This window comes from Cupriavidus sp. P-10, assembly GCF_003402535.2.
Taxonomy (GTDB): domain Bacteria; phylum Pseudomonadota; class Gammaproteobacteria; order Burkholderiales; family Burkholderiaceae; genus Cupriavidus.
Genome location: NZ_AP025172.1, coordinates 1380432 through 1495774, shown reverse-complemented (window position 1 = coordinate 1495774; position 115343 = coordinate 1380432). Strand labels below are relative to the sequence as shown.

General features: G+C 64.2%; 99 protein-coding genes and 2 pseudogenes (2 of these 101 cut by a window edge). 63 read left to right on the top strand and 38 right to left on the bottom strand.

What is annotated here, in order from left to right:
* From CTP10_RS36890 to CTP10_RS36865, 6 genes are all read right to left on the bottom strand, one after another.
* Nucleotides 1-799, bottom strand: the 5' portion of a protein-coding gene (locus CTP10_RS36890; protein WP_116321598.1) for an SDR family oxidoreductase. 2 nt of this gene lie to the left of the window's left edge; only the first 799 of its 801 coding nucleotides appear in the window; its start codon is at nucleotides 797-799; the stop codon is cut by the window's left edge — 1 of its three bases falls inside, at nucleotide 1.
* Between the two features lie 164 nt (nucleotides 800-963).
* Nucleotides 964-1857, bottom strand: coding sequence for a polysaccharide deacetylase family protein (locus CTP10_RS36885; RefSeq protein WP_116321631.1), 894 nt, complete (start codon nucleotides 1855-1857; stop codon nucleotides 964-966).
* Nucleotides 1857-2765: a GNAT family N-acetyltransferase gene (locus CTP10_RS36880; protein ID WP_116321597.1), complete on the bottom strand. Its 909-nt coding sequence runs from the start codon at nucleotides 2763-2765 to the stop codon at nucleotides 1857-1859. Before CTP10_RS36880 ends, CTP10_RS36885 begins: the two co-directional genes overlap by 1 nt.
* A gap of 429 nt (nucleotides 2766-3194) precedes the next feature.
* On the bottom strand, nucleotides 3195-3428 hold the full coding sequence (locus tag CTP10_RS36875) for a hypothetical protein (protein WP_116321596.1): 234 nt from the start codon (nucleotides 3426-3428) through the stop codon (nucleotides 3195-3197).
* A gap of 92 nt (nucleotides 3429-3520) precedes the next feature.
* The gene (locus CTP10_RS36870; protein WP_116321595.1) at nucleotides 3521-4591 is read right to left on the bottom strand and encodes a maleylacetate reductase; all 1071 of its coding nucleotides are present in this window, start codon (nucleotides 4589-4591) and stop codon (nucleotides 3521-3523) included.
* Between the two features lie 12 nt (nucleotides 4592-4603).
* The gene (locus CTP10_RS36865; RefSeq protein WP_116321630.1) at nucleotides 4604-5608 is read right to left on the bottom strand and encodes a tripartite tricarboxylate transporter substrate binding protein; all 1005 of its coding nucleotides are present in this window, start codon (nucleotides 5606-5608) and stop codon (nucleotides 4604-4606) included.
* Between the two features lie 157 nt (nucleotides 5609-5765).
* Between CTP10_RS36865 and CTP10_RS36860 the strand changes: the two genes are divergently transcribed.
* Together CTP10_RS36860 and CTP10_RS36855 are read left to right on the top strand one after the other, a co-directional pair.
* Nucleotides 5766-6704 (top strand): LysR family transcriptional regulator, encoded by a 939-nt coding sequence (locus CTP10_RS36860; RefSeq protein ID WP_116321594.1) that lies wholly within the window; start codon nucleotides 5766-5768, stop codon nucleotides 6702-6704.
* Nucleotides 6705-6984: 280 nt separating this feature from the next.
* Nucleotides 6985-10452 (top strand): adenylate/guanylate cyclase domain-containing protein, encoded by a 3468-nt coding sequence (locus CTP10_RS36855; protein ID WP_116321593.1) that lies wholly within the window; start codon nucleotides 6985-6987, stop codon nucleotides 10450-10452.
* A 90-nt stretch (nucleotides 10453-10542) separates the two neighbouring features.
* Here CTP10_RS36855 and hchA read toward each other — a convergent pair whose 3' ends face one another.
* A complete protein-coding gene (gene hchA / locus CTP10_RS36850) occupies nucleotides 10543-11424 on the bottom strand; it encodes a glyoxalase III HchA (RefSeq protein ID WP_116321592.1) in 882 nt (293 codons plus the stop codon).
* Between the two features lie 747 nt (nucleotides 11425-12171).
* Between hchA and CTP10_RS36845 the strand changes: the two genes are divergently transcribed.
* On the top strand, nucleotides 12172-14976 hold the full coding sequence (locus CTP10_RS36845; RefSeq protein ID WP_233528244.1) for a LuxR C-terminal-related transcriptional regulator: 2805 nt from the start codon (nucleotides 12172-12174) through the stop codon (nucleotides 14974-14976).
* A 28-nt stretch (nucleotides 14977-15004) separates the two neighbouring features.
* Here CTP10_RS36845 and CTP10_RS36840 read toward each other — a convergent pair whose 3' ends face one another.
* Nucleotides 15005-16024, bottom strand: a complete 1020-nt coding sequence (locus CTP10_RS36840) for an NAD(P)H-quinone oxidoreductase (protein ID WP_233528243.1) — start codon at nucleotides 16022-16024, stop codon at nucleotides 15005-15007.
* A gap of 44 nt (nucleotides 16025-16068) precedes the next feature.
* Between CTP10_RS36840 and CTP10_RS36835 the strand changes: the two are divergent.
* Nucleotides 16069-16230 (top strand): annotated as a pseudogene (locus CTP10_RS36835) (LysR family transcriptional regulator); the annotation flags it as partial.
* Nucleotides 16231-16270: 40 nt separating this feature from the next.
* Here CTP10_RS36835 and actP read toward each other — a convergent pair.
* The 3 genes from actP to CTP10_RS36820 form a co-directional block, all read right to left on the bottom strand.
* A complete protein-coding gene (gene actP / locus CTP10_RS36830; protein WP_233528242.1) occupies nucleotides 16271-17842 on the bottom strand; it encodes a cation/acetate symporter ActP in 1572 nt (523 codons plus the stop codon).
* On the bottom strand, nucleotides 17839-18153 hold the full coding sequence (locus CTP10_RS36825) for a DUF485 domain-containing protein (RefSeq protein WP_116321589.1): 315 nt from the start codon (nucleotides 18151-18153) through the stop codon (nucleotides 17839-17841). Before CTP10_RS36825 ends, actP begins: the two co-directional genes overlap by 4 nt.
* Before the next feature lie 66 nt (nucleotides 18154-18219).
* The gene (locus tag CTP10_RS36820; protein WP_116321588.1) at nucleotides 18220-19908 is read right to left on the bottom strand and encodes a fatty acid--CoA ligase; all 1689 of its coding nucleotides are present in this window, start codon (nucleotides 19906-19908) and stop codon (nucleotides 18220-18222) included.
* Nucleotides 19909-20259: 351 nt separating this feature from the next.
* On the opposite strand from CTP10_RS36820, the pseudogene CTP10_RS36815 reads away from it, so the two are divergent.
* Together CTP10_RS36815 and CTP10_RS36810 are read left to right on the top strand one after the other, a co-directional pair.
* A pseudogene (locus tag CTP10_RS36815) lies at nucleotides 20260-20379 on the top strand (2-deoxy-D-gluconate 3-dehydrogenase); the annotation flags it as partial.
* 41 nt (nucleotides 20380-20420) lie between these two features.
* The gene (locus CTP10_RS36810; protein WP_116321587.1) at nucleotides 20421-21464 is read left to right on the top strand and encodes a phosphotransferase; all 1044 of its coding nucleotides are present in this window, start codon (nucleotides 20421-20423) and stop codon (nucleotides 21462-21464) included.
* Between the two features lie 300 nt (nucleotides 21465-21764).
* On the opposite strand, the gene CTP10_RS36805 is transcribed toward CTP10_RS36810, so the two are convergent.
* Entirely contained in the window at nucleotides 21765-22691 is a 927-nt protein-coding gene (locus tag CTP10_RS36805) for a LysR family transcriptional regulator (RefSeq protein ID WP_116321586.1), read from the bottom strand.
* A 114-nt stretch (nucleotides 22692-22805) separates the two neighbouring features.
* On the opposite strand from CTP10_RS36805, the gene CTP10_RS36800 reads away from it, so the two are divergent.
* Both CTP10_RS36800 and CTP10_RS36795 read left to right on the top strand, forming a co-directional pair.
* A complete protein-coding gene (locus tag CTP10_RS36800; protein WP_116321585.1) occupies nucleotides 22806-23825 on the top strand; it encodes an aldo/keto reductase in 1020 nt (339 codons plus the stop codon).
* Between the two features lie 32 nt (nucleotides 23826-23857).
* The gene (locus CTP10_RS36795) at nucleotides 23858-24283 is read left to right on the top strand and encodes an SRPBCC family protein (protein ID WP_116321584.1); all 426 of its coding nucleotides are present in this window, start codon (nucleotides 23858-23860) and stop codon (nucleotides 24281-24283) included.
* Between the two features lie 439 nt (nucleotides 24284-24722).
* On the opposite strand, the gene CTP10_RS36790 is transcribed toward CTP10_RS36795, so the two are convergent.
* Nucleotides 24723-25730, bottom strand: coding sequence for a LysR family transcriptional regulator (locus CTP10_RS36790; protein WP_116321583.1), 1008 nt, complete (start codon nucleotides 25728-25730; stop codon nucleotides 24723-24725).
* A 182-nt stretch (nucleotides 25731-25912) separates the two neighbouring features.
* Between CTP10_RS36790 and CTP10_RS36785 the strand changes: the two genes are divergently transcribed.
* From CTP10_RS36785 to CTP10_RS36765, 5 genes are all read left to right on the top strand, one after another.
* Nucleotides 25913-27214 (top strand): MFS transporter, encoded by a 1302-nt coding sequence (locus tag CTP10_RS36785; protein WP_233528241.1) that lies wholly within the window; start codon nucleotides 25913-25915, stop codon nucleotides 27212-27214.
* Between the two features lie 95 nt (nucleotides 27215-27309).
* Nucleotides 27310-28380: a porin gene (locus tag CTP10_RS36780; protein ID WP_116321581.1), complete on the top strand. Its 1071-nt coding sequence runs from the start codon at nucleotides 27310-27312 to the stop codon at nucleotides 28378-28380.
* Between the two features lie 61 nt (nucleotides 28381-28441).
* A complete protein-coding gene (locus CTP10_RS36775) occupies nucleotides 28442-29941 on the top strand; it encodes an FAD-dependent monooxygenase (protein ID WP_116321580.1) in 1500 nt (499 codons plus the stop codon).
* 5 nt (nucleotides 29942-29946) lie between these two features.
* Complete coding sequence (locus CTP10_RS36770) at nucleotides 29947-31284, top strand: amidohydrolase family protein (RefSeq protein ID WP_116321579.1); 1338 nt, start codon at nucleotides 29947-29949, stop codon at nucleotides 31282-31284.
* Nucleotides 31285-31295: 11 nt separating this feature from the next.
* Nucleotides 31296-32279, top strand: a complete 984-nt coding sequence (locus tag CTP10_RS36765) for an alpha/beta hydrolase (protein WP_199414644.1) — start codon at nucleotides 31296-31298, stop codon at nucleotides 32277-32279.
* A gap of 288 nt (nucleotides 32280-32567) precedes the next feature.
* Here CTP10_RS36765 and CTP10_RS36760 read toward each other — a convergent pair whose 3' ends face one another.
* Both CTP10_RS36760 and CTP10_RS36755 read right to left on the bottom strand, forming a co-directional pair.
* Nucleotides 32568-33188, bottom strand: coding sequence for a hemerythrin domain-containing protein (locus CTP10_RS36760; protein WP_116321577.1), 621 nt, complete (start codon nucleotides 33186-33188; stop codon nucleotides 32568-32570).
* A gap of 303 nt (nucleotides 33189-33491) precedes the next feature.
* Nucleotides 33492-34268, bottom strand: coding sequence for a GntR family transcriptional regulator (locus CTP10_RS36755; protein ID WP_116321576.1), 777 nt, complete (start codon nucleotides 34266-34268; stop codon nucleotides 33492-33494).
* 382 nt (nucleotides 34269-34650) lie between these two features.
* On the opposite strand from CTP10_RS36755, the gene CTP10_RS36750 reads away from it, so the two are divergent.
* The 5 genes from CTP10_RS36750 to CTP10_RS36725 all read left to right on the top strand — a co-directional run bounded on the left by CTP10_RS36750 (nucleotide 34651) and on the right by CTP10_RS36725 (nucleotide 40672).
* The gene (locus CTP10_RS36750; protein ID WP_116321575.1) at nucleotides 34651-35793 is read left to right on the top strand and encodes an acyl-CoA dehydrogenase family protein; all 1143 of its coding nucleotides are present in this window, start codon (nucleotides 34651-34653) and stop codon (nucleotides 35791-35793) included.
* Entirely contained in the window at nucleotides 35790-37277 is a 1488-nt protein-coding gene (locus CTP10_RS36745; RefSeq protein WP_158577694.1) for a class I adenylate-forming enzyme family protein, read from the top strand. The genes CTP10_RS36750 and CTP10_RS36745 overlap by 4 nt, the downstream gene beginning before the upstream one ends.
* 56 nt (nucleotides 37278-37333) lie before the next feature.
* Entirely contained in the window at nucleotides 37334-38341 is a 1008-nt protein-coding gene (locus CTP10_RS36740; RefSeq protein ID WP_116321573.1) for a 2-hydroxyacid dehydrogenase, read from the top strand.
* 31 nt (nucleotides 38342-38372) lie between these two features.
* On the top strand, nucleotides 38373-39248 hold the full coding sequence (locus CTP10_RS36735; protein ID WP_116321572.1) for an amidohydrolase family protein: 876 nt from the start codon (nucleotides 38373-38375) through the stop codon (nucleotides 39246-39248).
* 419 nt (nucleotides 39249-39667) lie between these two features.
* Entirely contained in the window at nucleotides 39668-40672 is a 1005-nt protein-coding gene (locus CTP10_RS36725; RefSeq protein ID WP_116321571.1) for a Bug family tripartite tricarboxylate transporter substrate binding protein, read from the top strand.
* A gap of 269 nt (nucleotides 40673-40941) precedes the next feature.
* On the opposite strand, the gene CTP10_RS36720 is transcribed toward CTP10_RS36725, so the two are convergent.
* The 7 genes from CTP10_RS36720 to hpaC form a co-directional block, all read right to left on the bottom strand.
* Nucleotides 40942-41736 carry a type IV pili methyl-accepting chemotaxis transducer N-terminal domain-containing protein gene (locus CTP10_RS36720; protein ID WP_116321628.1) on the bottom strand — a complete coding sequence of 265 codons (795 nt, stop codon included), beginning with the start codon at nucleotides 41734-41736 and terminating at the stop codon, nucleotides 40942-40944.
* A gap of 13 nt (nucleotides 41737-41749) precedes the next feature.
* Nucleotides 41750-42430 (bottom strand): type IV pili methyl-accepting chemotaxis transducer N-terminal domain-containing protein, encoded by a 681-nt coding sequence (locus CTP10_RS36715; protein WP_116321570.1) that lies wholly within the window; start codon nucleotides 42428-42430, stop codon nucleotides 41750-41752.
* A gap of 491 nt (nucleotides 42431-42921) precedes the next feature.
* Nucleotides 42922-44883, bottom strand: coding sequence for a cytochrome-c peroxidase (locus tag CTP10_RS36710; RefSeq protein WP_158577693.1), 1962 nt, complete (start codon nucleotides 44881-44883; stop codon nucleotides 42922-42924).
* A gap of 79 nt (nucleotides 44884-44962) precedes the next feature.
* The gene (locus CTP10_RS36705; protein WP_116321568.1) at nucleotides 44963-45157 is read right to left on the bottom strand and encodes a hypothetical protein; all 195 of its coding nucleotides are present in this window, start codon (nucleotides 45155-45157) and stop codon (nucleotides 44963-44965) included.
* Between the two features lie 238 nt (nucleotides 45158-45395).
* On the bottom strand, nucleotides 45396-46751 hold the full coding sequence (locus CTP10_RS36700; RefSeq protein WP_116321627.1) for an MFS transporter: 1356 nt from the start codon (nucleotides 46749-46751) through the stop codon (nucleotides 45396-45398).
* Between the two features lie 128 nt (nucleotides 46752-46879).
* A complete protein-coding gene (locus tag CTP10_RS36695; RefSeq protein ID WP_116321567.1) occupies nucleotides 46880-47071 on the bottom strand; it encodes a tautomerase family protein in 192 nt (63 codons plus the stop codon).
* A 175-nt stretch (nucleotides 47072-47246) separates the two neighbouring features.
* On the bottom strand, nucleotides 47247-47774 hold the full coding sequence (hpaC, locus tag CTP10_RS36690; RefSeq protein WP_116321566.1) for a 4-hydroxyphenylacetate 3-monooxygenase, reductase component: 528 nt from the start codon (nucleotides 47772-47774) through the stop codon (nucleotides 47247-47249).
* A 245-nt stretch (nucleotides 47775-48019) separates the two neighbouring features.
* Between hpaC and CTP10_RS36685 the strand changes: the two genes are divergently transcribed.
* Entirely contained in the window at nucleotides 48020-48646 is a 627-nt protein-coding gene (locus CTP10_RS36685) for a response regulator transcription factor (protein WP_116321565.1), read from the top strand.
* On the opposite strand, the gene CTP10_RS36680 is transcribed toward CTP10_RS36685, so the two are convergent.
* Complete coding sequence (locus CTP10_RS36680; RefSeq protein ID WP_116321564.1) at nucleotides 48647-50155, bottom strand: two-component system sensor histidine kinase NtrB; 1509 nt, start codon at nucleotides 50153-50155, stop codon at nucleotides 48647-48649.
* Between the two features lie 232 nt (nucleotides 50156-50387).
* Between CTP10_RS36680 and CTP10_RS36675 the strand changes: the two genes are divergently transcribed.
* The 11 genes from CTP10_RS36675 (at nucleotide 50388) to CTP10_RS36625 (ending at nucleotide 59521) form a co-directional block, all read left to right on the top strand.
* Nucleotides 50388-51578, top strand: coding sequence for an acyl-CoA dehydrogenase family protein (locus tag CTP10_RS36675; protein ID WP_116321563.1), 1191 nt, complete (start codon nucleotides 50388-50390; stop codon nucleotides 51576-51578).
* A gap of 51 nt (nucleotides 51579-51629) precedes the next feature.
* Nucleotides 51630-51998, top strand: coding sequence for a hypothetical protein (locus CTP10_RS36670; protein WP_116321562.1), 369 nt, complete (start codon nucleotides 51630-51632; stop codon nucleotides 51996-51998).
* Nucleotides 51999-52004: 6 nt separating this feature from the next.
* Nucleotides 52005-52520 (top strand): nuclear transport factor 2 family protein, encoded by a 516-nt coding sequence (locus tag CTP10_RS36665; RefSeq protein ID WP_116321561.1) that lies wholly within the window; start codon nucleotides 52005-52007, stop codon nucleotides 52518-52520.
* Complete coding sequence (locus CTP10_RS36660) at nucleotides 52517-53671, top strand: amidase (RefSeq protein WP_116321560.1); 1155 nt, start codon at nucleotides 52517-52519, stop codon at nucleotides 53669-53671. The genes CTP10_RS36665 and CTP10_RS36660 overlap by 4 nt, the downstream gene beginning before the upstream one ends.
* Before the next feature lies 1 nt (nucleotide 53672).
* Complete coding sequence (locus CTP10_RS36655; protein ID WP_116321559.1) at nucleotides 53673-54962, top strand: aromatic ring-hydroxylating oxygenase subunit alpha; 1290 nt, start codon at nucleotides 53673-53675, stop codon at nucleotides 54960-54962.
* Nucleotides 54955-55455, top strand: coding sequence for an aromatic-ring-hydroxylating dioxygenase subunit beta (locus CTP10_RS36650; protein ID WP_116321558.1), 501 nt, complete (start codon nucleotides 54955-54957; stop codon nucleotides 55453-55455). Before CTP10_RS36655 ends, CTP10_RS36650 begins: the two co-directional genes overlap by 8 nt.
* Before the next feature lie 8 nt (nucleotides 55456-55463).
* Nucleotides 55464-56204, top strand: coding sequence for an SDR family NAD(P)-dependent oxidoreductase (locus CTP10_RS36645; protein WP_116321557.1), 741 nt, complete (start codon nucleotides 55464-55466; stop codon nucleotides 56202-56204).
* Between the two features lie 13 nt (nucleotides 56205-56217).
* On the top strand, nucleotides 56218-57171 hold the full coding sequence (locus CTP10_RS36640; protein ID WP_116321556.1) for a PDR/VanB family oxidoreductase: 954 nt from the start codon (nucleotides 56218-56220) through the stop codon (nucleotides 57169-57171).
* Nucleotides 57172-57260: 89 nt separating this feature from the next.
* On the top strand, nucleotides 57261-58178 hold the full coding sequence (locus tag CTP10_RS36635) for a dioxygenase family protein (RefSeq protein WP_116321626.1): 918 nt from the start codon (nucleotides 57261-57263) through the stop codon (nucleotides 58176-58178).
* Between the two features lie 365 nt (nucleotides 58179-58543).
* Entirely contained in the window at nucleotides 58544-58885 is a 342-nt protein-coding gene (locus CTP10_RS36630; RefSeq protein ID WP_116321555.1) for a DUF883 family protein, read from the top strand.
* A 219-nt stretch (nucleotides 58886-59104) separates the two neighbouring features.
* A complete protein-coding gene (locus CTP10_RS36625; protein WP_116321554.1) occupies nucleotides 59105-59521 on the top strand; it encodes a TraR/DksA family transcriptional regulator in 417 nt (138 codons plus the stop codon).
* A gap of 1 nt (nucleotide 59522) precedes the next feature.
* Here the strand turns inward: CTP10_RS36625 and CTP10_RS36620 are convergent, their stop codons facing one another.
* Nucleotides 59523-59777, bottom strand: coding sequence for a hypothetical protein (locus tag CTP10_RS36620; RefSeq protein ID WP_116321553.1), 255 nt, complete (start codon nucleotides 59775-59777; stop codon nucleotides 59523-59525).
* Nucleotides 59778-60139: 362 nt separating this feature from the next.
* Between CTP10_RS36620 and CTP10_RS36615 the strand changes: the two genes are divergently transcribed.
* Nucleotides 60140-60466 carry a hypothetical protein gene (locus CTP10_RS36615; RefSeq protein ID WP_116321625.1) on the top strand — a complete coding sequence of 109 codons (327 nt, stop codon included), beginning with the start codon at nucleotides 60140-60142 and terminating at the stop codon, nucleotides 60464-60466.
* 203 nt (nucleotides 60467-60669) lie between these two features.
* On the opposite strand, the gene CTP10_RS36610 is transcribed toward CTP10_RS36615, so the two are convergent.
* Together CTP10_RS36610 and CTP10_RS36605 are read right to left on the bottom strand one after the other, a co-directional pair.
* A complete protein-coding gene (locus CTP10_RS36610; protein ID WP_116321552.1) occupies nucleotides 60670-61353 on the bottom strand; it encodes a GntR family transcriptional regulator in 684 nt (227 codons plus the stop codon).
* Nucleotides 61354-61431: 78 nt separating this feature from the next.
* Complete coding sequence (locus CTP10_RS36605; protein ID WP_116321551.1) at nucleotides 61432-62262, bottom strand: shikimate dehydrogenase family protein; 831 nt, start codon at nucleotides 62260-62262, stop codon at nucleotides 61432-61434.
* Nucleotides 62263-62381: 119 nt separating this feature from the next.
* Between CTP10_RS36605 and CTP10_RS36600 the strand changes: the two genes are divergently transcribed.
* From CTP10_RS36600 to CTP10_RS36555, 10 genes are all read left to right on the top strand, one after another.
* A complete protein-coding gene (locus tag CTP10_RS36600; RefSeq protein WP_116321550.1) occupies nucleotides 62382-63491 on the top strand; it encodes a glycerol dehydrogenase in 1110 nt (369 codons plus the stop codon).
* Complete coding sequence (locus CTP10_RS36595) at nucleotides 63488-64942, top strand: succinate-semialdehyde dehydrogenase (protein WP_116321549.1); 1455 nt, start codon at nucleotides 63488-63490, stop codon at nucleotides 64940-64942. The genes CTP10_RS36600 and CTP10_RS36595 overlap by 4 nt, the downstream gene beginning before the upstream one ends.
* 78 nt (nucleotides 64943-65020) lie before the next feature.
* Nucleotides 65021-65914 (top strand): transketolase, encoded by an 894-nt coding sequence (locus tag CTP10_RS36590; protein ID WP_116321548.1) that lies wholly within the window; start codon nucleotides 65021-65023, stop codon nucleotides 65912-65914.
* A 5-nt stretch (nucleotides 65915-65919) separates the two neighbouring features.
* Nucleotides 65920-66900 (top strand): transketolase family protein, encoded by a 981-nt coding sequence (locus CTP10_RS36585; protein ID WP_116321547.1) that lies wholly within the window; start codon nucleotides 65920-65922, stop codon nucleotides 66898-66900.
* A 93-nt stretch (nucleotides 66901-66993) separates the two neighbouring features.
* A complete protein-coding gene (locus tag CTP10_RS36580; RefSeq protein WP_116321546.1) occupies nucleotides 66994-68259 on the top strand; it encodes an ABC transporter substrate-binding protein in 1266 nt (421 codons plus the stop codon).
* Nucleotides 68260-68343: 84 nt separating this feature from the next.
* Nucleotides 68344-69228, top strand: coding sequence for a branched-chain amino acid ABC transporter permease (locus tag CTP10_RS36575; RefSeq protein ID WP_116321545.1), 885 nt, complete (start codon nucleotides 68344-68346; stop codon nucleotides 69226-69228).
* 27 nt (nucleotides 69229-69255) lie between these two features.
* Nucleotides 69256-70278 carry a branched-chain amino acid ABC transporter permease gene (locus CTP10_RS36570; protein WP_116321544.1) on the top strand — a complete coding sequence of 341 codons (1023 nt, stop codon included), beginning with the start codon at nucleotides 69256-69258 and terminating at the stop codon, nucleotides 70276-70278.
* Between the two features lie 10 nt (nucleotides 70279-70288).
* Nucleotides 70289-71023, top strand: a complete 735-nt coding sequence (locus tag CTP10_RS36565) for an ABC transporter ATP-binding protein (protein WP_116321543.1) — start codon at nucleotides 70289-70291, stop codon at nucleotides 71021-71023.
* Nucleotides 71004-71720, top strand: coding sequence for an ABC transporter ATP-binding protein (locus CTP10_RS36560; RefSeq protein WP_116321542.1), 717 nt, complete (start codon nucleotides 71004-71006; stop codon nucleotides 71718-71720). The genes CTP10_RS36565 and CTP10_RS36560 overlap by 20 nt, the downstream gene beginning before the upstream one ends.
* 32 nt (nucleotides 71721-71752) lie before the next feature.
* Entirely contained in the window at nucleotides 71753-72451 is a 699-nt protein-coding gene (locus CTP10_RS36555) for an SDR family NAD(P)-dependent oxidoreductase (protein ID WP_233528240.1), read from the top strand.
* Nucleotides 72452-72493: 42 nt separating this feature from the next.
* Here the strand turns inward: CTP10_RS36555 and CTP10_RS36550 are convergent, their stop codons facing one another.
* Entirely contained in the window at nucleotides 72494-72871 is a 378-nt protein-coding gene (locus CTP10_RS36550) for a VOC family protein (RefSeq protein WP_116321540.1), read from the bottom strand.
* A gap of 63 nt (nucleotides 72872-72934) precedes the next feature.
* On the opposite strand from CTP10_RS36550, the gene CTP10_RS36545 reads away from it, so the two are divergent.
* Nucleotides 72935-73915: an NAD(P)H-quinone oxidoreductase gene (locus CTP10_RS36545; RefSeq protein WP_116321539.1), complete on the top strand. Its 981-nt coding sequence runs from the start codon at nucleotides 72935-72937 to the stop codon at nucleotides 73913-73915.
* Nucleotides 73916-74126: 211 nt separating this feature from the next.
* Here CTP10_RS36545 and CTP10_RS36540 read toward each other — a convergent pair whose 3' ends face one another.
* Nucleotides 74127-75422: an NAD(P)/FAD-dependent oxidoreductase gene (locus CTP10_RS36540; RefSeq protein WP_116321538.1), complete on the bottom strand. Its 1296-nt coding sequence runs from the start codon at nucleotides 75420-75422 to the stop codon at nucleotides 74127-74129.
* A gap of 37 nt (nucleotides 75423-75459) precedes the next feature.
* Nucleotides 75460-76125 (bottom strand): HAD family hydrolase, encoded by a 666-nt coding sequence (locus CTP10_RS36535; RefSeq protein ID WP_158577692.1) that lies wholly within the window; start codon nucleotides 76123-76125, stop codon nucleotides 75460-75462.
* A 127-nt stretch (nucleotides 76126-76252) separates the two neighbouring features.
* Here CTP10_RS36535 and CTP10_RS36530 point away from each other — a divergent pair, with 127 nt between their 5' ends.
* Nucleotides 76253-77239: a LysR family transcriptional regulator gene (locus tag CTP10_RS36530; protein WP_116321536.1), complete on the top strand. Its 987-nt coding sequence runs from the start codon at nucleotides 76253-76255 to the stop codon at nucleotides 77237-77239.
* 184 nt (nucleotides 77240-77423) lie between these two features.
* Here the strand turns inward: CTP10_RS36530 and CTP10_RS36525 are convergent, their stop codons facing one another.
* The 4 genes from CTP10_RS36525 to CTP10_RS36505 all read right to left on the bottom strand — a co-directional run bounded on the left by CTP10_RS36525 (nucleotide 77424) and on the right by CTP10_RS36505 (nucleotide 81484).
* Nucleotides 77424-77873 carry a lecithin retinol acyltransferase family protein gene (locus CTP10_RS36525; RefSeq protein ID WP_116321535.1) on the bottom strand — a complete coding sequence of 150 codons (450 nt, stop codon included), beginning with the start codon at nucleotides 77871-77873 and terminating at the stop codon, nucleotides 77424-77426.
* Between the two features lie 230 nt (nucleotides 77874-78103).
* Nucleotides 78104-78784: a response regulator gene (locus CTP10_RS36520; protein WP_233528239.1), complete on the bottom strand. Its 681-nt coding sequence runs from the start codon at nucleotides 78782-78784 to the stop codon at nucleotides 78104-78106.
* Nucleotides 78765-80435 (bottom strand): MASE1 domain-containing protein, encoded by a 1671-nt coding sequence (locus CTP10_RS36515; protein ID WP_116321533.1) that lies wholly within the window; start codon nucleotides 80433-80435, stop codon nucleotides 78765-78767. The genes CTP10_RS36520 and CTP10_RS36515 overlap by 20 nt, the downstream gene beginning before the upstream one ends.
* Nucleotides 80436-81001: 566 nt before the next feature.
* Nucleotides 81002-81484, bottom strand: a complete 483-nt coding sequence (locus CTP10_RS36505; protein ID WP_116321531.1) for a hypothetical protein — start codon at nucleotides 81482-81484, stop codon at nucleotides 81002-81004.
* A gap of 852 nt (nucleotides 81485-82336) precedes the next feature.
* Here CTP10_RS36505 and gcvT point away from each other — a divergent pair.
* Nucleotides 82337-83473 (top strand): glycine cleavage system aminomethyltransferase GcvT, encoded by a 1137-nt coding sequence (gcvT, locus tag CTP10_RS36495; protein WP_116321529.1) that lies wholly within the window; start codon nucleotides 82337-82339, stop codon nucleotides 83471-83473.
* A gap of 58 nt (nucleotides 83474-83531) precedes the next feature.
* Here gcvT and CTP10_RS36490 read toward each other — a convergent pair whose 3' ends face one another.
* Nucleotides 83532-87002 carry an AAA family ATPase gene (locus tag CTP10_RS36490; RefSeq protein WP_116321528.1) on the bottom strand — a complete coding sequence of 1157 codons (3471 nt, stop codon included), beginning with the start codon at nucleotides 87000-87002 and terminating at the stop codon, nucleotides 83532-83534.
* A gap of 185 nt (nucleotides 87003-87187) precedes the next feature.
* Here CTP10_RS36490 and CTP10_RS36485 point away from each other — a divergent pair, with 185 nt between their 5' ends.
* The gene (locus CTP10_RS36485; protein ID WP_116321527.1) at nucleotides 87188-88186 is read left to right on the top strand and encodes a GlxA family transcriptional regulator; all 999 of its coding nucleotides are present in this window, start codon (nucleotides 87188-87190) and stop codon (nucleotides 88184-88186) included.
* A gap of 6 nt (nucleotides 88187-88192) precedes the next feature.
* Here CTP10_RS36485 and CTP10_RS36480 read toward each other — a convergent pair whose 3' ends face one another.
* Nucleotides 88193-89299 (bottom strand): S-(hydroxymethyl)glutathione dehydrogenase/class III alcohol dehydrogenase, encoded by a 1107-nt coding sequence (locus tag CTP10_RS36480; protein ID WP_116321526.1) that lies wholly within the window; start codon nucleotides 89297-89299, stop codon nucleotides 88193-88195.
* Nucleotides 89300-89414: 115 nt separating this feature from the next.
* Nucleotides 89415-90506, bottom strand: a complete 1092-nt coding sequence (locus CTP10_RS36475; RefSeq protein WP_116321624.1) for a GlxA family transcriptional regulator — start codon at nucleotides 90504-90506, stop codon at nucleotides 89415-89417.
* A gap of 380 nt (nucleotides 90507-90886) precedes the next feature.
* On the opposite strand from CTP10_RS36475, the gene CTP10_RS36470 reads away from it, so the two are divergent.
* From CTP10_RS36470 to fdhA, 8 genes are all read left to right on the top strand, one after another.
* Entirely contained in the window at nucleotides 90887-92275 is a 1389-nt protein-coding gene (locus CTP10_RS36470) for an L-serine ammonia-lyase (protein WP_116321525.1), read from the top strand.
* 13 nt (nucleotides 92276-92288) lie between these two features.
* Nucleotides 92289-93533, top strand: a complete 1245-nt coding sequence (locus tag CTP10_RS36465; RefSeq protein WP_116321524.1) for a sarcosine oxidase subunit beta family protein — start codon at nucleotides 92289-92291, stop codon at nucleotides 93531-93533.
* A 19-nt stretch (nucleotides 93534-93552) separates the two neighbouring features.
* Entirely contained in the window at nucleotides 93553-93849 is a 297-nt protein-coding gene (locus CTP10_RS36460; protein WP_116321523.1) for a sarcosine oxidase subunit delta, read from the top strand.
* Complete coding sequence (locus CTP10_RS36455) at nucleotides 93846-96857, top strand: sarcosine oxidase subunit alpha family protein (protein ID WP_116321522.1); 3012 nt, start codon at nucleotides 93846-93848, stop codon at nucleotides 96855-96857. Before CTP10_RS36460 ends, CTP10_RS36455 begins: the two co-directional genes overlap by 4 nt.
* Nucleotides 96847-97500, top strand: coding sequence for a sarcosine oxidase subunit gamma (locus CTP10_RS36450; RefSeq protein WP_233528238.1), 654 nt, complete (start codon nucleotides 96847-96849; stop codon nucleotides 97498-97500). Before CTP10_RS36455 ends, CTP10_RS36450 begins: the two co-directional genes overlap by 11 nt.
* Nucleotides 97497-97970 carry a dihydroneopterin aldolase gene (locus CTP10_RS36445; RefSeq protein ID WP_116321521.1) on the top strand — a complete coding sequence of 158 codons (474 nt, stop codon included), beginning with the start codon at nucleotides 97497-97499 and terminating at the stop codon, nucleotides 97968-97970. The genes CTP10_RS36450 and CTP10_RS36445 overlap by 4 nt, the downstream gene beginning before the upstream one ends.
* 117 nt (nucleotides 97971-98087) lie before the next feature.
* Nucleotides 98088-99236, top strand: coding sequence for a porin (locus CTP10_RS36440; RefSeq protein ID WP_116321520.1), 1149 nt, complete (start codon nucleotides 98088-98090; stop codon nucleotides 99234-99236).
* A 133-nt stretch (nucleotides 99237-99369) separates the two neighbouring features.
* Nucleotides 99370-100569, top strand: coding sequence for a formaldehyde dehydrogenase, glutathione-independent (fdhA, locus tag CTP10_RS36435; RefSeq protein ID WP_116321519.1), 1200 nt, complete (start codon nucleotides 99370-99372; stop codon nucleotides 100567-100569).
* Between the two features lie 96 nt (nucleotides 100570-100665).
* On the opposite strand, the gene CTP10_RS36430 is transcribed toward fdhA, so the two are convergent.
* Nucleotides 100666-101691, bottom strand: coding sequence for a GlxA family transcriptional regulator (locus CTP10_RS36430; RefSeq protein WP_116321518.1), 1026 nt, complete (start codon nucleotides 101689-101691; stop codon nucleotides 100666-100668).
* A 501-nt stretch (nucleotides 101692-102192) separates the two neighbouring features.
* On the opposite strand from CTP10_RS36430, the gene CTP10_RS36425 reads away from it, so the two are divergent.
* The 10 genes from CTP10_RS36425 (at nucleotide 102193) to CTP10_RS36380 (ending at nucleotide 114573) form a co-directional block, all read left to right on the top strand.
* A complete protein-coding gene (locus CTP10_RS36425; protein ID WP_116321517.1) occupies nucleotides 102193-103467 on the top strand; it encodes a serine hydroxymethyltransferase in 1275 nt (424 codons plus the stop codon).
* A 37-nt stretch (nucleotides 103468-103504) separates the two neighbouring features.
* Nucleotides 103505-104476 carry a dipeptidase gene (locus CTP10_RS36420; protein ID WP_116321516.1) on the top strand — a complete coding sequence of 324 codons (972 nt, stop codon included), beginning with the start codon at nucleotides 103505-103507 and terminating at the stop codon, nucleotides 104474-104476.
* A 141-nt stretch (nucleotides 104477-104617) separates the two neighbouring features.
* The gene (locus CTP10_RS36415) at nucleotides 104618-105151 is read left to right on the top strand and encodes a DUF5943 domain-containing protein (RefSeq protein ID WP_116321515.1); all 534 of its coding nucleotides are present in this window, start codon (nucleotides 104618-104620) and stop codon (nucleotides 105149-105151) included.
* A gap of 64 nt (nucleotides 105152-105215) precedes the next feature.
* Nucleotides 105216-107279, top strand: coding sequence for an oxidoreductase (locus CTP10_RS36410; RefSeq protein WP_116321514.1), 2064 nt, complete (start codon nucleotides 105216-105218; stop codon nucleotides 107277-107279).
* Between the two features lie 2 nt (nucleotides 107280-107281).
* Complete coding sequence (locus CTP10_RS36405) at nucleotides 107282-109207, top strand: (Fe-S)-binding protein (protein WP_116321513.1); 1926 nt, start codon at nucleotides 107282-107284, stop codon at nucleotides 109205-109207.
* A 4-nt stretch (nucleotides 109208-109211) separates the two neighbouring features.
* Nucleotides 109212-110384 carry an electron transfer flavoprotein subunit alpha/FixB family protein gene (locus CTP10_RS36400; protein ID WP_116321512.1) on the top strand — a complete coding sequence of 391 codons (1173 nt, stop codon included), beginning with the start codon at nucleotides 109212-109214 and terminating at the stop codon, nucleotides 110382-110384.
* Nucleotides 110381-111166, top strand: a complete 786-nt coding sequence (locus tag CTP10_RS36395) for an electron transfer flavoprotein subunit beta/FixA family protein (protein WP_116321511.1) — start codon at nucleotides 110381-110383, stop codon at nucleotides 111164-111166. The genes CTP10_RS36400 and CTP10_RS36395 overlap by 4 nt, the downstream gene beginning before the upstream one ends.
* A gap of 51 nt (nucleotides 111167-111217) precedes the next feature.
* Nucleotides 111218-112456: an aromatic ring-hydroxylating oxygenase subunit alpha gene (locus CTP10_RS36390; protein ID WP_116321510.1), complete on the top strand. Its 1239-nt coding sequence runs from the start codon at nucleotides 111218-111220 to the stop codon at nucleotides 112454-112456.
* Between the two features lie 22 nt (nucleotides 112457-112478).
* Complete coding sequence (locus tag CTP10_RS36385) at nucleotides 112479-113636, top strand: hybrid-cluster NAD(P)-dependent oxidoreductase (protein WP_116321509.1); 1158 nt, start codon at nucleotides 112479-112481, stop codon at nucleotides 113634-113636.
* Nucleotides 113637-113709: 73 nt separating this feature from the next.
* Nucleotides 113710-114573: a glycine betaine ABC transporter substrate-binding protein gene (locus tag CTP10_RS36380; protein WP_116321508.1), complete on the top strand. Its 864-nt coding sequence runs from the start codon at nucleotides 113710-113712 to the stop codon at nucleotides 114571-114573.
* An 87-nt stretch (nucleotides 114574-114660) separates the two neighbouring features.
* Here the strand turns inward: CTP10_RS36380 and purU are convergent, their stop codons facing one another.
* Nucleotides 114661-115343: the 3' portion of a formyltetrahydrofolate deformylase gene (purU, locus tag CTP10_RS36375; protein ID WP_116321507.1), read on the bottom strand. Its footprint extends 190 nt past the window's final position; the window shows 683 of its 873 coding nt (coding positions 191-873); its start codon lies off the right edge, out of view; its stop codon occupies nucleotides 114661-114663.

The following is a 115343-nucleotide window of genomic DNA, read 5'->3' as shown; positions in this document are numbered from 1 at the left end:
AGACTACCATCGGCGTGGTAGCACCATCGATCGACAGGATGGAGCCCGAGATATAGCTGGCGCGTGGCGAGGACAGGAACAGCACGGCGTCCGCCACCTCTTCCGGCGTGGCCAGGCGGCCCAGGCCGGTGCGCGCGTTGGCGCGCGCCAGCGCCTGTTCCACTGTCATGCCGCCGATACGCGCATCCACTTCCATGCCTTGCTGCAGGCGTTCGGTATGCGTAGCCGACGGATTGACAGCGTTCACGCGCACACCCTGCTTGCCATAGGCATTGGCCAGTCCGGCGCTGGCCAGCATCAGTGCAGCGTTAGCTGCGCCACCCGCCAGGTGGGCGGGGTTGGCCATCTTGCCACCCATGCCCACGATGTTGACGATGGCGCCACGCCCTTGCTGCGCCATGCGCTTGACCACCGGGTCAATCACATTGATGTAGCTGAAGTACTTGGCGGCCATGGCTTCCTGCCACAGCTGCGGGGTCAGCTCGTCAGGCGGCCGGCGCTTGGCCGCGCCGGCGGAGGTCACCAAAATGTCGATGCCGCCAAGTCCTGCCACCGCTTCTTCCACCGCGCGTGCGGCTTCGGCGATATGGGTCAGATCCGCGGATACCGCGACCACGTCCCTGGCAAATTCGCCCTGGCCTTCGGCCAGCCTGGCGCAGGCCTGCGCCAGGTTTTCGGCGCTGCGCGAAACGATGGCCACGCGCGCGCCCTCACGCAGAAAGCCGGCCGCGCAAGCCAGGCCGATGCCACGGCTGCCGCCGGTGATGAGCACGCGTTGATTGCGAAGTTCGAGATCCATGATGGTGTGCCTTGGCTGGCGGGGAGCGCGGGCGTCGTTCGACAAATGGCGAATCCCCATGTGGTGGGGCCGGTTGCAACGCCGGTGAGATGACAGGGGGTCATCATAGCGCGCCTGTTGGTGCCACAGTTTCACGGTGATGAAATGACCGACGCAAAAGGCAGCTACGCCGGATGCTCGGTCAGCCAGTGCCTGGCGATGTCCTCCCGGCGGCAGATCCACACGGCGTCATGGCCGCGTACGTCGTCAAGGAACCGTGCCAGGGCCATGGCGCGCGCCGGATGGCCGCTGATGCGGGGATGCAGTCCGACGCTCATCATCTTCGGCGCGCGCGCACCCTCGTGCCACAACTGGTCAAATGCGTCCCGCAGCGTGCGGTAGAAATCTTCCCCCGAGGCAAAGCCGTCGGACAATAGATAGCGTGCGTCGTTGTTGATCAGCGTATATGGGATTGCCAGCAGCGGCGGGGAGCTGCAGAGCCAGTACGGCAGGTCATCGTTGTAGGTATCCGAGCTGTAAAGGAACCCGCCTGCCTCATGGACCAGGCGCCGGGTGTTGGCGCTGACCCGCCCGGTGTACCAGCCTACCGGCCGCCTGCCGCAGGTGCGTTCGATTGCCGCGATTGTCAGGTGGATATGGCGCCGCTCCTCATCTTCCGGGACGTCCCGATAATCGATCCAGCGATAGCCATGCCCCGCAACCTCGTGTCCTGCGGCACTCAGTGCCTGTCCGATCCGCGGATTTAGCTCCAGCGCGCGACCGGCTGCGAACGCGGTCAGCGGCAGGCCGCGCTCGGCGAACAGGTCCAGCAGCCGCCAGACGCCGGTACGCGCTCCATATTCGTACATGCTTTCGACGCTCCAGTCGCGCTCGGCCTCACGCGGCGGCCGTCCGGGCAGTTCGTGCAGGTACGCTTCGGAGCGCACATCGCCGTTGAGGATGCACGATTCCGCGCCTTCCTCGATGTTCAGCACAAACTGCACCGCCACGCGCGCGCCGCCGGGCCAGCGTGGATCGGGCGGGGAGCTGCCGTAGCCGGCGAGGTCGCGCGCCTGCATCATCCCAGCTCGAAGGTCGTAATGCCGAAGATGCGCTTGTGCACCAGGCCTGGCGCAGGCCCGAGATACATGCGCGCGCAGCCGAAGACTTCCGTCATGCCGTGCCGATGGGCCAGCGCCATGGCCGCGGGGTGGTTTTCCGGGACATCGAGGAACACCGGGCCACCCGCCGCAAAGGCGGCCAGGTGTGCGTAGAGCGCTTCGGCCGCATCGGCGTCGTCGGCAAACAGCGGCCCGATCTTGCAGCCATCCCCGCACCGGCGCACCACGCCGAATCCGCCCAGCCGGCCCTGCCGCAGACACCCCAGCGCAAGCCCTTCCTCCTGCCGGATCCATCCGCGCAGGAAGGCCTCGCGCGCGGCGGGAAAGCACGTGCGGTCGTAGGCCAGCACGTCGTCGAAGGGCACCTCATCCAGCGGGACAATCACGTCATCCGAGCGCGACGGGTCCGGCGAGTCCGGCGAGTGGGGCCAGTGGGGCGAGTGGGGCGGGCTATCCGGTACCTCGGCACGAAAGCGCAGATTGCGATGGGAGAAAACGAAGCCACCCCTGGCGTAGTAATCCTGCATCGCGAAAACGCCATCCAGCCCAATGCTTGCTCCGGGCCGCAGCCGGGCAATCAGCCGGTCCCGGCGCGCATGCCACAGCGCGTTGCCCAGTCCCCGGCCGCGAAATGCCGGGCGTACGATAAAGAAACCCATAAAGCCGAACGCTCCGCCGTAGGACGTGATCGCGCCGGCGCCGATCAACTCCCCGTCCAGCTCGGCTGCGATGAAAGCATCCGGGTCCGTGGCCCAGAATAGCGCCGCGTCGTGAAGGCCGGGGTTCCACCCCTCGGTTGCCGCCCAGCCGATTAGTCGATCCAGCTCGGCGCGTGTCATGTTCCGAATCACCAGGTCGCCTGACATCGCAATCTGCTCCTTTGGCCGAGTCGCGGACTGCCCTTGCCGCGGCAGTCGCACCTCATCACTTCAGGTCTATGTGTCTGGATGATTAGACGCGTTCTCCGCTTTGGGATCAACGGGCGGCAGGGGAGCGTTAAAAACCTTGAGGTCCAATGGCAGGGCACCCAGGATTCCGGCAAATCGCGTCCGCCAGAGACCCAAAATGAAAATCACCCCGCGTTGAGGTCACCACGGATTATGGCGAAATTGACACAATTGAGGATCGCGACCCCACATGCAGGCTGTCACAGCAAAACGCCTGCGGGTGGGGAGTCCACAGACGGACTCGTCCGCAGGATTCAGTGCACGCCGGCATCAGGAATCTCGTGCCTTGCCCAATCGTTGTAAAAATCACTCGACACGCGCCCATTCCGCCGCTTTTCCCCAGGATACTCAGGACGTCTGCTCTGCTTGTGGGCCCACCAAATCTTCACAGATTTCTATGACGCACTCGATTGGTGGTGAGTCATCCTTCGGGAGGTAAGCGCCCAGCGCGCTATCCTGGCTAGAGACGGTCGCCCACCAGGTTCTCAGTTGTGCTTCGCTCCAGGCTCTGCGCACATCGACCGGGACGCCGGCTACAAGAGTTTCCCTGACGCGTTGGCGGAAGTCGGAATCGCTCATCATGTTCAGGTCTCCTTTGTATCGTCGTAAGGTACTAAGGCTGCGCAAGATTCGTGCCTCGAGCCACCGCGCCGTCTGCAGGGCCAGGTGGCTTGTCACCGCGGTCGCCGGCCATGAAACGCATCGTCCAACAATGCCCGTATGCCCGTAGCATCGAGCGCACGGGGGTTCGGATACTGCTGCTGCATGGCAAGCTCGCACGCCCTGTCCAGGTCCTGCTCGCGCATGCCGATGTCGCGCAGTGCTACAGGCGCGCCAAGCATGGCCGCCAGATCGAACACCGCCTGCGGACCGCTGGCATCCTCTCGTCCGAGTGCTGCCGCGATGGCTGCCACGGCTTCGGCCGCCGCCGGCGCGTTGTAGCCGAGCGCGTGCGGCAGCACGATGGTGTGCACTTCGGCATGGGGCAGGTTGAAGCTGCCGCCGAGGGTGTGGCACAGCTTGTGGTGCAGCCCCACGGCAACGCTTCCCAGCACCGCGCCGCACAGCCACGCGCCGTAAAGCGCGTCGGCACGCGCCAGCGCGACGTGCACGCTGTCCGGCCCGGCAATAATGGGCAGCGCCCGGCCTAGCGCCGCAATGCCCTCGCGACACATCCAGTCGCTGACCGGGGTACGGTCGCCGGCATACAACCCTTCGGCGGCATGTGCGATAGCATTGATGCCACTCGTGATACTGACCGTCACGGGCAGCGCCATCGACAGGTCGGGATCGTAGACCACGGAGCGAGGTAGCACGCGCGGATCGCGGCCCGTACGCTTGAGCCCGCCTTCGGTCATGCCGTAGATCGGCGTCATTTCCGATCCGGCGTAGGTGGTAGGCACTGCAATGATTGGCAGATCCGATTCCAGCGCGATCGCCTTGCCGAGGCCTATGGTCGAGCCGCCCCCGATCGCCACGACGCCATCGGCGCCGAGTTCGGCGGCGCACGAGCGCGCCAGCCGCGCCTGTTCCATCGGTACATGCATCACCGCCCCGTCGAAGACGCCGGCGCAGCGTGCGCCAAGCACCGCCGCGGCGCGATCGGCTAGATTGCGTTGCGCCGGTGTGCACAGGACCAGCAGTCTGCGTGCGCCGATGGCATCGGCCTCGTCGCCAAGCGAGGCCAGCGCGCCGGCACGGAAAACGACGCGTTGCGGATGGGTCTGATGGATAAAGGTTCGCATGTTGTCTGGCACCTATTCCGTGGCAATGTGACGCGCCTTGATCAGCCGGCCCCAGCGCACGGATTCTTCCTGGATCAGCTTGTTGGCCTGGGCCCCGTCCCCGGCGATGATTTCGAAGCCACCCTCGCGCAGCACTTTGGCGATGGCCGGGTCGCGCAGCGTGGCGTTGACCTCCGCCGCCAGTTTGCCGACCACATTGGGCGGCGTGCGGGACGGCGCGATCATCGCGACCCACGAATAGGCCTCGAACCCCTTGTAGACCTCGGCCACGGCGGGCACGCCTGACAGGCGCGCATCGCGTTGCCGCGCGGTCACTGCCAGTGCGCGCAGCTTGCCGGCCGCGATGTAGGGCATCACCAGCGGCAGGCTGGCGATCATCGAGTCGACATGGCCTCCCAGCAGGTCATTGATGGCGGGGCCGCCACCCTTGTATGGGGTATGGGTGCCGCTGGTCCCCGCTGCTTCGTGGAACAGCTCGGCCACCAGCTGGTTAGAGCTGCCGGCACCGACCGAGGCGTAGGACACGGTGTCCGGCTTCTTTGCTGCCGCGACATAGTCCTGCAGCGTCTTGTATTGCGAGCTCGCGGGAACCACCAGCACCATCGGTGAGCGGACCATGTACGAGACGCCGGTCAGGTCCTTTTGCGAACTGTATGGCAGCTTGGGATAGATGTACGACTCGGTGGCGAACGCGTCGAACACCATGCCGATGGTGTAGCCGTCCGCGGTGCTGCGCGCGATTTGCGCGGTGCCAATGGTGCCGCCCGCGCCGGCGCGGTTGTCGATCATTACCGGTTGCGCCAGCCGCTTGCGCAAGCCGTCCTGAATCTGGCGCGCAACCTTGTCCACGGTGCCGCCGGCAGCATATGGCACGATCAGCGTGACCGGCTTTGCAGGCCATGTCTCGGCATGCGTGCCGGTCGCCACAAGCATCACGGCGCCAGCCGTCACCATCGCCGCCGCCGCACGGCGGCACAGGGCAGGGCGCACTGGCGTCTTTGCCGGGGTTGTCTCCATCGGGTTCGCTCCGTTGTTGGTCATGGGTGCCGGCCATCACTATTTTTGCTTTTTTTGCCAAGCTGGCCGGTTGCATTGGTTCAGGTGGATGTTAGACTCGCCGGCATCTACCTGTGAAGCTGCTCGTCTGCGTAACGCCTTTGCGGAGATTGCAAAAATGGAATTCAGCCGATTCGCCGAAAACCTGTCCATCTTTGTCGAAGTGGCGCAATCCGGCAGTTTCTCGGCGGTTGCGCGACAGCGTGGCCTGGTCGCGTCGTCGGTGGCGCGGCAGATCGATACCCTGGAGCGCGAGCTTGGCGTGCCGCTGTTCACGCGTTCGACCCGTGCGCTGGTGCGCACCGATGCCGGAGAACTGTTGTTCGCGCGAGCCACGCGCATCCTGCATGAACTCAGCGATACGCGCGACGCCGTCACCGCGCTGGAGCAGGGCGTCAGCGGCCTGGTCAGGGTAGCGTGCCTGCCCGCCTTCGGCCGGCGCCACGTCGTGCCGCACCTCGGCGCGCTCTATGCGCAATACCCCCGGCTGACCATTGAGCTTGCGCTGACCGAGAGGGTGGTGGATCCGGTGGTGGAACGCTTCGATGTGGTGATACGCGTCGGCCAGCAGGCTGACAGCTCGCTGGTGGCGCGCTGCATATCGAATCAGCGCTACATCATCTGCGCGACGCCGGCTTACCTTGCCCAGTACGGGCGGCCGCACCATGCCGACGAGATCGGACGGCACCGCCTGATCGACCGCGGCCACAGCAACAGCATGCGCGGGTGGCGCGAATTGCTGACTCCCGCACATGCGGCCGGCGCGACGTTCGCACTGGAGTGCGATGACTGCGACGCGCGGCGCCTGTCGGTGCTGCAGGGACTTGGCATCGCGCTGATGCCAGACTGGTCGGTCGGGCCAGACATCGGTGCGGGCCGGCTGGTGGAACTGACGCTCGATGGCCTGCTGCCGCAGGCGCCCGGCGGCATCTACCTGCTGCGTGCCACGCAGCGTGCGAGCGCCAAGGTCAAGGCGTTCTGCACCCACCTGACTGCCAGCATTGGCGCCCCGCCGAGCTGGCAGCTGGCAATGGCCGGGAATCTGGCGCAGGCATAGCTGGCCGTGTGCGGTTTCGGCACGACGCGGCCTTCACTTCGATCGCCACGCCCGTTAATGGGGCTAACGCGGGCTACGGCGAACCGCTGTTTGCGAATAGGACTGGACGCTTTGTCGAGGTATGGCCAATTCAGTGGGCTTTGTCCACCATGGGTGTCGTATTCGCCCCAATCAGCTCTAACCTCCTTAGAGGGCAGCTTCGTGCGTAGCGCCGCCTTGCCAACCGCCGGGAATGCGCCTGTAATGGCTGCGTGGCAGGCACAGGCAGTTGGGAGACGAGATGCGCTGCACAAATTGCCAGTTCGAGAACCCCTCGGCAGCCAAGTTCTGCCAGGAGTGCGGGCAAAGGCTTGCGCTAATCTGCCCGCAATGCGGCCACGCATCCAGTCCCATTGAAAAATTCTGCGGCGCATGCGGCGCGCTGCTGGGGGACACGGCGGCAGCCTCGCCGCGCCTGTCGCCCCCGGTGTCGCCTTTGCCGGCCCCGATTCTCTACACACCGCCGCATCTGGCCGAACGGATCCGCGCCGAGCAGGCCGCCATGGAGGCGAAGGGCGGGGAGGCTGGCGGCGAGCGCAAGACTATCACCGCCCTGTTCGCGGACATGGCCGGCTCGACGGCATTGATCCAGGATCTGGACCCGGAAGAAGCCCGCAGCCTGATCGATCCGGTCGTGGTGCTGATGATGGAAGCCGTGCATCACTACGAGGGATACGTCGCCAAATCCCTCGGCGACGGAATCCTCGCGTTGTTCGGCGCACCGATCGCCCACGAGGACCATGCGCTGCGGGCGCTGTTTGCGGCGCTGCGCATGCAGCAGGCCATGCGCGGCCATAGCGACAAGGTGCGGCTGGAGCAGGGCATCCCGCTACAGATCCGGGTTGGCGTCCATACCGGCGAAGTGGTGGTGCGCTCGATCCGCAAGGATGACTTGCGCACCGACTATGACCCCGTCGGCCACACGATCCATATCGCCGCGCGGATGGAAGGGGTCGCGACCCCGTCATCGATCCTCGTCAGCGAATCGACCCACAAACTGGCCGAGGGGTATTTCGAATTCAAGGCCTTGGGGCGTACACAGATCAAGGGCCTGCGCGAGCCGCTGGCCGTGTACGAGGTGCTTGGCCTGGGCGCCTTGCGCACGCGCCTGCAGGTAGGGGCGCAACGTGGCCTGGCGCGGTTTGTCGGTCGCGAGGCCGAACTGAAGCGCCTGGGCGAGGCGCTTGAACTGGCCCGGGCGGGGCAGGGGCAGATCGCCGGCGTGGTGGGCGAGGCGGGCGTGGGCAAGTCGCGCCTGTTCCATGAATTCAAGGCGCGCGCGCAGCAAGGCTGCATGGTGCTCGAGACCTTCTCGGTGTCGCATGGCAAGGCATTTCCTTACTTGCCGCTGATCGACCTGCTGCGCAACTATTTCCAGATTACGGCGCAGGATGACGAGCGCCGCTATCGCGAGAAGGCCACTGGCCGACTCCTGATTCTGGACCGCGCCCTGGAGGATCAACTGCCTTACTTGCTCTACCTGCTCGGTATCGTTGAGCCGGGCTCGGCATTGCCGACGATGGATCCGGCCATCCGGCGTCAGCGCACCTTCGAGGCGATCGCGCGCCTGCTGGTGCGCGAGAGCCAGAACCAGCCGCTCATGGTCCTGTTCGAGGATCTCCAATGGCTGGATAGCGAGACGGAAGCTTTCCTGAATGTGCTCATCGCCGAGGTGCCGCGCGCCAAAATCTTGCTGCTGGTCAACTACCGCCCTGAGTACCAACATGACTGGGCTCAACACACCTTCTACACGCAGTTGCATCTGGAACCGCTGGGCCAGACAGAAGCGCAGGGCTTGCTGACTGCGCTGCTGGGCGCAGACCCGTCCCTTGCGTCACTGAAGCAGCTGATCCTGTCAAAGACCGAGGGGAACCCGTTCTTCATGGAGGAAGTCGTCCATACCCTGGCAGAGGAAAACGCGCTGCTCGGCCAGCCCGGAAACTACAGGGTCGAGAGGGCGCCGTTGGCACTCCATATTCCGACGACCGTGCAAGGCGTGTTGGCGGCGCGTATCGACCGGCTGCCGCTGCCACAGAAAGAACTGCTGCAGACGCTGGCGGTCATTGGCGCGGAGTTCCCGTCCAGTCTGATCCGGCATGTCACGGGCCAGTCCGAAGCATCGCTTCACCCGCTGCTGGCCGACCTGCAGATCGGTGATTTTATCTATGAGCGCCCCACCTTTCCCGAGGTGGAGTACGCGTTCAAGCATGCGCTGACCCAGGAGGTAGCGAGCAACTCCTTGCTCTCGGAACAGCGAAGCTTTCTGCATGAGCGTACCGCCCAGGCCATTGAGGCGCTGTTCCCCGACAGGCTGAGCGAATATTGCAGCGAGCTGGCGCACCACTACAGTCAGAGCGGTAATGTGCCGAAGGCGGTCGAGTACCTGCGGCTGGCCGGAAAGCAAGCGCTGCAGCGTTCCGCCCAGTCCGAGGCGATTACACATCTCAGCGCAGCCCTCGATCTCCTGAAAAGCCAGCCTGATACCCCCGAACGCAGTCGCGAGGAACTCACGTTGCGGCTGACCCTCGGTCCGGCCTGGATGGCCGTGCGAGGCTATGGTTCACCGGAGGTGCAAGCGAACTACACCCGGGCCCTAGTACTCAGCGAGCAAGGCGGGGAAACCTCGCAGCTCTTCTCTGCACAGCTCGGCTTGTGGTCGTTCTATCTGTTGCGCTCCGAACTCGAGACGGCGCAGAGGCTGGCCGAGCGGCTGCTCGGTCTTGCGCAGGATGCGCAGGATCCGGAACAGCTTGCGGAGGCGCACCGGGTGCTTGGCACCACAGTCTTCCGCCTGGGCAAGATCCGCCTGGCCCGCAGTCACATGGAGCAGGCGCTGTCATTGCATCGCCCTGATCGACAGTCTTACGGGCATCTAATGCGCTATGTGCGCAATCCCGCGCTCCATATGCGTAGCAGCCTGAGTTGGATGCTCTGGTATCTCGGCTTGCCGGATCAGTCTCTGTCCCGAAGCGGAGAGGCACTGGAGATGGCAAGGAATGCGTCCGACCCGTTCGGCCTTGCGCTCGCCCTGATCTATGCGGCTGAACTGTATCAGCGCCGCGGCGAGCCCGAAGAGACGCTGGGGTTCGCAAATGCTGCGCTCCAACTATCGAGCGAGCAGGGGTTCTCAATGTACGTGGCATGGGCAACGATCCTGCGGGGTTGGGCCCTGGCCCGGCAAGGCAGCCACGCGGAGGGCATCGCACTTATCAACCAAGGTCTTGGCGCGCATGAAGCGACCGGTGCCGCATTGGGACGACCCTCCCTCCTGGGATTACTTGCCGATGCCTATGGCGGGGCAGGGCAACCTGAAACTGCGCTTCGCGTCCTGGATGACGCGCTGGCGCTAGTGGGCAAGACGGAAGAGCGCTTCGATGAAGCGACGCTGATTCGCCTGCAAGGCGAATTGATGCTGCAGTTGTCTGGCCAGAATGCGGCCACTCCAGCCGCGCCAGCCGTAGAGGAGGATGCCGAGGCGCGGTTCCGGAAGGCCATTGCGCTCGCACGTCGCCACGAAGCCAGGTCAATCGAGTTGCAATGCGTGTTGAGCCTCGCGCGGCTATGGCTACGCCAAGGCAAGGATGTGGCTGCGCGGCAAATACTCCTGGAGATGAGGGCAGCCTTCACGGAGGGGGTAGACACCGTGGATGCGCGGCAGGCGGGAGAGTTGTTGGCGTCGTTGGAAAGCATCGCGGTGCGGGACGAGTAAGACATCCCGCGCCGTAAGAGGCGAATCCATGTCTATGCAGGCAGTGCTAATAAAGCGCCCGAGCAGGCAAGGTCTCTGATGGGGTGAGAACTAGCGCCCACCTGTATTCTGCACTTCGTCCAGTAACGCGCGCGCAGCCAGCTTGCCAAGATTGTTGCCCGCAAATGGACTGTCGCCGGTGAGGAGCTTGCGGTCATGAAACGTGCTTCCATCGATTTCAGTGTTTACGATCTCGACTCCCATAGCAGCAAGTCTTTCGCCGAAGAACCAACGCAATGGACCCGGCATATAGCCAATTTCTGGCGTTTGCTTGTCCAAGGCATCTGGGAATGCGCAGATGCGATATCCGCGAAAAAGATCCCCACCATTCGGTTCGTCGATGCTGGCGGAAATCAATGCAGCAGGGCCGTGACACAGCGTGATGATGAATTTATCATTATTCATAGCCCACTGTAGGGTTGCCTTCATGTCCGCGCTGAAGGGCAGCCCCATCAGGGCGCCATGTCCTCCAGGGACGAAAACGGCAATGTAGTTTGCATCCTTGTCCAAGGAATTCACGACGTCAGAAAGCTTGAGCGGCTGCTGGAATTTTTGCTCGTACTTCGCATAGAGGGCCTTTATCTCAGCGTCTTCAGAAGGGAATGCCCACCATTCGAACTTGGTCGGATTGCCAGACAAGGTGGCAATGTCGAACTCGAAGCCTGCGCGGTCCAGGTGATACATGGGCAGGAGGGTTTCGACGGGATGGTTGCCAGTAGAAAAGAAGGTGTCATTTCCGGTCAGGAGATAGCGCTCATCTGCAGCGACTAGTAATACTTTCCAGCGACCTCCCTGGTAAGCGTCCGGATAGTCGGCATCCGCGAGGTTAGACCTGGGCGACGTAAATTGCGAAAGTGAGTAGGGGGAGGGGAAGAACGCCTTGCGCTCGGCTGGGTCAGGCGTCGGCTGCTTGCTGTCTGTCTGGGACGTCATGATAGGCTTCCTTCTGAAGAAAAATGGGTTTTAGAACTCAGTTTCCACCGGCTTTTACATCAAATCAGGGAAATCCAAGGTCTCGGCGCCGGCTTTGAATGTCGCCTTCACTCGCGCCTGTATCGCCTCGTTGGGTAAGCAAAGATGCGGTGCAAGCCCGAGTGCGCGATAAAGAACTTCGGCAGGCGCTCTGCAGGATGACGACGCGCACGTTCGCATCCGGTCGTTCACTCCCGAATGCTTAAAGCCAGACATGCCGCGCTATGGCCTGCGATTCCATTCGCGAGTAGTTGCTTGTGGAAAGGCGAGCTTCGTCGTCAGCTTGAAGTAGCAAGCGTCGCTAGCGCAATGATCTGTTTATCCTTGCGGCTTTTGCAAGGTTCCTCCCTAAGTGGGGGGGAGTCCAGCTCAGGTCCCAGGCAATGTAGGCGCGCTGCTGAAGCCGGCGTCCCGCTCTAGCACACGAGCATTCGGACACAGCACAAACGATGTTTGGCAACAGCGACGAAATGGCATCGTCGGGGAATCCCCCCCGTCTTCCCCCCCGCTGACGGTATCCCATGCCCTTGTGGCTTGACTTTCGTTTCGGCGATCATCTATTACAGTCGTACCCGAATCTGCTCGGCTGATCCTGAGCGATTGGGAGTATCAGTTGCTGGCATCGGGAGCGGCTTTGGCAAAGGGTGGCGCTGGGACTGCCGAGATGGTGCGCCGGGAGCAGGCCGACGAATGGGATGTGATCGTCTAGTGAATTCATCGCGAGACCAGGAAGCGCCTTCGACTCAATCGTCTCCCGGCGACGCGGAGCAGGTGCCCCCGTGCTGGCCGACGCTGATCCTGACAAAGCTGGCGCCGCCGCGAACGCGCCACTATGTCCAGCGTGCGCGTGCCATCGGGCTGCTGCGTCCGGGTCTGGAGCGCAAGCTGACGGTGCTGGTGGCGCAGGCCGGCTTCGGCAAGACTTCTTTGTTGAGTGAATGGAAGCATCGCCTGGAGGAGGAAGGGTGCGCCGTCGGCTGGCTTAGCATAGACGCTGACGACGACGATCTGTTCCAGTTCTGCGCCTACCTGCTCGCCGCGGCCAGGAACGCCTGCAGGGAAGCTGGCGAGCCGGTAGCGCAATGGCTCGAGGCGGATCCGCTGGCATCGGCAGAAGCAATGCTTGCCGGGTTGCTCAATGCGGTGGCGACGTTGCCGCGGCAGCTGGTGCTGGTGCTGGACGACTTCGACCGGCTGGCCGCTCCTGCCATTCACGAAGCGGTGTTCCGATTGCTGCGCTATGCACCCGAAAACCTGCACCTGCTCGTCGCGGGGCGCAGCGAGCCGGCGTTTCCGCTGAGCTACTTCGAGGCGCGTGGCCAGTTGCTGAAGCTGGATGCGGAAGCCCTGCGCTTTGACAGTGCGGAGACGCAGACGTTTTTCTCGGTCGTTTCCGGCCGCACGTTGAGCGCCACGCAGACGGAGGCGCTGCTTCAAGCGACCGAAGGCTGGGTGGCCGGTTTGCAACTGGCGTCATTTTCCCTCAGCGAGAACGAATCGGCCGGGGCATTCACCGAGCGCTTGCCGTTTGCCCGGCGCAGCATCGAAGCGTATCTCAATGAGAACGTCTTCGTTCACGTCCCTGAACCGCTGCAGGTATTCCTCTTGCGGACATCGGTGCTGGACCGGATGTCGGTGCCGCTGTGCAATGCGCTCGCAGGAACCGACTCAGCGCTTGCCAGTCTCGAGTGGCTGGTTTCACGGAATATGTTTGTGAGGCCACTGGACGCCGACTATCAGTGGTATCGCTACCACGCTTTGTTCGCCGAGTACCTGAGAAAGCGCCTGCTGCGGGAACGACCGCAGGAAGTCGCCGGCCTGCACCGCCGCGCCAGTGAATGGTTCGCGGCGCAGTCGCTGTGGCCGGAAGCCGTCAGGCACGCCCTGGCCGCGGGGGATGTCGATCGCGCCGCCGGCTGGGTCGAGCAATGCGCGATGACCCTGGTCGAGGCCAGCGACGTGCGCACGGTGCTGAGCTGGGTCGCCAAGCTGCCTCCCGAGGCGGTGCATGGCCGGCTACGCCTGCGCCTGGCGCATGCCTGGGCTCTCGCGTTGACGATACAGACAGTGGCGGCCAAGGCTGCGCTGCAGGCGGTCGAGGACGACATCGGCCGCGGGCGGCTGCCCCTGACCGAAGTGGTGCGCGTCGAGTTGCAGGCGGTCACGGCGCTGATCGCGGGCCTGTCCGATGAAAGCCAGCTCTCACTGGAGATGGGCCGCAAGGTGCTTGCGCTCGGCCCCGAAGCCGGCTCATGGGAGGAAGGCATCGGGCTGACCACACAGATCTTCGGGCTCAGCTATGCAGCTGGGTTTGACGAGGTCGAACGCCTGCGGCGCACGCTCACCCTCAATACCGGGGCTGATACGCCGATCTACGCCAAGGTGTACCGGCAGAGCATGGTCGGGCTCAGCTTGTTCGTGGAAGGCAGGCTGGGCGAGGCGGTTCAGACTTTGGAGGACGTCCTGCGCGAATCCAACGAGCGCGTCGGCAGGCAGTCAGCCGCGTCAGTGCTTCCGGTCGGCTACCTGGCGGCCATTCACTATGAATGGAACGACCTGGACCGGGTCGCCGAATTGCTGGAAGGCCGGCTCGAAATCGCGCTGCAATCGTGCTCGCTTGGTCCGCTGGTCGGTTTCTGCGTGACGCTGGCGCGGTTGCGGCTGCTGGCGGGCAAGCAGGACGAAGCCTACCAGATCGTGGAGGATGCGGAAGCCATTGCCCGCGGCCGCCAATGGCTGCGAATGCAGGTCGCGTGCAAGGCCGAGGCGATCCGGATCAGTATCGGTGCCGGAGATATCGGCCGTGCCACGCGCATCGGACACGACCTGGAAGCGCTGGTCGGGCCGAAGCCCTCGACCTTGCATGGCAGCTATCTGGAAACCTGGCAACGCTTCCAGGTGGCACATTGCCGGCTGTTGGTGGGGCGCGGCCGGCCCGAGCTAGCCGTGCCCATCCTGCAGAGCGTGCAGGCAGAGTTGCGTGCGGCGGGCATGCAGTACCTGTCCGCCCAGATTTCAGTGATGCTGGCGGTCGCCCTGCACAGTGCGGGGCAGCGTGCGGAGGCCGTGCAGGCCATGCGCGCCGCGCTCGCGTATGGCCAGGCGAACGGTTTGCACCGCGTGTTTCTCGATGCCGGGGCTGCGGCCCGGGAGATCCTTGACGCGCTGCGCCAGCAGCAAGACCGCCTGGCCGAGGTCGAGCCCTGGTATCTGAGGAGGCTATGCGCCGGGTTCGATGTGCCGACGAGCGCGCCAGACGCCGCGGAGGACCGGGCGGAGCCGGTGGCCGCCAGCAGGCTGAGCGCCCGTGAGGTGGAAATCCTGGACTATGTAGCACGGGGGCTTTCCAACAAGGAGATTGCCCGGGCCATTCGCGTCGCCCCGGAAACGGTGAAATGGCACCTGAAGAATATCTTCGAGAAGCTGAAAGTGAATTCCCGCATCCAGGCGGTCCGCAGTGGCCTCGGCCGGGACCTGCCCTGGGTCACGGAGCGAACCGTGCCGCGGAGCTAGCGTCCCATGCGCGATTCCGGCATTGCCGCTACTGATCCATCTTCAGCACGATCTTGCCGATATGGGTGCCAGAGTCCATCAACTCATGTGCGGCGCGCGCCTGCTCCAGTGCAAAGGTCTGGTAGATGACCGGTTTGACGGCTCCGGTGGCCATCAGCGGCCAGACCTGCGCCTCGAGCTCGCGGATGATCTCGGCCTTTTCTTCAGGCGTGCGCGAGCGCAAGGTGGAACCGATATGGGTAAGCCGCTTGGTCAGCATGGGGAACAGGTCGACCTCCTTGGCGACGCCCTTGATCACGCCGATTTGCACAATGCGCCCGTTAATGGCCGCAGCGGCGTAGTTCCTCGGGACGTAGTCGCCGGCAATGATGTCGACGATGACATCGACACCCTTGCCTTCGGTGACGCGCATGACCGCGTCGACAAAATCCTCTTCCAGGTAATTGACCGCGTAATCGGCACCGAGAGCGAGGCTGGCGTCGCGCTGCGCGTCCGAGGCCACGGTGGTGATGATCTGGGCCGCGCCAAAGGCTTTGCCGAGCATGGTGGCGGTGGTGCCGATGCCGGACGCGCCGCCATGGATCAGGACGGTGTCGCCCCGGGTGAACTTGCCGCGCTGGAAGAGGTTCAGCCAGACCGTCATGAAGGTCTCGGGCATCGCGGCAGCTTCCACCAGTTGCAGGCCTTCGGGCAGGTGCAGCGTATTGTGCTCGCTGGCGACACTATACTCGGCGTATCCGCCCCCCGGAATCAGCGCGCAGACGAGATCGCCGACCTTGAACCTGGTGACGCCGCGGCCGACGGCCGCAACGTCTCCCGCCACTTCAAGGCCCGGAATATCGGACGCGCCCGGCGGCGGATCGTACAGCCCTTTGCGCTGGAATACGTCAGGGCCATTGACGCCTGCCGCATGGTGGCGGATCAGCAGTTCGCCCGGGCCGGGCGCGGGCACCGGGCGGCGCGTGGGCACCAGCACTTCCGGGCCGCCGGGATGCGTGATTTCGATGGCCGTCATGGTATCGGGGATATTGCTCAAAGGCGAATGCATGGATTTTCCTGATTAACTCGTGAAACCCGGATCGCGACGGCACGCTGCGCGCCGCGGCGCGGTCGCTGGGGGTTGACCAGGCGACGGTAGGGCGGCGCCTTGCGGCCCTGGAAGGCGTGGTCGGGGCAACCCTATTCCTGCGCACGTCCGGCGGCTATGTGCTGACCGCGGCGGGAGAATGCGTGCTCGATGCGGCGCAACGCATGGCCGTGTCGTAGGTTGTTCACGGGGACGTGTGCCAGGGCGTCAGTGCCTGGACGCTGCCGCCGCCCCATGGCCAGTCTGTGCGCGGACCAGTTGCGCGTCGAAGGCCTGGCGCTCTGCCTCAGCCCTGGCGCTCCGGTCGAAGCGCGAGCACAGGTACGTGACCAGGAACGCAAACGGGACCGTGAACAGCGCCGGGTGGTCGTACGGAAAAATGGCTGAGGGATGCCCCAGCACGTTCTTCCACACGGCAGGAGAAAGGATCACCAGCGCGACCGACGACATCAGGCCCGACGCCACGCCCCAGACCGCGCCGCGGCTGGTCAGGCCCCGCCAGTACATCGACAGCACCAATACCGGAAAATTCGCCGAGGCCGCCACATTGAATGCCAGCGCGACCAGGAACGCGAGATTCTGCCCCTTGAACACGATCCCAAGCATTACAGCGACGACGCCGATTGCGAGCGTGGCCCGCTTGGTGACAGCGATCTCCGCCGCCTCGGTGGCGGTGCCGCGGCGGAGGACGCCCGCGTAGATGTCGTGCGAGATCGCGGAAGCGCCCGCGAGCGTCAGGCCCGACACCACGGCGAGAATCGTGGCAAAGGCGACCGCTGCCAGGAAGCCCAGAAACAGATTGCCACCTGTCGCGCTGGCCAGGTGCATCGCGACCATATTGCCGCCGCCGAGCAGCTTTCCGCCGACCTGGCCGCCTTCGAAATAGCGCGGATCGGTACCGACGATCACGATGGCCGCGAGACCGATGGCGAACATGGCGAGGAACATGTAGCCAATGCAGGTGCTGGCCACCAGCACGCTCTTGCGTGCCTCGCATGCATTCGGCACCGTAAAGAAGCGCATCAGGATATGCGGGAGTCCCGACAGCCCGAGCACGGTGGCCACGCAAAGCGAGAGCGCCGAGACCGGATCGGCGAACAGCGTGCCAGGCGCGAGCAGGGCGGGGCCGCTGCGATGCACCGCGATGGCCTTGGCGGCCAGCGCTTCAAGGCTGAAGCCAAAGTGCCCCAGGGCCAGCAGCATCAGCAGCGAGCCGCCGAACAGCAGCAGCACTGCCTTGATGATCTGCACCCATGTCGTGGCGATCATGCCGCCAACGGTCACGTAGATCATCATCAGCGCGCCAACCCCGATGACGGCATAGATATAGTCGATGCCGAACAGCAACTGCACCAGTTCGCCGGCGCCGACCATCTGCACGATCAGGTAGAGCAGCACCACCACCAGGCTGCTGGCTGCCGCCATGCAACGCGTGCTGACCGGATCGAGCCGATCCGAAATAATGTCGACGAAGGTGAACTTGCCGAGATTACGCAGCCGCTCGGCCATCAGGAACAGCATGACCGGCCAGCCGATGAAGAACCCGACGATATACAGCAGCCCGTCAAAGCCGCGCGCATAGACCAGGCTGACCACGCCGAGCAGCGTGGCCGCCGACATGTAGTCGCCCGCCACGGCCAGGCCGTTCTGCATGCCGGTGATGCCACCGCCGGCGGTAAAAAAGTCATTGGCGGTCCGGGTGCGCAGGGAGGCCCGGTACGTGATGCCCAGCGTCAGCGCGACGAAGAGCAGGAACATGGCGATCGCCTGGAGATTCATTGTCCGGCCTCCGACAGGATCTGCTGCACCATCGCTTCCAGCTTGCCATTGGCAAGACGCACGTAGTACCACGTTGCGCCCCAGCCCAGCAGCACGCTGCCGACAGCGAGGATGATGCCAAGGTTGAGCAATGTTTCCGGATGAAGCGGCTCGGCCAGGCGCTGAGGCTGCATTGCAACCGCAAGCATCAGCGCGAGATAGGGGACGAGCACGAGGGCCAGCAAGACCCGCGAGAGGCGGGCGCGGCGACGGACCAGTTCGCCGAACCTGGGATGGCGCCGGATGCGCTCTGTTGTGGTGGACGCTTGCATTTCTGTGTCTCCTAAGTCGGTCTTTCTAGTGAAAACGCACTTTCCACGCCGGCATCGGCTGCGGACTCATGAATGGGTGGCGGAACTTGGGGAAGGGGGAAGGACGGACTGGTACTTGTCGCGGAGCAGGCGCTTGTTGATCTTGCCTACGCTGGTCTTCTCGATCGTGTCGACAAACAGGATCCGTTCAGGGACCGCGTACTTCGAGATCGCGCCACGGCGGACGAAATCGCGCAGATGCTCCTGGATTTCTTCTGTCCCGGCAGACTGTCCCGGCCGCAGCACGATCAATGGCAGCGGGCGTTCGCCCCATCGCGCATCCTTGATGCCGATGACGGCCACTTCGCTCACCGCGGCGTGGCGCGAAATCAGGTCTTCGAGCTCCAGCGACGACACCCACTCGCCACCGCTCTTGATCACATCCTTGATGCGGTCGGTGACCTGCAAATAGCCATCGCTGTCGATCGAGCCAATGTCGTTGGTATGGAGATAGCCTCCGGCCCACAGGTGCTCGGACTCCGCCGAATTGCCGAGATAGCCTTGCGTGAGCCACGGCGCACGAACCACGATCTCTCCGCTGGTCTTGCCGTCGTGCGCAATGTCGCGCATCTCGTCATCGACGATGCGCAGGTCGACCAGCGGAATGGGCAAGCCGGTCTTGGTGCGGAAGTCGAGTTCGGTGGTGGCATCGCCAAGCAGCGTGGTCTTCACCTGCGCCAGCGTGAGGATCGGACAGGTCTCCGACATGCCATAGCCGGTGAACACGTCTATGCCGCGGTCCATGGCGGCCTGTGCCAGGCCCCTCGGCAGTGCCGATCCGCCCACGATGATCTTCATGCCGCTCAGGTCGACCGCCGCCGAATCGGGGTGCGACAAGATCATATGGAGCAGGGTGGGCACGCCGTGCGAGAACGTGACGCGCTCGCCTTGCATCAGCCGCAGCAGATGATCGGCGGCGTAGCGGCCCGGGTAGACCTGCTTCATGCCAAGCGCAGTCGCCACATACGGCATTCCCCATGCGTGCACGTGGAACATCGGCGTCAGCGGCATATAGACGTCGTCCCTATGCACGCGCCCCTGGCTGGGCGCACCGGCCAGCGCCGCCATGGTGGCCAGCGTATGAATCACGATCTGCCGATGGCTGAAGTACACCCCTTTCGGCAGCCCGGTGGTGCCGGTGGTGTAGAAGGTCGTCGCCCGGGCGTTTTCGTCGAAATCCGGGAAGGGGTAATCGGGTGGCGATGCTGCCAGCAACGCCTCATATTCAGCGCTGAAGCCATCAGGCAGGGGCGCGCTGTCGAGTGCAAAGCTGTCTTCCCCGACCAGGACGAAACGCTCGACCGTTTCGAGTTGGGCGCGAATCGATTCAAGCACGGGCAGGAAGTCGGCATGGACGATCAGCAGCCTGACGCCGGCGTGGTTCAGGGTGTAGGCAATCTGCTCCGGCGACAGCCGCACATTCACCGTCATCAACACCGCGCCCATCATTGGGATGCCGAAATAGCCCTCGAGGTAGCGATGGCTGTCCCAGTCCATTACTGCCACCGTATCGCCCGCTTCAATGCCGAGCGCTTGCAGGCCGCTTGCGAGTTGGCCGATTCGGTGCCGCATGGTCCAGTAGCTGTGCCGCACCTGGCCGCGGTAAACGATTTCCTGCTCCGGGTTTGTTGCCAGCGGCGCATGTAGGAGCTGCTTGATGAGCAGCGGATAAGCATACGCCGATGGGGTGCGTGGAATGGGGGTAGGCCGTGTCACGGAGGGACTCCTTGATCGCTGTGGCAGCGGCCCGGGCAGCATGCTCCAGTGGCTTGCATGCTGGCGCCCGGGACGCCGGATGCCTGGCAGCGTAAGCACCGTGGCTCTGTTTTTCAGCCCCCCGATAGGGGAGGCGCCAGCCTTCGCGAGGCTGGCCGGAGGGTGGTCGTGCGGGGGGCTCCCCGTTCGGGTGGCTGGTTTCCCGAACCCGGCGGCTTAACCTTCGTTGCGACAACCGCGTCGAAGGAGACGGCAAATATGGCTTCCGCACCTCGTCCTCAACCTGTCTTTCCCGATCTGGAGGGCAAAGTGGCACTTGTGACCGGCGCGTTCTGTCGGCTTGGCCGCCACTTCCTCGGACAGCCCTCCCAACTGGACGGCGCGTTGCTGCTGCTGGCCTCCGAGGCTTCCCACTACATCACCGGTGCCGTGCTGCCTGTCGACGGCGGGCACCTCGTCAGCTCGCTGTAATGCAGCGCGCGATTCCACACACCAGCGAGAGAGACAGACGGATGAACCAAACCCCCCACCGCGACTGGGATGCGCTGGCACGGCTGCTGGCTGCGCGCGGGCTGATCGAGCACGCCTCGCTCACAGCCACCCGCCTGACCGGTGGCCAGTCGAATCCGACGTTCCTGATCTCGTCTGACACGCAGCGCTTTGTCGTGCGCATGAAGCCGGTCGGTCAGATCCAGGCCAGGGCTCATGCCATCGACCGTGAGTACCGCGTCATGCGTGCACTCCAAGGAAGCGACGTACCGGTCCCCACCGTGTATCTGTTCAGCGAAGACCTTTCCATCCTGGGCAGCCCGTTCTACCTGATGGAGTACCTCGACGGCAGGGTGCTGGTGGATCAGTCGCTACCGGGCATGCAGCCCGCCGAGCGCGGCGCTATCTATGCGGAGATGAATCGCGTGATAGCAGCGCTGCATCGGGTTGATGTCGAGACGGTGGGGCTTGCCGACTACAGCCCGGCCGGGAACCACCTTGAGCGCCAGATCGCCGGCTGGACACGCCAGTGCCGCGCCACAGGCGCCGCGGAGAGCTCCGCCATGCAAGCCCTGATGAGCTGGCTGCCGAGGAACATCCCGGCAGTCGATGACACCCGGCTCGTCCATGGCGACTTCCGCCTCGATAACCTGGTCTTTCACCCGAGCGAACCGAAGGTCATCGGCGTGCTGGACTGGGAGTTGTCCGCGCTGGGCCACCCGCTGGTCGATTTTGCCTACCACTGCCTGAGCTGGCACATCCCGTCGTCGCTATGGCGCGGCATCGCCGGTCTCGATCTTGCCGGCCTTGGCATTCCGGCTGAGGAAACCTACATGCGGTGGTATCTCGATGCCAATGGCACGCCGGGAATCGAACACTGGGATTTTTTTATCGCCTATAACCTGTTTCGCCTCGCCGCCATCCTGTTCGGCATTAGCGAACGTGCCCGGCACGGCAATGCGGCGGCCGCGGATGCCGTGGAAACCGGGCGTAAGGCCGGTCCAATGGCCGACCTGGGGTGGCACTACGCGATGCGCTATGAGGCGGGGCGCAGATTAACTGCCTGACGCTGCATAAACAGGGTCGGGCAATCCCAGCGCATCTCAACCGTGTCGGCCGAATCTGCGTCACTCAGTTGCTGAACAAACGCATGTGCAAGCGTCAACAAATGCGCTGGCGCTGACCGTTTGGTATGTCGCTCCCTTCAGTCGGGCATTGTCGTGTTCGGCGATAACGAGGATCGTCATGGTCAGATCACCTTGGCTTCGTTTTTCAGTTTGGCAAGCAGGTCGGTCGTGACGAACCGGCCAACGGCCGGCTCCCCGCGTGGCTTTCCTTCTCACGCCAAATCAGGAAGCGACGGCGCGTCAACCTACTTTCGCCGTTGCGATCTCCGGCACCACGCCGCTCGCCTGCAGCAACGTCTTGCGGAAGATCTCCACCAGCGGCCGCAAATTGACCTTGTGCCAGGCCGCCCACAAGGGCGTGCGGTAGCTGAACCACGAGAGCTCGTGCAGCACAACGCCCGCCGGCGCCTGGTGGCGCAGGCTTTGCTGGATCGTGGTCACGCCGAGTCCCGCGGCCACGAGTCCCAGGGCGGCCAGCGGTTCAGTCGCCTCCATCGTGATGGTCGGCGTGAACCCGGCCCTGGCGCAAGCCGCGATGAACGTGTCATGCCGAAGCGCGGTTTCCTGGTGCATCACGCCGATCCATTTTTGCGCAGCCAGGTCGTCCGGGGTGAGCTGTTCCGCCTTGGCAAGTGGGTGCCCCTCGGGCAGCGCCAGCAGCATCGGGTCATTGAGCACCTGTGCGGCCTCGAGATCCGGATCATCGGGCGCCGGCGGCTCGCACACGAGTGCGATATCCAGGCTGCGCTGGCGCAGCCCTTCGAGCTGGGCCCCCGACTGCTGGTTGTACAGCGCGATGTGCACGGCGGGGCGGTCCTGGCGCAGCGAGCGCAAGGCGTTCGGCAGGATGCCCGAGTGCATCGCGTATTCCAGGTAGCCAATGCAGAGGCCGCCTTCGTCGCCGCGCCCGAGCCGCCGCGCCAGCGATTCGAGCCGGTTGGCATGCGTGAGGAAGGCGCGGGTCTCGGCCAGGAACGTGCGGCCGTCGCGCGTGAGCCGGATGCGTTGCTGGGAGCGCTCGAACAGCACCAGCCCGAGCTTTTCTTCCAGCTGGGCAATCTGCCGGCTAAGTGGCGATTGCGAGATATGGAGCCGTTCGGCGGCTCGTCCGACGTGCTCGTCTTCGGCCACGGCCACGAAATAGTGAAGTTGGCGGATATCTAGCATGTCCAGTCCTGAATTTAAGACCTGTGAGGAATCAAGTCTTTCAAATTATGTCTTGGACAGACTTAACTTGCAACCCTAGACTGCCTTCACCCCAACCTAATTTGTGGAGCAGTCATGAGCATCAAGGACAAACTGGCCGGTAACGTACTCGGCTTTGGTACCGCCCCGCTGGGCAATATGTTCCGCGACATCCCGGAAGCGGAGGCGCAGGCCACCGTGGACGCGGCCTGGGCGCAGGGCGTGCGCTACTACGACACCGCGCCGTTCTACGGCGCGGGCCTGGCCGAAATCCGGCTGGGCGAAGCGCTCTCCCGGCACCCGCGCGATGAATACGTGCTCAGCACCAAGGTCGGCCGCCTGATCCTGGACGAAGTCGAAGACGCCAGCGCGCGGGCGCTGGGCGAGAAAAGTGGCCTGTTCGCGGCCGGCCGCCCGAACAAGCTGGTCAACGACTACTCGGCGGACGCCACGCTGCGCTCGATCGAGGACAGCCTCAAGAGGATGAAGGCCGACCGCCTCGACATCGTGTGGGTCCACGACATCGCCCAGGACTTCTACGGCGACGAGTGGTTGGCTTATTTCGAGACGGCCCGCAAGGGCGCTTTCAAAGTGCTGACCCGGCTGCGCGAAGAGGGCGTGATCAAGGCCTGGGGCCTGGGCGTGAACCGCGTCGAGCCGATCGAACTGACGCTGGACCTGACCGAAGTGCAGCCGGACGGATTCCTGCTGGCGGGCCGCTATTCGCTGCTCGACCATGAGCGCGCGCTGCAGCGCCTGATGCCGAAGGCCGCGGAGCGCAAGACCGAGATCGTGGTCGGCGGCCCGTACAGCTCGGGCATCCTGGCCGGCGGCTCGCACTTCGAATACCAGAAGGCGCCGCCCGAGATCATCGACAAGGTCGAGCGCATCAAGGCGATCGCTCAACGCCACAACGTCAGCATCAAGGCCGCTGCGCTGCAGTTCGTGCTGGCCAACCCGGCAGTCGCCGCCGTGATCCCGGGTGCAAGCCGGCCCGAGCGCATCGCCGAGGACACCGCCGCGCTGAAGGCGGTCATTCCCGCCGATTTCTGGCGCGAGTTGCGCGAGCAGCACCTGGTCGCGGCAAATGCGCCACTGCCTGGCGACAGCAACTGATCCGGGACCACATTCGATTCAAGGAGTCCATCATGGCACAAGCTTCTGCAACGATCACGCTGCCGGTTGCACCGGACCGCGTCTGGCAACTGATTGGCGGCTTCGATTCGCTGCCCGACTGGCTGCCGTATATCCCCAAGAGCGAACTGAGCGAGGGCGGGCGCGTGCGCCGCCTCGTCAATCCGGACGGCGACGCCATCGTCGAACGGCTCGAGGCTTTTGACCAGCGCGCGCGCAGCTACACCTACTCGATCCTGGAGGCGCCGTTCCCGGTCACCGGCTATCGCTCCACGCTGCGCGTGGTCGGCATCGACGGGGACCAGGCGTCGCGCGTCGATTGGTCGGGGGAGTTCACGCCGGCCGGCGTGAGCGATAACGATGCGTCGCGGCTGTTCGAGGGCATTTATCGGGATGGCCTCAAGGCACTGGAGGCAACGCTGGCCGGGGCGGCATCATGAAAAAGCTGCTGGCCTTGTCGCTGGCTTTCGCGGTCACGTTCGGCGCAATTGCGCCTGCACAGGGGGCTGCGGGCGCGCCTGGCGAAGGACGCCTTCTGTTCCAGTACGGCGAGTAACTCTGTGGGATGGCGCCCCGTCGCGTGCCCGCGGTCAAATCCGCGTGAACTGCGTGTGCGTGACGGTGTTGCGCGACAGCCCCTCCTGGGAAGCTGCATTCGAGAAGGCAATTCAATCCTGTTCCTGACTGTTACCGTCTGGCAATGAGATAGACCAACGGCCGCGCATCAGCCAGCCCAGTCCCAACGTCATCAGGAGCGCCGCGGCCACGCCGCTCAGCCGAAGCGGAGCAACACCCTCGCCGCAAGCCCCGCTCGACAATTCGGTCGCCCAAACTTCAGTTCGTTCTGGTTCACACCAACTGTTATCGCGCTCTCTTCTTCTACGCTTTAGCAGAGCGCTTCCTTGCCGGTGATGCCTTCACCCGGTCCGCCGGTGCCGATGCGGTGTGCCCCGCGCACGGGGCTTCCGCACTTGCCACCGAGGTAAGTTGCCGCGCGGTATCCCGCAGCAATTCCCTGAGCCAGGCAATCGCTGGATCGCTTTCCTGGTATTTCTGCCATTGCAGATGCTCGGAGAACGCCGGCAAGTCAATCGGGCAGTCGAGGCGCTGCAGGCCAAAGCGCTGCGCCATTTGCTGTGCGAGGCGCGTCGGCAGCGTTGCAATGCGGTCCGTGCCGGAAAGTAGCGCGGGAACCAGCGTGAAGCTTGGGGCGATGACGTCCTGGCGGCGCGTGCGCTTGCCCGTGGCAAGCAGGCGCGCATCGAAGGTGAGCCGCCGACCGCCGCCCCATTCGACGCCGATATGGGCGCCGTCAAAGTAGGACTCGGCCGTCAGGCCGGTTCGCGCCAGCGCGCTGTCGCTGCAGACGAGGCAGGAGAAGGTGTCCTGGAACAACGGCTCGGACGGGTGGCCGGGCACCTTGGCGAACTCTGGGGCAATGAGCAATTCGGCTTCGCCGCTTTCCAGGTGCTCCGGTGTCTGCGGGCTGATCGCGCGCAGATCGAATTGCATCAACGGCGCCAGTTCCGCGGCGCGACGGATCACCCGCGACAGGAAGACGCTGATCACATAGTCGGATGATTCGATGATGAAGCGGCGCGACGACGTCGCGGGATCGAACGACGGGCGCGCCCGCGTGATGGTCTGAATCTGCAACAGTACGTCCCGCACCGGCTTGATCAGTTCCAGGGCCAGCGGCGTCAACACCTGCGTCTTGCCGACGGCGACCAGCAAATCGTCTTCGAAGTACTCCCGCAGCCGGCTCAGCGAGCAGCTCGTTGCGGGCTGGCTCAGGAACAGGCGTTCGGCGGCCTTGCCGACGCTGCGGGTCGAGAGCAGGGCATCGAGCACGACGAGCTGGTTCAGGTCGAGTTTGTTGAAGCGCATGTGGGGGCGGGGAAGATTTACGAAACAGATGCTTCGGATTTAAACAATAAATTATGTAAATGTCACTACCACGCCAATAATCCAACCCAACGCGCCTCAGCGCCGCGCGAAAACGAGAAAACGGAGACAAAACAGTGATTCGAGAGCCTCACAGAGAGCGGACTGCCGCGTCGCAATGGGCATTGGTCGCCACCTTGACGGTGGTGATGATGCTGGCGCAGATCGACAAGAACATCCTGGTGTTGATGGTCGGGCCGATCCAGCGCGAGTTCGGCGCCACCGACCTGCAGATCAGTTACCTGATCGGCGCGGCCTTTGCCGTGTCGAATATCGCCGTGGGTTTGCCAGCGGGCTGGATGGCCGACCGCTATAACCGCCGCGTGATCGTCGCGGTGGGCGTGCTGGTGTGGTCGGCTGCGGTCGCGGCCAACGCGGCGGCGGCGACGTTCGCCACGCTGGTGGTGGCGCGCATCATCGTCGGCGGCGCCGAAGCGCTGATTCCGCCTTCCGCGTATTCGCTGATCCGGGACGGCGTCGACGACCAGCGGCGCGCACGCGCGCTGTCGGTCTACACCATGGCGCTGATGCTGGGCACGGGCCTGTCGCTGGTGTTGGGCGGGCCGATGCTGCACTGGATCCAGTCGGCGGGCATCCGCTCGATCCCGCTGGTCGGGCAAGTGGCGCCGTGGCAGATGACGCTGTTCCTGATCGGCATCTGCGGGCTCCCCGTTGGCCTGCTGATCTTCCTGAACCGCGACCCGGGCCGCCACGCGGATGCCGTGCCCAGCGGCAAGCCGGACACGAAGGCGGTGATCCGGCATCTCGCCGACAACAAGGCGCTGTTCGTGCCGCTGCTGGCCTTCGCCGTTTGCAATGCGATGATCACCTATGGGCTCGGCGCGTGGATCCCCACCATGGTGGTGCGGCGCTTCCAGCTTGGCATGGCGGAGATCGGGCTGATCCAGGGCGGCCTGCTGCTGACCATGGGACCGCTTGGCCTGTGGCTCGCCGGGCTGGCCATGGATGCGCGCTCGCAGGCCAACCGGCTCTCCGGCGTGGCGCTGGTCGGCCTGGTGGTGAGCATTGCGGTGCCGGCCCTGACCATCCTGCTGTGCATGACACAGACCCTGGCCGGCTTCTGGCTGGTTGATGCGATGGTCGTGCTGTTCTCCTGGACCTTCATGGCGGTCACCTCGACGATTGTCGCCAGGAAGGTGCCGACGAATGCGGTGGGGCTGGTGATGGCGATCGTGCTGGTCCTGAACGGGCTGATCGGCCAGGGCCTGTCGCCGACGCTGATCGCGCTGGCGGGCAGGCAGGTGTTCGACGCCGGCCCCGAAGCGCTGGCGCGCGGCATGGCCCTGGTGTTTGCCGTGGCCGGCACGCTGGCAGTGGCCGCCGCCGCCTGGATGTACCGATCGCTGTTGCATGCCGAAGCGGCGGCCGGGTCCTACGGCGCCCCCGCGCAAGCCCCTTTGCGCTGATCCCCCCAAGACGCGTTGCTCCACGCGGGTCGCTGCAAGGCGACCGCGCAGGGATCCGTGCGTCCGCAAAAAACCAGAAGCTCGGAGACACAGGAATGAGGAAGTTAGCTGTGGCGCTGGCCTGCGCCACCATGTTGGCGGTCTGCCACCTGCCCGCCAGGGCACAATCGTCGGTCACGTTGTCCGGCTTGCTGGGAACTGGCGTGTCCTACACCACCAATGCCGGTCCAGCTGGCGGCGGACAGCTCCAGCTCAGCGGCACGCACGCCGTCCCCTTTATCGCCATGTCGGGCAAGGAAGCGATCAGCGGCGATACGGCGGCATTCTTCCGGCTAAGCAAATATGCCTTCCTGGATACGGGAATGTCGACGCCGTTCGAGAGCTATGTCGGCCTGAGCTCCAATACCTACGGCACGGTCTCGCTGGGCTCCATGTACGACCTGCTGGCCGACCTGGTGCCCTTTACCTCCGAGCGCTACACCTCGCTGCTGGCCACGCACCCCGGCAACCTGGACCGGACCGTGGGTAACTCGCTTAACAGCACGGTCAAGTACAAATCGCCGGTGTTCGGCGGGCTGCAGTTCGGCGCGATGTATGCCTTCGGCAATGCCAGCTCGACGACCAATACCGGGCGCGCCGTGGGCGCCGAGGTCAGCTACAGCGGCGGGCCGGTGCAGGGCGTGGTCGTGCTGGAATCGGTCAACGGCGTGCCCTACGCACCCGGGCAGAAGCTGGGCATCACCCGGCTATACGGCATCGACTTCAGCGGCAATCCCACGGCATCGCTCTTTCAGAACCAGGACACCGCCAGTGCCGGCATTGCCTATGCCGACCACGGCTGGCGGGTGATGGGTAACTACAGCTACACGCGCCTGTCCGCGGCCGGTGCGCGCGAGACCGCCCAGTCGATCGATGTCGGTGCCTACAAGTATGTCACGCCGCAGCTTCGCCTCGGGGGCGGCTATTCGTACACCACGCTCGATCCGTACAAGTGGAACCAGTTCCACGCCCATCTTGACTATGCGCTGTCGAAGCGGACCAGCCTCTATGTGCTCGGCGTGCTGCAGGTGGCGGGATCGGGGCAGCTTGCGGTGATGCGCAACCAGCCGCCCGCAACCAAGTCGCAGCAGCTGGTGCTGGAAGCTGGCATGACGCACCTGTTCTGACTGGATATCGCATAGCGCGCCAAGGCGCTTCCGGCTACGGCCCTTGAAGGAGAAATGAAACATGCAGTGGGATGTGATTGTCGTTGGTGGCGGACCTTCGGGGCTGACCATGGCTGCGGAACTGGCCGGGTCCGGCGTCAGGACGCTGGTGCTGGAACGCCGCACCGATGGGGTCCAGTCGCGCGCGGGCACCCTGTTGCCGCGTGTGCTTGAGCTGTTCGATGCGCGCGGGATCGCACATCGCTTTATCGAGAAGACTCGCGCGATCGCGGACTATCCGTTCCGGCCTTCGCACATCTGGGCAGGCTTCCATCCGATCGAATGGAAGTACCTGGAGTCTCGCTTCGGCTTTACGCTGGGCCTGCCGCAGAACCTCACCGAGCAGGTCCTGTGGGGCTGGGCGCTGGAAAGCGGGGCGGAAATCCGCGCGGGCATGGAAGTGCGCGACGTGCGCCAGTCGGATGCGGGTGCCGAGGTCGACGTGGGCGATGCCGCGGGCGTCACCGTCACCCTGCAGGCCCGCTATGTGGTCGGCGCCGATGGCGGCCGCAGTGTCGTGCGCACCCGGCTGGGCCTGCCGTTCGAGGGGCATGCGGGGACCTTTCGCGGCATCGTCCTTGACGCCGAACTGCAGGCGCCATGGCCGGGCGGGCGCATCAATGTCGATAACGAGCTGGGCTGGGTGCGCGGCTACGTGTTCGGCGACGGCATTACCCGCTTCAATATCGTCCATCGCGACCGTCGGCATGCCCCCAAGGACGAGCCGGTGACGCTGGAAGAAGCGCTGCAATGCATCCGCGATGTGCACGGCACCGACTACGGCATCCAGTCGTATCGCTGGGCGTCGCGCTTCGACGACCAGATGCGCGCGGTACCCACGCTGCGCAAGGGGCGGGTCTTCCTGGTCGGGGAATCGGCACGCATCCATTACCCGGCAAGCGGCGTGGGCATGAACTTCTGCCTGCAGGATGCCTTCAACCTCGGCTGGAAGCTGGCCAATGTCGTCAATGGCGTGGCGGACCCGGCCACGCTCGATACCTATGATGCCGAGCGGCTGCCGGTCATGCACGCGCTGCTGGAAAGCGTGAAGGCCCAGTGCGCGCTGCAGTTCAGCTTCGGACCGGAATCCATCGCGCTGAAGCGCCGCATGCAGGCGCAGATCATCCCGCTGCCTGATGTGCAAAGAAAGCTCGTACGCGAACTGTGCGGCCTGGAAGCGCCGTATCCGCGAGAGGCGGACAGCCACCCGCTGGCCGGCCTGCCTTGCCCGGACCTCGACCTGCTGCTGCCGGACGGCCGCGCGGTATCCGTGGCACAGACCCTCCGGGAGCGCCGCTTCGTCCTGATCGACCTGGAAGGCTTCAGCCGCCAGTTCGCCGCCATGGACCTGTCGGCGCTGCCGGTCACCGTGCTGGCGGCGCGTGCCGCCCGCACGCCGGCCTCCATGGACGGCGTGAAGGCGCTGCTGCTGCGTCCGGATGGCTACGTGGCCTGGGTAGGCACCGACGTGGCTCGCGCGGGCGAGGTGGAAGCACAACTTGCGAAATGGCTGAGGCGGTGAGGGCGATGAACGATCGACGTGTATTGCTGCGCGGCGGCTGGGTGCTCAGCATGGATCCGACGGTAGGCGACCTGCGCCAGGGCGACGTCCTGATCGAAGGCGACCGGATCGCCGCCGTGGCCCCGCATATCGAGGCTGCGGCAGCGGAGCAGATCGACGCTAGCGGCATGATCGTGCTGCCCGGCTTTGTCGATACCCATCGGCACACCTGGCAAAGCTGCGTCAGGCATCGCTATGCCGACATCGATCCGCAGGTCTATTTTGCCGAGATGCTGGGCGCCAAAGGCGCGGCGTTCCGGCCGGAAGATGTGCATATCGGCACGATGCTGGGCGCGGTGTCGGCACTGGACAGCGGCATCACCACCATGCTGGACTGGTCGCACGTGCAGAACTCACCCGACCACGCGGATGCGGCGATTCTGGGTTTGCAGGATGCCGGCATCCGCGGTGTGTTCGCGCACGGGTGGCCGCTGGTCGACGGGCCGTCCTGGATGTTCGACAGCCGGCGCGCCCATCCCACCGATATCCGGCGCCTGCGCGAGCGCTACTTCTCGTCGGATGACCAGTTGCTGACACTGGCGATGGCCGCGCGCGGCCCGGAAATGGCATGCCGCGACGTCTGGCTGGCAGACCTGCGGCTGGCGCGCAAACTGGGCATCCGTTCCTCCATCCACATGGGTGCCTACGCCCGCAATGCGCCGGTGCAGGGCATCGCGCAGATGCATGCAGCGGGCGTGCTGGGCGATGACCTGACCTTTGTGCACTGCTGCTTTTCCAGCCAGGAAGAGATCGCGATGATGGCCGGTGCCGGCGTCAGCGCGTCGTTGGGCGTGCATTGCGAAATGAACGCGCAGGGGATCGGCGACATTCCCTTCGATCGCCTGCTCGCGGCCGGTATCCGGCCCAGTTTGAGCGGGGATACCGAAACCAAGTGCTCGGGCGACATGTTCACCCAGATGCGCCACGCCTTTGCCTACTACCGCTCGTGGATGGGGGGCGGCCACTCGCGCGTGGCGAATGCGCCGGCAACGCTGTCGCTGCGCGACGTGCTGGAATTTGCCACGGTGGCGGGGGCCAGGGCAAACGGGCTGGCGCACAAGGTCGGCTCGCTGACGCCCGGCAAGCAGGCCGACGTCATCATGATCCGCGCCGATGATCTCAACCTGACGCCGGTCTCCGATGCGGTGGGCGCGGTCGTGCTGGCTGCGCATCCGGGTAATGTGGATACGGTGCTTGTCGCCGGCCGCACGGTCAAGCGCCATGGCCGCATGACGAATATCGACCTGGACGCGTTGCGCCGGCGTGCGCTGGCGTCGCAGCACTATGTTCTCGGCCTCCGGTGAAGGAAAGCCCAATGCATATCCCACTCGACCCGGAACTGGCAGCCATCGTGGCATCGATGCGTGCGGCGGATGCGCCGGCTCCGTTTTCCGGCACGCCTGACGAGGCCCGCGAACGCATGCGTGTTGCCATCCAGGCGGCGCGCGAGCGGACTCCGCTGCCCGAGGTCGGCGCCATCGAGGACTGCATTGCCGTCCATGAGGGTGCGCGCGTGCCGGTGCGGGTCTACCGTCCCCGCCATGCATCGATGTCGCTGCCGACGGTCGTGTTCTTCCACGGCGGCGGCTTTGTCCTAGGCAGCGTGGCGCTGATGGACGACATCGCGCGAAAGCTTTGCCGCGACGTCAATGCCGTCATCGTCTCGGTCGACTACCGGCTCGCGCCTGAACATCCGTTTCCCGCCGCGCATGACGACGCCCTCACCGCGACGCTGTGGGCGCTGCGCAATGCCGGCGAACTGGGCGGCGACAGGGCGCGGGTCGCGGTGGCCGGGGAAAGCGCGGGCGGCAACCTGGCCGCCTCCACCGCGCTCAGGCTGCGCGACCGGGGCGATCAGGCCGAGCGCCTGGCGGCGCAGTTGCTGGTCGTGCCAGGCGTCGATTTCGCACGCGATATAGGGCAGATTGAAGCGTTACGCAGCGACTTTCCGATGCTGTCGCCTTCCGACCTGCGCGATATCTCGCGGCTGTACCTCGGCGAGAACGTTGCGCTGGCCGACTGTTTCCCGCCGTCACCGATGCATGCGACCGACCTTCATGGCGTGGCGCCGGCAGTGGTGGCGGTGGCGGGACACGATCCGCTGCAGGCGGAAGGCGTGACCTATGCAGGTCGGCTTGCCGCGGCTGGCGTGCCGGTGCGTGTGCTTCGTTTCGATGACATGTTCCATCCCTTCTTCGGCTTCTTTGAAGCCTCCGCATCGGCTTGCCGCGCCCATGACGACATCTGCCACGCCTTCCAGGCGTGGCTCAGCCAGCACGCCGGTTCCGTTCCAACGTGACAGTTCCTGAAAGATGGCAAGCCCTGCCTCGGCGTGCGCGACGGCAAGGACATCCGCGTCATCGGGCCGGTTTCGCTGGAACAACTGCTGGCGCGGCGTTGACCTGAACACATACGGCCGCGAGCATGCCACCAGCGAAACGCTCGACGCGGCGGGCATTGCCTACCTGCCGCCGCTGGCCCGCCCATGGAATGATGGCCGCGCTGAAACCGGGTGTGCTCATGGCGCCTACCGGTTCCGGCATAAGTTCTCGGCCGAGGCCCGGCAGTGCCGCGAAACGACCGGCGTTCAGTGCATGGAGGCGTTCGCTTCGCTGTCGATCTGCTTGCGCAAGGTCGCGAAGCGCTTCTCCACATTGGCGCCGAATAGGGGATCGGCACTGGCCCAATCGACCGCGGCGACCTCCGCCCAGTCGGCTTCGGTCAGGAACCGGGCGGCGCGCGGCATGACCTGCTTTTCCTCGGTGGACAGATGGTTGCGGTAGTACACCAGGTACATGGCCGCGGCCGCTTCCAGTGCCGCTCGCGAAGTGACCACTTCGCTCTGGGCTTCACGCAGGCGATTGAGCAACTCCGCGCCGACCGTGGCGATCACGCGATGTTCCTGCAGTAACCGGCTGATGATGATCCGCGTGCCGGGATCCCGTTCCACGAGCAGCGCGTAGGCAACATCCTCGCGGGGATGGTGCATGCAGTCGCCATAGTTGCGCATGTAATGGATGATCGTGGCCATCAGGCCGTAGTCTGGCTGCTCGCCCTGATGGAAGGTGCTGACTTGCTGTTCCAGCAGGTCGAGCAGGGAGGCGAAATGGACATGGTCGGTATGCCAGGCGGCAAGCGGTGTCGGGCTTGGGGTGGAAAGCGCGGCGGAAGGTGAAGTCGGAAGCGAGGTGACGAGCGGGGTGGCCATGACGCCCTCCTGGGAAGCTGGGCAAGCAGACGGTTGAGTACGATGCGATATCGGAACTTGCGGGGCCTTCATTACCACAATAGTTGCCCTGCACGATTTGCGTCTGACGCAGATCAAAGCGGCGCCACCTTCCAGGATCATGTGCAGCGGGCCACGTGCAGCCTTTCCGGGATGATCTCAGTCCGCAGCTTCTACGCTTACCGAGCAAAAGGGGCCTGCTGATACCACGTTTCCGCCGTCCGATCCTCGGACCACAGAAGTGCACTGAAGTGCGTTCCGTCGCCCAATGATCCGAGAACCAGCCTAGTTACTCAAGTGCAGGGTCGTTTGGTATTTATATAGGAGCCCGTTATAAAAACCATCGGCATAGAGGATCAAGTCGCCGGAACCATTGCGGAACCAGCGTTGGATACGAAGGCCAGGAGTACCGTTCTTGACCTGCAGCGCACGAGCCAGTTGTCCCCTTATATTGAATGCACTGACGGTCTGCTGGATGTCGGACGGACGTTCGCCGAATTGTTGCCCAATCTGTTCGATAAAGATGACAACGGGGGAGATCCGATTGAGGTGGAGATCTTGAGCGACGCCCGAGTACATGGGATGAATCCATAAATGGCTAAGCATCGCAGGCGCCTCCTTGTTACCGCCTGTCCAGCGTAGGACTTCAAGGTGCCGCCAGTGTTGACCAACGGCGCAACCAATAGTGGTAGCCAGTGTCGGATCCGCAGCGATATCGGCGCTTGCGGTGATCATCTGCTGACCGCCCTCGGCGAGCTGAACAAGATCACCTAGCGACGTCAGCCTTATGGTCTGCTGGTCTTCGGTTCTGTCTGCGATTACGCGCGTTCCGATCGGCCTCTGCTTTCGAACATAGCCTCGGTCCTGCAGCGCGCTTAGGGCAGAGCGAACTGTAAAACGGCTAACTCCGAACATCGCGCATAGGGCTTCCTCTGTGGGCAGGAGAGATTCCACCGGATATCGGCCTCTGCGGATGTCGGCGAGGAGCGACTGCGCCAGCAACAGATGTTTGGGCGGGCGGGATCCGAGATTGTCCAGGCTGGAATGTGGCGTGGGACTCATCACTGATGCTCCTCGCCCGGACGAGCGTTCGTTGGCGATCGGACCGCCAGGGCGGTCCTTTGGCGGTAGTGCGCCCGAGCCGCGCAGCAGAAGCCGTGCTCGAGGTCACCCCCGCTCCTGCTTGATACATAGGTTGGTATCGAAGCCCAGACGCGCGGACACGTCATGCTGTGTTGAATATGTTTCACGGTCGTCGCGTTAGCGAATGTTGAGGTTAACGTCCGGGGAGTCGAAGTGGCCTCCCTCGGGATGGTCACCAGTTTCGTTCGTCGCCAAACGAAAGGCGATGTTAGCGGAAGCAAAGTCTTGACGCCACATACGCTTCATCCTATCATCGTCCGGACAATCAGATGATAACCAAAACCACCGACGAGACACAGCAATGAATCTGGAACTACGTCTGAAAGACCCGGCTTGGGCTTCTTCCGCAATCGAGAGCATTCGGGAGTTTGCTGGGGTTATCCAGGGCGACATGGCCAAGGCAGCACGTGAAGGCGTATTTCCTCGCCACGCATTCAATGAACTCGGGCGGCGAGGCCTTCTCGGAATGCTTACCCCACGGGAGTACGGGGGGTTGGGTTTCGGCGTGCCTGAGTACTGCCTGGTGGAGGAGGAATTGGGTCGCTACGGCTTGGTAAGTGGGCAGACGCAGGCCCAAGGCGAACGCTGGCTGAACGACTGGGGAACATCGGAGCAAAAGGCGAAGTACCTCCCTGGGCTCGCCAACGGGAGCATCCTGTTTTCTGAATCGATATCCGAACCATCCGCCGCCTCATCCTTGAAAAATCTTCAGACCACTGCAAGGCGTGAAGGTGGCGAATGGGTCATTAGCGGAGAGAAGTGCCACATCAATATGGGTGTCGAGAGTGACCTAACGCTCGTCTACGCGATGGCTCCGGAAGGGCTGACCGCATTTCTTGTAGATACGGATCAGCCTGGTGTTCGGCGCGAACATACCCATCCCATCGGACTTCGCTATTCGCCTACAGCGAACATGTACTTTGATGATGTTCGCGTCGGGGACGGCGCGATTCTTGGCGAGGTAGGCAAGGGCCTTGCAACCTTTGTATCCACCTTCAATGTGAGCCGGCTAGGGAACGCGTCCACGCTGATCGGTATAGCGCGGCGTGCTCTAGCCGAAGCCTCGAGATACGCAGTTACCCGCCCGGTCGGGTCCGCTGTCGTCGCAGACTTTCAGGGGAACCAATGGACGATTGCGGAATGCTATGCGGAGATCCACGCCGCGGTTTTGGCCCGTGATCACGCAGCCAACCTCGCACAACAAGGTCACGACCACGCGATGCAAACAAGTGTCGCGAAGCATCTCGCGATCAAGGCCGCCGAGCGAGTTGTGAGCGACGTCTACGCCTTGATCGGTGGATATGGTTTGTATGAGGAGCAGAGCTTCGGCCAGTACATGCTCGACGTTAAACTGCTGCGCGTGGCCGGTGGATCGAGTGAAATCCTCAAGAATCACGTCGCAAAATGCATCCTGAAGGATGCTCAACTGATGGGGCTGGCATGAACAATCTGACTGAGCTGATCGAGGTCGCAGCCCTCGATCGTCCCGACGCATCCTTCGGTACCTTTTCACAGAACGACTCGTTGCATCGATTTGTTGAGCGGGCTCGAACAGTCGCGGCTCAGCTTCGCGATGCCGGCTTCCGGCGAGGAGACCTCGTAGCTTTCGTCGGTCCAAATAGCGCGGGGTACCTTGTTACGTGGATGGCAGCCCAGTTCGTGGGGCTGCAGACGGCATTGATTAACCCGTCATATCCCGATGAATTGCTTCGCGCGATGCTCGACAATCTGGGCGCGCGTGCCATCTTCTGGCTGGGCCGCAGTCCAGGAGGGTTGGTTGACAGGACTGAAGCACAGTTGGATTTGACCGGAGCATGGCAAGGTGAAGTCTCCGTGCAAAGGCCGCTCCGCTCCGGCGTCGTCCTGGTGTCCGATAGCGATGGACGCTGCGCAGACCCCGCCGACGTAGCGGCTTATATCCATACATCGGGAACGACTGGACTGCCGAAGTTCTGCGCGCTCAGTCATGGCTATTTCATTCGGTTGGGCCGCTTTATTGCCGATTCGCATGGACTCTCACATTACGACCGGGTCCTCTCGCCGTTGCCGATGTTCCACATCAATCCGATGGGGTATGGCGTGGTGGGTTCGCTCACGGCGCGAGCGTCGTTGCTTTCGATGGATCGCTTCCAGGCGCAAGATTTCTGGTCGCTGGCCAAGGCGCACCACATTACCGCGATGATATTGCATCAGCCGCCGGCAAATCTGTTGATGGCCAAAACGACGAGAGCAGAAGCGCAAGGTCACCAGATCAGAGTAGCCTTCGGGTGCGTGCCAGCTTTTCTTGAAAAATTTGATATTCCGATCGGTGTGACGGGGTATGGGTCAACGGAGGCTGGTGGCCTTTGTCATACGCGCATCGTACGTCCGGACGACGCCGAATTTCCGCCGGAAGGTCCGTCTAGCGTGGCAGGCCAGCCCCGCTCAGACGTCGAATATCGCATAGCCGACGACGGCGAAATCTGGGTGCGTGGGTTGCATCATCAGACCTTGTTCTCAGGGTATCTACGAGATGGAGAGATACAGGCTCAGACCGACGCCGAAGGATGGTTCATGACCGGAGATCGTGGGCGTCAGGACTCGTGTGGAAATCTCATCTTTATTGAGCGAATGAGTGATTCAATTCGCGTTAATGGCGAGTATGTCCCGATCGGATTTGTTGAGGAGCGGTTGAAGCGGGTCTCGTCTCTCGGCGAGTTCGTACTTTGGCGGACAGATTCCCCGGCGCGTGGGCATGAGGTCGTGCTCTACACGACCGCGCATCATGTCGTCGAGTCCGAAGTGCATGCGGCGCTATTTGATCTGCCGAAATATATGCATCCCACGCGGCTCATTCAAATTGAGAAGCTTCCTCTGGACACCGGAGTCGGTAAGGTACAACGGCGATTGCTCAATGACCAACCGCGAATCAGTGAAGTTGAGCTTTGAAAGACCGAACGTCAATCGAGCGATCTCTTGAGATGTGAAACGAAAGGAAGCCGCCAATGTTACGCGTGGTATTGACAGGGGAGTATGGGAAAGTTTTTCTTGGCCCGGTGAAACATGCCATAGGCGAGGAGAGCGCTGTAGACCTCTGGTTGCCATCCGAAGGGGCTGAGCGGATGGTGGAAATCGCAAGGGAAGCTGAAGTGATTGTCGCGTCGGCTGAGTGGGTACTCCACGGGAAACGAACGCTGGTGAAGCGAACGCTCCGAAATGCCGAGAAACTCAAGCTGATACTGGTGCCATTTTCTGGAATGGATTGGCTCGATCGGGCGTGGTTGCCTGCGGGATCAGTGGTCTGCAACACGAATGTCGGCATCGACCCAATTGCGGAGTACGTGATGCTCGCGATGCTGCAGTCAGCCATACCCCTACTGGAGATGGACAGCGAGTTGCGCGCAGATCGCTGGGGGTGGGGAGGTGCCTCGGTGCTCGGCCGCAAACATCATGAACTTCAGGGGCGCACTATCGGGCTGGTGGGGTACGGCCGTATTGGCCACCGTGTAGCGGAGTTAAGCAAGGCTTTCAGAATGCGAGTCATTGCTGTCAGCCGCAACCCGGGAATCGATCCCAGTATCGAGTGGTACAAGGGGACCGATAGCCTCGACGATCTGCTGGCGCAGAGTGACTATGTTCTTTTGTCCGTACCCGGAGGGCCAGAGACGCAAGAATTGATCGGTGCCGCACAACTGGCGTGCATGAAAGCAGACGCAGTCCTGATCAATATCGCGCGAGGATCTGTTGTTGACGAAGATGCGCTATATGAGGCATTGCGTGAGAAGCGAATCCGCGGCGCTGTGGTCGACACCTGGTACCGCTATCCGGAGGCGGGCGAGAAGATTTGCCCACCGGCGACGCGGCCATTCGCTGACCTCGACAACGTCGTCATGACTCCACATGCGGCGGGCTGGACGGAGGAACTCGAAGCTCGTCGAATCAGCGCTATTGTTGCCAACGTAAAGCGATTTATGTCTGGCGACGCACTCTTCGACATTTGCCTGCGCGCTTGAGCGCGCCAATCTAACGGTACGAGATTTGAGTATGACCATCGTGGAACAGGAAAGTCTGCCGCCGCCCGAGTCCTATACGACGCCCACTTTCGTCGTGCCGGGTGAGGCATGGGATTGCCATTCACACGTGACGCCGCGCGGGAACTGGGCAATCGTCTCTGACGCTAGCTATGTCCCTGCACCGGCTCCACCGGAGAAGCATAGAAAGATGAGGGCAGCGCTAGGCCTTCAACGAGGCGCTGTTATTCAGGCGAGCGTCTTTGGCACAGATAACACTGGCGTGATCGAGGCACTTACTGATGAACCCGGCACCTTGCGCGGTGTGGTAGTTGCGGGTCAGTCGATTGATGACGCGGAAATCGAGCGCTTGCATGGTATCGGCGTGCGCGGGATGCGCTTTATCACCAATGGTCTCGGTGGCACCGTAGGAACGCAAGCGATGGTCGCGCTTGCGCCTCGCATTGCCGAGTTCGGTTGGCATGCGGAAATACTTCCCGGTCCAGCACAATGGCCAGAATTGCTGCCTGTACTAGAAGCTTTGCCGTGCAAAATCGTCATCGATCATATGGGTGGCTTGCCCCCAGAGTTCGGAATAAATCATCCGACAACCCTGGTTATCCGAAAATTGCTCGTTGAGCGAGGAGCATGGGTCAAGTTGATCGGCTATCGCTTGTCGGACGACCTTATGGATAGTCGTGTCATTGAACGCGCCCGCGTCTTCTATGGTGATGCGCCGGGGCAGATGATTTGGGGAACGGACTGGCCACATGTAGGTATAAAGAAGCCGGTGGATGCTGGCCTGCTCCTCAATGCTTTCGCACGCTGGTTCGACAACGACTCGGAAGTGATGCATCGCGTGCTGGCAATGAATCCGGCGTGCTTGTTCGATCAGTATGATGCAAGCTGAGACCTCGTTACCTTTTCGCCATCGAAGTCCCGCGTCAGGTTGCGACCGGGTGTGGTTCATGGATCAGGGGAGTTTGGTCGAGGTCCGAGTACCGGACGAGTTTTTCTCGAAGCCTACCAGCGAGCGAGCGCAGAAATTCCTTTCCGACCTGCGTACTCACTAGGGGAGAGGCGATCGAGCCGTACTACCCCAAGGGAAAACGTGGACGGCCATCGGCCTCGCGACCCTTGCGCTTGCACTCAACCCTTGGGTATCTGTCGCCCACCGCCCGCGAGGCGAAATCGACAGTGAAAGAACCTATCTGCTTGTCCGAAATAACTTGACCACGACACGTCACTCCACATAACGCGCCGTTAAGTCCTCGTTGATCCTTTGCACCGGCGGGAACACGCCGGGCTTTTCATTTTCAGGAGACAATCATGCAACAAGCTTTCCGTTCCCGCCGCCGCTTCCTTGGATTGGCCGCGGGCGCGCTGGGGGCCATCGGCGCGGCCTCGCCGCTGGCGACGCCCGCCGCCGAATCTGCCGACGCTTTTCCCGCCCATCCGATACGGTTCATCGTACCCTTCCCTTCCGGCAGCGGCACCGATACCACCGCGCGCATGTTCGCCAAGAGGATCGGCGAGCTGACCGGCCAGGGCGTGGTAGTCGAGAACAAGCCCGGCGGAAACGGCTTTATCGGCGTGCGGACCGCGCTGAACGCGCCGCCTGACGGCTATACGGTCTTTATCGGCAGCAATTCCACGCTGTCGACCAACGCCGCCATCTTCCGCAAGCTGCCGTATGACCCGTTGACGGACTTCGCGCCAATCACGCTGCTGTCGCGCGGGCCCTGCGTGATCATCGTGCCGGCCAACTCCCCCTACCGCACCCTGACTGAGCTGCTGGAAGACGCCCGTAAGCGACCCGGCGCGCTCAACTACGGCTCTGGCTCGATCTCCTACACCATCTACTCCGAGTGGCTCAACGAGCTGGCCCGCACCAAGGCCACCGCCGTGCCGTACAAGGGCGCCGGCGACGCCATCAACGGGGTGATGGCGGCCAACGTCGACTTCGCGGTGGTGGATGCCTCCGGCGCCATCGAACTAGTCCGCGGCGGCAAGGTCCGCGCGCTGGCCTTCACCGCGCCGCGGCGCTCGCCGCTACTGCCGGGCGTACCCTCTATCGTCGAAGCCGGCCTGCCGGATTTCCTGCCTTACAACTGGGTGGCCGCGGCGGTCTCGGCAAAGACTCCGCCGGCGGTGGTGAAGCGGCTGCAGGATCTGTTCGCGCAGGCTGGAAATGCACCCGACGTGCGCGACTACTACACGCGCTTGTCGGCCGAGCTGATCCTGTCGTCACCGGCCGAGATGCGGCAATTCCAGAAAAACGAGATCCAGCGCTGGAAGCGGCTGGTGACGGTGGCAAAGATCCCGCCGCAGTAGCAGCCCCGGTGGTCACGCCCCCGTGATTGTTGGTGACGATGTGGACATTGACCGGGGGGTGAGTGGGCACGATCTTCGCCCCGCGAATAAAATGCAATTAATAGCCAAGCGTCAAATCCCACAATCCGCGGAGTCAGCACGAGAGGGCCACTGCCGCGTGACGACAGCGAACCGGAGCGAATGCGCGGAAATGACAGCGCGATTAAACGCCGCGCAAGAGCTCCAATGCGGGGACCCGGAACTGCAACGGATGGTGTTGATGGTTCCCGTTATCTGGCCATTGCCTCGTACATCCCAGTGACGTCATCCATGACCTGAAGAATCCGCTCGCTGGTCGTGGCAATGTTTCTCAACTGCTCCGCGCGACTGACTCCGGTCTGGTTGAGCGCCTCTTCAAAGAAGAGCCACTGAGAGCCGGCAAGCTGCAGCTCACTACGGATGGCCGGCGTGTTCTGCCGCGCTACGGTGAGAAGTTCCTGCGCGGCCGCGAACTCTCTGGCTGCACTGTCCAGTTCCCGGGCCATTTGCGGGGAGGTGATACCCCAGGCGCGGAACATGCTGGCTTTGGCGATTCTCTGCGAAAGCATGCGCTGTCGGCCGGCAACGTTGATCAGTTTGCCCGCTGCGGTGCCAGAATGCTTTTCGAGTTGTACGGTTCCTTGCTGCGCAAGCTTCAGTACGTCCTCGCTGGCCGTTGCGATCTTCTTCGCGTTCTCGGGATTCGGTTCCCTGCCGGTTAGCAACTGCTTGTAGACGATCCACGTTTGCCCGAGACTGTCATAGGTTTCCCTGATTTCCGACGTCGGCGCGAACGATTTTAGATCCGCGAGTTGCCTGTCGAAGAGCGCCACAGACTCCTCGAGGATTCTCTTCGAACGTTCTACCTCGATACCAAGGCCGACTTGGCAATATGCCTTGGCCATGCGCTGAGACAGCATGCGCTGGCGGCCCGCCTTGTTGATCGCCGAGTGGATGGTCAGCGTTTCGGCGAACGCGGTTCCGGCCGAAGCCAGCCCCAGGACGCAGCAGAGCATCAAGCAGCAGGACGTGAGGTAACGTTTCAAGGTCGTCTCCATTTCAATGTCTGGGTGAGCCCTTGGACGCATTGTTTGAGCCGACGAGGTGGCGGACCAGTTGATCCATTTCCTTGATGATGTCCGCAAGCACCTGCGTGATCACGGAGAACTCCCGGCCGTACTCTCCCGCCCGCGCCGCGGAAACGCGCGCATTCATTGCGACGATGTTCGCTTGCATCGAAATACTGCTGAGGTGCTCCACGAGGTCGGCCTGGCGTTTGCGTACGGCCATTTCGCAACTATGCATTTCCTCCTGGTAGGCCTGTGTGACGGTCTGCAGCAGGTCCAGTATGGGCGTGGCCTGCGCCACGAGCGCATCGAGGGATGATGCTCGCGCGGAGGTGTCGGCCGGTGGCGCGTCGATTGCAATCCGGGCCTGATCGATGAATTCACGGATCCGTGCATCGGCACGCGACTTGCCGAAGTAGAGTTGTTGCAAGGCTACGGAGAAAGCGCCCGGCAAACGCTCATTGCCGGTCACGAGATCCGCATGCGCGGATTCGAACGTCGACAGGCACCGGCGAGCGCTTTCTCGGGCGGTTCGATCCCCTCGCGAGGCGAGCAGCATCTGGAGCACGATCCGTTGCGACAACATGCGCTGCCGTCCAGAAAGGTTAATCAACGCGCCAATGGTCTCGGCGGACACTTCGGCCTGCGGTAACTGAGTAGAGGGGGCATTCATGCGTTGCCTCGCAGAGGGTGTCGGAACGGGCGTGCATTCGGGTTGACCGGCGACAAAAAACGCCCCGAAGCAGAGGCCCGCAAAACCGCGTTCCCGGTTCGCTGTCACCTCGCTTCAGGGCGCCATTGCCCCGGTCGCCCCTTTCGGAGCGCGTCATCGCGACTTGCCTGTTTGGTTAAAGGCCGCCATTGGCCTGTGTGTTCTTCTCGCAATATGTGTGCCATACCTCACGCTGTCGCGGCGTGCGGCGGGAAGGGCAATGAGGGGATGGGGCTGCGTCGCCGCACTCATTTCGTGCCAAATGCGCCACGGCGATGCGGCCGCCGGTACGAGGCTCCCTGCACCCCACTCCTCCGAGACTCAAGGGTCTTTATGCCTACTGTGACGGTGGTCAACGCATCATGGCGACCAAAATCTGCAGTTGGTTGCCCGCATCAGGGGCAATAGGGAGATAACTAACCCAACTGCGTGAATCGTCGCTAACCTAACCATCAACGTTGGAACGGATCAAGGTTGAGGAACGGTTTGAGGCCGCTGCTCGCGCCGCCAGCGCCGACTGCGCCGATGCATTCCGTGTTGTCCACGCCGTTCCCGGTACTTCCGTCCTGCAGCAAGGCCCCGGAACTGCTGACCTTATGCCCTTGGGGGAAGCACAGCGAGGGATGGTCGAACGGCGCTTTGCGATAGCGAACGCGGTCATCGCTCAGGGCAAGCATGAAAGCCACCAGGTCTTGCTTGTCCGATTCGCTCAGGCCCAGCGGCCCAATGCCCCGGTCCAGGTTAGCCCGGTTGACGTCCGCGAAATCGCCACCACGATTATAAAAGTCGACCACCTGCATCAGGGTCGATTTGCCGCCGTTATGGAAATAGGGGCCGGTAAATTCCGGGTTGCGCAGGCTTGGTGTCTTGAAGGCACCGTCAACCGCCACCCGCTGCTCAGTTCCCACTGCCGTTTCCTTGGTGGGATCGAAGCCGTTGCCCAGCAGGAGGGTCTTGCCCTGCTGCGCCATCCGCGTTTCGGACAACGGATTGCCGAACGGATCGAGGCCGCCTACGCCAAGATCCTCCGTGGTCGGTTGCACGCCGATGTTATAGAAGCCGTTGTCATACACAGCTTCGAGCCCGTCACCCATCGGCATCCGCCTGAGCCGTTGCGCGATCACGCTGGAGAATGAGGCGGCGGTCAGTTCAGCGCCCGAGTGACAGCGGCTGCAGCGTCCGGAGCCGGTGAAGACCCTGGCGCCACGCAACTGCTGCTCATTCAGGGCTGTGGTCTGGCCATCGAGGTAACGGTCGACCGGCGTGTCGTTGGCAATCAGGGTCGATTCGTAAAGATGAACGGCGAGCCCGAAGAAGAGCGCGAAGTTGGCTTCCATCTGGCTGACTTCGAATTTCCCGGTGCTGCGCTTGACCTGGCGGGGCAACAAATCCATCGAAGCAAATTTCGCCTCATCCGCGGCCGACATCCTCAACAACGTCGGTGAGTTCCAGTACTGGGAGCGGAATGCCTTCTTGATCATCTCGGAGTAGGTCGGTACCTGATCCTTGTTGCGTAGTACCACCAGGGGACCAAGTACGCTGTCGTCGGCAGCGATGACCTGGCCGGCCAACGGCCGCTGCCCAAGCAGCTTCTTGCCGAGTTTCATGAATGACCGTCCATTGCAACTCATCTCGACCGAGCTCAGCGGAGGCCCGTCGCTTTGCGACGCCAGGGAGGCGCCCGGAATGGCCAACTGGACTTGCCTGAGCACGCCGCTGTCATTCTTCCATACCAGGGCTTCCTGATTGCGCATGCCAAACGGGTCGCCGCCGTTGTAGACGTTGTTGGCGCGCCCATCCCAGAAGTTGCGGAAATTGAATACCGCATTGATGACAGAGGGGGTATTGCGTCCGGTCACCTGCCGCGTGTTGATGCCGTTGATGTTGAACCCCGTGCCGCCGTGGAAGATGTCATCGGAAATATTGGCGCAGGCATCGCCCGTGCTGCCTGTGCCAAATTCAACGAAATTGGCCGTGAACACCCCCTGCGAGCCGGAAACCTCGTTGACGTTCGAGAGTTGCGGCTGTGGCTGGTTCACGTCCACATGCTTGGTAAAGCCAAAGTCTTCCGGCTTGAAGGTGTAGTTTGGCCGCCCCAGCTGGAAGGTTCTATCGGTGCCTGGCAGCCCTGAACCTGGAGAGAGCTGGTTCGTGATGCGGTTGTCGACACCGGCATGGAAGTGGCAGCTTGCGCAAGAGGTCTTGTTGTCGCTGCCCACCTTCATGTCCCAGAACAGCGCCTTTCCGAGCTGGATGGCGGCCGCCTTGTCCTTGACGAACTCGTCCAGGACTTCAGCAGGCGGACCCGGAACCGTAACGGTCTTGAGCGAACGCAGACCCGCCAGTGGATCTGTCACCTGGGCCTGCGGCGTGCGCGGCGTCAGGCCTAGTGCGGCGGCCAGGATGGCAGCCATGAGCATTGGCGTGGCTCGGCCACTGCTGATGTTTGATGGCCAAGTACGGAACAACCACATGGGTAACAAACGAGTTCACTCACATGGGTAACACTTTGAGACTTAGATAGCGCTTGCGGTTGTGGCGTTGATCTATTCCTCTAATCACGAGCGGGTCGAAGTGAACATGCCAGACGCCTTCGGCAATCGCTTCCAGTCCCACCAGTTCTCCTCGCAGCAAGTGGCCGACATACATCACCACGTTGTGGCGGTAGAGCAAGCCAGCGATATTCACGCGCTACGTCTCCATGTAGCTCGGATAGCTCATTGGCCGGCGCAGATGGTCGCTGGGCAAGCGGCAGTAAAAGAACGGGGCGCCCGATGACAGGCGCCCCGATACGCAGGCGGGGCTACGTCCACAGCCACATCCCGACATCTCACCCCGAGTAACCGCCTGGGGGGATTTCCTTGGCTCTTCAGCGCGCGTGCCAACGCCGCGCCGGCCTTGACGCGGCGCATTCCACGCGCCACTGTCAACGATGGCGAGTCATGGCTCCCGAGAAGGTCAGTACCACAGATGCGCCAACGACCAGCACCGCAGTGGCATACAGCAGGCCCGACGTGAAGCTGCCCGAGATATCCCGCAAGTAGCCGACGATCACCGCGTTCAGCGCAGCGCCAACGATGCCCGCGGCATTGATAAAGGCAATGCCGACGGGGCGGCTGCTGACTGATATGACTTGATCCGGCAAGGTCCAGAAAATGGTCATGGCCGCGTAGGCGCCAGCCGAAGCGATACAGAGACCGAGCAACTTGGTCTCCGGTCCGACCTCGCACGCCGTCAACAACCAGCCCCCCGCGGCAGCGAGCATTGGCAAGGCGACATGCCAGCGACGCTCCTGATGCTTGTCGGAGCGTCGGCCCCACATGAGCATGGCGGCAATCGTGAATGCATGCGGAATGGCGGTCAGGACACCGACCACCAGGTCGCTGCTTCCCTGGTTGAAGCTCTTGACAATCTGGGGTACCCAAGTGCTGATCATGCCCAGGGTGTTCACGAGCAGGAAATACGTCACGGCCAGTTGCAGGACGGGAATGGAGCATAGTTCGCGCATCAGGCTGCCTGGCTCAGGCTTGTCGGTTTGCGCCCGGCGCCTGGCCGCCTGTGCATTGTCCGCCTCGAGCATTGTCGCCAATGCCGTCTTTTCGGCCTGGGTCAGCCAGCGCGCCTTCTGCGGGCTATCGTCGAGATAAAGCCAGACGGCTACGCCGAGCACCGCGGAGGGCAAGCCTTCCAGCAGGAACAGCCATTGCCAGCCATGCAGGCCTTGCAGGCCGTCGAGCTTGAGGATGTAGCCGGACACCACCGCGCCCAGCGCCGAAGTTACCGGCATCGCGATCATGAAGAGCGCGTTGGCCCGGGCCCGATAGGCGCCCGGAAACCAGAAAGTCAGGTACAGCAGGATGCCTGGCAGGAAGCCGGCTTCGGCAATGCCGACCAGGATCCGCAGCACATAGAGGCTGTTGGCATCCCGCGCGAACATCGTGGCGGTGGAGGCGATGCCCCACGCCACCATGATGATCGCGATCCAGCGTCGCGCGCCCAGTTTGCCCAGCATGACATTGCTTGGGATGCCAAACATGATGTAGGCGCCGTAGAAGACCGTCGAGGCCAAGCCGAATTCGGTGGCTGTCAGGCCGAGGTCCTTGCCCATCGTCAGGCCGGCGAAGCCAATGTTGATGCGATCCAGGAAAGAGAAGACGAACAGGACGAACAGAAATCCGATAAGCCTGCGGCTGATCTTTCCAATCAATACGCTCTCTATCCCGGCATTGACCGAGTCGGGCACTGGTACCTGGACAGCCGAAGCGCCCTTGATTGGGTTCATGGTGAACTCACCATCATGTCTCATGAAAACTCTCCTTTGTGGAACTTCCAGGCCACCGCTCATGGCGGGTATCTAACCTCTTTTTTGTCGCGATACGGTGGCGGCTTGATCTGAAGCGTTGGTTGGCGCTATCGGCCGAGTGCCTTGGCTGTCTTTCCTCCGATGGCGTAGTCTGTCTTGGGTACGTCGAGGAACATGACGCGCACTGACGAGGCTTCGACGCCGAGGTCCTGCACGGCCAAATCTGTCACGTGGGCGATGAATGCTTCCTTCTGCTCTGGGGTACGGCCTTCAATCAGGTAGATCTGCAACACTGGCATGCGATAGGTCCTCGATAGCGGTAACGGAAACGGTCAGCGCAGCGTATGACGCGGCGCTGGTGGCGGATATTGGGTGGACTTAGCGATCTGCTACAGGAAACGGCGGGAGGGGTAGGTATTTCCTTTATGCGTGCACCGTCTGGTGTCGTCCGCTGCACTGGCGCGGGGAGCAGCCTTATGCAGTACGCGAGGGAGACCGTTGGGCAGCCCTGTTGCGCTGGACGCGATGGAAATCACGGTTGAAATAGACCAGGCTGTCACCCTCATCCCTGACGTCGACGCGGTCCAGGGTGATGAAGATGACCGAGTGCGAGCCGACGTCCTTGTAGTCGCTGATGGTCCCGTGCAGCTGGACCAGCGCATCCCGCAGGGCGGGCTGGTCCTCGGGCGCTGCATCCCAGATGTCCCACGCGAAGCGCTCTTCCATGGGCACCTGCGTCATGCCGGCGAAGTGCTTGGCCAGATCTTCCTGCTCACTGGTCAACACGTTCACACACAGCCGGCCATTGCTTTTAAAGATGGGGTGGGATGCGCTGGCACGATTCACGCAAACGAGGATCGTGGGCGGCGAGTCGGTTACCGAGCACACGGCGCTGGCTGTGATGCCGCATCGGCCGGCCTGGCCCTGGGATGTGATGATGTTGACAGACGCCGGGAGGTGGGCCATGGCTTGGCGGAATTCTGCTTGGCTGATTGCGGTCATTGGGTCCTCGCTGGTTATCAGGTGGCTGGAACACAGCGTAGGGCGGTCCGGCCTGCGTGCCTATTGAGGCAAACTGACGCCTTTGACAAGCACCTCCCACGGCATCTACGTGTTTTCTTTATCGCGACCCGGGGTTCTGTTGTTGTAAGCTCCAGCAAAACGCTGGGGCGAACACCCCAGGACGGCCGTGAGAAGCCGTGCCGACGTCATGGATGCGCCGGCCTGAACACGAGAGACATCACGCTATGACCGCCCCCACCGCCATCGTTTATATCGTCGACGACGACAAGGAGCTGCGCGCTTCGCTGGCATGGCTTCTGGAAACCGTCTCGGTGCATGCCGAATGCTTCGCCAGTGCGAAGGCGTTTCTTGAAGCGTATGACCCTTCGCGGCCAGCCTGCCTGGTTCTCGATGTGCGGATGCCCGAGACAAGTGGCTTCCAGCTTCAGCAGGTTCTGAACGAGCGGGGAACGACGCTACCGACTATTTTTGTCTCGGCGCACGGTGACATCCCGATGTCCGTGAGGGCCCTGCAGAACGGGGCCATAGATTTTGTGGAGAAGCCGTATAACCCGCAGCAAATGCTCGAGCGCATCCAGGATGCGCTGAGGCGCGCGGTGCAATTGCATGACTGCACGGAACAGCGCAATCGCATTCGCGCCAAGCTGGAGAAGCTGACCGTGCGCGAGCGGGAAATCCTGCGGCGCGTGCTGGACGGCAAGGCCAGCAAGGTGATTGCCGACGAACTTCACATCAGCGTCAAGACCGTCGACGTCCATCGCACCAAGATCCGGGAGAAGCTCGATGTCGCGAGCACGGCAACGCTGGTGCGCGAAGTGATGGAGGTGTGGCCGGCAGATTCCGTGAATTAATTACGGTGCGGCGCGATTGCTGCCTTGCCCATGCCCCTGGCAGAGGGGGAGGGAGAAGGCGAAGGTGGTGCCGAAGGGCTCGCGGTTCTGCGCCCAGATATCTCCTCGGTGCCGGGACACGATACTCTTGCACAGCGCCAGGCCAATGCCGTTTCCGCCCGGCTTGCCCGAGAAGAACCCATCGAAGATCCGTTCGCGGTCGGCATGGGGTAACCCGCGGCCGAGGTCGTGGATCGCCACCAGGGCACGCTCTCCGCTTGTGCGCGTCTCGATGCGCAGCGAGCGCCGGCCCTCATCCAGTGCGCTCATTTCCTCAATGGCGTTGAATGCGATATTCATGATGACCTGGCCGATCAGCACTTTCTCGCAGCTTACGGGCAGCGCAGAGGTGTCGAGATCCAGTTGCATGCTGACATTGGCGTCTGCGCATTTGAGAGAAATGAAGTAAAGGCTGTCGCGCACGATGGCGTTGAGATCGATCAGCGTCTCGGCCTGCTCCAGCTTCACGACGTACTCGCGCATGCTCTTGATGATCAGCGACGCATGCTCAATCTGGCGTGCCGCCTGCTGAAGGCCGAACGAAATCGGGGCAGGGTCATCGCGGTTCATCGCCAAACGCATGCTGGCGCCCTCGATAAAATTGCGCGACGCGGAGAGCGGCTGGCTGATCTCGTGTGCGATCGTCATGGCCATTTCACCCATGGCGTTGTAGCGGGCCAGGTATTCGATCTGGCGTTCGCGCTCGCGTTCGAGTGACTCGGCTTCGACCTGCTTGGTGATGTCGCGGAACAGCACGAGATATCCGCTGACGTCGTCTTCGATATCGATGTGGCGCGCGGTCGCCTGGTGCCAGCGGTAGTCACCGCTGCCGACCCGCAAGCGGTAGCGGACCGAGAACGCGTCATGGCCAGGCTTGTCCCGCGAGGCATGATCGCGCAGCAATGGCAGCACCGGGGTCTCACACCAGCCGTCAAACCGGGTGCCTACGATCTCTGCCTGTGCGCGCTCCAGGATGCGGCATCCCGATTCGCTGACATAGGCCACTTCTCCCAGCGAATCGACCACGATCACACCTTCGGCGAGGTCCTGCATGAATTCCTTCAGGCGGCTCTCGACGCGCCGAAGCTCGCGCTTGAGCGCCTCCTCGGCCGATATGTCGCGGAACTGGACCATGAGCACGTCCTGGTTGTCCAGCGCGACGCGCGTGGCGATGGCTTCCGACAGGATCTCGGCGCCGTTCTTGGCGCGATAGCACCACTCGATGGTGCACTGGCCAGTGCTGGCGGCTTCATCCAGCCATCGCAGACCGACCTCCCGTCGGTACTTCTCGGCACTGCTCGTCATATCCGGCGCCTTTAGTGCGGGAAACTCCTCAAGAGTGAAGCCCAATGCATCCCGCGCCGCCTGGTTCGCCCACAGGATCGACTTGGTCTCGGCGTCGTGCAGGATGATCCGCAGCGTTAGCGCCTCGACCATGCGGAAAAAATCGTCTTTGCCGAACTGATACATAGCTGTCGCGGATGTGCCGGAACTACCTGCCCGGCAGGGGTGATGTCGTCAGCGTACAGGTGAATGTGCTGGCACCGAATAGGTATTTCCTTTAGAGCGGCCGGGGAAACTCAGCATTTTTACGCGCTTCGCTCCAATTGTTGGCGCCGTGCCGCCGCTACTAGACTGGCTCTCAACTTCACGGGGCCATGACCGGGAACAGGTCGAACCCCGCCACCGAACGAGGAGAGCAATGCTGCACGTCACTGCTAACGGGCAATGTCTGGAAGCCCAACCCCATCTCGGCACCGAGATTGCCGAGGTTCATGCAGACACCAATGTAACGCTGGAGCAGGTCCTGGCCGACATCAGGGTGCGCCGTGAGGAGTTCGACGCGAAGCGTCACGTGCCGCGCGACATGATCGCGCAGCTCAAGCATGTCGGCGTTTATCGCGCCGCCACGCCGCGCTGCTTTGGCGGCAGCGGGATGGCGCCGGCAAATTTCCTCAAGCTGATCGAGCGGATTTCCGCTGCCGACGCATCCGCTGGCTGGGTCGCGAGCTTTGGCAGTGCCGCGGTGTACCTGGCCGCCTTGCCCCGCGAGACGCTGGCAGAACTCTACGCCGACGGACCCGACGTGGCCTTTGCCGGCGGGCTGTTCCCGATCCAGCCGGCGACCAGGGTCGAAGGCGGCTATCGGGTGAATGGCCTGTGGAAGTTCGCCAGCGGCTGCAAGGGGGCAGACATCCTCGGCGTCGGCATCGGTGCGGCAGAGGGCGGCAAGCCGCGCACTGCGGTGCTGCGCCCGTGCGACGTCGAGGTTGTCGAGAACTGGGAGGTTATCGGTCTGCGCGGCACCGGCAGCCATGACCTCCGCGTCAGCGACAAGTTCGTTCCCGAGGCGTGGACCTTTGTCCGCGGCGGAGCGCCGACCATCGAGGAGCCGCTGTATCGCTATCCGTCGATTGCCTACGCGGCGCAAGTGCTGGCGGTGGTGAACCTGGGCGTGGCACGCGCCGCGCTGGATGACGTATCGGAAATGGCCGGCGGGCGCACCGGCATTACCGGCGCCCCCAGGATGGCGGACCGCGCCTACCTGCGGATCGCAGTTGCCAAGGCGGAGGCGGAACTGCGCAGCGCGCAGGCGTTCTTCTATGACGCCACGGACGCGGCATGGCGGTCGATTCTCCAGGGCGACAACGTGTCGCCGGACCAGACCAGCATGCTGCGGCTGTCAGCAGTCCAGGCGGCTCGCGCCGGCGCCAATGCAGTCCAGGCCGCCTACATGCTCGCCGGTACTGCGGCCATCTACGACGGCCATCCGCTGCAGCGCTACCTGCGTGACGCCATGGTGGTGACACAGCACGCCTTCCTGGGTGAAGGCCACTACGACGGCGCTGGCGCGGTGTTCCTCGGCGTGCCGCCGATGCCTGGATACGTCTGAACACCCGCGCCCCACACACTCGATCACAACACCTTGCTGGAGACACTGTTCATGTCGCAATCGACCACCACGCCGCTGCGCGTCATGTTCTGCATCGGTATCACGCAGAATTTCTTCGATCTTCCGACCGGCGAAGGCATTGAAGTCTGGAAGGGCTTCAGTGCAATGATGAAGTCGCTGGCCAGCCTGCCTGGCGTCCATGTGCTCGGCGCCATCGACGACGACCGCCTGATGGTCGGGCCCTCCACCACATCGCCGTGGACGGTCTACATCATGGCCGATGTGCCTGACTACGACACCGTCGTGGCCGCATGCAACCTGTTCCGCACCACTCCGGTTGGCCAGTACAGTCTCTGGCGCTATGCGAAGGTGGAGGCCCGCGTGGGCCGCGCGCTCGAAATCCCCGCCGAAGCGCGCTGAACCGCCATGCAAGCCACCAACGAACGCAGCGATCACCTGGTCGCGCTCTCGCACCGGCTGTCGGTGCTCGAAGCCGAAGCCGCGGCCAGGCGCGTGATGTCGCGCTATATGTCGCTGTGCGATGTCCCCGCCCCGGCCGATGCCGACGCTTACGAACTCGAGGCGCTGTTCGCCCACGACGCCGTCTGGGAAGGTGTAGGCGGACTGTATGCCAGCAGCTTTGGCAAGCACATCGGACCGCTGGCGATCGGCGCCTTCCTGCGCAGCTATCTGCCGCCTTCCGCGCATTTCAGGCGCAATGTCCACTTCCTCACCAGCGAGTCGCTGGATGCGCAACCGGCGCGGGTGAACGGGCATTGGATCATGCAGCAGGTCTCGACATACGCCGATGGCGGCTCCGAGTGGATTTCCGCCAGGCTGGCGGTCGTGCTGGTGCGGCACAGCGACGGCAGGTGGCTGATCCGGGAGTTCCGCACGGAACGGCTGGCATCCCTGCCACTGGCAGCGCAGGAGGCGGCATGACCACGAACGCCTTTGTTTCCCGCTTTTCCATCGGCGGCACCGGCCCGACGGTGGCGATCAAGGATTCCATCGACGTGGCCGGATGGCGTACCGTGGCCGGCTGCAAGGCCCTCGCCGAAGTGCCGCCCGCCACGGAGCACGCCGAGGTGGTTTCGCGGTTGATCGAAGCCGGCTGGAATATCGTCGGCAAGACCACGATGCACGAGTTGGCGTTCGGCATCTCGGGGATCAACGAGTTTGCCGGCACGCCGGTCAATGCCCAGGCTCCCGACCGCATTCCGGGTGGGTCGTCAAGCGGCAGCGCGGCGGCCGTCGCCGCCGGCGAAGTGGAGATCGCATTGGGCACCGACACAGGCGGCTCGATCCGGATGCCCGCGGCATGCTGCGGCGTGGTGGGACTCAAGCCCACATTCGGTCGCATCAGCCGCCATGGTGTCCACCCCTTGGAGTCATCACTCGACTGTGTGGGTCCGATTGCGCGCTCGGTGCAGGGCATCGCCATGGCAATGGCGGTGATCGCACCAGACTTCGATGCGGCGCGTGCACAGGGCATGGGCCGGACTGTGCGGCTCGGGCTGGTTGATGGCATACAAGCCGAGCCGGGCATCCGTGACGCCATTGCCGCGGCCCTGAAACTGGCCGGTATCGACGTGCGGCCAGTCAGCCTCGATGACATCGATCTCGCCTATCAGGCTGGCATGCAGGTCATCAATGACGAGACGTGGGCAGCCTTCGGTCACCTCGCAAGCCACGGCGGTTTGCAGGACGACGTGCGCAAGCGTCTGTTCGCAGCCCGTTCGGTAAGCCGGGCCGACCTGGACCGGGCGGAGCAGGTGCGGCGCGAGTTCACCGCGCAGGTGGATGCGGCACTGGCTCAGGTCGATGCACTGGTCCTTCCAACGTTGCCCGAGCTGCCACCGACGCTGGCCACCGTGCGGGAAGGTGCGCCGATCCTGGGCCTGACATCGCTGATACGGCCCTTCAACCTTAGCGGACACCCCGCATTGACCTTGCCAGTCCCGGTCGCCGGGACGGCGGTGCGAGCCGGTTTGCAGCTAGTGGGCCGCAAGCACGACGACGAAGCGCTTTGCGCGATTGCAGCATGCCTGGAGCGGGCCTTGCAGCAGTCGCCTCAATTCAAGGAGACCTGAGATGTGTTCCCAAGAGACATACCACCCGCTGACTTTCGCGCCCAAGGTGGATCGCCTGGTGCAGGCTGACCGCGTGGATGGGTCGATGTACTACGACCCGGATTTGTTCGAAGCCGAGCTCGAACGGATCTTCTACAAGACATGGGTGTGGGTGGCGCATGAAAGCGAAGTCCGCAACGCGGGGGATTTCAAGACCACGCGCATCGGCCGTCAGCCGCTGATCGTCGTGCGTGACAAGACCGGAACGATTCGTGTGCTGGAAAACCGCTGCCGGCACCGTGGCGCAACGGTTTGCGAGAAGCAGAAGGGCAATGCTACCGGCTTCACCTGCCCATACCATAGCTGGTCCTATGGCCTGGACGGCAAGCTGCGCGCCTTCCCGTATCCGGATGGCTATGAGGACATCCTGGACAAGCAAGAACTGCCGCTGCGCTCGCTGCGCGTGGAGAGCTATGCGGGCATGGTGTTCGCCAGCTTCAATCATGACGTCGAGCCGTTGACGGATTTCCTGGGCGAGGCGAAGCACTGGATCGACCTGTTCATGAAGCAGGGCGCCGGCTATCCCATCAAGACGCAGGGCGAGCACAAGTTCCGCTTCCAGGGCAACTGGAAGATCCAGCTCGAGAACACCACCGACGGCTATCACTTCCCGATCGTCCACAAGAGCTGGATGTCATCGGTCGATGAAGAGACGTCCGAGATGCTGTCGTTCATGACCGACGAGAAGGCTGTCACGCATGCCCTGGGCAACGGCCATAGCGTGATGGTGATGGTTCCCGAGCACGTGGACCTGGACCAGGACGACGGTTCCGAGCCGTTGCAGGAACGGTTCTCCCACATCGTCGAAGCACTGTCGAAGGACTACCCGCCAGAGCAGGTGCGGCGCATCGTACGTTCGCTGCACGGTGCCGGATTCAACCTGAACCTGTTTCCGAACGTGGCCATGTCGATGGCGTTCTTCCGCGTGCTGCATCCGGTCTCGGCGACCGAGACCGAGATCCGCCATATCGCGCTGGGCATGGACGGCGGCCCGGAGATTGCCAACCGCGAGCGGTTGCGCATCCATGAACATTTCCAGGGGCCGTTCGGCTTCGGCAGCCCGGATGACGCCGAGGCGTGGGAGCGCGTGCAACGTGGATCCCTGGCCGGCAAGGATGTCCCGATCCTGGTCAACCGCGGCCTGAACCGCGAGGTGGAGGCGCCCAATGGCGACAAGGTATCGCATGCGACCGATGAAGGCGGCATGCGCGAAGCATATCGGATGTGGAAAAGGATGATGAGCGATGAATAAGATCAACGATCTTGCATGCGCGGTGCCGACACTGGAGCTGGCGGCGGCATTCATTTGGCAGGAGGCTGAACTCCTGGACGGCAAGCGCTATGAGGAGTGGTCGGCCCTGTGGAGCGCGGATGGCTTGTACGTGATCCCCATCGACCCGGACACGACCGACTTCGAGGCGACGCTGAACTACGCGCATGACGATGCCCGCATGCGTGCCATGCGTATCGAACGCCTGACCTCCGGCCATTCGGTATCGGCAGTCGATGCGGCGCGGACCGTTCGCACTGTGTCGCGCTTCGCGGTGGTCGAAGCAGCCGAGGACGTGATCGAAGTGCGGTCCGCGCAGATCCTGGTTGCCTACAAGCGGGAAGTGCAGACGCTGTTCGCGGCTGACCTGACACACCGCCTGAGGATGACGCCGGCGGGCTTGCGCATGGATCAGAAAGTGGTACGGCTGATCAACTCCACCGACGCGCTGCATGCGCTCGGCTTCCTGCTGTAGGCGGCGCCATGAGCAGGATTGCACTTGTAACGGGCGCGGCCCGGGGGCTCGGGGCTGCCATTGCGACGCGCCTGCATGCCGCCGGGTATCGCGTGGCCGTTGCAGATCTCTGCGCGCAAGGCGCCCATGCGGTCGCCGACAAGCTGGATGCTTCCGGCGAGACCGCCTTTGCACTGTCGTTCGATGTTCGCGACAAGCCGGCGTTCGAGACGGCTCTCCAGGAGCTGGTGCGGCGGTGGGGCGGCGCGGATGTCCTCGTGAACAATGCAGGCCAGTCGAAGGTTGCCGCGCTGATGGACATTACGCCCGACGAGTTCGATCAGATTGTCTCGGTCAACCTGCGAGGCACTTTTGTGGGCTCCCAGGTGTTTGGCGCGCATTTTCGGGAGCGTGGCCACGGCCGGATCGTCAATATCGGCTCCCTGGCCGGACAGAACGGCGGCACAGCGACCGGCGCGCATTATGCGGCCGCGAAGGGCGGAGTCGCGGTACTTACCAAGATCTTTGCCCGCGAGCTTGGCGCGCACGGTGTCACGGTCAACTGTGTGTCTCCGGGCCCGCTCGACCTGCCGATCGTGCATGAGACGGTGGCACCGGAGCGGCTGCGGGCCGTGCTCGAGTCGATTCCGGTGCGCAGGCTCGGCTCACCCGAGGCAGTCGCGGATATGGTCGTGCTGCTGGCCAGCGAACAGGCCGGCGCGATCACCGGCGCGAATTGGGATGCCAATGGTGGCCTGCTGATGCGTTGAAGGGAAGAAAGTCATGCTTAAAGTCAGAGTCGCGAAGATTGTGGAAGAGGCGCGGGACATCCGGTCGTTTCTCCTCGTACCAGCAGAAGGTACCGAGCTGTGCGCGTATGAACCCGGCGCACATGTCGATGTGCTGGGTCCGACCGGCGTCACCCGCCAATATTCGTTGTGCAGTCCGCCTGACGACGTTTCGGGCTATCTGATTGCAGTGAAGCGGGAGGCAACGTCACGGGGCGGTTCGGCCGCCTTGCACGACGCCGTCAGCGAAGGTGAGCAACTTCAGATCGGCGCGCCGCGCAATCTCTTTCGCCTGTCTGCCCACGCGGCGTCGCATCTGCTGTTTGCTGCCGGCATTGGCGTCACGCCCTTGCTGAGCATGGCACATGCCCTGAATTGCCAGGGGCAACCCTATCACCTGCACTATTTCGCACGCTCGGCCGAACATGCGGCATTCGCGGGCCTGCTGGGCACGGAGGAGTTCGAGGGGCGCGTGACCTTCCATTTCGGCCTCGAACGCGAGGCGGTCGATTCGGTGCTGGAAGCGGCAATGTCCGCGGCGGTACCGGCAACCCACGCCTATACCTGTGGTCCCGCAGCGTTCATGGATGCTGTGGTGCGGGTTGGCGAGCGCCTCCTGGGGACCGATGCGGTCCACCTCGAGCATTTCCAGGCCGATGCAGCCGCCAATGCATTGCCGGCGGGTGCATTCGAGGCGGAACTGGCGCAGAGCGGGAAGGTGGTCGTGGTTCCTGAAGGTGTGTCGCTGGTCGACGCACTGATCGGGGCCGGCTGCGACATCGACACGGAGTGCCGCGAGGGCATATGCGGTACGTGCGTCGTGCCGGTACTGTCGGGAGAGCCTGACCACCGCGACAATTGCCTCTCGAAGAAGGAGAAGGCCTCGAACAAGCAGATCTGTGCGTGCGTGTCGCGGGCGCGCGGTGCGCGGATCGTACTCGACATCTAGTTGATTCTTTGCACGCGGGCAGTCCAGGTGAGGCTGCATTCCCGCGTCGATAACGTCCTCGGATGAGGCACCCACAAGGAGACATGAAGATGGCTGATATGAATGCCAAGGAACTGCTGCAACTGGTAAACAGCGCGCGCGTGGAGGAAGGTGACGAGCGTGTGCGGGCGATCAGCGCGCGTATCGTGAGCGACCTGTTTCGCACCATCGACGAATATGATGTCAGTCCGGACGAGTTCTGGGCGGCCGTGAAATGGCTGACCCGTCTGGGCCAGGCCGACATGGTGGGCCTGATTACTGCGGGCCTCGGCTTCGATCGACTTCTCGACATCCGGCTTGACGAGGCAGACCAGAAGGCCGGCCGCGAGCTTGGCACGCCGCGTGCGATCGAGGGACCACTGTATGTTGCGGGGGCACCGCTGTACCAGGGCGAAGTCCGCCTGGACGAAGGCAATGAAGGGAAGGGCGAGCCGTTCGTGATGGAGGGCCGCGTGCTGGACAAGAACAATAAGCCGGTGGCGAACGCTATCGTCGACGTCTGGCACTGCAACGAGAATGGCCGCTACTCCCACTTCGACCCGTCGCAGCCGGACTACAACCTGCGCCGGCGCATCGAGACGGATGCAAAGGGTCAATATCGCTTCCGCAGTTTCCTGCCGCCGGGCTACGCCATTCCGCCGAACAGCCCGGTATCCGAGCTGTTCGGGCTGCTGGGCCGTCACGGCAATCGCCCGGCCCACATTCATTTCATGGTATCGGCGGCGGGCAAGCGCACATTGACCACACAGGTCAACCTGCCAGGCGACACCTTCCTGGACGACGATTTCGCCTTCGCCACGCGTGACGGGCTGGTCGTGCAACTGGAGGCGGCGAAGGATCCGGCGGACTACGCTTCGCTAGGGCTCTCGGCTCCGTTCACCCGCGTTCGCTTTGACTTCGTGCTTCCTGACGCAGCCAGCGCCCGGGAAGCGGCGGTGGCAAGCCGATACGAGACCGCAGCAGCGTGAGCATCTGATCGTGATCAGTTCCTCGGCCACGACCTGGAAGCAGCGCAGATGTCGCAGTTCCATTCCAATACCTTGAAGGTATCAATCGCGACATCTTCGGTCCAGGACGCGGTCTTGGTCAAGCGCCATACTTGCCTGATCACCTTCAGCCTGCGTCTGCCGAAAGGCCCGGGCCCGACTGGCTAGTGCAAGCTAAGCGTCAGACAATTGCCGGAGCCTCTCACGGCATGAAAATTGCCAACCCGGGCTGCCTCGATGTGCCTTGCTGTTTGTCATGTCAGACTGTCAAGTCCAATCCTATATTTGACACAGTGCCAATCGTGCTGCGCGACGCACCGCGATGATTTCGCTAACAGGAGGGAAAGATGAACGACATCCGATCCGATTTATCCATGCGCAAGGACGCATTGGCCCGCGACGTCGATACGCTGATGGCCGACGTGCAGGCACTGCTTCATGATGTGAAAGCCGAGACCGGCGTAGGAGCCAGCCTTGAGCGCCAATCACTCAAGGCCCGGCAGCGCGCGCTGCAGGAGCGCTTCGTTTCGCTGCGTGAAGAAAGCCGCGCCAAAGTCTCCGAGTGGGCGACAACGACCGATCGCTACGTTCACGAGCATCCGTGGCAAAGCATGGGTACTGTGGCCGCCATCGCGGCAACCACAGGCGCTATCGTCGCGCTGGCTGCCAGCCACCGTCAGGCTTCGTGACTGCAGCGCCGGCACGGCAGTGGCACCTGCCAGTCCCGCATGGGACCATAGGGTGCTGGCCATGCCGGCAAACGGCGCAGAAGCGTGCGGGAGCCTCGACCTGAGTGGCGACGCATCTGAGCGGCAATACAGCAACTGTACCCGCCAAATCCGATCGCCCTGGCGCGCTACGCAATCTGCCTGCGTGCGACCCGCAGGATGTTATCCAGGAGGCCAGTCATGGAAGGGCTGACAAAGGAAGAATTGGGGCAGTTGGCGGCACAAATGGACGCTGAGAAGGTACGCATCCGTGCGATCGCCGGAACCGCGGATTCGCCTGTGGTGGCGCCAGCACAACGTGAACATCTTGACGATGGTGAAGTGGCGGACGAAAAGACCGTGCAGCGCCAGAGCGACGCGATGCTGAAGCACTATCGCATGCAACTGGCCGATATTGACGCAGCCCAGTCACGGATGAAGAGCGGCCAGTATGGCGTCTGTATCGACTGCCAGCAGGCCATCCCATTTTCCCGCTTGCAGGCGTACCCGACCGCCATGCGCTGCACGCCCTGCCAGAATCTCCACGAACAACGCCATCTCCGCCAGGCGCAGCCGTCGCGCCGACCGGCTTCCGCAGAATTTTCGTCGCCGCGCTGACTTACTCGTTCCTGAGATCGATGCCGAAGCCGGCAGCCAGTTCACAATCGATGATCCCGGCGGCATAGGCGAAAAGCCAGTCCTCGGCCTCCTGTTGCGTTGTAGGCGGGCGGGACCAGTCTGGCGTAAAGCGGATGCCCATGTCCTCATTGCGCGTGGATATCTGGACACGCCCGCTTGGCTTGCCCTGCGCAATCACCTCCGGCACGAACAGGGCAACGTGGAATCCCTTGTAAGAGCGTTTTCTTTCCAGCATTTTTGCCTCCGGCAATATGCGCAGGTTCGTGGCTGAGCGCCTTGTCGCTGGGGCGGTCCCGCAGCAGTTTGCAATTGGCCCGAGCGCCGGACTCTCTTGAGTCCACGATATAGCGAGGCGCGGCTAATGCCTAGTAATGCCGCGGCCAGTGCCGGGCTTCAGCAACAGGAACCTCGGGTCGCAGCGGGGTGGGCGCCCGATTTTGACCTAGACTGAAAAAGTGCCCTTCGCGCGCTTGGCGGCCGCTTTGGCGCAAGGCAACTTCGCTGGCAGCCGCTTTCGGGCGAATGACAATGGCACGGGCAACGCACTGTTACCTGCCGTCTGAATTCATGTGGATTGATGTTCACGAAGGGGGCATCATGTTGCAAGCCAGTGAAATGCAGCAACGTTTTAGTCATCTGCAGCAAACCATCAGCGAGACATCACGGACTTGTCACGCCGATGCAAGGATTCCACAGGATTTGATGAACTGGGTGGATGAACTCGACAAGGAATGCAAATCGGCACCAAAGGTCATGTCGTCCAAGGATGAGGATCGGATCCGGCAGTGGGTCGATGATCTCGAACGGATCGGCGATCGTGCAGACCGCGCTTGCCAGCAGGCCGGCGGTCTCGATGCGAAGGTCAAGGATGCAGTCAGTTCGATGCATTCGGAACTTGCTGACCTGAAGCGCCAACTGCACTAACAAGCCTGACAGCCCCGGTCCAACCCACCGGGGCTGATTGCATGCGCTGGAAGCCACGGTCGGCGATTTGCCGGAGGCGGGAGGCGACCATTCCATCTTCACTTCACGCCACGCGCACTACCTAAAGCGCAATTAATCGCCAAGATGGGATCGCAAATTCAAAGTAGGCCGCCAGAGACGCGGCCCCATCCCATCCCATTGGACTACGCCGTTTCCCGCTCTTCGCGTGTTGCCATCCATTCAAGCAAGACAACCTTCCCCCATTGGATGTCATCGCGAATGGCCTGCGACGCGGTGGCCGGGTCATGGCGCTCCAGTCCGTCAAGCACGCGATAGTGAGGATGCGAAGTCAGACTCTCGCGGCTGGCGCGCAGTTCAGTATGGAAAATGTGCAGGAGCGGGCCCATGCGTACCCACATGCTCTCGACTACCGCGTACAGGTTGGTCAGCCGCGATGCCGCCATCAACTCGAAATGGAACTTGCGGTTCTGCGCTGCGGCCTCGCGCGGGCTGACCGCCACGGCCTTGATAAAGGCCTCGTGCGTCTTGCGCAGCCGGGCGATTTCCTGCGGCGTGATGCGCTGCGCCGCTGTCTCCGCAGCGGCGCCCTCCAGCAGCGTGCGCATCAACTGGATTTCCGCGACGGTGTCGGGATCCAGTTCGGGGACGGTGATCGAGGTGGCGGCGGTCATGGTCAGCGCTTGCTCGCTGACCAGTCGGAAAATCGCCTCGCGCACCGGCGTTGAACTGGTGCCCAGCGACTGCGCGAGATCGGCCACGCGCAGCCGTTCGCCGGGCACGTACTTGCCGCTCATCAGCGCGGAGCGGATTTGATCGTAGACTCGGGAAGAGAGGTTGCCTTTTTCCACCCGTGCAAGTTCTTTCATGGGTCCTGCCTCAGCCATGGGTACATGGACATATCATATATGATGTGCCGGCTCCGATTTTCTGCTGCCGCGATGGCGCTACTGCGCGGGCGTTGCGCTGAGCAGGAAGTCGGCTAGCAGCCGGATCTGCGAAGTGACCATGTGCTCGCCACGATGCACGCGGCAGCCGCGCTGCCGTGCCGCAATCAGCAGGGCGGTCTCGGCCGGCTGCATGATGACCTCGGCGACGACGGTGCCGGGACGCAGCAGGGCGGGGTCGAGCGGCAACGGGTCGTCTGGCTTCAGGCCTAGCGAGGTGCCATTGACGACCAGGTCCCAGTCGCCTTCCGGGCTGGCGGCGGCCTGAACCGCTGCGCCGGGCCGGCGTGCCCGCAGCAGGGCGGCGAGTTCCTCCGCCTTTGCGCGCGTACGGTTCGCCACCGTCAACTGCGCGACGCCGGCGTCGAGGAGTGCGGCAGCCACCGCCGTGGCGGCTCCCCCGGCACCGAGCAGCAGGGTGCGCTTGCCCGCCGGGTCGATCTGGTTGTTGCGCATGCCTTCGACAAAGCCGATGCCGTCGTACATGGCGCCAATGAAGCGGCCATCGGCGGTGCGCCGCACCACGTTGCATACGTGCAGGTCGGCGGCAATCCCTTCCAGTTCATCGCAAAGAGCGGCGATAGCCTGCTTGTGCGGCACCGTCACGATCAGGCCTGCCAGGTTCTCGACCTCGCGCAGGCCGCGGACCGCGTCGGCCAGCTGTGCCGGCGCGACCTGCCAGGGCACGAGGACCGCGTTGGTGCCGGTCTCGGCCATATAGGCATTGAAAAACGATGGCGTGCGCACGTGGTGGGTCGGGTAGGCGAGGATCACGATGACGCGGGTATGGCCATTGATGGCGGCGCGGGGTTGAAGATCGGGTGGCTGCATGAGCTATGTCTCCTGAAGCGGGTTGGATGAGTCGGAAAGAAATTTCTTGCGTGACAGGATATATCCTATATCATGTATCGAAATTCGGCGAGCGCCGGGTGAACGCGAGAGGAGACAACGTGCAAGCAGTATTCGGATCGCCCGGACGCTATGTCCAGGGTGCGGGAGCCATCGAAGTATTGGGCGAGCACGCGGCGCGCCTGGGCAGCAATGCCTTGCTGGTGGCCGACCGCATGGTGATGGGCATGGTAGGGGACCGGCTGGTGCGCCTGTGTGAACAGGCTGGCGTGGCGACGCGCAGCGTCAGCTTCGACGAAGCCCTGACACCTGGCCTGGTGGCGCGCCTGGCGGCAGAGGCCGGACAGCCTGGCCCCGACCTGGTGGTTGCCGCTGGCGGCGGGCGCAGTATCGATGCGGGCAAGGCACTGGCCGACCACTTCGGCGTGCCGGTGATCACCGTGCCCACGGTCGCGTCAAACGACGCGCCGACCAGCAAGAACTATGTGCTGTATGACGAGGCGCACCGCCTGCTGGCCGTGCGGCATCTGTCTTATAGCCCCAGCAGCGTGATTGCCGACACCGCGCTGATTGCCCAGGCACCTGCCCCGATGTTGCTGGCGGGCATCGGCGACGCCATCTCGAAGATGTTCGAAGCCGAGCAGTGTGCGCGTGCGCCGGCCGGGCGGAATATGTTCGGCACGCGTCCGTTGCTGTCGGCCGCCGCGCTGGCGCGTGCCTGTCACGCGGTGCTGATGGCGGATGCGCAAGATGCGCTGGCCGCTGCCGGCACCGGCACGCCGACGCCCCCGTTTGAACGCGTGGTGGAGGCCACCATCCTGATGTCGGGCCTCGGCTTCGAGAGCGGCGGTTTGTCGATTGCCCATGCGCTGACGCGCGGGCTGTCGGCGCTGCGCGGGGTCAGCCACGCGCCGCACGGCCTGCAGGTGGCGTTCGGCCTGCTGGTGCAGCTCGAACTGGAGCGGCGCGACGATGCGGCGCGCACTGAAGTCGAGGCGCTTTACCGCAGCATCGGCCTGCCATTGTGCCTGGCTGACCTGGGTTTGCCCGATGCCACGCAGGAGGAGCTGCGCCACGCCGCGGAACTCTCGCTGGCAGCGCCCCATATGCGCAATTTCATGCGCGAGCCGGACGCCGGCGACCTGGTTGCGGCGATGCGCGCTGTCAACGCGCGCGCGCTGCAGATGGTGCAGGCAGCGGAGGCATCATGAAGCTGCGCGATGCTGAACTGCTGCGCACGCGCGGCCTGATCGGCGGCGAATGGTGCGACGCCGACAACGGTGCCCGCTTCGCCGTGACCAACCCCGCCACCGGCGCAGTCATTGCCGAAGTCGCCGATATGGGTGCCGCCGAAACCCACCGCGCCATCGCCGCGGCCGAGCGCGCCCTGGCCGCGTGGCGCAGCACCACCGCCAGGCATCGTGCCCAGTGCCTGCGGCGCTGGTACGAGCTGATCCGCGCGCATGAGGCGGATTTGGCCGCGTTGATGACGGCAGAGCAGGGCAAGCCGCTGGCTGAGGCGGCAGGCGAGGTGGTCTACGGCGCGTCCTTTGTTGAATGGTTTGCCGAAGAAGCCACGCGCACCTACGGCGAGTGCATTCCCACGCCATCGCCCGATCGGCGCCTGATGGTGATCCGCCAGCCGGTGGGCGTGGTGGCGGCGCTCACGCCGTGGAATTTCCCGATCGCAATGGCCACGCGCAAGGTCGCGCCGGCACTGGCTGCGGGCTGCACCGTGGTGCTCAAGCCGGCCTCGGAAACACCGCTGAGCGCGCTGGCGCTGGCGGAGCTGGCGCAGCGCGCCGGCGTGCCCGCGGGCGTGTTCAACGTGGTCACCGGCGCCAGCGCACCGGCCATTGGCGAAGTACTTGCGCGTAGTGAAGCCGTGCGCAAGCTGACCTTCACCGGATCCACGCGCGTCGGCCGCCTGCTGATGGAGCAGTCGGCGTCCAATATCAAGAAGCTGTCGCTGGAACTGGGTGGCAACGCCCCCTTTATCGTGTTCGACGATGCCGATATCGATGCCGCGGTACGCGGTGCGATGGCCTCGAAGTACCGCAATGCCGGCCAGACCTGCGTCTGCGCCAATCGGATCTTCGTCCATGACGCGGTCTACGATGTCTTCGCCGCGAAGCTATGCGCGGCGGTGGCGGGGCTGAGGATGGGCGACGGCAGCCACCCTGGCGTCACCATCGGCCCGCTGATCCATGCCGGCGCGGCACGGCGCGTGCACGGCATGGTCGACGAGGCGGTCGGATTGGGGGCGCGCGTGCTGACGGGCGGAACGCCGCCGCAGGATGGCTCGGCTTTCTATGCGCCCACCGTGGTGGGCGAGGCCAGCGCGGGGATGGCGCTGGGCCGCGACGAGATCTTCGGCCCGGTTGCGCCGCTGATGCGTTTTCATTCGGACGAGCAGGTCATAAAGATGGCCAATGACACGCCGTTCGGGCTGGCCGGCTATTTCTACACACAAGACCTGCGCCGCGTATGGCGCGTGGCCGAGGCGCTGGAATGCGGCATGGTCGGCATCAATGAAGGCCTGATCTCGACCGCCGTGGCACCGTTCGGCGGCATCAAGGAATCCGGGCTCGGGCGCGAAGGGGCGCGCCAGGGCATCGAAGACTATCTGGAAGTGAAGTACCTCTGCATGGGGAGCCTCTGACGGCCGCCATGGCTCCCAGGAGGCCCATTTTTACCCAATTGAAGGATATATGATGCATCATAAAAATGGAGATGTGAGATGAACCAGCCTGTAGCACCTGCGCTCGTCAGCACCGCCGCCGCCGCCGACCCGTTTGCGCCCAGCGTCGAACAGGTGGCAATGCTCAAGGAGCGCGCCACCTTCGTGCGCCTGGAGACGATCCGCCTGATCGAGATCGCCAAGACCGGCCACTACACCTCGGTGTTTTCCGCGGCCGAGACCTTCGCCGCGCTGTACTACGACGTGATGAATCTGCGCCGCGGCGAGCCCGCCTGGGCCGGGCGCGACCGCTTCCTGATGGGCAAGGGCCATGCCGCGGTGGGGCTGTTCCCTATCCTGGCGGATCTCGACTTCTTCCCCAGGGAATGGCTGGACGACTACACCCGGCTGGGGAGTCCCCTGGGCGACCACCCCGACATGCGCAAGGTGCCCGGCATCGATTTCAGCTCGGGGTCGATCGGGCATGCGCTGTCCGCGGGCCTGGGCATGGCACTCGCGGGCCGGCATGCGGGGCAGGACTTCACCACCTTTGTGATGCTGGGCGACGGTGAGATGCAGGAAGGGCAGGTATGGGAAGCGGCGCTGTCCGCCGCGCACCACCGTACCGGCCGGCTGATCGCGATCGTTGACCGTAATGGCTACCAGCTTGATGGCGCAGTCGACGAGGTCATGGGCATCGAGCCGCTCGACGCCAAGTGGGAGGCGTTCGGTTGGGAGGTGCACATCGTCGACGGCCACGATGTGGCCGCGCTGACCGCGCTGCTGCGCCGGCTGCGGGCCGATACCGCGCGCACGCGCCCCGTGTGCGTGATCGCGAAAACCGTCAAGGGCAAGGGGGTTTCCTACATGGAGACCGAGCCGGGCTGGCACCTGGGCTACCTGGCCCCGAACGACGCCCAGCGCGCCATCGAAGAAATTCTCGCAAAGGACTGATTGCAATGAACCAGCCACTCTCCAAGGACTCCTGGCAATACCGCGGGCTGAACGCGATCACGCCCGGCCTCAGCTATCTGTCCGACGGCCTGATCGACCTGGTCGAAGCGGGCGCGCCGGTGCTCGCCGGCTCCGCCGACCTGCAGTACTCGAACGGGCTGATCCGCTTTGCCCAGCAGCATCCGGACCGCTATATCCAGTTCGGCATTTCCGAGCAAAACATGGTGACGGCCGCCGCGGGCATGGCCACAGCCGGCTATACCCCTTTCGTCGCTACCTTTGCTTCGTTCCTGGCGCTGCTGTGCTGCGAGCAGATCCGCATGGACGTCGCGTATTGCGCGCTGCCAGTGCGCCTGATCGGCCATCACGCCGGCATCTCGCTGGGCTTCTACGGCACCTCGCATCATGCGACCGAGGACCTGGCCATCATGCGCTCCATTGCGGACCTGACCGTGGTCGCACCCGCGGACGGCCCGCAGCTGCGCGCGGCGATCAATGCCTCGAAGGACCACGCACAGCCGATCTACTTCCGCATCGGTCGTGGCCGTGAGCCAGCCGTCTACGAGGAGGGCACCACCTTCGAATTCGGCAAGGCGATCGAGCACCTGCAAGGCGAAGAGCTGACGCTGATCGCGACCGGCTCGACGGTGCATCCGGCGCTGGAAGCGGCAAAGCGCCTGAATGCCGCTGGCCGCTCGGTCGGCATGATCGACATGGCCACCGTCAAGCCGCTCGACCGCGAGGCAGTGTTGCGTGCGGCAGCGCGCTCCAAAGTGCTCATGACCGTCGAGGAGCACAACGTGCTGGGCGGCCTGGGCGGCGCGGTGGCCGAGGTGCTGGCCGATGCGGGTGCGGGTACGCGGCTGGTGCGTCACGGCATTCTCGACGAATACAGCCTGATCGCGCCACCGACCCACCTGTATGCGCACTACAAGCTCGATGCCGCCGGCATTAGCGAACTGGCGCAGCAGATTATGGCGGCCTGACCGGCAGGGCGCGGGCCGCGCGCCCGCGCCGGATCACAGAAGCAACCCAGAGTTGCACCGGGCCATCGTGTCCGGATCAAACCAGGAGACACTATGCATACGCACCCACGTTCGTCCCGCCGTCGCTTTATCGGCGCCTCGGCCTTGCTGCTGGCACTGGCGGGCGGCAATGCCATCGGGCAAGTCAAGGAGATCCCGATCGGCTTCGTGCTGCCGCTGTCGGGCGGCGCCGCCACCATTGGCAACCAGACCAAGCTCGGCGCGGAAATCGCCGCCGAGCAGATCAATGCCGCGGGCGGCGTCAAGGCGCTGGGCGGCGCGCGCCTGAAGCTGGTGTTCGCCGACAGCCAGTCCAAGCCCGACGTCGGTGTCGCGGAGACCGAGCGCCTGATCCAGCGCGAGAACGTCACGCTGATCGTCGGCGCCTACAACAGCGCGGTGACCTTCCCGGCCACCGAGGTCGCCGAGCGCTACAAGGTACCCTGGCTGGTCACCGGCGCAGTCAAGGACGAGATTACCGAGCGCGGCTTCAAGTATGTGTTCCGGCCCAACAACAAGGCCATCTACGACGCGCGCGAGCAGATCGACGCGCTCGACCTGCTGAAGAAGGAGACTGGCAAGGGCCCGAAGAGCATCGGCCTGTTCTACGAGGGTACCGACTGGGGCCGCTCGCATGCCGCCAACGTCAAGAAGCTGGCGAAGGAGCGCGGTTACGCCATCTCGCTGGATGAATCGTACCCGCCCAACCAGACCGACCTGTCGGCGCAACTGCTCAAGATCCGCAGCGCCAGGCCCGAGGCGCTGATCGTTGTGGCCTACACGCCGGACCACATCCTGTTCACACGCCAGCTCGCCGAAAGCCGCGTGTACGTGCCCTATGGCATCCACTCCGTGGGCGGTGGTTCGGAGGATCCGAACTTCTACAAGGCGGTGTCGCCCAAGGCGGTCGAGAACATGTTCGTGCAGGACGACTTCCAGGTCGACATCATGCGCGCCGCCAAGGAGCCTGCCATGATTGCCGCCGATGCGAAGTTCAAGGCGGGGCTCGGTTACGGCATCAATTCCTACGGCGCACAGGGCGTGTCCAACGTCTACATCGTCAAGGATGCGCTGGAGCGGGCTGCCTCGACCGAGCGCGGCAAGGTACGCGACGCCCTGGCCGCGACCGACATCAGCAGCGGTCCCGCGCTGATCACGGGCTACCAGCGGATCAAGTTCGACGCGCAGGGCCAGAACACCTTCGCTCACGGCGTGATCTCGCAGAACCAGAACGGTGAGCGTCGCACGATCTGGCCGGCATCGAACCGCCTGGCAGGCGTGGCGCCGGTGTGGCCGCTGCCCGCACCCGGCGCGCGCTGAGCGTCCGGCTGGACGGTCCGGCACGCCGTGCCGGGCCGGATGTATCGCAACACGGGCGCTGCCCGTGCTTCTCGAGATAGTGACATGGACCCAACCATTCTGGCCTATGCCGTGGTCAACGGCGTACTGCTGGGCGGCATCTACGGCGGCATCGCGCTTGGCCTCAGCCTCATCTTCGGCGTGCTGAGGGTAATCAACTTCGCGCATGGCTCCTTCCTGATGCTCGCCATGTACCTGAGCTACCTGATCTGGTCGGTATTCGGCCTCCATCCTTACCTTACCGTGCTGTTCACCGTGCCGCTGCTGTTCCTGCTCGGCTACTTCACCCAGGCGGTAGTGATCGCGCCGCTGTTCCGGCGCGAGGCCACCATGGTGGTCGAGCCGCTGGGTGCCCTGCTGCTGACCACCGGGGTGTTCCTGGTGATCGACAACGGCATCCTGATGGCCTTCGGGCCCGATGTGCGCACAGTCACCGCCGATGCGCTCAGCGGCTCGATCGACGTGGTATCGCTGCCGGTCAACGTGCCGCGGCTGATCGCGTGCGTGGCGGCGGTGGCGGTAGCGGCTGGCCTGTCGTACTGGCTGCGCGCCACCGACACCGGCCGCCAGATCCGCGCCACCGCGCAGAACCGCGATGCCGCGGCGCTTTCCGGCATCAATGTCGGCCAGGTCTACAACGTCACCTTCGGCATCGGCGCCGGCATCCTCGGACTATTCGGCGCGCTGCTGGTGCCGTTCCTGTCGGTGTCGCCGACCACCGGACTGGGCTTTGGCATCAAGTCCTTCCTGGTGGTGGTGCTGGGCGGCATCGGCTCGATCCCGGGTTCGCTGCTCGGCGGCCTGGTACTGGGCGTGTTCGAGTCGGTCGCGTCGCAGTTCGTCACGGCGACCTCCGCGTCGGTGTTCTCGTTCTGCCTGTTCATCATCGTGTTGCTGTTCCGCCCCAACGGGCTGCTCGGCCGCAAGTAGGGGAGGGCCATATTCATGACCGTATCCATGACTGTATCCAGGGCCAATATCAACGCCGTGATCGGGATTCCGCTGATGGCCGCTGCCGCGGTGCTCCCGCTGTTCGTGCAGGACAGCTACGCGCTCCACTCCCTGATCATGATCCTCTACTTCGCCTACATGGCGTCGGCGTGGAATTTCGTCTGCGGCTATGTCGGGCAGCTGTCTTTGGGGCATTCGGTGTTCGCCGGCGGTGCCGGCTACATCACCGTGCTGCTGTTCACCCAGCTGGGCGTGTCGCCGTGGTTCGGCATGCTTGCCGGCGGGTTGGCCGCGGCGCTTCTGTCGGTGTGCATCGGCTATCCCACCTTCAAGCTCAAAGGGCCGTACTTCACGCTGACCACCATCGCCTTTGCCGAGATCGTGCGCATCTGGATCGAGAATACCGACGAGTTCCTCGGCATCCCGCTCAAGGGCGCGCAGGGCCTTGTCATTCCGCCATCGCAGGCAGGCTGGCTGGCGTTCCAGTTCGACGGCAAGGTGCCGTACTACTACATCATCTTCACCATGCTGGTGGCGGTGCTGCTGGCCACACTGGCGCTTGAACGCTCCCGCCTGGGCTACTACCTGAAGGCGATCCGTGGCGACGAGGCCGCCGCACAGGCGGTAGGCGTCAGCACCACGCGCTATCCGATCATCGCGCTGGCCATCAGCGCGTTCATGACCGGGCTGGGCGGCGCGTTCTATGCGCAGTTCTTCCGCTACATCAACCCGGAGCGGAACATGGGGCTGGACCTGTCGATCGATGCCGCCATCATGGCCATTGTCGGCGGCCAGGGCACCATCATCGGCCCGGTGCTGGGCGCCTTCGTTCTGCACCCCATCGCCGAGCTCGCCCGCGCCTGGTTTGCCGGCAAATTTCTCGGCTTGCACCTGGTGATCTACGGCCTGATCCTGATGGTGGCGGTGCTGTATTTCCCCAAGGGCATCATCGGCCCGCTCGAGCGGCTGCTGCGCTACCGGCGCGCACCGCATGCCCCGGCCACGGCGGTCGTCGCCAAGGACGCCTGAAGGAAGATCCATGGAACGTATTCTCGAAGTGAAATCGATCTCGAAGCGCTTCGGCGGCCTGCAGGCTGTCAGCAAGCTTTCGTTCTCGGTGGGCAAGGGCGAGATCCTGGGACTGCTCGGTCCGAATGGCGCTGGAAAGACTACCGCCTTCAACCTGATCGCTGGCGCGATCCAGTCCGACGAAGGCGACATCCTGTTCGGCGGACAGCAGATCCGCGGCAAGCGGCCGCACCAGATATGCGCCGCCGGCATCGCGCGCACATTCCAGCTGTCGAAGCCTTTCGGCGGGCTCAGTGCGCTGGAGAACGTCATGGTTGGTGGCTTTTCGCGCAGTCGCGTGCGGGCCCGCGTGCGCGACGAGGCCTACGCCTGCCTGGAGTTCCTGGGCCTGGCCGCGCGCGCCGATACCGATGCCAGCGACCTGACTGCCTTCGACAAACGCAAGCTCGAACTGGGCCGGGCGCTGGCCACGCGCCCGCGCCTGCTCCTGATGGACGAAGTGGTGGCGGGCGCCACGCCCAACGAGGCGGGCGAGATGGTCGAACTGGTGCGCAAGATCCGCGATACCGGCGTGACCGTGCTGATCGTCGAGCACGTGATGAAAGTCATCATGGGCTTGTCGGACCGCGTGATCGTGATGGAGCAGGGGCGCCTGATCGCCGACGGGGCGCCGGCTGACGTGGTCCGCATGCCCCAGGTTCTCAATGCCTATTTCGGAGATGGCTATGCCAGCAGCAGTATTTGAAGTGGAGGACCTGTGGTCCGGCTATGGCGAGCAGCAGGTGCTGCGCGGCATCAACCTGTCGCTGGCGCCGGGCTCCATCACCGCGCTGATCGGCGCCAACGGCGCTGGCAAGACCACATTCCTGCGCACCGTGTCGGGGCTGGTCCGGCGCAAGCGCGGCGCGGTGCGCATGGACGGACGCGAGCTCGATGCCCAGGCGCCGCACCGCGTGGTGCTGGACGGTTTCGTCCAGTCGCCGGAAGGCAAGCAGCTCTTCCTCGGCATGTCGATCCTGGAGAACCTGCTGATTGGCGCCAGCAACCGGCGCGCGCGCCAGCGGCGCTCGCAGACGCTGCGCGAGGTGTTCACGCTGTTCCCGATCCTGGAGGAGCGCCAGCACCTGGCGGCCTCGACACTGTCCGGCGGGCAGCAGCAGATGCTGGCGGTCGGCCGCGCACTGATGGCGCTGCCACGCGTGCTGGCGCTGGACGAGCCGTCGCTGGGGCTGGCGCCGATCATGGTCGACCGGCTCTTCGACAGCATTCGCCAACTGCGTGAGCGCGACATGGCCGTTCTGGTGATCGAGCAGAACGTCAACCAGGTGCTGGACATGGCCGACTACGGCTACGTCATCGAAAGCGGCACCATCGCGCTGTCCGGGCCGGGCAAGGAACTGCTTGCCAACCCGCACCTGCGCGCAACCTACCTGGGCGTGTAGCGCCCCGTTTCTTCAACAGGGAGTGAGGCAGTATGAGTCAACGGATTGCAGTGGTAACGGGCGGCGGAACCGGAATCGGACGCGCCATTGCCGAAGTGTTTGCACAGGACGGCCTGCGCGTTGTATGCCTGGGCATGGACGCCGACGAAGACCTGCCGGGCGCGCTGGAATTCCGGCGCGGCGATGTCACTGCCGTGGACGCCATGCGCGACGCCACGGCGGACCTGGATGCCGTGTCGGTGCTGGTCAACGCAGCCGGCATTATCCTGCACGAACGCAAGGAGTTCTCACCGGAGGGATTCCGCAAGGTGGTCGACGTGAACCTGAACGGTTCGCAGGCAATGATCAGCGTGCTGGAGGAGCGCCTGGCCGCGGCACGCGGCGCCGTCGTCAACGTGGCATCCATGTGGAGCTACTTCGGCTCGCCCAACAATCCGGCCTACACGGCCAGCAAGGCCGGCGTGCTCGGGCTGACCCGCGCCTACGCGGCAGCGTTGGCACCAGCAGGCGTCCGCGTAAATGCGGTCGCGCCGGGCTGGATCCGCACGCGATTGTCAGCGGGCGCGCTGGACAACCCGGAGCGCAGTGCGGGGATCATGGCTCGTATTCCGATGCAACGGTGGGGCACGCCGCGCGATGTGGCGCGCGTGGCGCGCTTCCTGTGCTCCGACGACGCAGCCTATGTGACCGGTGTCATCTTGCCGGTTGATGGCGGGTTCGGCATTGCCTGATTCAGAAGATCCCAAGTCCGGTTGAGGCGACACCCAACTTGCCTACTCGGTCATTTCCGATGGCGCGAAGTCAAGCTCGATCTTCGCGCCATCCGGGTCCCGAAAGAAGAGTTGCCAGATGCCGGTATCAGTCTGCTGGCTGAGGGAGAAGGGGATGCCGAGCGATTGCAGGCGCTGTTGAAACCCCGGCAGGTCGCGGGCACTGAAAGCCATGTGATCAAGCACCCCAAAGGGGGACGCCGAAGTCTCGCTGGAGATCAGGTGCACGATCGGTGCTCCGTTGCAGTACAGCCATGCGCCAGCGAGCGACAGCCCCGGGCGCGCTCCCACCGAAAGCCCAAGGATCTGCGCGTAGAACTGCACGCTGGATTCCAGATTCGTTGTCAGGACAGTGAAGTGATTCATGCCAGTGACTTCCATCGTGTCTTCCTTAGTGAGCGATCGTCATTGGTGCATGATATATCTCAATGGAGATCGATTGTGATGCAATACATCAGCCATGTCTCGGGGGCGGGCTCCGATTCCCTGACATTGCGGGAAGGGGAGATTCCGGTTGTTCAAGACCACGAGGTCCTGATCCGTGTCGCCTACGCCGGGATCAACCGGCCCGATGTTTTACAGCGCATGGGACTTTACCAACCACCGGCTTCTGCCAATCCATTCCTGGGTCTGGAGGTCTCGGGAGTCGTTGCGCAAGTGGGCAGCACCGTGACTGGCTGGAAGGTAGGCGATGAGGTGTGCGCGCTGACGCATGGGGGAGGCTACGCAGAATTCTGCACGGTGGATGCACGCCATTGCCTGCCTGTGCCTGAGGGGCTGAGCCTGGCCCAGGCAGCTGCGCTCCCGGAAAACTACATCACCGTTTGGGCAAATCTCTTTGCGACTGGCCTTGTGGAAAGCGGCAAGACCGTCCTTGTTCACGGTGGTAGCAGTGGAATCGGACTAACCGCCATCCAGCTAGCCAGTGAGGTCGGAGCCAAGGTGCTTACGACAGCGGGGTCGAGCGAGAAGCTGGACGTTTGCGGACGCCTGGGTGCACAGCATCTCATCAACTATCGCACCGAGGATTTCAATGAGGTCGTCGACGCTGCCACGGCAGGGCAGGGTGTCGATATCGTGCTTGACATGGTCGGTGGCCAATATATAGGCAGGAACCTGCGAGCCCTGGCGCTGGAGGGAGCGCTGGTCCAGATCGCCTTCCTGGAAGGCAGTGTCGTCAATATTGACCTGCAGCCAATCATGCTGAAGCGCCTTCGGGTGATGGGCTCCACACTGCGCGCGCGTACAGCGGAAAGCAGGGCGGCCCTGATCCGGGGGCTGCGTACCGCCTTCTGGCCCGCGCTGGAACGTGGCCGGTGCTTACCTCATATACATTCGGTGATTCCTCTGCAAGATGCGGCCAAAGCCCATGCGCTGATGGAATCTGGCGCACACATTGGCAAGATCCTGCTGAAGGTAGATTGACATCAGGAGGCGACCGGCGCATTACGAGTCATCCGCAAGCATGATCCGTGCATGGCAAAGCCCAGGTCACAGGCGGTGAAAGACAGCAGCCGGGTCGTCGCGTTGCTGCCCGAGTTGCTGCAGTGACGGGCTAAACCTCACGATAGCGCATGGCGAGCAGCAAAAATGCTGCTCGCCATGCGCTGGCCTGCCTTGCAGGCAAGGCGGGTCTTCAATCCAGGCGGTAGCCAGCGCCCAGCAGCCGCTCCAGACGTTGGGACAGCGTCATCGCGGCGGCTCGCGCAAAGCCCTGGATCGCCAGCACGTGACGTCGGTAGATGACGCCGTGCAACAGCTTCGCCAGCGCCCCCTGCACCTGCCATCCGTCGCCGGCGCCGGGCGCGAGCAGATGGCACAGCGCCACATCGTCGGCCAGCGAGATGACCGAGCCCCGGTCGCGAAACATGAACCTGGCTACGGGCTTGCCAGCGAGCGCGCGTGGCAAGGCGCGGGCCAGGTAGACTGCCTGCTGATGCGCGACCTGCGCGGTCGTAGGCAGCTCGGCTTGTTCCCCGGCCGGACGGAAGCTCGCGCAATCGCCCAAGGCGTAAATATGTTCGTCCTCCAGGGTCTGGAGCGTGTCTCCTACCCGAGCGCGCCCGTTGCGGGTCACCTGCAGGCCGATGTTCGACAGCACCGGTGATACGGTGACGCCGGCGGTCCACACCGTCACGTCCGCGGCAACGGGCGCCGCGCCTGCAATATGCAGGCAGTCGGGGCGGACCTCGGTGACGCGCGTGTTCAGCAGGATCCGGATACCCTGCGCCTGCAACTCCGCTGTCGTCCTGTCGGCGAGGCGACGATCCATGCCGGGAAGAATGTCCCCGGAAGCCTCGACGAGCAGTACCTCGGTGCCGCGGTCCGGATCGAGCGAATGCAGGCCGTACTGGCTCAGCACGCGCGACATCTGCCGCACCTGCGCGGCCAGCTGCACCCCGGTCGCGCCCGCGCCGACAATGGCGACACGGGCCCGCGCGGGACGGTCGGCCGCGTTCGCCTGCGACGACACCCGGCGCAGCGCATCCACGATCTGGGTCCGCGCATACTCGGCGCCTGCCACGCTGTCCAGCGCCAGCGCGTGCTCGCTCGCCCCCGGGACACCAAAGTACTGCGTGGTCCCGCCGATCGCCAGCACCAGGGTGTCATAGGCCAGCGTGGTCGAGTGCGCGGCGCCATCGCTGCCGGACGTCATGATCGCCAGTGTGCGGTTGTCGCGATCCAATGCGGTGAACTCGCCTTGCACGAAGCGGAAGCCGTAGCGGCGCGCCTGCAGCGCGAACGAGGTGTGGTGGACGTACGGCTCGAGCTTTCCCGCGGCGACTTCGTGCAGCAGCGGCTTCCACAGGTGTGTCCGGTAGCGGTCCACCAGGACGATGTTCGCCAGTCCGCGCTTGCCCAGTTGCTTTCCCAGCCGGGCCGCCAGTTGAAGGCCAGCGGTGCCGCCGCCGGCAATGACGATTGTCTTCATGCCATCCCTCTCTGTGCTTCGTTGGTGCCGCGACGGCTCATGCCGTGGCGGCCAATGTCCCTGGGGGCGAGTAGCGCGACGGCCGGGCCAGTGCGCCTTGCGTGAAGCGCATCTCCACGTCCGCGAACGACGGCCACGACGCGCTGGGCGCTTCGGAAAGGAGGGTCGCGCCGGCGTCCTGCCGACAGGCCTGCGCCAGGCCGTCGTGCAGCCACATCAGCGGCATGCCAAGCGCGGCCGCGGCATTGGCTTCACTGGCATTCGCACCGATGAACAACGCGCGGTCGGCCGGAACGTCGACCGCATGGAGCACGAGCCGCAGCAGGTCTGCGTGGCCGCGGCCGTGGCCAAGCGAATCCGCCGTGGCCGTCACGGCAAAGCGATCGGCCCAGGCCTGCTGGTCATAACGGTCAAGCAGTGCGCTCAGCATGCGTGACGACATCATGGTCACGATGGCGAGCCTGGCGCCGGCTTGCTCGGCTTCGCGCAGCAGCTGTTCGGTCTGCCGGCGCACAGATGGTTTCGCCCCCGCACTTGCCTGCACGAATGCCTCCTGATATGCGGCGCAGAAGTCTTCACCATCGGCGCTGATGGGAGCCGCTTCCGACCGGGCCCTGGTGGCCGCTGCCAGGCCGGCCGCGTGATGCGCTTTGGTCTGGAACAGCGCATGGTCGGCGGAAAGAATCAGCAATTCGATCGACATGGTGGACTCCTGGATGGTCTGGCAGAACGCGAAGGGCGCGGGGAATAATGTCTTGACGTTTGCACTGTACGCGGGAAAACTCATATTGAATAATTGAGAAACAAATCCGACCGATAGGTTTTCTTCTATGCATAAGACCACCACCTTCCGGCAGCTCAATGCGATCGACGCGGTCGCGCGCCTCGGCGGCGTATCCCGGGCGGCCGAAGAATTGCACCTGACCCAGCCCACGGTTTCGCTGCAGTTGCGGCTGCTTGAAGAAGCCACGGGCACACCGCTGGTGCAGCGTTCCGGCCGCGGCTTGCTGATGACGCCCGCGGGGGAGGTGATGGCGGGCTACGCGAGCCAGATTCTCAAGCTATGGCGCGACGCGGTGGAGGAGGTGGCTGCCTTGCGCGGCGGCATCGCCGGGACCTTGCGCGTCGGCGCGATCACCACCGCCGAGTATTTGCTCCCCCAGATGCTGGTGGCGTTCACCCAATGCCACCCGGAGGTGAAGATCGTGCTCCGGGTCGGCAACCGGGAAGAGATCGTGCGTATGCTGGGGATGCACGAGATCGACCTGGCCATCATCGGTCGGCCGCCTTCCGAGCTCAGGACCAATGCGGTGGCCTTTGCCAAGCATCCGATGGCCTTCATTGCCTCACCCGATCACCGATTGATGGCACGGCGGCACATCACGCTGCACGATGTGCTGGAGGAAAACCTGCTGGTCCGCGAGCGTGGCTCTGGCACGCGCGATACCGTCGAACGCCTGTTCCGCGAGGCGGGGCTGCGCTTGCCGCATGGATCGGAGCTGTCCAGCAATGCGGCAATCAAGCGCATGGTGTCGGCGGGGCTGGGCATCGCGTTCCTGTCGTTGCACGCCTGCACGCTGGAGTTTGAAGCGGGGCTGATCGATGTGCTGCCGCTTTCAGGCAACCCGGTGGAGCGCGACTGGTATGTGGCGCACCTGCCGGCTGTCCGGCTGCCGCCGGTCGCGTCGGCATTCCGCGCGTTCCTGGTTGAGAACGGGCCGGAGGAGATCCACCGGCAGCTGGAATCGTTCGACGGCATTCTCAAGCGGCTGCACCAGTCCGAACGTCGGCGCTCGAAGCGTGCGCGTGAAGGCTGAAAGAAAACGGGCCGGCAATGCCGGCCTACGGCACGCAGACGCTGGGCTTTTCACGCAAAGAGTGTGAGGCGGTGGACGGCAAAGCTTGCGCGTGCCCATCGTGTCCAGCAGAGACTACGCCGCGGGAAACCCCCAGGGGGCATCGTTTCATCAGTGAGCCAGGTCGTCGCGTTTGCGGCCAGATTTAGTGTGAGAAGCCTTCCGTGCGTTCGACCATCGCCAGGAACGCGCGCCACGGGTGACTCAGCAGCGATTCCACCTGCTCGCTGCGGCTTTCGCCAGTCAGGCACCACGTGCAGAAGTGCTCGCAGTTATTGGTAAGTAGGCGGTAATCGTCTTCTCCCAGCCGTGCCTTTGCCCGCCGTACGATCTCTGAGGCGGAGTACCTGGCTTGCGCGGCCCGCGCCAGGCGGAAGCCGCAGCCGTCGGCAAAGTCGGCCAGAGTCGTCCTTTCTACCGGGCCGCAACGCAGAAAGCCTTTGAAGCCGGCATAGTGCACGACTTCGCCGTTGCCGGCATAAATACCATGATGAACATAGCCACGACGGTATGTTTTCAGATGCGCGCCAAGAGGAATGTCCGCGGCGATTGCTGCAAGGCGCTGTGCATGTCCGATCCGGTGGTCGTCGCTCATCGCTTTCCCCTGGTTGATTCGCGGGGCTTGTCGCTTCTGAATCTGGGGCGTCGGGTTCTGGCCGGGCGCCAATACCCCCTGTGGCCCGCTTATGCCTGTCTTATGCCTGTAGTATGGTTGTCGGTCGGCGATGCCGAAATCGTCACCGTGCCGAAAATGCTGTCGGCTTGTGGCCATGCCGCTTGTACGTGCTTCGAGACGGCGTTTGTCCGCCATGCGCCCGCGGCCTGTCAGCGAAATCTGACACTCCCCTCGCTCTCGAGCCACTGAATCGCAAAACGCATTAACTCCTTGCCACTTGAAATATCAAGCTTTTCCTTGATGTTGGCTTGATGAGCCTCGATCGTCTTGACGCTTCGATTCAGTTTCACGGCAATCTCGCGTGTGCTGAAGCCGAGCCCAATCAGGTGCAGCACTTCGAATTCACGTTCAGAAAGACTTGCAATCGAGCCTGCCGAATGGCTTCTGGGAGCCGCCAACTCCCGTGCAAGCCTGGCATGCATCGCGGCGCTGAGGTAGATATTGCCGGCCAGTACCTCGCGGACGGCACTCATAACGTGCTCTGTAGCCTCGAGTTTCATCAGATAGCCATTGGCTCCCGCGCGCAATGCGCGTTCGGCAAACAAGGCTTCGTCATGCATGCTGAGGACCAGTATTGCCAGGTCCGGGTAATGTTGCCGGAGCGTCCTGATAAGATCCAGGCCGGAATCCGACTGCAGGCTGAGATCCACAATCGCCATGTCAGGCGTGCAGGCCATTGCCGCCAAGGCTTCTTCCGTGCTGGCTGCCGTGCAGCAGACGTGCAGATCCTCTTGCTCCAGCAAATGGGTCAATCCTTCCCGGATGATGGGGTGGTCATCGACGATCAGGATCTTTGTTGCAGGGCGAGCGCTAGCTGGCATCTCTGGCATGGCCGGCCCCCCGCGGTGTCGGATAGCTGATGGCAACCGTGGTGCCACCCATGGCATTGCGGGTGACGGTGCATGAACCGTCCAGCAGACTTGCCCGGTGACGCAGGTTGTGAAGTCCCAGTCCCGAAGTCCGTTCCATCTGCTCCGGCTCGATGCCCACGCCGTCGTCGCTGATCGAAAGCGTCTGGCCATCGCCCTGGCGCTCCAGGTCGATCCAGATATGGCTGCCCTGGCTGTACTTCAGGGCGTTGTTGACGGCTTCCTGTGCCGCGCGGTAGAGGTTGGTCTGCATCGCCGGATCCGGCAAGTCCACATCTGCCGCGATGCGAAGCGTACAGCCAATGCCGTTCAGTGAGCGTGTCGTTTCTGCCAGGCCTTGCAGGGCCACCGACAGGTCGCCGGACTCCATGGTGACGGGATCCAGCCCATGGGCAATCCTGCGAGCCATAAGGGAAGCCTGTTTCACCAGCTCGACAACGGTAGCCGCATCCGCGGCTGCCGGGTTTCCCTGCTTCTGCAGTTCCCGGCTCACGGTGGCGCAGTAGAAGCCCAGACTCGTCAGGTGCTGCCCGAGGCCGTCATGCAGTTCCCGGCCAATGAGCCGCTGTTGGTGATCGCCGATCCGGATCAGTTCGGACTCGAGCCGGCGGCGCCTTTCCATCTCCTGCTTCAGTTCGTTGTTGGCTCGCTCCAGGTCCTGGGTTCGCGCTTGCACGCGCCGTTCGAGTTCCTTGTGGGAGGCCATCAGGAGCCGATGAAAGCGCTTCTGCTGGGCATGTGTCGCTACCAGCAGCAGTCCGGTGACCGCCACCACGTTCGTGAACACGCACCACCGCACGAGGCTGTCCACCGGCGATGCCGCGGCGAAGGGGCCGGTGCCGCCCGTGGTGCCCCGGACGGCGATGATTGAGACCAGCAAGGTCGCGAGGCTGGTGCCGAGATGATCGAAGCGCAGGGCGGCCCAGATAACGAACGGAAAGATCGCCATGGCCGCAGGATAGTAACCATGCCCGGCAAGTTGCGGGGCACCGAAGATCAGGTAGCTCACCCAGAGGATGAGCGCAGCCAGTCCGCACGCTTCCACGGCTTGCATTGCCGAGCGCAGGGGACTTGGATATGAGAGCAGGTTGAGCAGCGGCGGCGCTACGACAAGCACCCCCATCATGTCGCCGAGCCACCATTTCAGAAAGGCCGCGCCGTATTCGGCGGCTGACAGCATACCTCCGGCCCGCAGGGCGGTTGCACCGATCCAGGCGCTCAGTGCCGTGCCAAGCGTCCCAGCCAGCACGGTCAAGGCCAGTACGTCCCTGATGCGATCAAGCGACACTTGGAAACCGGCGACTCGCCTTAACAACCATGTGGCCGTTAAGGCGGCTACCGTGGCGCCGACGCCGATGACCGCGGCGACATGCGCAGGCACGCCCACGGACATGTTGGCCAGCATCGAGCCAATGGCAACTCCGGGGGCAACGCCGGCGCCCATCGTGAGCAACGCAACAAGGGCGATGCCGCTGGATGGCCAGACCAGGGACACCGCACCGCCCACTACTGCATACGCAAGCCCGAGCTTTGCACCTGCAAAATACGCCACTGCGACAAAGCCGCTCTGAATGAATAGGTGAAGCCTCGATTTGTGCAGAATGATGGCCATTGTTCGATTCAAACCATCGCGACAAATTCTGGCTGCACCAGTCATTGCCCGCGCGTTATCTGAAATGACAATAGTTTTGTAAAGACCAATAGGTCTAAATGTGTCAAGAGTCACCGATTTGTACAGATTCCCGCGCAACGTGCAGACGGATCGATTCCATCGATGATGCAATGCACACTACCAATCTATGTCAGAACGTTGCCGCGCGGGTAAGTCTTCTTGAAGGAAAGCGATAAGTTCCCGTCCGCCTTCCGAATCGGGCATTCCCCTAGGCCCTTTTCGGAAACAAGCCCTATTCATCTACCTACCGCCAGGGCATACATTGCAGTCGTACAAAGCTGCGTCCTCATACTGGAGCGAAAAAGGATTCGCTGCCGGGCTGTTGCAACCGCATAAGTAGGAGGTAAAAAAATGGTAAAGACGCTTATTCTGCTAGCTGGCGCGAGCGCTGCGCTTGGCGCAAGCCTGGCCTATGCCGGCATCGGGGCGCGAGATGTGTACACGGACGGCGCGAGCGTCATGGGGCCGCGAGATCCCTATGCTGATGGCAGCGCAAAGTTTGATGTCTACTCGGATGGCGCAAGAGTCGTCGACAGGCGGGACGTGTTCAGTGACGGTGCGAGAATTACCAATCGCGACGGGCTGACAGAGGATGGTAAGTAAGCAAGTACATAGTCGGTCTGATCTGGCCCTATCATCTGGCCGATCAGCGTAGGGCGCGCTACGCCGCAGCCACAACCCAGAATCTCCCCCGAGTCACGGCCTTGGGGGATTTTCTTTTTCTCTTCACTGATTTCCGGGGGAGGCCGCCCGGATCTCAAGCCTCTCGGCAACGCTGCCGCAGGGCCTTCGCTCGATGCCTGTAACGCACGGGCAGAAAACTGCGAGATGGCCTGAGCGACGTCGGGCTGAGATGCCGCCAGCAGCAGGTTGGCGACGTCCGGATCGAGTTCTGCCTCCACACCGCCGGCAAAGAAATCCGCCGGATGCTCGGCGATCCATCGCTCGAGCGATTCGAATGCACCAAGGTCCGCGTCGAACCAGCGCAAAGGGGCAGTCGTCGCCCCCGTCCGTGCTTTGTGAGGTCTCTAAGTGAGCGAGGCCAAGGCATCAACCGGCGCGTTTGACGATGTCGCTCTCCAGGCCCGCTCCAGGCAAGCCTCAGTGTCGGGGGCTGGAAATTCTGTTTCCCGAAAAGTAAAAACCCCACACTCTGGAGAAGTGTGGGGTTCGGGAGAGCGGAACCGGTTTGGCGGAGGATTCCCCGCCGGGGACCTGCAGTTCTTAAAGGGGGGCGCGATCGGACGCGATGAAATACCTGGCGCCGTCCGTGTAAGTGTCGAACTTGCCGCTTTTTGCGCCGTCAGTGTAAACGTCGTACTTCCCGGAGCGCGCGCCATCAGTGTAAGTGTCGAATTTGCCACTCTTGGCGAACGCCGGAGCGGCAACGAGTGTCGCAGCGAGTGCGGCGACAGCGACTAGGGCACGAATGGTATGCATGGCTCACCTCATCTTCAAACTTGGGAATGCCGTTCCTTGGGTACGGTAAGTGCTTGTTGCACCGCGGCATTCAATGAAGTGCCATATTAGGGATTTCCCTTGGGTAGGTAAACCCTGACTTCTACAATGATCGGTTTCAAAACCCACAACAATCATCTGGACAGATCTGGCAGAGCGCGACCACCACGCGCGTAGGGGCAAGTGACGACAACAGCCGCTTGCCTGGCGGGGGCGTCCCATGTGAATGCCGCTTTGGTTCTATCCGCTATTCCAACGATTTGATGTACTGGTAGGCAACATCGCACGCTGACGCAACACGATGCATGGCATCGGGTACGCGTCGCCGATGGACCACGGCCGATTCCCTTGCCAACATTCCGATTGCCAACCGAGTCAAACCGATGACCAAAGGTTTCCCGCATTGGCAGCAGACTCCACTGTATGACCATCACAGTCTCCTTCGCGCTCGCATAGGCGACGTCGAAGGGTGGAAGCTCCCTGTTGCCTATGGATCTCAGATCGAAGAGCACCACACCGTGCGCGAAGATGCCGGTATGTTCGACATGTCACATATGTGCGTAGTCGATCTGCATGGGCCCGATGTGCGCATGGTGCTTGGCAGGCTCCTGGCAAATGACATCGGAAAGCTGAAGACGCCGGGAAAGGCGCTGTATAGCTGCATGCTCAACATGTCTGGCGGGGTGATCGATGACCTCATTGTTTATTACCTGGCGGAGCAGCATTTCCGTGCTGTCCTGAACGCGCGCATGGCCGCTGTTGACATCGAGTGGATCCGGGCAAAGATCGTCGAGGCGAAAGGCCAGGTGACCGTGGTCCCGCGACGACAGGATTGGGTAACGGAGGAGGTTGAGCCGTTAGCGGTCATCGCTGTGCAAGGCCCGAAGGCGCGGGAAAAAGTATTCCGGGCGATTCCAGCCGCGCGCCGAGCCGAAAAACTGAAGCCGTTCAACTCGACCATCGTGCACGACCCGGAATTCGGGGAGTTGATGGTGGCGAGAACCGGGAAGACCGGGGAGGATGGTTTCGAATTGCTGCTGCTGGCAAGGCATGCCGGCCGAATTTGGGAGATGTTGCGGTCGGCAGGCATCGATCCAGTGGGCCATGAAGCATGGGATACGCTTCGGCTCGAGGCAGGCGTACATCGAAACGGGAAGGACATGGATCACCATACCTCGCCACTCGATGCCGGTCTGGGCTGGAGTGTTGATCTTGATTCAGACCGGGATTTCTTCGGCAAGTCAGCCGTGTGTGCCCGTCGCCAGACGCAGCAGTTCGTTGGACTTGCTTTGGAAGGCAGTGCCGCCGTCCCGCCGGCGCATAGCACTGTGACAGACGAGGGGGGCGCGGTGATTGGCAAGGTCACCAGCGCAACCTATAGTCCGACGCTGCGGATCGCTATCGCGTTGGCGCGTGTGGCGCCCGAGATCACGATCGGCTCGCACGTCAATGTGCAGGTCTACCGAAACAAGATAGCCGCGAGAGTCGTGCGCACGCCATTCGTCCGTAGCGGAAGCTGACCTTGCGGCACGGCGATGGTTTCGGCGCGGCGATCGGGCGGTCGGGCGGGCGATAGGGTTACGGTTGGCCGAGTTCTTCAAGCAATGCGCTCGCTTCCCGGAGGTCCATGGTATCGAAGCCTTCGCTGAAGACGCCGTAGCTTGCGGACAGCAACGGCAGGGCCTGCGCATGCCGGCCTTGGCGCAGCCACAACCGGCTCAGCGCCACGGCGGCACGCAGCTCCGGTGACCGGGCCTGCTGGCGGCGCGCGATCTCAAGCGCCCGCAGGAAGCAGGCCTCGGCTTCTCGCGTGGCATGTTCGGCATGGTTGGCCTCGCCCGCATGGCTGGCTGCAAGCAGTGTCAGTTCCCCCTTGAGCCGATGCAGTTCGGCCTCATGCACGCGTTCACCGGTCCGCTCCACCCCCGCCAGTGCCTCGGCCACCGCGGCGAGTCCGTCATCGACCTGTCCCGCCCTGGCACAGGTCTCGGCCAGCAGTCCCAGGAAATGGGTGCGCAGCAACTCCGCTCCGGTGGCGCGGTATGCGCTGAGGCCGTTGCGCATCAGTTCCAGGCCCTCTGCCGCCCGTCCCCCGGCGGCCAGCGCCCAGCCCGAGAGGATAGTCCCGGCCGCCAGCCCGTACGGCAGGCCATGGTCGGTTGAGAGGGCAACGAGCGCCTGCGCGAGGTCGTGGGCCGGCTGCACTTCGCGGCGCAGCAGCCGGACTTCCGCGGCGGAGATCAGGGCATCTGCCGAGTCCGACGGATGCAGCGGCGTCTGCGCCAGCGCAAGCGCTTCCTGGCTGCGCGTGCACGCCTGGTCCGGATAGCCGAGCAGCCACAGGTCCATGGCAATCAGCGCCAGGCCCTGCACCCCGGGTTCCAGGCCATAGAGGAAGGCGTGCGACTGGTGTTGCCGGGGGTCGTAGAGCGCCATGGCCTGTTCCAGCCGCTCGCGGGCCGGAACCAGTTCGCCCAGGTAGAACAAGTTGGCGCCCAACGCCCGGCGCGCCTGGATCAGCAGGTCCGGATCCCGGGCCGTCTCGGCAAGGTCCAGTAACTGCCCCGCCAGCTCGCGCGCGGTGCGCAGTTCGGCGCGGACCGTGTGGAACGTGCGCAGGCCCATCAGCGCGGTAAACAACTCGACCGTCTCGCCGAGTTGCCGGCACAGTGCCAGCGCGCGCGCATAAGTGGCCTCCACTTCGGGCGCGGCAAAGCCCTTTGTGGCCATCCAGGCCGGGCCAAGCGCCAGCTGCAGCGCGAGTTCCTGCCGCGCTCGCTCCCGGGTTTCGGGCAGTGACGCGAGCAAGCCCAGCGCCGTGGTGAGATGGGTGACCGCCTCGGCGTCGGCTGAGCGCTGCACCGCCTGGCGTCCGGCGCGGTGCAGGTATTCCACCGCCTTGGGCGTGTTGCCGCTGCGGCTGAAGTGATAGGCCAGCTCGCTGCAGTGTTCCTCGAGCTGGGCCTGGTACAAGTCTTCGAGCGCTTGCCCGGTGCATTCATGCAGGGCGCGCCGTCGCTCGCTCAGCAGCGAGCCGTAGGTCACCTCCTGGGTCAGGGCGTGCTTGAAGCTGTATTCCACCTCCGGAAAGGCTGGCTGCTCATAGATGAATTCCCCGGCTTGCAGACGCGCCAGCAGGCTCCTGGTGGTGTCCTCGGGCAGTTCGACCACGCGCGACAACAGGCTCCACGGAAAGACCTTGCCGATCACCGCCAGCGTCTGCAGCAGAGCTTTCTCGGCGCGGTTCAGGCGATCGATGCGGGCGGCAAGTACGCCCTGCACGGTAGCGGGAATATGCAGCCTGGCAGGGATCTGCTCCAGGCGGTAGTGTCCGCGCTCGCCGCTCAGGACGTGCCCTTCAACCATGTCCTGCACCACCTCCTCGATGAAGAAGGGATTGCCTTCGGTCTGCTTCAGCACCAGCTGCTCGAGCCGGGCCAGTCCGGGCGCATCGCCCAGCAGTGCGCGCAGCAGTTCGCGGGCTTCGGCGTCACCCAGAGGATCGAGGCGCAGCTGGGTGTAGTCGGTCTTGCGGCTCCAGTCGTGCCGGTATTCCGGCCGGAAATTGACCACCAGCAGGATGCGGGCGCTGGCCACCGCCTCTGCGAGAAAGCCGATGAATGCCTCGGTCTCGTCGTCCAGCCACTGCAGGTCCTCGATGATCAGCTCCAGCGGCTGGGCCAGGCTCTCGCGCACCAGCAGCCGCTTGAACGCCTCGAAGGTGCGCTGCTGGCGGATCTGCGTGTCCATCTTTGCCAGCGCCAGGTCCGGCTCTGCGGCGCCCAGCAGGTGGCACAAATACGGCAGGCTGTCTTCCAGCGAACGGTCCAGCGTCAGCAGCTTGCCGGTCAGCTTTTCACGCCGCCGGCGCTCGTCATCCTGCGCTGTGATCTGGCAGTAGTTGCGCAGCAGCTCTATCAGCGGCAAATAGGGGTAGGCCTTCCCGTGCGAAACCGAGAAGGTCTCCAGCACCAGGGCGTCGCGCGGCGCGAGCAGCTTGAACTCGTGGCACAGCCGCGACTTGCCCACGCCTGGCTCGCCGACCACCGCGACGATCTGCCCATGTCCCGCCCGTGCCCGCGCGCGTGCCTCGTGCAACTGCTCGAGTTCGCGGACGCGGCCGACAAAGCGGGCCAGGCCGCGGCTGGCCGACACCTGCAGGCGCGTGCGCAGCGGGCCAGGGCCTAGTACCTCGAAGACCGCGAGCGGCTCGGGCAAGCCCTTGATCGGCGTTGCACCGAGGGCCTTGAAGGCGAAATAGCCCTCGGTCAGGTTACGCGTGTATTCGCTGGCGACGATCGAGCCGGGCACTGCGATGTTTTCCATGCGCGAGGCAATATTGATCGAATTGCCCACCGGGTCGTAGTCGGTGTGCAGGTCATGGATGCGGATGGTGCGCACCACCACTTCGCCGGTGTTGATGCCGACACGGATCTGCAGCGCGATGCCCTGTGCCAGGCGCACGCCGTCGGCATACTGGCGCATGGCTACCTGCATGCGAAGCGCCGCCAGCAGCGCTCGCTGCGGATGGTCTTCATTGGCGATGGGCGCGCCGAACAGCGCCAGGATGCCGTCGCCCATCGACTTGGCCACATAGCCCTCATAGTGATGCACTGCCTCCATCATCAGCGCCAGCACCGGGTCGATCAGGCGGCGCGCATCTTCGGGATCGAGGTCATGCATCAGTGCGGTCGAGCCTGCCATGTCGGCGAACAGCGCGGTGACCATCTTGCGCTCGCCGTCCGCCACGCCACGGGCCTCCATCTCGGCCCGCGCCGCGCGGATGCGCTCGGCGAGGTAGGGCGGGGTGTAGTCGATCGGGGTCGTGGGTGCCAGGCCCGAAGACATTGCGCCTGCCTGGGGGCTGGTGGGAGCGGCGGCAGGAATACCGGCAGGAACGCCCAGCGGCGCGCCGCATTCGCTGCAGAACTTGGCGCTCGCGGCCGCCTCCTGTCCGCAGGCCGGGCAAACACGCGCCTGCCTGGCGCCGCATTCCTCGCAAAACTTGGCGCCCGCGGGATTCTCGAAACCGCAGCTTGCGCAGCGCATGGGGCTTGCCCCTCTGGATGGCCCGGCGACCGTCAACGATCTGATCATAGCAAGGCGGGCCGGCTCCGTCGAACGGGGCAGCGTGCGCCACGCTGCACGTGGCTCGGCGGCGATGATTGGATAGAATCGCCGTTCGACAAACGTGCCAGCCCCCCCGACTGCGCCGTACCCCGACGCTGCGCGCCATGAGAACTACTGTAGACATCGTCATCTATCCCGGCTTCAAGGCCATCGAAGCCGTCGGCGCCATCAATGTCTTCGACTATGCCAACACCCGCCTGCAGCAGCTCGGCTGCGAGCCGAAATATGCGCTGCGCATCGTCGGGCCGCAGGCCGGCGCGATCCGTTCCGACACGCTGGTTGCGCTCGATGCCACGCAGGCGCTCGCTGGCCGGCCACCCGCCGACGTGGTGGTGGTTGTCGGCGCGCGGGACATCCTCAATGTCCTGGCGGCGTGCGAGGACATCGTCGACTGGTGCCGCACACAGGTCAACCGGATCCAGACTATCGTCGGCCTGTGCTCGGGCAGCTTCTTCCTCGCCGAGGCGGGCCTGCTAAACGGACGGCGCGCGGCCACGCACTGGAGCGTGGCGGAACTCATGCGGCAGCGGTATCCCGGGACCGAGGTGGATGCCGATGCCATCTTCGTGCGCGACGCGCATATCTGGACGTCAGCCGGAGTGACCGCCGTGTTCGACCTCGTACTCGCCATGGTGGAAGAGGACCTGGGGCGCGACATCGCGCTGTCGGTGGCGCGGGATCTTGTGGTTTACCTGAAGCGGCCGGGCGGGCAGTCGCAGTTCAGCGAACACCTGCTCAGCCAGATGACGGTGCATCCGAGGGTGCGCGACATCCAGGACCATATTCATCGCACGCCAAAGGCTGACCTCTCGGTCAAGGCGCTGGCAGCGCGCTTTGCGATGAGCGAGCGCAATTTTTCCCGGGTGTTCCAGAAGGAGACCGGGCACACACCGTCGGCCTACGTCGAGCAGACCCGGCTTGACGCGGCGCGGCGGCTGCTCGAAAGCGGCGAGCAACCGCTGAAGTGGATCGCGGTGGAGTGCGGGTTTGGATCGGAGGCGCGGCTCCGGCAGGCGTTCCAGCGCCGCCTCAACGTGACCCCCGGCGCCTATCGCGAGCGCTTCGCCAGCACCGGTGTCGACGAGGCCGCCGGAGTCGCCTGACCAGGCTCAGTACAAAACCACCGAGCGGATCGACTCGCCGCGCTTCATCAGCTCGAAGCCTTCGTTGATGCGCTCCAGCGGCAGCGTGTGCGTGATCAGGTCGTCGATATTGAGCTTGCCTTCCATGTACCAGTCGACGATCTTCGGCACGTCGGTGCGGCCGCGCGCGCCGCCGAAAGCCGAGCCTTTCCACTCGCGCCCGGTCACCAGCTGGAACGGACGCGTCGAGATCTCGGCCCCGGCCTCGGCCACGCCGATGATGATCGACTTGCCCCAGCCCTTGTGGCAGCACTCCAGCGCCTGGCGCATGACCTGCGTGTTGCCGATGCATTCGAACGAGTAGTCCGCGCCACCATCCGTCAGCTGGATGATGTGGTCGACCACGTTGTCCACGTCCTTCGGGTTGATGAAATGCGTCATGCCGAACTTGCGCGCCATGGCTTCGCGCGCCGGGTTCAGGTCCACGCCGATGATCTTGTCGGCGCCAACCATCTTCGCGGCCTGGATCACGTTCAGGCCGATGCCGCCGAGGCCGAACACCACCACGTTGGCGCCGGCTTCGACCTTGGCGGTGAACAGTACCGCGCCCACGCCGGTGGTCACGCCGCAGCCGATGTAGCAGACCTTGTCGAACGGCGCGTCGGGGCGGACCTTCGCCAGCGCGATTTCCGGCACCACGATGTGGTTGGCGAAGGTCGAGGTACCCATGTAGTGGAAAATCGGCTTGCCGTCGATGGAGAAGCGCGAGGTGCCGTCCGGCATCAGGCCCTTGCCCTGCGTGGCGCGGATCGCCTGGCACAGGTTGGTCTTGCGCGACAGGCAGAACTTGCACTGGCGGCATTCTGGCGTGTACAGCGGAATCACGTGGTCGCCGGGCTTGAGCGAGGTCACGCCGGGGCCGACGTCGGTGACGATGCCGGCGCCTTCATGGCCCAGGATCGCCGGGAAAATGCCTTCCGGATCGGCACCGGAGAGCGTGTAGTAGTCGGTATGGCAGATGCCGGTGGCCTTCACTTCCACCAGCACTTCCCCGGCGCGCGGGCCGTCCAGGTCCACGTCTTCGATCGTTAGCGGCTTTCCCGCACCCCAGGCAACTGCTGCGCGTGTTTTCATGGTCGGTTCTGTCGGTTGATTCGTGGCGCCAGACTATAAAACGATGGGCGCTGGTGGCGGGCCGGGCGGGCATGCATTTGTCCGAAAACGGATCCAAGTTGGCCGATGGCCGCCATCAAACCTGGCTTTCGCTTTCGACTTCAGCCAGCGCGCAAAGCGCGTCGCCATCACCGTCGGCCAGCGTGGATTCGGCGGGAGCCGCGCCCTTGTCGCGGTAGGTCGCGGGCGGCACGCCGTATTGCTTGCGGAATTCGCGGCCGAGATGCGAGGCATCGGCAAAGCCGCAGCTCAGCGCGATGTCAGCGACGCCGCGGTCCGAACTGGTCAGGAGCCACGCGGCGGTGCGCAGCCGCACATGCTTGGCGAATGCCTGCGGGCTCTTGCCGGTCTCGGCCTTGAACAGGCGCTCCAGCTGCCGTGCCGACAGGTCGAGCTTGCATGCGAGCGCATCGAGCGGCAGGGCGCGCCCGACGTGCTGCTCCATCAGCAGGATCGCACGCTTGACCTTCGGGTGCGTCGCCGGTTCCAGGCCCGGCGGATGCGGCTGCGGCGCGTTGCCTTTCTGCATCTCGCCGACCAGCAGGATCCGCAGCGCCTTCTGCACGGTGGCATGGTCGAAGTGGCGCAGCAGGATGGCTGCGGCAACGTCGATCGACGCGCGCCCGCCCGAGCACGTGATGCGCCGGCGGTCGATCACGAACAGCCGGTCGGCGACCAGCAGGTCCGGATCGACCGACGGGAAGCGCTCGATGAAATCCCAGTAGTGGAACCAGCTGACGCAAGCGCGGTGGCCAACGAGCACGCCGGCGCGCATCAGGGAAAAGACCCCGGTGCAGATGCCGACGATGGTCGCGCCGCCGCCCGCAGCGCGGCGGATGAAGTCCAGCGTCTCGGGACCGGCCTGCGGCCCGGAATGGAGCAGCCCGCCGACGACCACCACGTAATCGAACGGCTCTGCCTGGTCAAAGGTCTCCCACGGCGCGACCTGGATCCCGCAACTCGCGCGCACCGGCGCGAGTGTGTTGCTGACCACGCTCCACACGCAGCGCACCGGCTTGCTGTAGTCGCCGTCGTCCGCCGACAGCCGCAGCATGTCGACGAAGCCAGAAAACGCGGTCAGCGTGAAGTTCGGCAGCAGCACGATGCCGAAGCGGATGCGCCGTGGCGCCGGCTCGGCAACAGGAGAAACAGGCACGTCTGGTGTCATGGCGGCATCCATCTTGACAGGCTCGCACGGGCGGGCGGATTCCGGGTTATCCCGAAGTCGACTGGCAGGGGAGAGCGTTCCCGGCTCGGGGAAACTGGTGATGCGTACTGCATCCATTGAGCCTCCCGCCGCTGCGCTTGTCCCCGTTCTGCGCCCGCTCGCACGACGCATTCCGTCCCAGCCAGATTCGCCGATCCACCCGCCGCGGACTTGCACAATTCCGACGCGAATCATCGCCAAAGCGAAATCCGGGGCCGTACGTGGCGGTGACTGGCGCCGGCATCCCACGCCGATGCCGGTTTTGTTCTATCTGCAAATCCGGCGCTCTGCTGTACTGGCTTCCATCGACAGCAACCCAGCACGAGCAGAGAGGCAGTCAGATGAATGTCAGCGTTTTCGACCTGTTCAAGATCGGCGTCGGACCATCCAGTTCGCACACGGTCGGCCCGATGATCGCCGCATGCCGCTTCGTATCCCACCTCGAGGATGCGAACCTGCTCGGCTTCGTCCGCCGCGTCCGCGCGGAATTGTATGGCTCGCTCGGCGCGACCGGCAAGGGCCATGGCACCGACAAGGCGGTGCTGCTAGGCCTGGAAGGATGGCTGCCCGACCGGATCGACCCGGACCTGATCGAGCCGCGGCTGGCGATGATCCGCAAGGACAAGCGCGTGCTGCTGCTCGGCAAGCACGGGATCGGCTTCGATGAAAAGGAGCACCTCGGCTTCTACCGTCGCCTGATGAGCGGCACGGGCAGCGTCGTGCACCCGAACGGCATGCGCTTCCAGGCGTTCGACGAGCAGGGGCAGTTGCTGGTGGAGAAGGAGTATTACTCCATCGGCGGCGGCTTCGTCGTCAACCGCGACGGCGATCGCGTCAACGGCGTGCGTGCGGCGGCGGACGTGCCCTATCCGTTCCGCACCGGCGCAGAGCTGATGCAGGCCTGCCGCGACAGCGGGCTGTCGATCGCCGGGCTGATCTTTCGCAATGAATGCGCCTTGCGCCCTGCCGAAGACGTGCGCGCCGGCCTGCTGGCCATCTGGCACGCCATGGCCGCCTGCGTCGAGCGAGGCTGCAAGGTCGAGGGCGAGCTGCCCGGCCCGATGCGGGTGAAGCGCCGCGCGGCGGAGCTCAATCACCGGCTGCGCACGCGTTCCGAGGAATCGCTGCGCGACCCGCTGTCGATGCTCGACTGGGTCAACCTGTACGCGATGGCGGTCAATGAAGAGAACGCCGCGGGCGGCCGCGTCGTCACCGCGCCAACCAACGGCGCGGCCGGCGTGATCCCGGCGGTGCTCCACTACTACGTGAAGTTCGTGCCCGGTTCGAACGACGATGGCATCGTCGACTTCCTGCTGACCGCCGCCGCGATCGGCATGATCTACAAGGAGACCGCGTCGATCTCGGGCGCCGAGGTCGGCTGCCAGGGCGAGGTCGGCGTGGCGTGCTCGATGGCCGCGGCCGCGCTTGCCGCGGTGATGGGCGGCACGCCGGATCAGGTCGAGAACGCCGCCGAGATCGGCATGGAACACAACCTGGGCATGACCTGCGACCCGGTCGGCGGGCTGGTGCAGATACCCTGCATCGAGCGCAACGCGATGGGGGCGATCAAGGCGCTCAACGCCTCGCGCATGGCCCTCAAGGGCGATGGCCAGCATTACGTGTCGCTCGACTCCGTGATCAAGACCATGCGCGAGACCGGCGCCGACATGAAGACGAAATACAAGGAGACGTCACGCGGCGGTCTGGCCGTGAACGTCATTGAATGCTAAGGGGGTGCAGGAAATGAGCCGCTATTCGATATTCAGTCTGTTCCGCAACGGGCTGTCGTACCACGAGAACTGGGAGAAGCAGTGGAGAAGTCCCGAGCCCAGGCGCGAGTATGACGTGGTCATCGTCGGCGGCGGCGGGCATGGCCTCGCGACCGCGTACTACCTGGCCAAGGAGCACGGCATCACCAACGTGGCGGTGCTCGAGAAGGGATGGATCGGCGGCGGCAACACCGCGCGCAACACCACGATCGTGCGCTCCAACTACCTGTGGGACGAGTCTGCGGCGCTCTACGAGAAGGCGATGAAGCTGTGGGAGGGCCTGTCGCAGGACCTGAACTACAACGTCATGTTCAGCCAGCGCGGCGTGATGAACCTGGCGCACACGCTGCAGGACGTGCGCGACACCGAGCGGCGCGTGAACGCCAACCGCCTGAACGGCGTCGACGCCGAGTTCCTGACCCCCGCGCAGGTCAAGGAGATCGAGCCCACCATCAACCTGAACAGCCGCTACCCCGTGCTGGGCGCTTCGATCCAGCGGCGCGCGGGCGTGGCCCGGCACGATGCCGTGGCGTGGGGCTTTGCCCGCGGCGCCGACCGTGCCGGTGTCGACATTATCCAGAACTGCCAGGTCACCGGCATCCGCCGCGACGGCGGCGCGGTGGTCGGGGTCGAGACGGTGAAGGGCTTTATCAAGGCGAAGAAGGTGGCGGTCGTCGCTGCGGGCAACACCACCACGCTGGCCGACATGGCCGGCATCCGGCTGCCGCTGGAAAGCCACCCGCTGCAGGCGCTGGTGTCCGAGCCGATCAAGCCGGTGGTCAACTCGGTGATCATGTCCAACGCGGTGCACGCCTATATCAGCCAGTCCGACAAGGGCGATCTGGTGATCGGCGCGGGCATCGACCAGTACACCGGCTTTGGCCAGCGCGGCAGCTTCCAGGTCATCGAAGGCACGCTGCAGGCCATCGTCGAGATGTTCCCGGTGTTCTCGCGCGTGCGCATGAACCGCCAGTGGGGCGGCATCGTCGACACCTCGCCGGACGCGTGCCCGATCATCAGCAAGACTGACGTGAAGGGCCTTTATTTCAACTGCGGCTGGGGCACGGGCGGGTTCAAGGCGACGCCCGGCTCGGGCTGGGCGTACGCGCACACCATCGCGCGCGACCAGCCGCATGCGCTGAACGCACCCTTTTCGCTGGACCGCTTCTATACCGGCCACCTGATCGACGAGCACGGCGCCGCCGCCGTTGCGCACTGAACGCAAGCAGGAGACAGACATGTTGCTGATCCAATGTCCATGGTGCGGCCCGCGCGCCGAATCCGAATTCTCGTGCGGCGGCGAAGCCGACATCGCACGCCCGCTCGAGACCGACAAGCTGTCCGACCGCGAATGGGGCGACTACCTGTTCATGCGCACCAACGCCCGCGGCACGCACCGCGAACAGTGGATCCATGCGCAGGGCTGCCGCCGCTGGTTCAAGGTCGAGCGCGATACCGTCTCCTATGACATCAAGGGCTACGAGACCTTCGGCCAGCCCGCCGCCAACGCACAGCAAGGAAGGGGCAAGCAATGAGCCAGAAAGACCGTCTCGGCACGGGCGGCCGCATCAATCGCGGCAAGCCGCTGAGCTTCACCTTCAACGGGCGCGTGTACCAGGGCTTCCAGGGCGACACGCTGGCGTCGGCGCTGCTCGCCAACGGCGTGCGCTTCGTCGCGCGCAGCTTCAAGTACCACCGGCCGCGCGGCATCATGACCGCCGACGTGGCGGAGCCGAATGCCGTGGTGCAGCTGGAGGCCGGCGCCTACACGGTGCCGAATGCGCGCGCAACGGAAATCGAGCTGTACCAGGGCCTGGTCGCGGCGAGCGTGAATGCCGAGCCGGATCTCGAACGTGACCGCATGGCAGTCAACCAGAAGTTCTCGCGCTTCATGCCCGCCGGCTTCTACTACAAGACTTTCATGTGGCCGCGCAAGATGTGGCCCCGGTATGAGGAGAAGATCCGCGAGGCGGCCGGCCTGGGCAAGGCCCCCACGACGCTGGACGCCGACCGCTACGACAAATGCTACGCGCACTGCGACGTGCTCGTGGTCGGCGGCGGGCCGACCGGCCTCGCCGCCGCGCATGCCGCGGCGGTGACCGGCGCGCGCGTGATCCTGGTCGACGACCAGTGCGAGCTCGGCGGCAGCCTGCTGTCCGGGCGCGCCGACATCAATGGCAAGCCCGCGCTGCAGTGGGTCGCGGAGATCGAGGGCAAGCTGCGCAAGCTGCCGGACGTGACGATCCTGTCGCGCAGCAATGCCTTCGGCTACCAGGACCATAACCTGGTTACCGTCACGCAGCGCCTGACCGATCACCTGTCGGTATCGATGCGCCACGGCTCGCGCGAGCTGCTGTGGAAGATCCGCGCCAGGCGCGTGATCCTCGCCACCGGTGCGCACGAGCGCCCCATCGTCTTCGGCAACAACGACCTGCCGGGTGTGATGATGGCATCGGCGGTGTTGACCTACATCCACCGCTATAGCGTGCTGCCGGGTCGCGAGGCAGTGGTGTTCACCAACAACGACCGCGGCTACCAGGCGGCGCTTGATCTGAAGGCGTGCGGCGCGAAGGTGACGATCGTCGACCCGCGGGCCACGACCAGCGGCGCGCTGCCCGCGGCGGCGAAGCGGCAGGGCCTGAACGTGATGCATGGCGCGGTCGTGGTGGCTGCGGCCGGCAAGACGCACGTGACCTCGGTCAGCGTTGCCTCCTATGCCAACGGCAAGGTCGGCGGCAAGGTGTCGAGGATCGCCTGCGACCTCGTCGCGATGTCGGGCGGCCTGAGCCCGGTGCTGCACCTGTTCGCGCAATCGGGCGGCAAGGCGCAGTGGAGCGACGAGAAGACCTGCTTCGTGCCGGGCAAGTCGATGCAGGCCGAGACCAGCATCGGCGCGGCCGCGGGCGAATTCAACCTCGCGCTGGCACTGCCGCTGGCGCTGGAAGCGGGCACCGAGGCGGCGAAGGCCGCCGGCTTCAACAGTGCGAAGCGGCCGGCCGCGCCCAAGGTCAGCGCCGTCGCCGAGGGCGCGCTGTTGCCGCTGTGGCTGGTCGGCAGCCGCGAGGCAGCTGCGCGCGGGCCCAAGCAGTTCGTCGATTTCCAGAATGACGTCGCAGCGTCGGACATCCTGCTGGCGGCGCGCGAAGGCTTCGAGTCGGTCGAGCACGTGAAGCGCTACACCGCGATGGGCTTCGGCACCGACCAGGGCAAGCTCGGCAATATCAACGGCATGGCGATCCTGGCCCAGGCGCTGGGCAAGTCGATTCCGGAGACCGGCACCACCACGTTCCGGCCCAATTACACACCGGTCACGTTCGGTACCTTCGCCGGGCGCGAGGTCGGCGATTTCCTCGATCCCGTGCGCAAGACCTGCGTGCACGAATGGCACGTCGCCAACGGCGCGCTGTTCGAGGACGTCGGCAACTGGAAGCGCCCCTGGTATTTTCCGAAGCGTGGCGAGGACCTGCACGCCGCGGTGAAGCGCGAATGCCTGGCGGTGCGCAACAGCGTTGGCATCCTCGACGCGTCGACGCTGGGCAAGATCGACATTCAGGGCCCGGACGCAGTCACGCTGCTGAACTGGATGTACACCAACCCCTGGGGCAAGCTCGAAATCGGCAAGTGCCGCTATGGGCTGATGCTGGACGAGAACGGCATGGTGTTCGACGACGGCGTGACGGTGCGGCTCGGCGAGCAGCATTTCATGATGACCACCACCACCGGCGGCGCCGCACGCGTGCTGACGTGGCTCGAGCGCTGGCTGCAGACCGAGTGGCCCGACATGAAAGTCCGCCTGTCCTCGGTGACTGACCACTGGGCGACATTCGCCGTGGTCGGGCCGAAGAGCCGCAAGGTGCTGGAGAAGGTCTGCGCCGACATTGACTTTGCCAACGCGGCGTTCCCGTTCATGAGCTACCGCAACGGTACCGTGGCCGGCGCCAGGGCGCGCGTGATGCGCATCAGCTTCTCGGGCGAGCTGGCATACGAGGTCAACGTTCCCGCCAACGCCGGGCGCGCGGTGTGGGAAGCGCTGATGGCCGCCGGCGCCGAGTTCGACATCACGCCGTACGGCACCGAGACCATGCACGTGCTGCGTGCCGAGAAGGGCTACATCATCGTCGGCCAGGACACCGATGGCTCGATCACGCCGTACGACCTTGGCATGGGCGGGCTGGTGGCGAAATCGAAGGAATTCCTCGGCAAGCGCTCGCTGACGCGTTCGGACACGGTGAAGGAGGGCCGCAAGCAGTTCGTCGGCCTGCTGACCGACGACGCACAGTTCGTGCTGCCCGAGGGGGCCCAGATCATCGCGCCGGGCACGCGGGTGTCGACGACCGAGCCGACGCCGATGATCGGCCACGTGACGTCGAGCTATTACAGCCCGATCCTGCAGCGTTCGATTGCGCTCGCCGTGGTGAAGGGCGGGCTGGGCAAGATGGGCGAGAGCGTCGCGATCCCGTTGGCCGAGGGCCGCCGTGTGAGCGCGAAGATTTCCAGCCCGGTTTTCTACGATACCGAAGGAGTGCGCCAGAATGTGGAATGAACAAGGTCTTGCCTCGGCATTGGCCGACGCGCCGTTGCCAAACGCGCGCACGCGTGACGTGCGCCTGGAGTCGCCGCTGATCGGCGCGGCCAGTCTGCTGGAGAGTCCGCACCTGCGCGGGTCGATGTACTTCACGGTGCGCGAGCGGCAGTTCCTCGATCTGGTCATCGTGCGGGGCGAGCTGGCCGACCCTGCGTTCGTCGATGGGTTCGAGGGCGTGGTGGGCTGCTGTCCGCCGGCTGCCCCGAACACGTGTGCGCGCAGCGCCGCGTACGACGTGCTTTGGCTGGGCCCGGACGAATGGCTGGTGCGCTCGAACGGGCCGGTGCCAGCCGGCGTGCTGGAGGACAAGCTGGCGCCGGCCATCGCCGGCTCGTATTCGGCCGCGGTCGACGTCGGCAGCGGCTACACCGTGGTCGAAATCAGCGGGGATCGTGTGCGCGATGTGCTGGCGCGGGGTTGCCCCCTCGACCTGCATCCGCGTGTTTTCCAGACCGGGCAATGCGCCCAGAGTCACTACTTCAAAGCGCCGGTCATACTCGTGCCGACCGGCGACGACCGCTTCGAAATCGTGGTGCGACGCAGCTTTGCGGATTACTTCTGCCGCATCCTGCTAGACGCGGCGACGCCGCTGTTGTCATGAAGCCGGTCGAGAAGGCGTTTGCCGAGCCGCTGGCGGGGCTTGAGCTGAATCGACTCGACGGGGGGCTCGAGGCACCACTGCTGCCGGGGCGGGGCTGGAGCGTGTTCATCGATGCGTTGACGGTGCCTGTGCGCATCGGCATCCATCCGCACGAACACGACGCCCCCCAGCCAATCGTGATCGACGCGCGCCTGGGCTACCGGCGCGAGCCGAGCGAAGCCACCGAGTGGATCGACTACGAAGGCTATTGCACGCGCGTCGCCGCGTATCTTGCACGCAAACCGCACACGCGCCTTCTCGAGACGCTGGTGGCCGACATCGCGGAGCTGTCGTTCCGCGAATGGCCGGCGCTCGACACGCTGACGCTCGCCGTGCACAAGCCGAAGATACGCCCCGGCACACAGCGCGTCGGCGTCGAGCTGGAATGGACGCGCGCCGACTTCTTGCGCCGCGCCAGAAAGCCGGCCTGATCGTTCCACAGGGAGATGTCGGCGCCGGTCAAGCGCGCGTCGGGTTTAGCATGCAAACGGTGGGGCCCTGGCGACTACTCTCGTATCCGCGAGCTACCAATACGAGGAGGAAACCCAATGAAAAAAACCACGCTAGGCGCCACCATTTCCCTGTTGTTTGCCACGTCCGCGTTCGCCCAGGGCAGCGTGACGCTGTACGGCATCATCGACGAAGGCATCAACTACACCAACAACGTCGGCGGTGACCGGCTGATCGAGATGCAGAGCGGCTTCGCGCAAGGGAGCCGCTGGGGCCTGAAGGGCTCGGAAGACCTGGGAGGGGGCGTCAAGGCGCTGTTCCAGCTCGAGAACGGCTTCAATGCCAGCACCGGCAGGGCGGCGCAGGGCGGCGTGCTGTTCGGTCGGCAGGCCTATGTCGGGCTGGCCGACGACCGGCTCGGGACCATCACGCTCGGGCGTCAGTACGATTCCGTGATCGACTACCTGGCGCAGACGACCGTGGTCGGCAACTGGGGCGGCTATATGTTCGGCCATCCTTACGACAACGACAACATGGTCTACTCGTTTCGTGTCAATAACACGGTCAAGTACACCAGCCCCACGTTTGGCGGGTTCCAGTTCGGGGGCACGTACAGCTTCAGCAACGACACCAACTTTGCGAACAACCGCCAGTACGGCGCGGGAATGCAGTACGCGAATGGTGGCTGGTTGCTGGCGGCGGCTTACCTGCAGGCCGACAACCCGTCGGCGACGGCCAACGGCGCCATCAGCAGCGGCGGCGACCAGAACTTCCTTGCCAGGCGCCTGCGCATCTTCGGCGCCGGCATCAACTACACGTTCGGCGCGGCGACCGCCGGCTTCTCGTACTCCAACACCAACCTGACGCAGCCGCTGTCGACTTCCTACATTTCCGGGTCGATTCTGCCGGCAACCGGCACGCTGGACGCGCTCAAGTTCCAGAACTTCGAGCTCAACTTCAAGTACCAGTTTACGCCGGCGTTCTATGCCGGCGCGGTCTACACGCTGACTACGGAGAAGTTCCAGGCGTCGTCGGGCGAGGCCAAGCCGAAAGTCCACAGCATCGGGCTGATGGCGGACTACAACTTCTCGAAGCGGACCGACGTCTATCTGCAGGGTGTCTACCAGCGCGTGAGCGGCGACAAGACCGGCACGGCACTGGATCGCGCCTACATACCCGGTGCGGCCGACTCGTCGTCGACGTCGAGCCAGGTGCTGGTGCGCGCCGCGATCCGTCACAAGTTCTAGCCTGGCGGCAACGAAGTCGGGCCAGTTCAAGCGCGCGTCGGATTTTGCACAAAGTACCGCGGCTCTGCGCACTACTCTCGAACACGCCTGCCGCGAGTGCGGCAGGCTTTATCGAAGACAAGGAGACAAGGCGATGAGCAACAACCGGGGTGTCGTATATCTTGGGCCGGGCAAGGTCGAGGTGCAGAACATCGACTATCCGAAAATGGTCGATCCAACCGGCCGCGCGATCGGGCACGGCGTGATCCTCAAGGTCGTGAGCACAAATATCTGCGGCTCGGACCAGCATATGGTGCGCGGGCGCACGACCGCGGAGGTGGGCCTCGTTCTCGGCCACGAGATCACGGGCGAGGTCATCGAGATTGGCCGCGACGTCGAGACGCTGAAGATCGGCGACCTGGTTTCCGTGCCGTTCAACGTGGCCTGCGGGCGCTGCGCGATGTGCAAGGAGCAACACACCGGAGTCTGCCTGAGCGTCAATCCGTCGCGTGCCGGCGGCGCGTACGGCTACGTCGACATGGGCGGCTGGATCGGCGGGCAGGCCGAGTATGTCATGGTGCCGTACGCCGACTTCAACCTGCTGAAGTTCCCCGACCGCGACCAAGCACTGGCAAAGATACGCGACCTCACCTGCCTGTCGGATATCCTGCCCACCGGCTACCATGGCGCCGTGACCGCCGGCGTGAAGCCCGGCTCGACCGTCTACATTGCCGGCGCGGGTCCGGTCGGCATGGCGGCCGCGGCTTCGGCGCGCCTGCTCGGCGCGGCCTGCACCATCGTCGGCGACATGAACCCGGCGCGCCTGGCCCACGCCAAGGCGATGGGATTCGAGGTCGTCGACCTGTCGCGGGATGCGACGCTCGGCGAACAGATGGCCGCTATCCTCGGCACGCCCGAGATTGATTGCGCGGTCGACTGCGTCGGCTTCGAGGCGCACGGACATGGCGCTTCGGGCCACGTGGAGGAGGCGCCCGCGACGGTACTGAACTCGCTGATGGAGATCACGCGCCCCGCAGGTGCGATCGGGATCCCGGGCCTTTACGTGACCGATGATCCGGGTGCGAAGGATGCCGCGGCGCAACGCGGCAGCCTGAGCATCCGCTTCGGCCTCGGCTGGGCCAAGTCGCATTCCTTCCACACCGGCCAGACGCCGGTGCTTAAGTACAACCGCAACCTGATGCAGGCCATCCTGCACAATCGGCTGCCCATCGCGGAAATCGTCAATGTGTCGGTGATCTCACTGGACCAGGCGCCGGAAGGCTACCAGCAGTTCGATGGCGGCGCGCCGCGGAAATTCGTGATCGATCCGCATGGGATGCTGGAGGCGGCCTGATCCGTCGCGCGGAGCGTTAAAAAAGGGCGGCGCAGGCAGGCCGCCCGATTTTATTGGCGCGGCGCGGGCGGGACGATCCCAGCTCCTCTTACCATTTCACGCATGGAGCGCCGGTGCATACTTTTGCGCCTTCCCATGCACCGGCGGCTTCGCCAGCGGCGCCGTCTGCGCCCTCCGCTCGCGTGTCGGCGCCACCCCGAACGCCTCGCGATAACTCTTGCTGAAGTGGCACGCTGACTGGAAACCACAGGCCATCGTGATATGCATGATCGACATGTCGGTCTGCAGCAGAAGCTCGCGCGCACGGCGCAGGCGCAGCGTGAGGTAATAGTGCGTCGGCGTCATCCCGAGGTGGTCGCGGAACAGCCGCTGCAGCTGCCGCTGCGACATCATGGCCAGCCGCGCGAGCTCCTCGCGCGATAGCGGCTCCTCGATGTTGTTCTCCATCAGCGAGATCACCTCGAACAGGGACTTGTTCGCCGACCCCAGCCTCGCGACCAGCGGCATCTTCTGCTGCGCGCTGGTGTCGCGCACATGCTCGACGATGAACTGCTCGGCGATCTGCGTGACCCGGCCCGTGCCGACTCGGCTGGCGATCAGGAACAGCATCATATCGAGGGGCGCGACGCCGCCAGTGCAGGTCACGCGGTCGCGGTCGATCACGAACAGTTCCTTCAGGAAGCGGGTATCGGGGAACTCCTCCTTCAGCGCCGACATGTTTTCCCAGTGGATGGCGCAGGCATAGCCGCCCAGCAGCCCGGACTTGGCCAGCGCGTACGTGCCGGTGCACAGGCTGCCCAGCATCAGCCCTTCACGCGCCGCGCGGCGCAGGGTTGAAAGGTGGTCGGCGCCGGTCGAGCGCTGCACGTCGATCCCGCCGCAGACGAACAGGATGTCCGGCCTCCCGATGCTGTGCGCCGGACGGGTGTCGATCGTCAGGTCGTTGCTCGCCGTCACCGGGCCGCCTTCCGGGCTGATGACGGACCAGCGGTACAGCTCCTGGCCGCTCAGGTAGTTCGCCATGCGCAGCACTTCGATGGCGTTGCTGAACGCGATCATCGAAAAGTTGGGTAGCGGCATGAATGCGAAGTGGGACAGCGACGCGGTTCGGTCGGTGGACATGGGGGCGTTCCTTGGCTTTTTGCGGGCATTCTGGCCTTGGGAATGGCGCGGTGCCGTCTATGGCTATTGATAATGCGAGCGCAACAAACGTGCCATACGGCGAAACCCTAGCAATGGGGGCGGCAACGGCCGCAATCACCGCAAGCACCGCAATGCACCGGATGCGTGACACGCACAGTGCGCCGCGCCAGTACGGTGCGCCAGCGCGGTGCAGCACTCGGTGAGAGGCGCTGACGCCGGAAGCCAACGAGTCTTTCGTCACGCTGCCGGCCGTATCCGTCACGCGGCATGCGTGCGTTTCGTGCCCCACTTGTTCAAATCGGACGCGAATGGCGGAATTGGAAAAGAACGCGTCTGAATTCACCAACCGGTCCAAAACCCGAACGACAAGAATAGATCCGTCGGCAACGCTGCGCCGACCAGGCCGCAAAGCCAAAGCGCCCCGGCGCAGCGGGTCTCACGCCCCGTCAGGCAGCCATCTCAATCAGTCACGGATCATCTATGTCGAACACCCAGACCTTCTTCTCGCAGTCCCTGGCCGAGCGCGACGCACGGGTGCGCGGTGCACTCCTCAAGGAACTCGAGCGGCAGCAGTCGCAAGTCGAACTGATCGCTTCGGAAAATATCGTGTCGCGCGCGGTGCTTGAGGCGCAAGGCTCGGTGCTGACCAACAAGTACGCGGAAGGATACCCGGGCAAGCGCTACTACGGCGGCTGCGAATTCGCGGATGAAGTGGAGGCGCTCGCCATCGATCGCGTGAAGCAACTCTTCGACGCCGGCTTCGCCAACGTGCAGCCGCATTCCGGCGCTCAGGCCAACGGCGCGGTGATGCTGGCGCTGGCCAAGCCGGGCGACACCGTGCTTGGCATGTCGCTCGATGCGGGCGGCCACCTGACCCATGGCGCGAAGCCCGCGCTGTCCGGCAAGTGGTTCAACGCGGTGCAGTACGGCGTGAACCGCGACACCATGCTGATCGACTACGACGAGGTCGAAGCGCTTGCGCGTGAGCATAGGCCGAGCCTGATCATCGCGGGCTTCTCGGCCTACCCGCGCAAGCTGGATTTTGCCCGTTTCCGCGCGATCGCCGACAGCGTCGGCGCGAAGCTGATGGTCGACATGGCGCACATCGCCGGCGTGATCGCGGCGGGCCGCCATCCGAACCCGGTCGGGCACGCCCACGTCGTCACCTCGACCACGCACAAGACGCTGCGCGGCCCCCGCGGGGGCTTCGTGCTGACCAACGACGAGGAGATTGCCAAGAAGATCAACTCGGCCGTGTTCCCCGGCCTGCAGGGCGGTCCCCTGATGCACGTGATCGCGGGCAAGGCGGTCGCGTTTGGCGAGGCGCTGCAGCCGGAGTTCAAGACCTATATCGACCACGTGCTGGCGAACGCGCAGGCACTCGGCGAAGTCCTGAAGGAGGGCGGCGTCGACCTGGTGACAGGCGGCACCGACAACCACCTGCTGCTGGTCGACCTGCGCCCCAAGGGGCTCAAGGGCACGCAGGTCGAGCAGGCGCTCGAGCGCGCCGGCGTCACCTGCAACAAGAACGGCATTCCCTTCGACACCGAGAAGCCGACGATCACGTCGGGTATCCGGCTCGGCGCCCCTGCTGCCACCACACGCGGCTTCGGTGTCGCGGAGTTCCGCGAGATCGGCAGGCTGATCCTGGAGGTCTTCGAGGCGCTGCGCGCGAACCCGGAAGGGGACCCGGCCACGGAGCAGCGCGTGCGCCGTGAGATCTTCGCGCTGTGCGACCGCTTCCCGATCTACTGAGCACCGACAAGAACCAAGGCAAGGAGTGGAGCAACCTATGAGCCCGCTGCACGAAGACAGCATCATCATCGACGGCCTGAACATTTCGAAGTTCGAGCGGTCCGTGTTCGAAGACATGCGCAAGGGCGGCGTCACCGCCGCCAACTGCACCGTCTCGGTCTGGGAGAATTTCACCAAGACCGTGGACAACATTGCGCTGATGAAACAGCAGATCCGCGACCACGGCGAACTGCTGACGCTGGTGCGCACCACCGACGACATCCTGCGCGCCAAGCGTGAAGGCAAGACCGGCGTGATCCTCGGCTTCCAGAATGCGCATGCGTTCGAGGACAACCTCGGCTACATCGAAGCGTTCGCCGACATGGGTGTGCGTGTGGTGCAGCTCTGCTACAACACGCAAAACCTGGTCGGCACCGGCTGCTACGAGCGTGACGGCGGGCTGTCCGACTTCGGCCGCGAGGTGATCACGGAGATGAACCGCGTCGGGATCATGGTCGACCTGTCGCACGTCGGCGGCAACACCTCTTCCGAAGCCATCGCCTTCTCGAAGAAGCCGGTCTGCTACTCGCACTGCCTGCCGTCGGGCCTGAAGGAGCATCCGCGCAACAAGAGCGACCAGCAGCTCAGGGAGATCGCCGATGCCGGCGGCTTCGTCGGCGTGACCATGTTTGCACCGTTCCTGAAGCGCGGGATCGAGGCAACGGTCGATGACTACATCGAAGCGATCGACTACGTCGTGAATCTGGTCGGCGAGGATGCGGTCGGCATCGGCACGGACTTTACGCAGGGCTACAGCACGGAATTCTTCGACATGCTGACGCACGACAAGGGCCGCTATCGCCGGCTGACCAACTTCGGCAAGGTGATCAATCCCGAGGGGATCCGCACCATCGGCGAGTTCCCGAACCTGACCGCGGCGATGGAGCGCGCGGGCTGGAAGACCTCGCGCATCCGCAAGATCATGGGCGAGAACTGGGTGCGGGTCTTCAAGGAAGTCTGGGGCGCCTGAGCCGGCACCGCAGCCAGTCGCAGGACCCTTCAAGCGATTTAGTACAAAACGGGACGTGCCCGCGCGCCGCGCGGGCACGCGGGCAATGCCGCGCCTGCGCAACGACGCAAGCGGCGAATTTATCCTCACGGAGCCACCACGATGCAACCGCAACTGCCGATCGACGTCAACCCTGACACCGGCGTCTGGACTACCGACGCGCTGCCGATGCTGTATGTCCCGCGCCATTTCTTCACGAACAATCACGTTGCCGTCGAAGAGACGCTCGGCGCCGATGCGTACGCCGAGATTCTCTACAAGGCAGGGTACAAGTCCGCGTACCACTGGTGCGACAAGGAGGCCCCACTGCACGGCCTCAGCGGCATGGCCGTGTACGAGCACTACCTGAAGCGGCTGTCGCAGCGCGGCTGGGGCCTTTTCTCTCTCCTCGAAGCCGATCCGGCGACGGCGCATGCGCGCATCGCGCTGCACCACTCGTCGTTCGTGCTTGCGCAGCCGGGCAAGGAAGGCAAGCTCTGCTACATGTTCGCCGGCTGGTTCGCCGGCGCGATGGACTGGGTCAACGATACCGCACCCGCCGGCACGGCTGGGCCGCGCGCGCAGTCGAAGGAAGCGCAGTGCGCGGCCGAAGGCCACGAGCATTGCGTGTTCGAGGTGTCGGCAATCGCCCACTGAGCGTGCGCTGAGCCAGATTTCATCCGCAACACGAAAGACATACGAACGCCAGAGGTCGCCTGCGATGCGCTATCCCCACTTGTTTAGACCCTTGCAGCTCAACCAGCTGACGCTGCGCAACCGGATCGTCAGCACAGCGCATGCCGAGGTGTATGCCGAACCGGACGGCCTGCCGGGCGACCGCTACCTCCGCTATTACGAAGAAAAGGCGAAGGGCGGTGTCGGCCTGGCGATCTGCGGCGGCTCCAGCCCGGTATCGGTCGACAGCCCCCAGGGCTGGTGGAAGTCGGTGAACCTTGCCACGGACAGGATCGTCGAGCCCCTCTCCCGGCTGGCGGAGACGATGCACGGCCACGGCGCGAAGATCATGATCCAGGCCACCCATATGGGCCGCCGCTCGGCGTTCCACGGCGAGCACTGGCCGCACCTGATGTCGCCCTCCGGCGTGCGCGAACCCGTGCATCGCGGCAACGCAAAGATCATCGAGGTGGAAGAGATTCGCCGGATCATCGCCGACTTCGCCACGGCAGCCAAGCGCGTCAAGGATGCGGGGATGGACGGCATCGAGATTTCGGCCGCGCACCAGCACCTGATCGACCAGTTCTGGAGCCCGCGCACCAACTTCCGCACCGACGAGTGGGGCGGCAGCCTGCAGAACCGCCTGCGCTTCGGCGTGGAGGTGCTGCAGGCGGTGCGCGAGGCGGTCGGCAAGGACTTCTGCGTCGGCCTGCGCATGTGCGGCGACGAGTTCCACGAGGATGGGCTCGACCACCAGCAGCTCAAGGAGATCGCGCAGGCCATGTCCGAGTCGGGGCTGATCGACTACCTCGGCGTGATCGGATCGGGCGCGGACACGCACAACACGCTGGCCAACTGCATGCCGCCGATGGCGCTGCCGCCAGAGCCGTTCGTGCACCTGGCGGCGGGCATCAAGTCGGTGGTCCGGATCCCGGTAATGCACGCGCAGAGCATCCGCGACGCGGGCCAGGCGGAGCGGCTGCTGGCAAGCGGCATGGTCGACCTGGTCGGCATGACGCGCGCGCAGATGGCCGACCCGCACATGGTCATCAAGATCCGCGATGGCCGCGAGGACGAAATCAAGCAGTGCGTCGGCGCGAACTACTGTATCGACCGCCAGTACAACGGCCTCGACGTGCTGTGCGTGCAGAACGCGGCCACCTCGCGCGAGGCGACCATGCCGCACGTCATCGAGAAATCGCGCGGTCCCAAGCGCAAGGTCGTCGTGGTTGGCGCGGGCCCGGCCGGCCTGGAAGCGGCGCGCGTTGCGCGGTCACGCGGCCATGACGTGGTGCTGTTCGAGAAGAGCACCGAGGTGGGCGGGCAGATCATGCTCGCATCGAAGGCACCGCAGCGCGAGCAGATGGCCGGCATCGTGCGCTGGTTCGACATGGAGACCAGGCGCCTTGGCGTTGACCGGCGCCTGGGCGTGGACGCCGACGCGAAGATGATCATGGCCGAGAAGCCGGACATCATCGTGCTGGCCACGGGTGGCCGCGCCTTCTCCGACCAGGTCCCCGCGTGGGGCGTTGCCGAGGGGCTGGCCGTCAGTTCATGGGAAGTGTTGTCCGGGCGTGTCGAAGCGAAGCAGAACGTGCTGGTCTACGACGGTGTGAGCACGCATGCAGGAGCGGGAGTCGCCGACTACCTGGCAAGCCGCGGCGCCAAGGTTGAGATTGTCACGCCGGACGTGAAGGTCGCCGACGACTGTGGCGGCACGACTTTCCCGATCTTCTATCGCCGCCTGTATGCACAGGGCGTGATCCATACGCCGAACTACTGGCTCGACCGCGTCTACGAGGAAGACGGCAAGAAGATCGCGGTGCTGCGCAACGAGTACACGGAAGAGCTGGAGGAGCGCGCGGTCGACCAGGTCGTGATCGAGAACGGCTCGACGCCGAATGACGCGCTCTACTGGAAGCTCAAGCCGGAATCGGTCAACCGCGGCCAGGTCGATGTGCACAAGCTGTTCGCCGCCGAGCCGCAACCGTGCCTGTCGGAGACGCTGGGTAACGGCCGCTTCCTGCTGTTCCGGGTTGGCGACTGCATCTCGATGCATAACATCCACGGCGCGATCTACGACTCGCTGCGGCTCGTGAAGGATTTCTGACCATGAATCCGTCCTTGCTGATTACCGTCCTGCTCTGGCTGTCGGTGGCAGGCCTGGCCTTCGCGGTGCTGCGGCGCGCGTCGTACTGGCGAGTCGGACGGCCGGCCACGGCCGGGTCGCTCGGCATCGCCAACCTGTTCGCGATCCCCAAGCGCTATTTCGTCGACCTGCACCATGTGGTCGCGCGCGATCCGTACATCGCCAGGACGCACGTGGCCACCGCGGGCGGCGCGATCGCAGCGCTGGCGCTGGTGTTCGTCAACTACGGCCTCGCAATTTACTCGCCGTGGCTCGACAAGCTCATCCTGGTCGCGGCGCTCGCGATGCTGATCGGCGCGGTGTTCGTGTGGCGGCGCCGCAAGGCAAAGGACGTGCCGGCGCGCCTGTCGAAGGGTCCGTGGAATACGCTGCCCTGGCTGCTCGGCTCGTTCGCGCTGGGCCTGGCGCTCTATACGGTGGTGCCGCCCGAGGTGATGTCGGGCGCGCTCGCGGTGTTGTGCGCGGTGCTGATCGGCGTCGGCGCGTTCGCGATGACGGTCGGCGCGGCCACGGGCGGGCCGATGAAGCATGCGATGGCGGGCCTGCTGCATCTCGCCTTCCACCCGCGCCAGGAGCGGTTCGCGGCGACGCCCGAATCGTACACCGGCAGCGGCACCGCCACGCCGCCCACGGCGCTCAAGATGCCCGATATCGAGCATAAGGAATACGGTGTCGCGAAACCGGTCGAGTTCCGCTGGAACCAGCTGCTGAGCTTCGACGCATGCGTCCAGTGCGGCAAATGCGAAGCGGCGTGCCCGGCATTCGCTTCCGGCCAGCCGCTCAACCCCAAGAAGCTGATCCAGGACCTGGTCGTCGGCATGGCGGGCGGTACCGATGCCGCCTACGCCGGCAGCCCGACGCCGGGGATCCCCGTCGGCCGGCACCGCGGCGGGCCCAACGGGCCCATCGTGTCGGGCCTGATCGAGGCGCAGACGCTGTGGTCGTGCACCACCTGCCGCGCCTGCGTGCAGGAATGCCCGATGCTGATCGAGCACGTCGATGCAATCGTCGACATGCGCCGCAACCAGACGCTGGTGCATGGCTCCGTGCCGGGCAAGGGTGCCGAAGTGCTGGCGAACCTGCGCGAGACGGGCACCATGGGCGGCTACGACAAGGCGGCGCGCTATGACTGGTCGGTGGACCTGAACGCACCCGTTGCGCGGCCGGGCAAGGCAGTCGACGTGCTGGTCGTGGCCGGAGAAGGTGGCTTCGACATGCGCTACCAGCGCACGCTGCGCGCGCTGGCCAAGGTGCTGAACAAGGCCGGCGTGGACTACGCTGTGCTCGGCGAGGTTGAAACCGACACGGGCGATGTCGCGCGCCGCCTCGGCGACGAGGCTACCTTCCAGCAACTGGCCAAACACCTGATCGGCACGCTCGACGCGCTGTCGTTCAAGCAGATCGTGACGGCCGACCCACACGTGATGCACAGCCTGCGCAACGAATACCGCGCGCTGGGCCTGCGCGTGACGGTGAAACATCACACCACGTATCTCGCCGAACTGGCGTCGGGCGGACTGATTGCGCCCAAGGCGGTGGCAGCGCTGCGCGAGAAGCGCACCACTTATCACGACCCGTGCTACCTCGGCCGCTACAACGGCGAGACCGAGGCGCCGCGCAAGTTGCTGAAGTCCATCGGCATCCAGGTGGTCGAGATGGAGCGCCACGGCATGCGCGGCCGCTGCTGCGGCGGCGGTGGTGGCGCACCGCTGACCGACATCCCGGGCAAGCAGCGCATCCCCGATATCCGCATCGCCGATGCACGTGCGGTTGGCGCCGAAGTGGTCGCGGTCGGATGTCCCAACTGCACCGCGATGCTAGAGGGCGTCGTTGGCCCGCGCCCGGACGTGCTCGACGTGGCTGAACTGGTTGCCGCTTCGCTGGAGTGAACTGATGGACACGATCAAACGAATCGATCCGCGCCGGCCGTTCGTCATCACGGCGGCGGGCCTCAGGCGCATCACGCTCGGCGAGGCCGGCAGCGCTGATGCGGGCTCGGCGCACTGGCCCGCGCACGGTCATGGAGCGGCGGCAAAGCCGCGGCGGCTGGTGAGCGACCCGCGCTACGTGATGCTGGTTGCCGCGCACAGCGAGCGCGGCGCGCTTGACGACCATGCACGCCAGGCGGTTGCCGCCGCGGCGCTGCTGGCGGACGCGCAAACCGAAGTCGCGCTGCTGGTGTTCGGCGAGCTGAAGGACGATGCGGCGGAACTTGGCGCCGACAAGCTGATCGCGCTGCCGGAGTTCGACCGCCGCACGTTCGCCCCCGAGGCAGAGTTGCGGGCGCTGCAGGCATGCGCCACGGCGCTGTCGGCCAGGCATGTCTTCATTCCGGACAATGCGGCGGGCGACGGCGATCTCGGCCGCCGGTACGCGGCAGCGGCGGCGGAAGCAGGGGCTAGCGTTGCAACGCATGTAGTGGAGATCGATGCGCATCACGTCGGCACGTATGCACACGCTAAGCGTATGTTCGCGACCCGGGCGTTGACCGACGTGATCCTGCTGGCGCCGGGCGCGGTCGACGCGAAGCTGCCGTTCACCGGCGCGGGCGAGCGGCTTTCGCCCGACTTCCTGTGCGCCAAGGGGAGCAGCACGCATCCGTACCGCGATCTCGGCATCGAGGAGATCGATGCCGCACGGGTCGCGCTCGAGGAGGCCGACTTTATCGTGGCGGCCGGCAACGGCGTGACTGATATCGGCGCGTTCGAGCGCCTGGCCGGCACGTTCGGCGCCGCCATTGCCGCCAGCCGTGTCGCCGTGGACAACGGGCATTTCACCCGCGACAAGCAGGTGGGCGCCACCGGCAAGACGGTCGAGGCGAGTGTCTACATCGCATTCGGGATCTCCGGCGCAGTGCAGCACTTGCAAGGCATCAAGGACTGCCGCCACGTAATCGCCGTCAACGTGGACGGCAGCGCGCCGATCGCCAAGCGCGCGAACCTGACCATTGTCGGCGACGCGCACGAGACCATTGCCGCGCTGATGGAGCTCGTGCAGGCGGCGCGCCCCGGGCGCGGCCAGCCGGCCACGGCCCGTCCCCGGGAACTCGCAGGAGTCGCAGCATGAACGCCCCCCGACAAGTGAAACGCATCGCAGTGCTGGTATCCGTAGGCCGCCATCCGGTCAGCGGCGCGCCGCGCTACAGCCGCAACGACGCCGCCGCGCTGGAGCTCGGGCGCAGCCTTGCCGAAAAACACGGTGCCCAGCTTGCCGTGGTGCATGCGGGCGATGCGGCCGAGCCCGCACTCGCCGACTACCTGGCGCTCGGCGCTGGCGAAGTCGAGGTCCTGGGGTGCGATCCCACCGAATGCTCGGCACACGTGCTCGCCGCGCATGTGAAGAACTGCGACCTCGTGCTGACCGGAACGCGCGCGGAGGGCGCTTACGACACCGGCATGCTGCCGTATCGGCTCGCCGCGGCAATGGGCCGCCCACTGGTCGGCGCTGCTGTCGACGTCGACATCGACGGCGGACGCGTCGCCGTGCGGCAGTTCCTGCCCAAGGGGCTGCGCCGGCGCGTCGATGCGGCGCTGCCCGCGGTGGTTGCGGTGCATCCCCTTGCCAACGCGAACCCGCGCTATGCCTACGCGCGCTTGCGCGGGGGAGCGATCCGCACTGCACCGGCTGTGCGCAGCACGTACCACGACGCCGCGGCATGGGTGCTCGGTGCCGTCGAGCGCAAGCCGGTCAGGCTGGCGGCGGCCGAAAAGCGCTCGGGCCACGCCCGGATGCTGTCGGCGACGACCACCGAGAGCCGCGGCGGCAGCGTCGTAAACGGTGGGACTTCGGTCGAAAAAGCACAAGTCATCCTCGCGTATTTACGCGAGCATCAACTCATCGACTACTGACATTGCCGGGTCGGCAAACAACCAGGGACGCAGGGAATCCGGAGCAAAACGATGAAAGAATCGGCAGACATTCGCGCGCTGGTGGAACGGCGCAAGGCGGGCCACAGCCTCGAGGCGCCTTTTTACCTGAGCGACGAGATCTTCGCGCTCGACATGGAGGCAATCTTCCGCCAGCACTGGATCCAGGTGGCGGTCGAGCCCGACGTGCCGGAGCCGGGAGACTACGTGACGGTCGAGCTTGGCCAGGACTCGATCCTGATCGTGCGCGACGACGACATGCAGGTCCGCGCGTACCACAACGTTTGCCGCCATCGCGGCGCACGGCTCTGCAATGAGGACAAGGGCACGGTTGGCAACATCGTGTGTCCGTATCACAGCTGGACCTATAACCTCAGCGGCGAGCTGATGTTTGCCGAGCACATGGGCGAAAAGTTCGACCGCTGCAAGCACAGCCTGAAGTCGGTCCACGTGGAGAACCTTGCCGGGCTGATCTTCGTCTGCCTGGCCAGGGAGGCGCCGGATTTCGCGCCGATGCGCACCGCGATGGAGCCGTACCTGTTGCCGCACGACCTGCCGAACACCAAGGTCGCAGCACAGGTCGACATCATCGAACAGGGCAACTGGAAGCTCACGATGGAGAACAACCGCGAGTGCTACCACTGCGTGGCGAACCATCCGGAGCTGACGATCTCGCTGTACGAGTACGGCTTTGGCTACCAGCGCTCGCCCGCCAACGCCGATGGCATGGAGTCGTTCGAGCGCACCTGCGAGGAGCGCGCTGCGCAATGGGAAGCCATGAAGCTGCCGTCGGCCGAGATCGAGCGGCTGCTGGAGACGACCGGCTTCCGCACCCAGCGCCTGCCGCTGGACCGCAGCGGCGAGTCGCAGACGCTCGATGCCAAGGTGGCCTCGAAGAAGCTGCTGGGCAACTTCGAGCAGGCCGACCTCGGCGGACTTTCCTTCTGGACGCAGCCGAATTCGTGGCATCACTTCATGAGCGACCACATCGTCACGTTCTCGGTGATCCCGCTGTCGGCTGGCGAGACCCTGGTGCGAACGAAATGGCTGGTGCACAAGGATGCGCGCGAGGGCGTGGACTACGACGTGAAGAACCTGACGGCGGTGTGGAACGCGACCAATGACCAGGACCGCGCGCTGGTCGAGTACTCGCAGCGTGGCGCGGCGAGCAGCGCGTACGAGCCCGGCCCGTACTCGCCATTCACGGAAGGCCTGGTCGAGAAGTTTTCGGCCTGGTATATCCGCCGGCTCGCCGAGCAGATCGGCGCCTGAGCGCAAAGCAGCGGAGGTTGACATGATGCGCGATGCGGTGCATTTCGAATCGGCAGATAGCCGGGTGACGCGCCCGGCGTTCTGGAACGCGCTTCCGGAGCGCTGGACGAGCGACGTGGAGGAAACGCTCATATGCTGCCACGTGCGGCAGGAAACGCACGACGTGAAGAGCTTCTTTTTCCGTTCACCCCAGGGGCGCGCCTTTGTGTTCGAACCGGGGCAGTTCATCACGCTGGAACTCGAAATCGACGGCGAGACAATCAATCGCTGCTATACGATCTCTTCTTCGCCAGCGCAGCCGCACACGGTCTCGATCACGGTCAAGCGCGTGCCCGATGGCAAGGTGTCGAACTGGCTGCACGACACCGTGAAGCCGGGAACGCCGCTCCGCATGCTGGGGCCGGGCGGCGAGTTTACGTGTGCGCGGCATCCGGCGCACAAGTACCTGTTCCTGTCCGCCGGCTCGGGCATCACGCCGCTGATGTCGATGAGCCGCGCGCACCATGATCTCGCCGAGGATCGTGACATCGTGTTCGTGCACAGCGCGCGCACGCCTGACGACATCATCTTTGCACGGGAGCTGGATCTGATCGCCTCTGACCAGGGCAACTTCCGCACGGCGTTCGTCTGCGAACGGGTCGGCGCGCGCACCAACTGGTCGGGCGTCACGGGGTTCCTGTCGCTGCCGCTGCTGAAGCTGGTCGCGCCGGACTTCATGGAGCGCGAGATCTTCACGTGTGGGCCCGCGCCGTACATGAAGGCGGTGCGCGGACTGCTCGACGAGGCCGGCTTCGATCGCAGGCGCTACCACGAGGAGAGCTTTTCCTTCGAGACATTGAACGCGGAGCCTGCCCCCGGCGAAGCGATCGAGGCGGTCGAGGGCGGCGCGCCGGCGGCCAACGGCCATGCGGACACCGCGCAGTTCAGCATCAGTTTCGCCAAGAGCGGCCGGGAGATTGCCTGCCATGCGGGGCAGCACGTGCTCGACGCGGCGCGCCAGTCCGGCGTGCGGCTGCCTGCGTCGTGCACGCAGGGCATGTGCGGCACCTGCAAGGTCAGGCTTGTCAGCGGCCAGGTGGACATGAAGCACAACGGCGGCATCCGCCAGCGCGAGATCGACCAGGGCATGGTGCTGCTGTGCTGCAGCAAGCCGCTGTCGGATCTCGTGATCGACAAGTGAGGGCCGGCGCGTACGACGACCGGCGTTTGCTTTGAAAAGGGAGCGCCTCGGCGCCGATTACAGGAGGGTAGACATGAAACTTCTCGGAAAACTATTCTGCACCGGCGCCGCGTCGGTCATGCTGACATGGAGCGCGCTGGCGCTCGGGGACACCAAGCCAACCCTGAAGATCGGCTACGTCGAAGGCTGGGACGACAGTGTCGCCACCACCAACGTCGCCGCACGCATCATCGAGAAGAAGCTCGGGTATCCGGTGCAACTCGTGCCGGTGGCGGCGGGCGTCATGTGGCAGGGCGTCGCCCGCGGCGACCTCGACGCGACGCTGTCCGCCTGGCTGCCGGTCACGCAGGGCGCCTATTGGGAGCAGTTCAAGACCAAGGTCGTCAATCTGGGGCCAAACTTCACCGAGGCCAGGATCGGGCTGATCGTGCCGGCATCGGTCAGTGCGAAAAGCATCGATGAACTGAACGCGCAGAAGGCGTCGTTCGAAGGCCGCATCGTCGGCATCGATGCCGGCGCCGGCGTGATGCGCAAGGCGTCCGAGGCGATCAAGAGCTACGGGCTCAGCTATTCGCTGATGCCCAGTTCCGGCAGCGCGATGACGGTTGAACTGGCGCGCTCAATGAACGCGAACAAGCCGGTGGTTGTGACCGGCTGGGCGCCCCACTGGATGTTCGCCAAGTGGAAACTGCGCTTTCTTGATGACCCGAAGAAGGTCTTCGGGGACGCCGAGCATGTCGACAACATCGTGAACCCGGGCCTGGAGAACAAGGCGAAGCCGGTAGTGGCCTTCCTGAAGAAATTCCAGTGGAAGCCGGGCGAGATCGATAGCGTGATGCTGGCGATCCAGAATGGCACCAAGCCGGATGCGGCTGCCGACGCGTGGATCGCCGCGCACGGGGACCGCGTCAGCGGGTGGCTCGAGAATACGCAGTAATTCGGTCGCACCACTTCGCAGAACTTATATACCCACCAAAAAACGCAGGCCACGATCGCACAACGATCGTGGCCTGCGTTGCTTTGCTTAGTGGAGTACGACCGTCCGGTCCCCGTTCAGGAACACCCGGCGCTCGATGAACGCCTTCACCGCGCGCGCCAGCGTGATGCATTCCACGTCGCGCCCGACGGCCAGCAGCTGGTCCGGCCGGTACGAATGATCGACGCGCTCGACGGCCTGCTCGATGATCGGCCCTTCGTCGAGGTCATCGGTGACGAAATGCGCGGTCGCGCCGATCAGCTTGACGCCCCGTGCATGCGCCTGGTGATAGGGCTTCGCGCCCTTGAAGCCGGGCAGGAATGAATGGTGGATATTGATGGCGCGGTTGGCGAGCTTCGCGCTGGTCTCCGCGGAGAGCACCTGCATGTACCGGGCGAGGATCACCAGCTCGGCGCCGCTCGACTCGAACAGGTCCAGCCAGCGCGCTTCCTGCTCGGCCTTGGTCTGCGGCGTGATCGGGAAGTGCCGGAACGGCAGGTCATGCTGGCGCGCCATCGGCTCCAGGTCGGCATGGTTCGAGGCAATGCCAACGATGTCCATCTTCAGCTCGCCCATGCGCCAGCGGAACAGCAGGTCCGCCAGGCAGTGTTCGAGCCTGGACACCATGATCAGCACTTTCGGGCGCGCCTGCGCATCGTGAACGGCCCATTGCATGCCGTAGCTCTGCGCGATCGGTGCGAATTCCTGCCGCAGCCTGGCGACATCCAGCG

Bases quoted from the DNA above. Each gene is read 5' to 3' on its own strand.
- CTP10_RS36885 (WP_116321631.1), bottom strand. From the start codon at position 1,857: ATGCAGGCGCGCGACCTCGCCGGCTACGGCAGCTCCCCGCCCGATCCA.
- CTP10_RS36880 (WP_116321597.1), bottom strand. From the start codon at position 2,765: ATGTCAGGCGACCTGGTGATTCGGAACATGACACGCGCCGAGCTGGAT.
- CTP10_RS36875 (WP_116321596.1), bottom strand. From the start codon at position 3,428: ATGATGAGCGATTCCGACTTCCGCCAACGCGTCAGGGAAACTCTTGTA.
- CTP10_RS36870 (WP_116321595.1), bottom strand. From the start codon at position 4,591: ATGCGAACCTTTATCCATCAGACCCATCCGCAACGCGTCGTTTTCCGT.
- CTP10_RS36865 (WP_116321630.1), bottom strand. From the start codon at position 5,608: ATGGAGACAACCCCGGCAAAGACGCCAGTGCGCCCTGCCCTGTGCCGC.
- CTP10_RS36860 (WP_116321594.1), top strand. From the start codon at position 5,766: ATGGAATTCAGCCGATTCGCCGAAAACCTGTCCATCTTTGTCGAAGTG.
- CTP10_RS36855 (WP_116321593.1), top strand. From the start codon at position 6,985: ATGCGCTGCACAAATTGCCAGTTCGAGAACCCCTCGGCAGCCAAGTTC.
- hchA (WP_116321592.1), bottom strand. From the start codon at position 11,424: ATGACGTCCCAGACAGACAGCAAGCAGCCGACGCCTGACCCAGCCGAG.
- CTP10_RS36840 (WP_233528243.1), bottom strand. From the start codon at position 16,024: ATGCATTCGCCTTTGAGCAATATCCCCGATACCATGACGGCCATCGAA.
- actP (WP_233528242.1), bottom strand. From the start codon at position 17,842: ATGAATCTCCAGGCGATCGCCATGTTCCTGCTCTTCGTCGCGCTGACG.
- CTP10_RS36825 (WP_116321589.1), bottom strand. From the start codon at position 18,153: ATGCAAGCGTCCACCACAACAGAGCGCATCCGGCGCCATCCCAGGTTC.
- CTP10_RS36810 (WP_116321587.1), top strand. From the start codon at position 20,421: ATGAACCAAACCCCCCACCGCGACTGGGATGCGCTGGCACGGCTGCTG.
- CTP10_RS36805 (WP_116321586.1), bottom strand. From the start codon at position 22,691: ATGCTAGATATCCGCCAACTTCACTATTTCGTGGCCGTGGCCGAAGAC.
- CTP10_RS36800 (WP_116321585.1), top strand. From the start codon at position 22,806: ATGAGCATCAAGGACAAACTGGCCGGTAACGTACTCGGCTTTGGTACC.
- CTP10_RS36795 (WP_116321584.1), top strand. From the start codon at position 23,858: ATGGCACAAGCTTCTGCAACGATCACGCTGCCGGTTGCACCGGACCGC.
- CTP10_RS36790 (WP_116321583.1), bottom strand. From the start codon at position 25,730: ATGCGCTTCAACAAACTCGACCTGAACCAGCTCGTCGTGCTCGATGCC.
- CTP10_RS36780 (WP_116321581.1), top strand. From the start codon at position 27,310: ATGAGGAAGTTAGCTGTGGCGCTGGCCTGCGCCACCATGTTGGCGGTC.
- CTP10_RS36775 (WP_116321580.1), top strand. From the start codon at position 28,442: ATGCAGTGGGATGTGATTGTCGTTGGTGGCGGACCTTCGGGGCTGACC.
- CTP10_RS36770 (WP_116321579.1), top strand. From the start codon at position 29,947: ATGAACGATCGACGTGTATTGCTGCGCGGCGGCTGGGTGCTCAGCATG.
- CTP10_RS36765 (WP_199414644.1), top strand. From the start codon at position 31,296: ATGCATATCCCACTCGACCCGGAACTGGCAGCCATCGTGGCATCGATG.
- CTP10_RS36760 (WP_116321577.1), bottom strand. From the start codon at position 33,188: ATGGCCACCCCGCTCGTCACCTCGCTTCCGACTTCACCTTCCGCCGCG.
- CTP10_RS36755 (WP_116321576.1), bottom strand. From the start codon at position 34,268: ATGAGTCCCACGCCACATTCCAGCCTGGACAATCTCGGATCCCGCCCG.
- CTP10_RS36750 (WP_116321575.1), top strand. From the start codon at position 34,651: ATGAATCTGGAACTACGTCTGAAAGACCCGGCTTGGGCTTCTTCCGCA.
- CTP10_RS36745 (WP_158577694.1), top strand. From the start codon at position 35,790: ATGAACAATCTGACTGAGCTGATCGAGGTCGCAGCCCTCGATCGTCCC.
- CTP10_RS36740 (WP_116321573.1), top strand. From the start codon at position 37,334: ATGTTACGCGTGGTATTGACAGGGGAGTATGGGAAAGTTTTTCTTGGC.
- CTP10_RS36735 (WP_116321572.1), top strand. From the start codon at position 38,373: ATGACCATCGTGGAACAGGAAAGTCTGCCGCCGCCCGAGTCCTATACG.
- CTP10_RS36725 (WP_116321571.1), top strand. From the start codon at position 39,668: ATGCAACAAGCTTTCCGTTCCCGCCGCCGCTTCCTTGGATTGGCCGCG.
- CTP10_RS36715 (WP_116321570.1), bottom strand. From the start codon at position 42,430: ATGAATGCCCCCTCTACTCAGTTACCGCAGGCCGAAGTGTCCGCCGAG.
- CTP10_RS36710 (WP_158577693.1), bottom strand. From the start codon at position 44,883: ATGGCTGCCATCCTGGCCGCCGCACTAGGCCTGACGCCGCGCACGCCG.
- CTP10_RS36700 (WP_116321627.1), bottom strand. From the start codon at position 46,751: ATGAACCCAATCAAGGGCGCTTCGGCTGTCCAGGTACCAGTGCCCGAC.
- CTP10_RS36695 (WP_116321567.1), bottom strand. From the start codon at position 47,071: ATGCCAGTGTTGCAGATCTACCTGATTGAAGGCCGTACCCCAGAGCAG.
- hpaC (WP_116321566.1), bottom strand. From the start codon at position 47,774: ATGACCGCAATCAGCCAAGCAGAATTCCGCCAAGCCATGGCCCACCTC.
- CTP10_RS36685 (WP_116321565.1), top strand. From the start codon at position 48,020: ATGACCGCCCCCACCGCCATCGTTTATATCGTCGACGACGACAAGGAG.
- CTP10_RS36680 (WP_116321564.1), bottom strand. From the start codon at position 50,155: ATGTATCAGTTCGGCAAAGACGATTTTTTCCGCATGGTCGAGGCGCTA.
- CTP10_RS36675 (WP_116321563.1), top strand. From the start codon at position 50,388: ATGCTGCACGTCACTGCTAACGGGCAATGTCTGGAAGCCCAACCCCAT.
- CTP10_RS36670 (WP_116321562.1), top strand. From the start codon at position 51,630: ATGTCGCAATCGACCACCACGCCGCTGCGCGTCATGTTCTGCATCGGT.
- CTP10_RS36665 (WP_116321561.1), top strand. From the start codon at position 52,005: ATGCAAGCCACCAACGAACGCAGCGATCACCTGGTCGCGCTCTCGCAC.
- CTP10_RS36660 (WP_116321560.1), top strand. From the start codon at position 52,517: ATGACCACGAACGCCTTTGTTTCCCGCTTTTCCATCGGCGGCACCGGC.
- CTP10_RS36655 (WP_116321559.1), top strand. From the start codon at position 53,673: ATGTGTTCCCAAGAGACATACCACCCGCTGACTTTCGCGCCCAAGGTG.
- CTP10_RS36650 (WP_116321558.1), top strand. From the start codon at position 54,955: ATGAATAAGATCAACGATCTTGCATGCGCGGTGCCGACACTGGAGCTG.
- CTP10_RS36645 (WP_116321557.1), top strand. From the start codon at position 55,464: ATGAGCAGGATTGCACTTGTAACGGGCGCGGCCCGGGGGCTCGGGGCT.
- CTP10_RS36640 (WP_116321556.1), top strand. From the start codon at position 56,218: ATGCTTAAAGTCAGAGTCGCGAAGATTGTGGAAGAGGCGCGGGACATC.
- CTP10_RS36635 (WP_116321626.1), top strand. From the start codon at position 57,261: ATGGCTGATATGAATGCCAAGGAACTGCTGCAACTGGTAAACAGCGCG.
- CTP10_RS36630 (WP_116321555.1), top strand. From the start codon at position 58,544: ATGAACGACATCCGATCCGATTTATCCATGCGCAAGGACGCATTGGCC.
- CTP10_RS36625 (WP_116321554.1), top strand. From the start codon at position 59,105: ATGGAAGGGCTGACAAAGGAAGAATTGGGGCAGTTGGCGGCACAAATG.
- CTP10_RS36620 (WP_116321553.1), bottom strand. From the start codon at position 59,777: ATGCTGGAAAGAAAACGCTCTTACAAGGGATTCCACGTTGCCCTGTTC.
- CTP10_RS36615 (WP_116321625.1), top strand. From the start codon at position 60,140: ATGTTGCAAGCCAGTGAAATGCAGCAACGTTTTAGTCATCTGCAGCAA.
- CTP10_RS36610 (WP_116321552.1), bottom strand. From the start codon at position 61,353: ATGAAAGAACTTGCACGGGTGGAAAAAGGCAACCTCTCTTCCCGAGTC.
- CTP10_RS36605 (WP_116321551.1), bottom strand. From the start codon at position 62,262: ATGCAGCCACCCGATCTTCAACCCCGCGCCGCCATCAATGGCCATACC.
- CTP10_RS36595 (WP_116321549.1), top strand. From the start codon at position 63,488: ATGAAGCTGCGCGATGCTGAACTGCTGCGCACGCGCGGCCTGATCGGC.
- CTP10_RS36590 (WP_116321548.1), top strand. From the start codon at position 65,021: ATGAACCAGCCTGTAGCACCTGCGCTCGTCAGCACCGCCGCCGCCGCC.
- CTP10_RS36585 (WP_116321547.1), top strand. From the start codon at position 65,920: ATGAACCAGCCACTCTCCAAGGACTCCTGGCAATACCGCGGGCTGAAC.
- CTP10_RS36580 (WP_116321546.1), top strand. From the start codon at position 66,994: ATGCATACGCACCCACGTTCGTCCCGCCGTCGCTTTATCGGCGCCTCG.
- CTP10_RS36575 (WP_116321545.1), top strand. From the start codon at position 68,344: ATGGACCCAACCATTCTGGCCTATGCCGTGGTCAACGGCGTACTGCTG.
- CTP10_RS36570 (WP_116321544.1), top strand. From the start codon at position 69,256: ATGACTGTATCCAGGGCCAATATCAACGCCGTGATCGGGATTCCGCTG.
- CTP10_RS36565 (WP_116321543.1), top strand. From the start codon at position 70,289: ATGGAACGTATTCTCGAAGTGAAATCGATCTCGAAGCGCTTCGGCGGC.
- CTP10_RS36560 (WP_116321542.1), top strand. From the start codon at position 71,004: ATGCCAGCAGCAGTATTTGAAGTGGAGGACCTGTGGTCCGGCTATGGC.
- CTP10_RS36555 (WP_233528240.1), top strand. From the start codon at position 71,753: ATGAGTCAACGGATTGCAGTGGTAACGGGCGGCGGAACCGGAATCGGA.
- CTP10_RS36550 (WP_116321540.1), bottom strand. From the start codon at position 72,871: ATGGAAGTCACTGGCATGAATCACTTCACTGTCCTGACAACGAATCTG.
- CTP10_RS36545 (WP_116321539.1), top strand. From the start codon at position 72,935: ATGCAATACATCAGCCATGTCTCGGGGGCGGGCTCCGATTCCCTGACA.
- CTP10_RS36540 (WP_116321538.1), bottom strand. From the start codon at position 75,422: ATGAAGACAATCGTCATTGCCGGCGGCGGCACCGCTGGCCTTCAACTG.
- CTP10_RS36535 (WP_158577692.1), bottom strand. From the start codon at position 76,125: ATGTCGATCGAATTGCTGATTCTTTCCGCCGACCATGCGCTGTTCCAG.
- CTP10_RS36530 (WP_116321536.1), top strand. From the start codon at position 76,253: ATGCATAAGACCACCACCTTCCGGCAGCTCAATGCGATCGACGCGGTC.
- CTP10_RS36525 (WP_116321535.1), bottom strand. From the start codon at position 77,873: ATGAGCGACGACCACCGGATCGGACATGCACAGCGCCTTGCAGCAATC.
- CTP10_RS36520 (WP_233528239.1), bottom strand. From the start codon at position 78,784: ATGCCAGAGATGCCAGCTAGCGCTCGCCCTGCAACAAAGATCCTGATC.
- CTP10_RS36515 (WP_116321533.1), bottom strand. From the start codon at position 80,435: ATGGCCATCATTCTGCACAAATCGAGGCTTCACCTATTCATTCAGAGC.
- gcvT (WP_116321529.1), top strand. From the start codon at position 82,337: ATGACCAAAGGTTTCCCGCATTGGCAGCAGACTCCACTGTATGACCAT.
- CTP10_RS36490 (WP_116321528.1), bottom strand. From the start codon at position 87,002: ATGCGCTGCGCAAGCTGCGGTTTCGAGAATCCCGCGGGCGCCAAGTTT.
- CTP10_RS36485 (WP_116321527.1), top strand. From the start codon at position 87,188: ATGAGAACTACTGTAGACATCGTCATCTATCCCGGCTTCAAGGCCATC.
- CTP10_RS36480 (WP_116321526.1), bottom strand. From the start codon at position 89,299: ATGAAAACACGCGCAGCAGTTGCCTGGGGTGCGGGAAAGCCGCTAACG.
- CTP10_RS36475 (WP_116321624.1), bottom strand. From the start codon at position 90,506: ATGACACCAGACGTGCCTGTTTCTCCTGTTGCCGAGCCGGCGCCACGG.
- CTP10_RS36470 (WP_116321525.1), top strand. From the start codon at position 90,887: ATGAATGTCAGCGTTTTCGACCTGTTCAAGATCGGCGTCGGACCATCC.
- CTP10_RS36465 (WP_116321524.1), top strand. From the start codon at position 92,289: ATGAGCCGCTATTCGATATTCAGTCTGTTCCGCAACGGGCTGTCGTAC.
- CTP10_RS36460 (WP_116321523.1), top strand. From the start codon at position 93,553: ATGTTGCTGATCCAATGTCCATGGTGCGGCCCGCGCGCCGAATCCGAA.
- CTP10_RS36455 (WP_116321522.1), top strand. From the start codon at position 93,846: ATGAGCCAGAAAGACCGTCTCGGCACGGGCGGCCGCATCAATCGCGGC.
- CTP10_RS36450 (WP_233528238.1), top strand. From the start codon at position 96,847: ATGTGGAATGAACAAGGTCTTGCCTCGGCATTGGCCGACGCGCCGTTG.
- CTP10_RS36445 (WP_116321521.1), top strand. From the start codon at position 97,497: ATGAAGCCGGTCGAGAAGGCGTTTGCCGAGCCGCTGGCGGGGCTTGAG.
- CTP10_RS36440 (WP_116321520.1), top strand. From the start codon at position 98,088: ATGAAAAAAACCACGCTAGGCGCCACCATTTCCCTGTTGTTTGCCACG.
- fdhA (WP_116321519.1), top strand. From the start codon at position 99,370: ATGAGCAACAACCGGGGTGTCGTATATCTTGGGCCGGGCAAGGTCGAG.
- CTP10_RS36430 (WP_116321518.1), bottom strand. From the start codon at position 101,691: ATGTCCACCGACCGAACCGCGTCGCTGTCCCACTTCGCATTCATGCCG.
- CTP10_RS36425 (WP_116321517.1), top strand. From the start codon at position 102,193: ATGTCGAACACCCAGACCTTCTTCTCGCAGTCCCTGGCCGAGCGCGAC.
- CTP10_RS36420 (WP_116321516.1), top strand. From the start codon at position 103,505: ATGAGCCCGCTGCACGAAGACAGCATCATCATCGACGGCCTGAACATT.
- CTP10_RS36415 (WP_116321515.1), top strand. From the start codon at position 104,618: ATGCAACCGCAACTGCCGATCGACGTCAACCCTGACACCGGCGTCTGG.
- CTP10_RS36410 (WP_116321514.1), top strand. From the start codon at position 105,216: ATGCGCTATCCCCACTTGTTTAGACCCTTGCAGCTCAACCAGCTGACG.
- CTP10_RS36405 (WP_116321513.1), top strand. From the start codon at position 107,282: ATGAATCCGTCCTTGCTGATTACCGTCCTGCTCTGGCTGTCGGTGGCA.
- CTP10_RS36400 (WP_116321512.1), top strand. From the start codon at position 109,212: ATGGACACGATCAAACGAATCGATCCGCGCCGGCCGTTCGTCATCACG.
- CTP10_RS36395 (WP_116321511.1), top strand. From the start codon at position 110,381: ATGAACGCCCCCCGACAAGTGAAACGCATCGCAGTGCTGGTATCCGTA.
- CTP10_RS36390 (WP_116321510.1), top strand. From the start codon at position 111,218: ATGAAAGAATCGGCAGACATTCGCGCGCTGGTGGAACGGCGCAAGGCG.
- CTP10_RS36385 (WP_116321509.1), top strand. From the start codon at position 112,479: ATGATGCGCGATGCGGTGCATTTCGAATCGGCAGATAGCCGGGTGACG.
- CTP10_RS36380 (WP_116321508.1), top strand. From the start codon at position 113,710: ATGAAACTTCTCGGAAAACTATTCTGCACCGGCGCCGCGTCGGTCATG.